This window comes from Mesorhizobium sp. M1163, assembly GCF_040318415.1.
Taxonomy (GTDB): domain Bacteria; phylum Pseudomonadota; class Alphaproteobacteria; order Rhizobiales; family Rhizobiaceae; genus Mesorhizobium.
Map to the genome: position 1 here is coordinate 1 of NZ_JAMYMF010000007.1, position 112,377 is coordinate 112,377.

Consider the following 112,377-nt stretch of genomic DNA (forward strand, 5'->3'; position numbering starts at 1 on the left):
GCGCCGCCCAGCGTAATCAGCCAGTGCGTTCATCACGTCAGGATCAAGATAGGCAGAGAGACGTTTTTTCTTGGCGTTCTTCATGGGCTCAAAGCTCAATGCCATCACTGGGGTCAAGAGCGGCCTGACGTGCTGCGCGTCTCATGGCTTGATCGACACTGCGACGACGTACGGCGTCATCGTCGGGCTCGTCCCGGTCGAGATCGAACTCATCGTCGCGCCGTGGCGTTCGCTCCGGTGCGATGTCCTCGTGTTCGGGAAGCTCGGGCTGACGACGGATGCCGCCGTTGGCCGGATCGTCATCCTGCTGATCCCTGGCAGGCCTCAACTTCCGAGATCTGCCTGTCGCGCGAATAAATGATGGGCCTCGTCGAAAACGGCCCTTGGGAGGACCCGAAGGTCGCTTGCTTCGTAGGGGAGATGCTCGAGATACTGCGTCGTCAGCCGGGCAACCACTTGCGCTTGGGCCAGGTCGCGACGGCGCTTGATTGGCTCGCGGTCAGCTCGTTTTGAGACCCAGAATTTGTGAGCGGCAAAAATACGCGGATCGGGAACCACGAGCCGTAACGGTCCGCCTTTTTCATCGATGGCGATTGCTTCGAAAGCAGGGGCATTTTCCAACCATGCCAGGCCGGCGATCTCGGCGGCGACCAATTCGTCGTCGGCCTTCCCGACAGTTTCCCGGCTCGGCTTCCACGCCGGGTTTGCGAGCGGTTTGATCAGATCCACGAGGTATCCGTCGCGGTTCACCGCGCGGAACGTAGCGGATGAACGCTCGAAAGACCGATCGACCTTGCGCAAAAGGTTGATGAGCGCTCCATCTTCGACGTTGGCGCCAGACATGATCCTGAGGGACTGACGCGAGTCCATGAGGAGATCGATATCTTGCGTCGATGTGATTCCGGGATCCACGAACACTCCCGCCGCCGCCTCATAGCCGTAGATCGCATTCGTGCCGGCAATACGAATGCCTTCCCCGAGAAGACCGGCGTTATCGATTGCCCTGATAATTCTTGCGGCGATCAGGGGAACACGCCCAAGCCGGAGCGCGCGATTGACAGCAGATTGGCGCTCCATCTGCTCCTGTCGCGCAGAGAGCGTTTCTTGGGCGGACGCGCGAGCGGCTTCCCAATCCGCCTTGACAGCTTCGCTCGCCGGCGAGCGCCGACCCTCTGCCTTTTGGTGTCGTACGCCAGCGGCGTCGTAGTAGCTTCGCATCAAATGGTCGTTGCCGTTCACGGTGTGCCAGACGAGGGATCCCCGAAAGCTCTTCGCCTTCCTTTGGGCCTCTTTGAGCGCAATGAAACGTTGGTCGGAATTGACTTTTTCCCGACGCTGATCGTTATTTAATTCAACAAAATCAGTCAATTCAACAGTTACCATGCGTTTAACTCGGATCTGTTGCAAGACACAATAGGCGGCGGAGCGGCCGATTGCAACAGCTCTCACGCGATTCCATTTCGACTGTTGAAGTAACTGTATTCATTAAAAAAATACGACGGAGCAGCTTTTCTACGACAGCGCAGTCGAAGCAAAAGCGCCGCTCGAAGGCGGCCTTCGCTGGTTCTCTTCGATCCGCAGACCGGGCCGATGCAAACGGTCAGAGAAGGCTAACAATGTGGCGGAACAAATCATGATCATTTCTCATTGTGGTGATCATCAAGGGAGATTGAGCATGGTCGACCGGCACAACCCAAAAATCGAGGCTTCGGCAAATGTGGAAAAGGACCCGGAAGATTGGGTCAGCGGAGATGACCCAATGACTCCCGCACAAGCCTCCTATTTGAAAACTCTTGCCGAACAGGCCGACGACCCTGACGCCTATGCTGATGGCCTCAGCAAGGCGGAAGCTTCTAAACGCATTGATGCACTCCGGGAGAAGTTGGGCCTGTAGCGTCCGCTCGTGGCTTTTCGTCTCCAGCGAAGGACAGCCGATCGGGTCGGATTGGGGCAGTGTTGCTGTAGGTGGCAATTAATTTTCTGAATTCAGCGCGTTGCTGCTCGACTCGCGATTGAGAAGACAAACGGCGGATGGGAGCGGCTTATAGGGTGCAGCAGCCCGGCATCCGCCCCTAAGCTCACAAGACCTCGCGCCCGCCGGTCCAATCCTGCTGTCTAAAAAGATGAGGACGTCCCGACGAGGGCGATGGTCAGCAGAGACACAAAAAGGACAAGAGCGATCGCAGCGCCCCAGAAGAGAACTTTTTCGGTGCCGCGTTGCTCTTCCTCGCGAGATATGTCTTTCGCCATTGCATACATCCTTTGCGATGGTCAACGACTTAGCAACGTGCCGCGCCAAGGCTGAGTTCCTGCAACTATCTTGTCCCTTCGGCACTGAGAGAAAGCGCTCGGAATCAAGCCTCGTGTTGTCCAACCGTCGGTTGGTGGACGTATTGCAGCTGATGCATCTAAAATCCCTGTGATCCGCGCGCACCGGGCATGCCCGACCCGAGCCCCCGCCGGGTGCAACAGCGCTTGATCGGCCCGCCGCATCAAACTGTGCGGCGGGCTTTTTCACTCACGCGATGGAACACCGGCGCGTAGGGAAAGTTCTGCCCACGCAGCAAACTCTTTCCCTCATATTTTTGCTGCAGATCGGATAGCTCCGATCGGCCCACGTCCTTCTTTTCCTCCGGCGACGCGGGCTCGCCGTCCTCGCTATCGGTTGAGTAGCCACAGAACAAACGAAAGCACGATGCTGATCAGAATCCCAGTGCCGATCGGAGCGTAAAACGTGAAGTTCTCACGTTGGATCACGATGTCACCGGGCAATCTGCCCGGACCGACCCGCGACAACCAGGGCCACAATAGGCCTATGGCAACTATAATCAGACCAACGACAATCAGAGTTCTGGACATGGCGGCATCCCGCCGGGAATATAGTGGCTGACCATGAACGTTGCGATAGTGGTCATTCGTCGCCTCAAGCCGATCCGCTCAATTTGCAACTCCGCGGATTGCCGTGACAAAGCTCCCTTTCCCCCCGGCTTAGAAGTGCTTAGCTGTCGTCCTTATAAGACTTGGCGGCTTCATCGATCTTACGCCAATCGTTTCCGTGCCGCCGCACAAGCTCTCGCGCCTGGGCTGGCGATACACTTTGCGTTTCGACGATGTGGTTCACTTCCGTCTCCTCGCCTTTCAGGGGACGCGAACGAGGGCTCGTTGGCCGTCTGGCCGCTGGGTTTTTTGCATCTCGTCTGGGCATGAATGGACCTCTCCTGGAGCAGAATAAACGGTCTGGCGCGGCGAAGGTTTCGCCACGCTAGCTTGTTGAGCAGTTTCACCGATCGCCTCCTTGGCTTCCCCTTGCGGCTCTGACCATGCGTTCTGGTGTTCTTGGACCCAAATGAGCACCGCGTTGTTTGCGAGCAGTGCTGTGCTTCGCAATCTGATGGAAAAATCCGACGCCCCTGCTGCACCGCAGACAGTTCCTGGTGCCGAAGCGCGCTTTCCGTACGATCGAGCGGGTGGCCGCACTGCACATGATCGAACCTCGAGCGGAGCGGCCACAGGCGATCACGCTCGGCGCCGACAAGGCCTACGACGCGGAAGACTTCGTCAATGAGCTGCGCTCGATGAAGGTGACGCCGCATATGTAGCGCAGAACACGAGCGGCCGCAGTTCCGCGATCGACGGGCGCACGACGCGACATGGCGGCTATGCCGTCAGCCAGCGCATCAGAAAGCGCATCGAAGAGGCGTTCAGTTGGATCAAGGTCGTGGCCGGCCAGCACAAGACCAAGTTCCGCGGCCGCGACCGTGTCGGATGGGCCTTCACCTTCGCAGCCGCTGCCTACAATCTGGTGCGACTGCCAAAGCTCATGGCGGAGACCGGCTGATGGCCAAGGTTCCCGGCTTAGCCAAGGCCTTCACCGGCCGCTGGCGCATCATCGAGATGGATGTTTGGGACAACGACTTCCTCGATCTCGTCGAGGAAGCCCATCTGACATTCAAAGGCTCGGCGGATGGCGAGATCGCCTTCGGCGCACTCAAGGGCTTCCTCGATGTCCGCTATGGCACCCGCGATGGTTCAGCCTGCGCGGAATTCTCGTGGGAGAGCATGATGAGAACGACCCAGCCTGTGGCCGCGGCTGGGTTGTCTTTGGCAGTGCAGGTCGCCTCGTCGGCCACTTCTACATCCACAACGCCGACGATTCCGGCTTCGTTTGCGAAAGAGCCTGACTTCTTCAACGGCCTGCTAGACACAGGTGTCGGACCGCAGACATGTATGAGCTCATCCCAAGTTAGTTCCTCAGTTGCCACAGAGTCCGATGACGTGACAACATTCGGCAGTTCCGGCTTGTGTTGTTATGGTGCCATCCGGGCCAAGCGTCCCCGCTTCGTTGCACCCCTCCTGTCCAGACCAACACAGTTGGCAGTCGCGGTTCACCGGCATTATGGACTCCTGCCCTGCATTGTCTTGTTCGATCTGTTGCCGAATCTTTTGCTTGTTCCTCTCCTGTTCGGCCAAGGCTTTCGCGAGCTGAGCATCCTCACCTTCTTTTGCGTTCTTTTCCTCTTGAAGCTCTTTGATGCGGGCGACGTAGGCGTCGCCTATGCAACTAGCTTTGCTCGAACCGCTGCAGTCGTCGTTTCGTCTCTGGATCCATGCGCGCTGCGAGTCGACCAACGACTGGCGCTCATTTCCTGACAGAGAACGCCTAAGATCGCTATAGACCTCGTTGAGGTCTCTATCTTTGCCTGATAGCGATGCATCCGCACATATAGCCTGCTCAACCTGTTCAAGATTCGCGCTGCAGTTGAAGCTCGGACCCCCCGCCACTCGAGCTCGACTTCTTCAAAGGCGTATCGGGCTTGTGAGCAAAGCGGCATTTGATCACGAAATCGTTATAAGCTGAAATAGTGTTATTGATAGTGTCGGTCTCATTTTCACAAGTTTCGGCATCGTGAGTTGACATGGTTTTCAAAAAATTCTCCCCGCAGTGATCCTCATAATTTATCCTCTTGAACTTTGAAAGATCCGACAGGCAGGCCCGACTTGCCACGACCCCTATCAAGATCCTCTTTTGTTTGGGCATGCGATGTGCCGCAACAACACAAAAGAACTAAGGCAGTCGCCAAGACTTGGTGAGCTTTCATGCCAACGCTCCGTATGGCCTAACAATGTTCGTACAAATGGCACGTGCAAACCTGAGGATACCCCCCAAGTCGAAGCTGGCGACCGCCAGATAGTGACAGTGTAGACCTTTTATTCGCTAGAGCTAATTTATTAAAATGGTCATGTTCCGTCCCCGCGTCGCAGACCGGCCGGGCCTAGTCTCGGTTCCATCGCGTAGGCGGGCCGGAACTGGGTTGTATCGGGCCGAGAAAAGGCGCCACAGCGGGGTTTGACAGCTAGCCAGCAGTGTTCATACGGCCGCAGGCGCGCTGCGCCTGCTACAGCATTGGGATACAGCTTTAGCAAGGCTTCGTGCCATCGTCGAAGTCAAAGATGACCACAGCGACGCAAGCAAGAAAGTTTTAATTTTGGCGTACCGGGTTGCTGACGAGCTCGAAAATGCTCGGGATCTCGTAGCGGATGTGACTGTCGCCTATACGAGGCTTGTTCATTCGTACTTCTACCCTGACCAGCCAATTGAGCTGAAGCGGAAAGCTGTGCTCGATGCCATCGACGCGCTTGAGAAGGCAGCCGAGAAATCGACCTCGCACTGATGCATGCGTAGCCGTGGCCCGTCGCTTGCCAGGATCGACCGGGAACGGCCGTATCAAATCGCACTGCCTGATGATCTATGCACAGGACACAGCTCGCGTTGATCCGCAAGTTTTGCGAAGAACGCGGGCCGAGCCCGTTGTTAAAACAGGTGCAGGCGATATGGCTAGACTATAAATATGAGAACTGGCGGCTCTACTGCTTCGCCGACGAGGCGTCCGCACAAGCGTTCCTTGACCGCTTCCCAGGCGAGATGTTCGATCCAAAGCGCGATCGAGAAGACTGAAAGGCGCGTGGTGTCTGGCGCCGGACAGGCGAGTACAAGAGAATTCCTGACCTCGGGCGCTGAGGGTCCCTGAGATCCTGCGAAATTGAGGCAATGGCATGTGTGGACGTTACACTCGGTATTGGACCTGGTCGGAAATCCATCGGCTCTACCGGCCTGACAACGCCGGCCGAAATCGGCCGCAATGACGCGCCGCGCCACAACATTGCGCCCACGGAAGAAGTGCCGTTCGTCACGGCCGGCGAGAACGGCAATCACAAGCTCGTGAGGGTCGTTGGTGGCTCGTGCCCTTCAGGGGCGAAAGAAGATTCCCAAGTTCCAGATGTTCAATGCCAAATCAGAAGACGCTGATACCAAGCCTTCATTTCGCGACGCCATCAAGTCGAAGCGCTTCTCCGCTTATCCCCCATTACTTCTGTTTCCTGAATCAGGACTCGCGAGTTTCACATAGTGAGGACAGCGGCATTGACATCAGCATCTGCGGCCGGAATCCCTTACCCAGGCGTTCAACGCTTCGCCGGATGCGATCCGACACGCACACCTAACAGCCACCCGTCGCCGCGGCGGTCTTCGGACGTCGTCGTCAAGGCTATCGAAGTCCGGCCCGGCATGACGTTTTCTTACGAGCACCAGGCCCGGACTCTTGAAAAAGGGGGGACCAGTGACCGGACACGCTTGACGTCTACCTGCACGCCACGATCCGCCAAAATGAGCGTCGCGGCTCGTTAGGCCACTGTTTCAGCGGCCGAGAATCCATGTCGTCTTGGCACGACAAAGCGCAATTATCTTTTTGGCAGCGTTTCGGTAACCCGAGAGGCTATACGCAACGTAGGTGTTGGTGCCGTCGGCCGCTGCTTTGCCAACTATGTTTATCGTGGCACCGGATGACATTAACTTTAAGGTATCGGTGTCGAGGCAGCTTTGCACTCCCTTCCCGCAGCCCCTTGTTGTGTTTGGTTTCAGTTCGTTTTCGTCGGGCATAAAGGACATCGCCGGATGCTTCGATGATCCGTTGCGGGTGGTTACGGTCGCAGAAATCGAATCGGACTGGTAGATGTCCCGGCCGCCAGGTTCACGGGACCTTTGCATCGAAAACCAGACGCCGTTGTTTTTGGTCTCAACACCAATATAGAAATAGGGCCGTTCCTCCAACCAGCCCAATGCGGGCTCGATTTCGCCGCCCATGGTCACCATGTAGCACTTGTTTCCGTCCTGGTAGATTTGCCAATCCTGTTCCGTTCCGACGTGCCCGCCCATCCACGAGAGATCGGGGTCAGACATGCCGTTGATGCCTTTCATCGCGAGATGGTAGTACGCCTGCATGCTTGTCCCTTGGGGCTGGATACGGATGTAGTACTTGTTGTTTCCGATCGGTATTACATAGTTCAGCGTCTCAGCGGTGTCTCCGGGACCGCTCGACTTGGCCAGCACGGCTCCATTGGAGTCCTCGAGGAAAAGGTCGAGGTCAGCATCCGCTGGAAAGCCACCTATTTCAGCTGTCAGGAGCATTCTGGCCATACTGGCTGGATAGAAGGAAAAGTATTGAGCCGCGCCATTGTTGGTAAGGTTGTAGTAGTCTCCATCTTTATCGGGTGGACTGACGCTTGTCGCCTGCGCTCGGGCAATCGCGGGATCGCTCCTTGCTGTGGTTAAGTATTCGAGAGTATCGAAATAGATGTTGAGCCTTGAAGGATTAGCCTCGTCCTTCAGAGTTGCCACAATGTAGTATTTTCCTGCCTGCAGGCTTTGCTCGAAAAATTCGGGAGAAGTCCCAGTGCGGTGCTGGTCACCTTCCATCGGGGTCCCATCAGAATTGGCGAGATCGAGGTCCACGTCGGCGTCAAGTTTCGTCATCTCCACGCGCAACTTGTGCGGAGCATCCAACTTGATCGCCATCATCAGCTTGGGGGAACTGGGGCTGACATATCCGCTGTAGTTCTCTTTGGGTGAGGCGACCCGTCTAGCCCGATTGAAGCTCGTCGCGAACTCCGGATCGTGAAGCGCCTTGGCCCGAAGGTCGAGCGTATAAAGGGTTGAGGTGTTCGGGTCGGCCGTGATCAGGACAAAGCCTCGTTCGAGAAAGGAAACGGGAGCGGCAAGCTGTACGGACTGGCCCGGTGCGAAGGTGGTCTTGGCGACGCTCATGTGGCGCTTATCGAGATATGTAAGGGTCACCGGGGCCGTCTGGTCGCGGATCGTGGCGACCAGACCGCCGGCATCACCCATCATGGTAACCGGATAGACATCCGTGCCGTCGCTTTTTCCAACGAACCCCTGGTAGGTCAATCCGGCAGCGTCGATGCGCGCAGCATTGCCAAGACCGGCAGTTTCGGGACGCGGTACGCCCGTGTCCGGAATGAGGGTGCGGCTAATCTTGAATTGGTAGCTGGCGGCATCGGGTCCGGAACTGACACGTTCGAACCGCAGATTGTATTTTTGCGGCATCAGGTTGTCGGTCGAGATCGGCGCGCTGGTCGATCGGTCTATCCTGCGTTCGAGATATGATTTGCCCGCTTCGTCGGTTAACGAGACCTGCACGATGCCATCGAGCGTCAGGTCCAGCTGCATCGTAGCGTAGTCGTTCAGATCGAACGCATAGTAGTCAACGGCGTCACTGTTCTTGAGAGACACCGTGTCCCTGCCCTCCAGACCTTTGCTAGTCAGCGCTCCCAAGTCACGGGCGTCACTAACTGTGTTTCCGCCAACGTCGCCAGCCTCCGAAACGGGCGCCCAGCCTTGGGCGAGCGTTCCAAGGTCATCGCCGGTACGGCGGATCGCTCCGACAATTGGCAATCCCAGCGCAAGACGGATACCTGTATGCGGGAAATACTGGAAATTCATGGCTCCAGTCGTATCGTCCCGACGGAATAGCGTCACCTCGACCCGCATGGAGACGCGAATCTCGGAACTGGGAACCCTGAAGTTGCCGCCCCGCGCCACATAGGCCCCGACTGCGCCGAATCCGTTCTCGGCTGTGAACGGGTTTCCCATCAATTCTTCTGCATTGCCCAGCATGTCGTGGAGTCCGAACCATCCCTCGCGGGAGCCGATCGGTTCGAGATGCGAGGGATCCTTGTCGACGTGAGCGTAGGTGCTGAGAGTCTTGCCCGGTGGAATAAAGGGCATGTCGGCCTGCAAGGCATCACGGGTCAGCTTGCCTTCAGCGAAATCCCGTCCACCTCGCGCTACGAACTCCCATTCGTGCTCGCTTGGAAGGCGGATAAAGCCAGGAAAGTCCGGATTTCGTCCGAGGCCGACTAGTATACGCTGGCAGGCAGCCGCATGGATGCATTCAAGGTTCATGCGGTCGATCACTGCGATGAGGTCGCCATAGGTCAGGTAAGTCAGTGGCTGGGCAAGATAGTCGACGATGGCCTGAGTCATGATGTGGTAGCAGGGATCACCGACCCGAAGGTAAGCGCCCAGCATTGTCGGAATTTCTGGGTCGTGGGAACGTTCAGAAAGTTCCTGGATTCCCTTGGCGACATCGCCATGAGCCATCACCATGGCGTATTGACCCTTGGAGAACTCATACTTCCCGATCAGCAACTCCGCGTGCTGTTGACTATCAGTCACGGCAGAACCGACGCGCACCTGAAGCGGCGTTTCGAACGCAAATGCCTTCGCCTTGACCGAACCCATGACATAAGTGGATTTCTCGTCCAGGAACAGACCGCTCCCTGAAAGCGGGACGGGCACGAACGTCAGGAACATGCCGCCTGGCATGGGCATCAGGAAATCGGTGGGCTCGGGCTTCGGATTGTACCATTTCGCAAGATTTTCGCGGCTCAGCAGCACTCGTTCGCATGCATGCTGGGCAAAGCAATCTTCGCATAGGAACAGTAGCGCGACCGCCGCGGATACAATCGCGAGGGGGATGCGGAATATGGCGGACGCACGCATCAGGCCGCCCGAAGGGCCTGCGCCGGATCGATGCGGGTGGCTTCCCGGGAAGCGGAGAGGGAAGCTATGCACGACCCGAGGATCACGAACACGCCGATGGCCAAGAAGTGCCACAAGTATAAATTCGAAAGCTGGCCGTCGAAGCCGAGCTGCGCAGCGATGACACCATTGAGGAGTGCCGCGACGGTAAAATATAGCGCGCACGACAGCAGGAACCCCGCACAGGCGATGATCACAGCCTGGACCAGAGGGATACGGAAAACCTGCGCTTTCTGCATCCCGACGAGCCGCAGGGTTGCAAAGTCAACACGCTTGCGCTGCACGTTGGCGAAGAAGCTCGCCGACAGGATCGAGAAGCCTCCCGCCAAGGCCACGGCAGCGACGACAATCACTAATGTAGTCAGGCTGCGGTCGAGTTGCTGCAGCTTCAGTATCTCGTCGGATCTCGCGCGGACGGCAATGCCACTTTCGGAGAATTTCTGAACCAGCTGCGGCACTGCGTCGATGCCGCTGGCTACCACGCGGAAGCCGCGGTATCCGGCGGACTGCTCGACGATATTGGAGCCGATCGAATCAAAGGCGATGGGAACGCCGGTCCCTCGATAGATCATAGCCAGCAAGCTGGGGCTTACAATCACATCACCGCCCGGGGCGGTGCCTAGTATCCGCACGCCGATGGCAAGTGATTTGGTCGTCCAGTTCTCAGGCAATGAAATCGTCAGTAAAGGCGCCTTGTCTCCATTGCTACCTTTCCATGCTCCGGCAAGCGTCTCGGGCAGGAACACCCCGTTATTGAAAGGGAAGCTTGCGCCTGGCTTGACCTTCCAGTCAGCAGCGGTCGGCACCAGGTCTCCGAACAGGCGCTGGTCTAGTCCGGCGACGGATACATTTCGTCCCAGGAGCGTGGCCTGAAGCGGAGGGTTAATCCCGATCACTTGGGTTTCGTCGTTGTGAAGCACGGCGGCCGCTTCGAGCAGATCGTCTCCGTTAAAACGGCCGCCACTCTTTTCGACGAGATAGGCATGCACCCAACCGGGTTGCGCCTTGGCTTTGCCTGAGGGTAGGCCTACTTCGGCGGCGTATTGCTCGGGTGCCGCATCGGAGACCTTGTCCGCGCCAAGCCGAATGCGCAGGTCGCTGACCCTGGTCTCTCCCAAATTAGACTTCGTGAGGACGATCAATTTCTCGAAGCTTTGCTTCGGAGTAGAGACGACCCCGGGCCAGCCGCGCTCGGCAACGGAGATTCCAGCGCGATAACTCTCGACCGCCCGGTCGATCTCCGGATCTGCCAGAAGTGATGGCAACGGCAGTTCCGCGTCAGGAACGATGCCGACCACAGTCAGCGGCAGCTCCACGCGCTTGCGTTCGTCATTTTCGATACGGTCTATCGTCAGGGTTATCGGAGACCCGATGTCCACACCTGCGCCTTTAGCGACGTCGGATGAAATCACGACCTCGTCGCCATGCGGAGGCTTTCCGCTCAGATGAACGAGCAACGGATCGGAACTGTCAGAAGGGAAAAGCCTGGCGCTCGATTTCCCGACCTTGCCATTTACCTGATAGCGGATGTCAACTTCCCTTGGCACCAGCATCACGGAGGGCATGGCGTAGATTACGTCGGGCCATTTGCGAAGCTCGACGAAGAATGGTTCGTCGCGCAAGTCGGCGTTGACCGGTCGGACTTCGCGGAAACTCGAATCCTGAATGAATTGGCTTCGCAAACGATCGATGAACCCCACCTTGACCGAGGTCAGCAACATGATCGGGGTAAGGACTGCGGCAACCGAAAGAATCATGCAGAAGGTGATCAGCTTCTCGCTGACCAGATCCTTTGTGGCGATGAATGTGACGCTCGCCCAGTACGGGTTGAACAGGGGCTCTTTCAAGAAGGGTCTCCTGCACTGATCACTGTACGAGTGACTTGAGCACTCTCGTAGCGTGGCTTCAGCGTGATCACCTCGTGGGCAAAAGCTTTAACGAGGTCGAGGTCATGCGAGACCATGATCACTGTCGCTTTGGTGGACGCCGCGAGACGCTTCATCTCGCCAATGATCTTGTCGGCGAGATTCTCGTCGACGGAGGCAGTCGGCTCGTCGGCGAGGATGATATCCGGACTAAGACACAGCGAGCGCAAGATGCTCACACGCTGTCTCTGGCCGCCAGAAAGACTGGAGGGCTTCTTATCCAGCTGCCCTTTCATGTCATAAAGCTCGACCAGACGCTCGATGAACGCTTGGTCTGCGGGGCGGTTGTCGAGCATGAAAGGAAGCTGAAGATTCTCTCGAACCGTCAGGAAGGAAAACAGCCCTCCGGACTGCAGGATATAGCCGAAATGGGCCAAGCGCACTGCGCTGATCTCCCGGTCCTCTCCGTTCAGCAGCATGCGTGACAGGTCGATCGTCTTTTCACCGACCCGCAGTTCGTAGCGGTTCACCTCCGATGGCCTTGCGACCATCGCCAGCAGGTCAAGAAGGGTACTCTTTCCGCTGCCGCTGCGGCCGACCAGCCCGTAAAAGCGCCCCCGCCGAAGATTGAGCTCGGGTATCTCGAGAATGAATTGGGAACCCCCGCTTTCGAGGCGCTTCGTCATGCCCTGGATACTTAGAACGCACTCCGTGTCCATGCAGCCTCCGGGCAGTTAAGGAAGGTTTTTCAGGTCGAGCATGTAGACGGCCTCTTCGGCTGTCCCCTGAGGATCCAGCTGGATCCAGTCGTTCGGCCTGTTCAGGATGTCGTCATAGAAGGCAATGAGCTTTCCTAGATTGGCCTCGAACTTCGAGCGGTCGTCGGCGGACTCGTTCTTGAATTCTTCGACCGAGATCGTGAGAACTTCGCTTTTGTAAGGCAGGTTCTTGATCCACAAAGGTACGAGAGGACTGTTCATCACCTTTTCAGTGTCGGCGATTTTAAGATCGTAGGAGGTGGCCGTGGAGCCAGCCTGCACTCCCTGCAGAAACGTGGCTGAGGTCGATTGGCTCGCCTGGAACTTGCTCAAAACGGCATTGAGCGCCGATTGCAATTCCTGCACCTCGCCACGCTGCAACATGACCTTGATGTCAAACGACTTCTTGTTATAGGCGGACAAGTCACGGTCAACGACCCAGGAAATGATGTTTGCAGGAGGCTGGGCGCTCTTGCCGATGTAATCGACAAAAGCAGCGCGGACGGCGCCCAATATCGCCTGCCCGGCGGTGTCGCCGTTCGCGGTGTTAGCTTGGACGATGCTGTCGAACCTGCCGGTCGCAATGGATTCCACGACCTTGGAAAGGGCACCTTTCAGCGCCTCTTCCAGACTGGTCGTGCTCTCGCCGGCGGCCCCGCCGGCGTCGCCGACCTCGGTCGACTGTCCGCTGGCCTGAACCACGGAGAAAGCCAGCCCGCTGTCCTGATCTCCAACGGCCAGACCTTCGAACTGTGGCCTAGCCAATGCCAGATCCGATGCGGCTTTGGGATCAGCTACATAGATGGAGGCTATGTAGACATTGCTCTGCTTTGCCAGGTCCTTGAGTGCGACCTCGCTCAGGCCCGTAGTGTTCTTTGGATCGCCAACGGGATGGCTGCTGGCATCCCCGATGAGGATCATGATGTGGGCGGCTTCAGGACTCCAGTTGGACTTGATGCCGTCCCGCACCCCGGCAAAGACTTCCTCTTCCCAATCGCCGCTGCCGCTGTCCGACGCCTTGACCGCTCCACTGTCCAACAGGCTCTGCAGCTTGTCGGCCGAAACCAGATCAGGTGTGAAGTTCTTGGTCACGTATTCGAGCGCCGGTGTTGACTCGACGTTGTCTCGGTAACCTACGAGTCCGAACTTGAGCGCGTCGGGCGTGGACGTCTTCTGTGACATGATCTGCGCAGTCTTGCCGATTGCAGCAGTCACGGCATCGATGTTGGGCTGCATCGAGTTGGTGGTATCGATAACGAAGACAACGTCCGCCGCAAAGCTTTTTACCCCACCACCCGCCTGTTCCTGCAAGCACTTGTCACCGCCGGCCTGCTGCAGGTTGCATGCCGCTGCCTGCTGCGCCCGCCCCTGATTCGTGAGCGCCGCCAGCTGGATGCTCATCATATCCGGCGAGTAGGCGTCGAAACTCTCGTACTGCAGGATCGGCAGCAGGTAGAATGTCTTGTCAATATCCACCCAGGCGTTCCCCTCACGTGAAATAATGCCGGGAGGCACATTGTTTCCCGTGACCGCATCATAAAGCGCCGAAGGCGTGACCGCATTGCTCTTGATATCGTCAAGGGTCTTCTTGAGGGCTTCTGCGCTTTCGAACATAAGCACAGGCCTGCGCTCGGATGGACCTGGATTGGTGTAGGCCACTGCCAATGCCTGTTTCCATGGCACGACATCATCCGCCTTGATCCATCCCTCCGCGCTCTTGTCGCCATGCCCGGCGTGAAACCAACCCGCAGCCGTGAAGTTGTTCGCGTCGTAGCTGACGCCGTCTTGGCTGAAAGCGTTGAGCACCGAGAATGGCGGCAGGTCGCCGCCGACGCTGGCGCTGCCCTCGTCCTTCTCCACGTACATGTGGGCGCCTGGCTTAACCAGCAATCGAAGCGCGAGGTTGGTGGCCTTCACTTTGCATGTGCTGGCTCCTGACGGGTCACAGGCAATGGAGTCGTCGTCAGCACGGCCCGGATGCGCGCCTGAAACGGCAAGCAGCAGGGCAACTCCGGCCAGCCATTTTCTCTGTGCGGAAACACTCATATCAATTCTCCGTCGCTTCCATCGGTTCCTGAGGGCATTTGTCCATGACCACGCGAGCCAAGGCTGCCACGAGCCCGTTGCGCAGGCTGACCACATCGTCCTTGCTGAAATGCGAAAGGTCGTTCGGCTTGGCCTGTATGCCAAAGTCGCCGAACTCGACCTGCCGATAGCAGAACTCCTGCGCCGGGATGCACCAGTATTCAGTCGGGTTGACGCTGGATTCGGCAACCTGCCGGTTCAGCGGGTCTAGGCTTGCCCCGAAGTTCACGTTGGAGGCCAACATCTTCAGCCTTATCACAGGGACCCCGTCTGCATCGGAAGCCGTGTTCTGTTCTGGGGCCGCGATCTTTCCGGCAGACCCGGCGATGAAGTTGCCGTGTTTGTTGCACTTGACCTTGTCGACGGCAAAGACTTCGTCGCCCGGCTTGGAGGCCGTGAAATCCATGTCGACGGCCCAGGGGTAAAAATTGCGGGTCCATGTCACTTTCGGCGCGGGGGGTGCTCCGACAGGATCGGGCGGATTGGCCTCAATAAGCGAGCCCGTCCCGTCTTGCTGCCCTGGGCCGGCGCTGGCAAATTGCTCCGACTGCACCGAGACGACAGTCCTGCGGGAAAACGTCATTACCTCCGCCAGGAACTGGAGGTTGCCGTCGTGCTCTTTCTGGGCCAGCGGCGCGTAGGCTGTGTAGCCCCTGCCTTCGGCGAAGGTGCATTCGGCGATACTCGCAATGCGGCCCATCGAGGCTATTTCGTTGACAGCTTGGTCGAGCCGCTCGCCGATTAGGTCCTCAGGCAGGTGATAGATGATGAAGAAGTCGGTGAACCTGAGGCGCGGCATCTTCTGGGCGGGTGATAGCAGGCCCGGTTGCGTGACATTTTCGATCCGCACCAACTTTGCTCTCAGATACAAATGGGCAAGCCGCCCGGAAACCTCCTTGCGCGAGAGCAACGGAGTTAGACCGAGAGTTTCGGGGTCGATGCCGCAAGATTGGGCCTGGGAGGAAAAAGGCGTTGTCGGCAAGGAATCAGGTTCGACAGCCGCATCAGCAAGGACATGCCCTGGCGAACCTGCGGCGAAAATCAGAGCGAGAAAGAAACACCTGGCCCCCCTGGACGCCATCTTCCCGACTTTCAGCAAATCAGGAAGGACGCAGCTGTCGGAATTCCCGTTAGAACAATGGTGATCGTGTTGTCTCTTCATATGTCCCACCCGACTGACTGAGCGTGCGGCCGGGTGGAAAGAACGGACCGAGGCACTTCGTCCGAGATGGGCGTACTGTCTTCTTGCCTGACATTGGAGCCGTCGAAGTCGATGCTGACGCCGCCGCAGATTCCCGCCACCCAGCTGACGTCGCCGACCTTTACGGGAGTGAGGAAGCTCTGCCCCGGCAGGCTGTCAGGAACATAGACGAATTTGACTTCATGGCGTCGCAGGAGGCTATCTGAAGGAAAGTCAACCGTTTGAAGCGCGTGTCTGTCGGCAATGATCCGCGCGATTGCGAAGTGCCGAAACACGTTATACATCTGCCGCCAGATTTGCTCGGCTTTGAACGTGTCTTCCATGCGGCTGTTCCAGTCGCAGACGTAAGCCTGCTGATCTGGGTTGATGCCGCCGTTCACCATCTTGCCATTGGCCATATTTTGCGTCTGCTGCGAAAGGATCACTTGGGCGGTGTCGAGGAAAACCGTTTCACCCCGAGGCGTGGTCTGGAACGTGAACGAACCGGCTCGAAACCAGTAACGGTCGAAATCGTAGCGCGGGCGCTTGTAGGCAGCGCCCGTTTTTGCCTGGACTATGTCGCGCTCGATGCCTCGCATATTGATTCCCTTGAAGAAATCGCGGATCGGGATCGTCGCAAGGCCCTCGTTGACCAGTTTCATTCGAAAGTCGGCGGCGAGCAGGATGTCTGATACCCGGGTGTGGCGCGGCATTCCGTCTACGCGCAGATGCATTGGCGTCGCGCAGACCCGTTGATATTGAAGTTTCTGCCTGGGATCTTGCAGGTTGTTGATCTTGCTGAGGATCGGCCAGATGGAGTTATCCGCATCTATCGAAATGCCCGGCTGGTAGATGACGTTTTGCCCGTTTTCTATCACCGTGTACTCGCCGTGGGCGGCCCTGATCGCCACGATGAAGTCGTCCAGCATCAGCGGGGCGGCATCAGCCTCCTTCAGGCCCCAGAGCACGATGTCATTGTTCGCCGGGTCGGCGACAAAGCCGTCGAGACGTGTGAGCCCACCCATGGGATGGAAGTCCGCGCAAAGGTCGGTGGGGCTCTGACGGTGACCGATGGCGCAGCCGTCAATCGTGGCCATGGCCTCTTTCAGAGAGAAAGCGAACTGGGGGCTAGGTGTAAATCTGCTGGGAACGACTTTGCACTCTGCAACATCCGAGGCAATGGCCTTTCCGACTAATAGGCGTATCGCTGCCGCGGCTGCACCAGCTTGCATTAAATGTCGTCGGTTGAGCCCGTGTCGCATCGTTGGCTACCTGGATTTGCGGATCAATATGCCCAGTGACTCGTCCAGGGCGGGCTGAACGATCGTGGGGGCAGGGTCAACACTTACGCCGCCGCGATCGGCAGGATCGTAAATGCGCGAACGGGCTGGATACGGGGTGTAGTTGGCCGAATTGCCCAGGCTGCTTGGGAAATCGTCGTCCCCACATACCTGACATTGGACATTCGTGGCGACGAGTTTTCGGCTTTTGTCGATTATCACTATCGACTCCGTATCCCTCCCGCCCTTCACCGTTATCGTCCTTGGCTCCTGACCTACGTAGTAGTAGATTATCGAGCACTGGCTTGTTCCCGTTTCAGCGACAATTGTAGATGAATTCATGTCAATAACGATTTTTTGAGAGCAAGGTCCAAGTTTAATGTCACAGTGGCAAGCTGCTGATGCCTGTTCCAGGGTCAGACATAAACACGCCACAAGATATAGGTAGATACGCATGGCAATAATTCTTTCTAATAACAGCCTTGGAATTCTCTCCATGTTATTGACCTCGAAGGCTGGATACTGGTCGCTATGACCAATCGTGGCCAGAAGCACCACTGAGACAATAAGCAGTTGCCAATGGGCCGCGCATGACCCATTTGGGTTGTGCCATCACGGGGTGCACCGATTCCGCGACGAAATTGGATGACATCCACGGCATCGGGAAATCGAAACTGCGCGAAGGACCGGACCAAGCGGGTTCAAGCAGGCCCCGGGGACTTCCAATCAGATGACCTCTGCATGAAAACAATGTAACTACAGCGTTTAGATTGAGAGGCCGTCTGAGGTGGCTGGCGTGGGCGCGGCGTTTGACTCGGTCTGCTTGAGGCCGTTATCCGGAATGGTTAATGAATAGCGATTTGATCGACCGCATCTACGAGGCGGCAGTCGTGCCAAGCCTTTGGACGGGGCGCGGTGTCCTGGACCTGCTCGCCAAGGCCGGTGATTGCACTGACGCCGTCTTGTTCGCGGTGAACAAGAAGGGGATTAACGGCTGGGCAGCGAACGAATCGCCGACATGCTGCTGATCATCGCCTCAGCGGAAGAAGACAGCGCGATAGGCCCAAAGATCTTGAGGGACTGTTCGATTTGAGGGCCGCCGAGGCGGCTGTCGCTCGCGAGCTTGCAAAGGGCAAGACGCTCCGCGACATCGCCAGGATCAGGAGCGTGGCAACGGATACCGTCCGCGGCCAACTTAGGTTGATATTCGAGAAGAGCGGCGTCCATAGGCAAGTGGATCTCGTCCGCCTGCTTTCGGGATCAAGAACTGGCTCGTCCCTAAAGGTCCGCCTGGAAAACTTGCCGATGTTTGGGAAGCAAACAGAGTCCTGATCTGGTCTCAGTAGGCGAAGCGAGCCAGAAAGCAACCGACGCATTCTCTGGTGAAGCGGTTCGCACGTTGCCCGCAGAAATTTATCAATAGAATGTCGCGGTGATCTGCCTCTCGGCGGCCGCTATCGGGTCTGCGGCGTAGATTCGAACTCAGAAGTTCTCGCTGAAACACGATCCGGTTTGGTTGCACCGCATGCCCTGGACACTGGTGTAGCAGTTGCAGTCGCAGAGACTGAGGATCGGGTAACCCTTCGGACAGCAGTAGGCAGTGGAATTTTGCGGCGTGCAGGAGGACCAGCCGCAATTCAGCTTTCCGGGGCACTCACCGGAGGCCAGCGCCATCGACGGCAGAACGGTGGCGGCTGCCGCGCCGAGGAAGGCCTTGACCAGTGTCTGCAACGCGTGCCGCCGCCCGGCGGCGACCAATTGATTGGAATTGGCACCCTCTTGAGGACCGGCCGTGAACGGTGCGGCAAGTCCGTCGCCGTAGACGCTGCGGAAAGCGTAGATGCCGAGATGCAGTAGCCAAAGGAGAATCGCCGCTGACGAGAGCGCCGCCAGCAGGTGGCTCGCCACGCTCAGAATGCGGAATGCATTCCCGTAGGCGGCATCGGCCGCGAGACTGGCCGTCCACAGAGACAGGCTGGCGGCGGCAAACAGAAACGACTCCCGCATGCATTTTGGACACCGGCCGATCCGGTACAGAAAGCCGAACCTCGGGGCGATGCTGACTGAATCACGCTTCTTCATGTTCCCTCATCTCCTTGTTGGCTAGGGCTTGCGAAGACTTGCCGCCTCCGCTCCGTCCTCGACTCCGTGCCGTAATCATCCGCTTCCACCAATCGTGCATGCATCAAGGTTAGTGAAGCGGATGGCAATTCTCGTCGACCGCTATGGTAGCGCCCGGACAGTTGCCACCGCCACCGCCGCCGCGGGTGGCTCGCCTTTGAGGTGCTGGCGTGTATCCGCCATTCCCCGCCCCACCCCCGGCGGCAAGACCGGCGGCCAAGCCGCCCAAAATCGCATTTGCGGCGGCGGCGTCGTTCGCTTGAGCGTTGCGGGTCGCGTTGGTGGCGCCACCGTTATCCGAAATCTGCCTCACCCAATCACTCATGCCTTGGTCTGTGGCATAGAGGTAACATTTACTGTATTTCTTGCGACAATCGGCCGTTGCCTTGGAAATGGCCGATGCAGTACTGGGCTGGGACCAGGTCCAGTAACACCACGTTGAGCTACCTGATACTCCGGAAACGATTGCCTTGTGCCCGGGCTTTCTCAGGAAGCTACTATTGTGGTTAGGCGTACACGCGTTGTAGGCGAGCTGATCCTCCCCGAGTGACACGCACCCGGTCTCAGTCAGAATTGCTAAGGCCAGCCCGCACGCTGCGAGGATCGCCAATGTCTGTCGGATGAATTGTCGCAAATCGCCCACCCCGCTTGTTGAATGGAGACAATAAGCAGTTGCTATGTGTCGCGCATGACCCATTTGGGTTGGCCCTAGAGGGATTGGTATAGAGCAGCGTTTGATTTTGAGGCAATTGGCGCCGCATTACAGAGGCGCAGGTTGAACCTTGCCCTGCTGATAGAGGCGGGGACATACCGACTGGAAGCCTGTTCTTCCTTGCTTGCGGCACGCCTGCGCTTCGAAAGTCCGACGGGCGTGGAAGCTTTCAGCATGAATGGTTGCCCACCCTCGCCCTGAGTTGCGGACGCCTTCGTCTCCAATCAAGGCTTCGAATCTGTTGCCCGAGGTCGTGGGGCCGGGAGTGTCGACTTCCTTCGCGCGTCGGCCGACCCCCAACAGGCTTCAGACAGCTCTCAGCCTGGCAGCCGAATGCGAGTTGTTATGAAAATGGTCCGGGGGCTTATCTCTGCGGGCCATTTACCCAATTGGGTCATGCCCCATTCCGCGCTGGCAAGTACATTCAGGTTGGTCGCTAGGAGCATGGCATTTAGAAGCGATCAGATTGAGCAACCTTCACGAGTGCGCAATGAATCTCGCCGCGCCCGTAATTTCGCGTCGGCATAAGGAGGGTGAAATGTCGTGGAACCTTATCTACGCACTCGCACTGTGGCTGTCCCCGATCTCTGTTTCCGCCGACTCGCTGACGACTCAGTCGGTCAACATGACCTCAATTATCCGCCTCGCCCAAGATGACTCGTGGAAAGAGCAATTCTGCCCCAGGGGCATCGCGGAAGTAGAAGCCTGTGTCTTCCAACAAAAAGGTTGCGATCTGGGTACCATCGAAGGATGTTGGGAAGTCTGCGGCCTAGAGCATTACGTCCAGGGTGGCGATCAGTGCTAGTGGCAAGCGGGTCAGTTTGAATTTTCGCCGTCGCTTGAAAGGACTATCGGCCGCTTGAGAGCCGTGTGAGGAGTGCGACCAGCTCGGACTGTCGATGCGTATCCGTCTTCGCAAAGACGGATTTCAACTGGTTACGCGCAGTCTCATAGGAAACGCCAAGTTCGTCGGCCGCCGTTTCGACACCGTGTCCCGAGCAAATCTTTCTCGCCAGTCTCGCTTCGGACGTTGTCAGGCCGAAGCAGGACTGCAGCACGGCTTCAGCCGGGGGAGGTCTCGCGTCAGGATCAATGAGAACGACGATTGCCTGGCATGGCGCGAGCGCGTTGTAGGAGACTTTCGGAAGTCGTAACGGATGGGCAAGGAGCGGCCGCCCTTCGAGTCTGGGCAACGGTACAGGGGGCATCGTTGCGGCCGTGTCCGGGGAACACAGGAGCGCTTTCAGCGATCGGTCGAGAGCTTCTGTCGCAGTTCGGTCAAAGGAGACCAGACGTCGGCGCGTGATCTGTAGACCTCGTCCCAGAAGCCTTTCCGCCGAAGCATTGGACAGGAGCACATTGCCGCTCCTGTCCAACATGATGGCAGGCGTTTCAGTCGCGCTGAAGGCATCCAATGCCGCGTCGACCCTCCCGAAACCGATTGCTCGCGCAACGGCGGCTGCAGAGCCCAGCTGTTTCGAAAGTTGCGCCAGCTGTCTCATTTCGTCTGGCGTGAACGGCCCTTGTTGGATCGACCTTTGCAGCGATAGCGCCCAGAAATCGTCGCCGGCAGCGATTTTGACTGCCGCGTAACGTTGCAGGCCAAAGGGGGCGAGGAATTCCTGGTAGTATGGATGCTTGGCGATATCGTCGGGCGTCACGAAATCGAACTCCGAGCTGACCCCTTGCCGCTCAAGGACGTTGAGCGAGCGATACCGCTCGTCGCGGTTAATCCAGCCATCGCGGACGTAGGTCTCCAAAACAGGAGCCATAGCGCGACTGCATGGTACGAGTGGCAGATGCCCCCTGATGTCGAACAGCAGAGCTCCGGCGCTTCCCGTTGCCTTTTCTGCCACTTCCATCGCGGCGTCCCAACGCGAGGGGTCGACGGCTGCCTCGGCAAAGGCATTACCGATCGCGTCAAAATCAAAAGCTGCGCCCACCGCTAGCCCCTTAATAGGTAACTGAAGCTCAGCATGGCTTCGAGAACTTTCTGATACGTCAGCCAATCATATTGAATTTGTTATCGGAGAACATCCTTTCTCGGGAGTGCCGTTGGGTGGCGTCAGCTTTAGTTTTGCTCTCAATATCGAAACGACTGGTGGCGCGAATCTGCAGAGATGCACGTTGCTCGCGTTACTGTGAGCGCTGATCACTTGGTGAGGTTTCCCGCCGGCCTTGATCCGGAGATTGCAGCTGGATGGTACGTGGCCGTCGGGTTGGATGTCGTCCTGCTTTCGAATGATAGCGATCCAGACGAAGCCATAGCATGGCCGTGCCAGAGAAGCGCTGCCCTTGTGCGTGAGCTGGCCCTAGCGGCCCCCGCTTTCGTCTCTCTCGCTGCCGGCCCCGGCCAGGTCGATCTCAATCATGCTGCGGCGCGGCGGCGCTGCTGCTAGTGCGTGAAGAAGAAGCGCAGCGCCGACACGATGCTGTTCATCGTCGGCACGGGAACACCGTCGTCCTGCTGCTCAATCTGGAACCGGCGCAGGTCGTCGGTGGTTCGCTGTGTCTGGTGAGCGCCCGAGGAACGTCGCCAGGCGTCCGATGTCGCGGAGGTAGTTGCGTTGCGTCTCCCGGGAGAAACGCCGCATGTTCATGTCGTCGATCAGCCGCTGACGAAGTGGACTGATAGGTGCATCGAGAACAGGATAGGGCATGGTCAGGCTCCTTGTTGAAGAAGCCCGTGATGCTCTGCCGCTGCCGAACCGCCCTCAATGCGAGCGCGACGTCCGGTTCGTGATCTCTACCTCACCCCACGCGCCAATCCCGCGCAGCGGGTCGTCTAATCGCTCGGCCGTCAAGGGGGTGAGTGCAAGGCAGTCGTCCTTTCTGTCCATGCTCGTTCGTTCGTATGCCGGGTACAGGGTCGTCTACGCGGTCGATGCAAAGATCGCCGCAGGATGAGTTTCGCAGGTGAGATCTTCCTATGTTCGTTGCGCAATCTGCTTAACGAAGCAGTTGCTTCCCGCTTCGCGGAATGATCTCAGCCACGTCCCGGCAGGGACGGCTCGGTGCGTCCTGTAAGAACGCTATTGGTTGAATGGCCTGAAGAAATCGTCGCAGTCGAGCGTCTGCAGGATCAGGCGGCGGCGGGCGTTCCTCCGCGCGGATCGAACAGCTCGCCCGTCCGGAGCATCGTATGCATGATCACTGCCAGCTTGCGCGCCAGGGCCACGGCCGCTCGCTTGAAGCCGAGCCGTTCTTTGAGCTCCAACGCCCAGGTTCGCAGGGTGCTGGTATACGAGGGCATCGCGGTTCAGACCGCTGGCGGATTAGAACTCATGTTGGCTTTGCGATCGGCTCATCGCTGCCGACAATCGGTGACCCATATAAAGGGGCATGTCCACGCGCCGAAAAATCAATGCAACAGCGAAGCTGATTGGAGAGTGGCGCTTAACCCCAGCTGCAACGTTTGGATCGTCCGTCAGAGCGAGGGGTATTTTTCTCGAAATACGCGCCCGCCTTCCAATGGAGTTCAGGAAATTGCTCAATATCGAGTCCCGCGTGCTTACCCTGCGCCTGTCTGAGGGCGCCGAGAATGATGTGCAGGTGGTATTCGGGATCGTATCCGAAGCACTGCAGAATATCGAAGACCTGCCCGTAATTCCCCGTGAAATCGAGGACATTCTGACGATCTCGACGGCCGAACGGCACCGCTGGCTGAAAGATGGTCGCTTGCAGAGCGCCGGGACGAAAACGGTGAAACTTCGCGGGCGGGCAAGGAACATCACCTTTCACGTGTTCGACCCGCAGCACGTGGAGGATGTGCTTGACCGCGACCTGGTTACGGTCTGGCGCGAACAGGACGCAGCGACAGCTGCAGAGAATAGGCGGCGAGCCGCGGGGAAGGCCGCTATGAAACGTGCTCAAAGAAGCGGGCGCGGAACTGCAGCTTCAGCTGGCCATGGCCCCGATGAAAACTCGCACTCCAGTTTGCGCGGCTGGGAAGATTTTGAGAATGACGGACTCCTGCGCTGATAGGCCGGGCGCACAGCCAGGTTAGGACATTTGCCTGCGCCGTGCGAGATGCGCAAGGAGGGCCGTCAAACGCATCGCGTTCAGGACCCGCTTCGCAGGGACGCCGCCCTTGCGCGCCATCTCGACACCCCAATGCATGTGGTCGAGTCGAGGTCGAGTCGCCACGGATGTGCGTTGAGTTCGACGGCTACGCCGTGTTTCGCACACGCTTTGAGGACTTTGTCGATGTCGAGATCATAACCGGGCCGGCGCAACAGCTGGCGACCGGTCATGTGCCCGATGATTGTCGTCCGAGGATTTCCGATGGCCTCGATGATACGCTCCGTCTGTTCCTTCTTGGGCAAGTTGAAGCGGCTGTGCACGCTCGCGACGACGAAATCGAACTGCTCCAAGATATGGTTCGGATATCCGGGTGAAGTGTCCCACACTTTAGGATAGCCGGCTGGTGCTGATGCTCTGCAGGGTCAGCGCGCAAGCGGCTCATATGTTCTAGGTGAATGCGATTGGCGACCGCAGTGCCTACCAGTAGGTGGGTAATCTCGTCAGCGAAGTGAGCGTCCCGCATCAGCCGAAGCGGGTCATCTGGCTTCGGTGCGAGTTCGAAAAGTTGCTCGTCGCCACTGAACACCAGAAACAGGCGGTAGACGTCTCGAATGCCAATCGACGAATTCAGCTCGAAATTATTCCGTCCGTAGGTGGCCAAATAGCGTCTCCTTGTCTTTATGGCTTGCCATAATAGCTTTGGCTGCCACTCCCAGACTAAACTGGGTGTCCGCTTTTAACCGATAGTGTTGAAAAAGTCCGGCTGGAAGTCGTTCTGAAGCACTGATTCAGTCTCCTTGGGAAAAGGAGATTGAGTCGATGATGGGCGAGCGGACCGTGATGCAGGAAGCGCTGTTCTACTAGTTCAGCATCGAACGTCACGTGCCATCAGACCATCTGCTTCGCTCGATTGACCGGTTCGTCGACCTGTCCGAACTGCGCTCGCATCTGCGGCCGTTCTATAGCGAGATCGGCCGGCCCTCGATCGATCCGGAACTGATGATCCGGATGCTGATCGTCGGCTACTGCTTCGGCATCCGCTCCGAGCGCCGGCTCTGCGAGGAAGTACATCTGAATCTCGCCTATCGCTGGTTTTGCCGGCTTGGCCTGGAGGGTGATGTCCCGGACCATTCCACTTTCTCCAAGAACCGGCACGGCCGCTTTCGCGACAGCGATCTGCTGCGCGAGTTGTTCGAGACTACGGTTCGCCGCTGCATCGAAGAAGGTCTCGTCGGCAACGAGGGCTTCGCCGTCGATGCCAGCCTCATCAGAGCGGACGCCAACAAGCAGCGCTCAGCCGATGGATCGGAGCAGGTCGACTGGGAGACGATGGCGGCAACACGCCGCTCGGTACAGGAGTATCTCGACACGTTGGATGATGCCGCGTGGGGTGCAGCCAGCGAGGTGAAGCCGAAGTTCGTGTCGAGGTCCGACCCAGCGGCGCAGTGGACCGGAGCGATGAAGGGGCATGCCTTCTTTGCCTATGCCACCAACTATCTGATCGACCTGAACCACGCCGTCATCGTGGACGTCGAGGCGAGCCGCGCAATCCGGCAGGCGGAGGTCGGTGCACGTACCATGATCGAGCGCGTCCAGGATCGCTTCAATCTCTATCCGGAGCGGCTGGCCGCCGACAGCGCGTACGGTTCGGCCGAGATGCTGGGTTGGCTCGTGCACGAGCGCGGGATCGAGCCGCACATCCCGGTCTTCGACAAGTCGGAGCGTCGCGATGGGACCTTTGAGCGGGCAGAGTTCAGCTATGATCGCAGGCGCGATCTCTACACTTGTCCAGGCGGCAAGGAACTCAGGCAGTATCGTCGGCGCTTCACCTCACCCCGCGACGGTGTCGACGACGAGGGCTTCATGCGCTACCGCGCCAGCAAGCTCGACTGCGACGCCTGCGCTCTCAAACCTCGATGCTGTCCGAACGCTCCAGCCCGCAAGATCCTGCGCTCCATCCACGAGGGTGCGCGCGACATGGCCCGTGATATCGCCGCCACCGACACCTATGTGACCTCGCGCCGCGAGCGAAAGAAGGTCGAGATGCTGTTTGTGCATCTCAAACGCATCCTGAAACTCGACCGCCTGCGACTACGGGGACCGAATGGCGCCCGAGACGAGTTCCACCTGGCAGCCGCCGCCCAGAACCTCCGGAAACTGGCCAAGCTGATCCCGGTGCCGATGCCGAAACCGGCGTGAGAGGCCCTGGCCTTCGAACATCCTCAAATGGCGACAAACGAACACGCTGTCATCAGTCGACTTCTTCAACAAAATCAGCCCGTTCAAGATGATCGGTGAATGTCTCGAATTGGGCGCAAGGCGGCTGTTTCATGCGCGAACGCCTGAGAAGCGAGTGCCATTAACCATCGATTAACTATCCGGTCGCCTTTAGTTCAATTTTGCAGCATACTGATTTTGGTAGCTAGTCTGCCAAAGGAGACTGGAACAAGAGGGTAATTCCCCTGTTCGCGCACCTTCCACTTTCACGACAGTCGAAACTGAAAAAGGAAGCGACGGAACACCGTCGTCTCATGGGGAGGCGCCAGCATCACATTTGATGAGGAGCGCCAGAATGAACATCGAAGACGCAGTCACGGCAGTGACGTCAGACGCGAGCGCGCTCATGTCTTGCCTCGGCCAGCCAGTTGTCGCCTACCACGTCACGGAAATCATGAGAGAGGCGGACCTGGCACACGCCCGGGAGATGCAGCTCGCGCTGGTGCGGCGAAGCATTGAGGCTCTTGTCGATGACGGCCTGGAAGGCGCTACCGCTGAACATTTTGCATCCCTGTTCTACGGCCGCATCGGCTTGACCTGGAGACTCCTGCACGCATCCGACGGCGCAGCGCATTGATCAAGACCAGCGCGGTCTTGGTCAAGGTCGGCTTCGAGGCGCACTGCTGACGGGCATCATTGGTGAAGGTTTTCCAACACGGGGCCGAGTGCCGGCCCCGCACGCACGCTCGCGCCACTGCTCCACCGACAGGGAAACCTTTGCGCGAGTTGACTGTTGTTGTAGCTACAAGACAGAGGAGAAGGTCGAATGGCATCCGTCCGATACATCGTTGCGGACGTCAATGAGGCGGTCGCGTTCTATCGAGACAATCTCGATTTCAAGATCGACATGCATAATCCGGGTAAGTTCGCCGCGCTGCTGCGCGACGAGTTGACGCTGTATCTCAGTGCCCCAGGTGCGGGGAGCGGTGGTCAGGCGGGCGGCGATCCGAAGCCAGGCGGGTGGAACCGATTTATGATCGTTACGAACGAGATCGATGTCCTCATTGAGCGGTTGCGCCGGGCTGATGCAAGATTCCGCGGCGAAATCAGCGACGGCGGTGCCGGTCGCGCCATCTTGCTCGAAGATCCATCGGGCAACGTCATCGAGCTATTCGAGTTCAAGAAGGACCGAGCCTGACGTAGAGCTTGGCGGCGGGCGGTTAGTTTTGGTATGTCTGCTCATGGTCATGCCGCGTCCCGGTAACGGACAGTCCGATCATGGGTCGGCCTATTTGGAAAGGGGACGTACGCGGTCGGAGCGTCATCGTTCGGCAGGTCTCGATCAGCGGCGTGCGCGCATCGGGGCCGGCCACGGGACGCCAGCTCAACCCCGACCACTAAACACCTGCCAAACGATCAGAGCGTCTCGGGCGCGGCGGGGGGCCGTATAGCGGAATGGCGGCTTTCGGCGTCCGAAGAACGATAGCGGACGTTCAGCGGGTGGGTCGACGTGGCTATTCACGGCCGCGCAAACAGTCTCCGTTACAGCGAGGTGCTGGCGGGATGTTTGGCGTAGTGAGGATTGCGCTCGCAACCTACGCAAATTGGGCGTAACGTCGGTATATCGTCGGTTGCTAATTCATGAGCCGGCGACTGAGAGCGCAAGACTCCCGCATCGGACTAGGCGCGCTAGGTTCCGCAACCACTCGTCGCGCTCACCAGACCAACTGCCTCTGCCGAACCTCTTTTGCTCGGTTCCGGCCAGTATTGCCTTTTGCCAATCGGAAGAGGAGCGTTCTGATGCAGATCATCCAAACCCGCCGCCGATTCCTGGCCGGCGCTGCAATGGCAGGTGCTGCCGGTATCGCCGGGCTTCCAGAGTCACTACACGCGGAACCGCCGCTGGAAACGACCACGGTTCGTCTGCCGCGGCGGGTTGGTGGTTCCTACTGCTGGGCAGGCGCTTACATCGCCGGGGAATTGATGCGTGCAGATGGCTTCACAGACGTTCGCTACGTAGAAGGCGATATGAGCGTCGACCAATCGGAGTGGATCGCACGCGGTGAGACGGATTTCTCGGTCAACTTTCCGCCGAATCAAATCGCGTCGATCGACGCTGGCGTGCCGATCAAGGTGCTAACCGGGTTGCACTCGGGATGCCTCGAACTGATCGCCAACGAGAGCATCCGCAGCGTCACGGATCTGCGGGGCAGGAGGGTGGGCGTTGATGGTTTCAACAACTCGCGACACGTGTGGCTGTCCCTCATGTCCGCCTATGTCGGACTCGATCCCGTGAACGATATCCAGTGGGTCCTGACTGACAGTGCCACCCCGACGGAGCTCTTCGTCCAAGGAAAGATCGATGCATTCCTGGGGACGCCGCCCCAACCGCAGGAGCTGCGCGCCAAGAAGATCGGCCACACGATCCTCAACAATGCCGTTGACCGCCCATGGTCACAATATTTCTGCTGCATGATCTCCGCGACGACTGACTACGTGACTAGGTACCCGGTGGCGACCAAGCGGGTGTTGCGATCCATCCTCAAGGCCGCCGACCTCTGCGTGTCGGATCCGGACAGGGTGGCACAGCAGATGGTCGATCGCGATTTCGTCCCGTCGTATGACTACGCGCTCCAAACTCTGAAGGACATTCGGTACGACCGCTGGCGGGAATTCGATCCAGAAGACTCCCTGCGGTTCTACACACTGCGCATGCAGGAGACGGGCATGATCAAGTCGAGCCCGCAACAAATTATCGCCAACGGAACGGACTGGCGCTTCCTCGACGAGTTGAAGCGTGAGCTGAAAACCTGATCCCATCTGTCTCGAGGGGAGACGTAGATATGCAAATCATCCAGAGCCGCAGGCGCTTCCTGGCCGGCCTGACGGCTGCCGGCACCGCAAGCCTCGTCGGCGCTCCAACTCGAGTTCCTGCCGAGCCTGCGCCGGAGACCACACGCATTCGCTTGGCCAAGATGCCTAGCATCTGCGTGGCGCCACAGTATGTTGCTGAGGACCTGCTGCGCGCTGAGGGCTTCACCGAGGTTGCCTATGTCGCCACAGGCCCCGGTGCGGCCACGGCCTCCGCGGTGGCGAATGGCGAGATCGACTTTAGCCTCAACTTCGTGACAAATTCGATCGTCGCCTTGGACTCCGGTGCGCGGCTCACTCTGCTCGGCGGCGTCCATCCCGGTTGCTTCGAGCTGTTTGCCAAGCGCGGGATCGACAGCGTCGTCGATCTGAAAGGCCGGAACGTCGGCGTCCAGGGGCTCGGTTCGGGGCCGCATCTGTTCCTCGCCAGCATCGCGGCCTATGTCGGGCTCGATCCGGCGCGCGACATCAACTGGGTGGTGGACCCGGCGGTCAAGCCCAAGGAGCTGTTCGCGCGGGGCGACATCGATGCGTTCCTGGGCTTTCCGCCGGACCCGCAGGAATTGCGGCGCAGCAAGGTCGGGCACGTGATCGTCAACAGCACGGTGGACCGACCTTGGTCGCAATATTTTTGCTGCATGCTGTCCGGCAACAGCGATTTTGTGGCCGCGCATCCGGTTGCTACCAAGCGGGTGCTGCGCGCCATCCTCAAGGCCGCGGATCTATGCACCGCCGCGCCGGCCCTGGTTGCCGAGCGCTTGGTCGCGGGCGGATTCGCCAGCCACTACGATGATGCGTTCGCAGCGATCAGCGAGTTGCCCTACCGGAAATGGCGGGACTACGATTCAACTGACACCGTCCGCTTCTATGCGCTGCGGCTGAAGGAAATCGGTTTGATCGGCTCCACACCCGACAGGATTATCGCGGAAGGTACGGACTGGCGTTTCCTTAAGGAGCTCAAGCGCGAGATGAAGACGTGAGCCGCTGGTCGACGCGTGCGTTGCTGCTCCTCGCCCTCGTCGCTGAGCCTGCGCACACCTCTGCGCACGAAGCGTCAGCGCCCGCCGGGGACAGCGAGCGCCTCCCGATGATGGGCGCTGCGCCGGATTTCACGCTGATATCGCAAGACGGCGGACCTGTGTCACTGCACGACTTTCGCGGCAAGGTGGTCGCCATCTCGTTCATCTATACGTACTGTACCGACGTCTGCCCAATGCTGACCGCCCACTTGGCCAGCGTGCAGGAGCAACTGGGCTCTACGTTCGGGTCGAAGATCGACTTCATTTCGATCACGGTCGACCCAGAGCGGGATACGCCCGACGTGTTGAAGGAATATGCGCAGAATTTTGGCGCCGATCTGAAAGGCTGGTCCTTTCTTACCGGTGATCCGGCCGTCGTCCATGAGGTGGGACGGAAATACGGCGTCATCGCGAAGAAAACGGCGGATGGTGACGTCGACCACATATTGCTGACGTCGCTCGTGGACCCGGACGGCATCTTGCGAGTACAGTATCTTGGTGTCCGGTTCGACCTGGAGGAGTTCCGGGATGACCTTCTCAGCCTCTTGGACGAATCCAAGTAACATAACGAACCGGCTAGTCGGCTGGGTTGCCCGGCTGCCGGCGCGCGTCCAGACCAAGCTCTTGATCTCGTTCCTGTCGATCGTCGGCCTGTTGATCGTGCTGGGGGCCGTCGGGTTGCAGGTGCTGAGTGGGGTCAATGATCAAACAAACGAGCTGATCAAGCTGCAGCGCAGGATCGCGGCCTATCGCCAGGTGCAGCACGATACGACCACCCAGCTCTACGGCATCTCCACTGCCCTGTTGCTTCAGGACGACCGGATGCTGGATGGGGCGCTGCGCCAGCTCAACCAGTTTGGCTACGACCTCGACCGCATGGAGTTCGTCGCTGAAACTGAGGCGGAGGTGCTTGGCCAGGTCCGACAGGAATACGAACGGCTTGCGGCCGGCGTGACGCATGTCGCGGAGCTCTTCCGCGCCGGTCGCACGGAGGAGGCGCGCAAGGTTCAGCTCGATGAGATCATGCCGTCGGCCGACCGCCTCGAGCGACTGACGAACCAGCTGGTCAACATGGCCGAAGCCGACATGGTCGCGGCCATCGAAGCGAGCGAGGGGGCGTACGGCACCTCTCGACTGATCGTGGTCGCTTTTGCTGTGGGCAGCATCCTGTTCGCGCTTGCGCTTGGCTACATCATCTCCTGGTCGTTGATCGAACCGGTCAAGAAGATCGAGACGCGTCTCAGCCAGATAGCGGCCGGCGACTTCGCCCAACAGGTTGCCGTCGCCAATCGCGACGAACTTGGAGTACTCGCCGCTAATGTCAACCAGACCTCCGACCAGCTCGGGCGCCTGTATCAGGAGATTGAGACGCGCACCCAGCAGCTCGACGAAGCCCTTCAGCAGCAGACAGCCACAGCAGACGTTCTGAAGGTCATCAGCCGCTCTACCTTCGATCTGCAGGTCGTGCTCGACACGTTGGTGGAATCGGCTGTCAGGCTCTGCCGTGCCGACAAGGGTGGTATCGTGCAGTTGCTGGATGGCGTATTCCGCTATGTGTCGACGCATGGCTACCCGCCCAGTTTCCGTGCTTATGTCGACGCCAATCCACTTCCAGCGCTTGCCGCAGGCCGAGGCTCCGCCGTAGGGCGCGTAATCGAAGAACGGCGGATCGTGCAAATCGAAGACGTGACCGCTGATCCGGACTACCGCGTTGCCTTGATCGCCGAGGCAGGCGGATTCCGCACCGTCCTTGCTGCCCCGCTGTTACGGGAAGGTGATCTCGTTGGCGTATTCGTCATGACGAGGGTTGAGCCGCAATCTTTCAATCCCAAGGAGATCGCGCTCGTCGAGACATTCGCCGACCAGGCGGTGATCGCCATCGAGAATGCGCGGCTCTTCGAGGAGGTGCAGTCACGGACGCGCGAGCTTGCCGCGTCTGTTGGTGAGCTCGAGGCGCTTGGTGAGGTGAGCAAGGCGGTCAATTCGACGCTGGATCTCGACACCGTGCTGAAAACGATCGTCGCCAAAGCGGTCCAGTTGTCGGAGACGGACGCTGGCACCATCTACGTGTTCAACAGCACTCGGCAACAATTCCGTCCGCGCGCAAACTTCGGTATGAGCGATGAGCTTATAGCCGCAGTCTCGCACCAGACGATCGGGCTGGCCGATATGGGGATCGGCGATGCACCCGGGCGCTGCATGCCGGTGCAGTTTCCCGACCTCAGCGAGGAGACCTCATCCTTGCTTGTAAGAAAGACGGTCGTCCAAGCCGGATATCGCAGTATCCTGATCGTTCCGCTGCTGAGGCCCAACAAGATCGTCGGTGCCCTGGTCGTCAGGCGCCATAAGCCAGGTGTCTTCCATGAGCAAGTTGTCCACCTGCTGGAGACCTTCGCTGCCCAATCGGTGCTCGCGATCCAGAATGCCAAGCTGTTCCGCGAGATCGAGGAGAAAGGCCGGGAGCTGGAGGCCGCCAGTCGCCACAAGTCCCAGTTCCTCGCGAATATGAGCCACGAGCTCAGGACACCGCTCAATTCGGTCTTGGGCTTCACAGAACTGTTGGTCGACGGCATCTACGGCGAACTCCCGGACAAGGCGAAGACGACCGTCGCGCGCGTGCAGGCAAACGGCCGTCACCTCCTCGGGCTCATCAACGACGTACTTGACCTGTCCAAGATCGAAGCCGGCCAGCTCACGCTGGCGATCGAGGACTACTCGGTCGCGCAGGTTGTTCGATTGACCGTTACGGCTGTCGAGCCGCTGGCACGAGCGAAGGGTCTTGAGCTTTCAACGACTGTTGCCGAGAACCTTCCAATCGGCCGCGGGGACGAACGCCGTTTGACGCAGGTCCTGCTCAATCTTGCAGGCAATGCCGTCAAGTTCACCGAAACGGGTGCGGTCGAAATTCTTGCCGATGCGATCGACGGGCACTTCGAGATCACCGTCCGGGATACGGGTCCCGGCATCGCGTCCAAGGACCAGGCTCTCATCTTCGAAGAATTCCAGCAGGTCGACAACAGCAGCACCAGGCAGAAGGGTGGCACAGGTCTCGGCCTGGCGATCACAAAGCGCATCGTCGAAATGCATGGTGGGACAATAGACGTCGAGTCCGTGCTCGGGTCAGGATCGACGTTCCGGCTGAAGATACCAATCCGGGTGAATGAGGACGCGAGGGCGGCATGAGCAAACGAATCCTGATGGTGGAAGACACCGAGGACAACCGCCAGATCATCCGCGATCTCATCGCCACCACCGAATACGAACTGATCGAGGCGGCGGACGGCGCCGCCGGCATCGCTGCAGCGGGAGCGCACAGGCCAGACCTGATCCTTATGGACATTCAGCTCCCGGTGATCGACGGGTATGAAGCGGCCCGTCGCATCAAGGCTGACCAAACGGTGCGGCACATCCCGATCATCGCCGTCACCTCCTACGCGCTGTCGGGTGATGAGGCGAAAGCCCTTGCTGCAGGCTGCGATGGCTACATTGCCAAGCCCTTCAGTCCGCGCGAGCTGCTCGCAATGGTTCGGCAGTTCCTTTCCTGAAGGAGACAAGGTCTTGCATGATCCGCCCCGCATTCTCGCGGTCGACGATACTCCGGAAAACCTCGAGATCCTGCGCATGCGCCTCGAGGCGAATGGCTACGAAGTGGCGACCGCCGCCGATGGTGAAGAGGGGTTTGCAAAAGCTCGCGAACTCACGCCGGATCTGATCCTGCTCGACATCATGATGCCGAAGCTGGACGGTATCAGCGTGGTTCGCCTGCTCAAGCAGGACATCTCTCTGCAGTTGATTCCGGTCATCCTCGTCACCGCGAAGGCCGATACGCGTGATGTTGTCGAGGGGCTGGACGCCGGGGGTGACGACTACCTGACAAAGCCCTTCGAGCACAGGGCGCTGTTGGCGCGGGTGCGCTCGATGCTGCGCCAGAAGGCGCTTCACGATACCGTCGCAAGTCAGGCCCAACTCCTCCAGGAACAAGCCGCACAGCTTTCCAATTGGAACCGCTCGCTCGAGCAGACCCTGGCGGATCAGGTGATCGAGATGGAGCGAATGGGCCGACTCCGGCGTTTCCTGCCCGAGCAAGTCGCCGACCTGATCCTTGCGGCGGGAAATGGCGACGCGCTTCTGCAAAGTCACCGTCGCGAGGTGACCGTTGTCTTTTGCGATCTACGCGGCTTTACAGCCTTCGCCGAAACTGCCGAACCCGAGGAGGTGATGGCGGTTCTTGGCGAATACCACGCCTGTCTTGGTGAACAAATCGTCCGCCACGAGGGAACTCTTGAGCGGTTCGTGGGCGACGGTATCGTCGTGGTTTTCAACGATCCACTGCCCTGCGCCGACCATACCGAGAGAGCCGTCTGCATGGCTACGGCGATGCGTGATGCGATTGACGAGCATTCGGAGCAATGGCGCAAGCGCGACCACTTGCTCGGCTTCGGAATCGGCATCGCCCGAGGCCATGCAACCATCGGGCGGATCGGTTTCGATCAGCGCGCCGACTATGCAGTGATAGGCACGGTGTCGAACCATGCCGCCCGATTGTGCGAGGAAGCCGGGCCGCGCCAGATTCTCGTCAGCCAGCGGGTCGTTGGTGCCGTCGAATCACTGGTTGAGTCCGTCGCCGTTGGCGAACTGACGCTGAAGGGTTTTCGCCGCCCGATGCCCGCCTATGAAATTGTGCGGTGGATCGGTCGGCCAAGCTAAGGATCACTGTGCCGAATGAGATAGATCGCCTCCTGCGCATCGACTGAATGGGGCAATACAAGGATACCGGCAGCTAGACCGATCAGCGATCGGATGGCCTTGAGTTCCATGGCCGTTGCTCCTTGTTTCCGCCTCGCTCGAGGGAAACACGTTAGCTCGTCGGGCACGTTACAGATAGCCGGTTGGCTTCTTTGCCAAAAGGCGCGACAGGAGTTTCCCGAAGTCCAGCCCAATCTATGACAACGTCTGGACAAGATGGCCGTAACGGATGTGCAGCGTCCGTTCGTGGCAGATATTGTTGGAACAGTCCGACGCACCGCAAGTCGGCACCGACAATAGAATCCTGTTCCATGGCAGTGCTTTGTCTGGAACCAGGATTCACCTTTAGGGTCTTCGCAGAACGCCATTCTATGCAAATGCCATCGGCAGCCGCGACGCGGACTTTTTAACAATATCGGCGCAAGTCAGACTTCTGCGAACGAGAGCGTTGGACCCAATCCAGTCGCCCCATGGGGTGGACGTTCAGCCCGGCGGGACCAAGGTCTGAAGCTGACCCATCTCGTTCGTCGGCTACGACACACCTAAACGTCTCAGAACCGGTCAAAAGCCGCTGCAAACTTACGCGCCAAACGAACGCTATCTCTTCAACTCCTTCTTCAGTTCGTTGAAGAAGCGCCAGTCGGTGCCCTGGGCCGGAGCTTCTGGGGGGTGCTCTTGAGCATCCCGAGCTCATGGAGGCGCAGGGCGTAGAAGCGCAGGGTGTCCTCAGCGCTATACTCACGCCACTGACCGTAGGGGAGCTTCTTCATGACCTGGAGGGCATGGTCATAGCGCTTAGTATAGCCCTGGTCCACCATGAACTGCGCGGACTGCTCGGGCTCGCTGGCGCAGATATCTGCCGCTTTCAAGATGGCGCGGAGGGCGCGTTTGGTGGCCACCGGATTCGTGCGGACGAACTCCCGGTTCCCAGCCAGCATGCACAGAAGTATTGCGACCAGGGCCGGTCCACGGTGCTGTCAATCACCAAATGGCCGATCTGCTGCTCCCGCATCTCCTGCGGTTCGGGGGGAAAGCCTAGGTAGGCATCGATCTTCCCCTCACTTAGGAGCCGGATGGACTCGGATCCCGGATGCGTGACGAAATTTATGTCCTTATGGAGGTCCAGGCCCACATACGCCATCATACTGGCGAGAAACACGTATCGGCTGGAATCCAGTGATGGCACGGCCACGGTCTTCCCCTTGAGGTCGCGGATCGACTGGACGCGATCGGTCCCGAACAGCTCAAAGCAGCCGACGTGAAGTCCTGCCAGGATGACGATGGGATCGCCCGCCTCCAGGCGGAGAAGGAGGGGGGCGGCGAAATGGCCATTGAGGTCGGCTTCACCTGAGGCGAGGGCCGTCTCGATGTCTGCGGTTCCCTCTTTTTGGAGGTAGTGCACCTCGGTGAACCCTTCGCTGCGCAGCAGTTCTTCGGCTACATACTAGGGGGCCTGACAGATGCTGGGAATCCGGACGAGCCGGATCCGCGTCGTCTCAGGCGGTGGCTCCGCAGCGGCTCGCCTGGGGTGCCAGCCCAGGAGCCCCGCGGTCCCCGCCAGCGTTATCCCACGCAGGAACCTCCGTCGGCTGAACCGTCCAGGGTATAGGGTATGCATGAGAACCTCCCTTCCAAATGCTGGCAGGAAACGTCACCCCCAAAACATGCCGCGTACCATAGCATAGTCCAGCCATACATTCCCGGCTTCTTCAACGGCCTGCTAGCGCCCTGAGCACGTCCGAAAAGCGGACCGAGACGCGACCTCCGCAGCGTCACCTGCAAAAGCCCGGAAAGGGGCCGCAGAACGAACATGACGTAATCGCGGGAGCGGTGGCCACCAAAGCTGTGGCGGCGATGTTCGGAGCTCTAGCCGGCTGGCTGTCCCCCGATAGGATGAAGAACGGGCTCACGATGGACACCGGGCCCAGGCATCGAACGGAGGACAGCCATGGAGCAGTATATCGGTCTCGACGTATCCATGAAAGAGACGGCAATTTCGATCCGGCAGGACGGCAAAAAGATGTGGCGGGGCAAGTGCGCGTCCGACCCGCAACTGCTCGCGGCGCTGATCCGCAAGCGCCGCACCCGATGTGCGGCGGGTGGTATTCGAGACGGGGCCGCTGTCGGTGTGGTTCTACCATGCGCTGATGGCAGAGGGGCTGCCGGTGATCTGCATCGACGCGCGGCATGCCAAGGCAGCGCTCGACATGGCCGCGAACAAGACCGATGCGAACGATGCCGATGGCCTGGCACATCTGGCCGAGGTCGGCTTCTACCGAGAGGTTCGGGTCAAAGGTTTCGACAGCATGCTGATCCGCACGCTGATCACCGCGCGGCGCCAGCTTCTCAAGATGCGTTTGCAGATATCCAACCAAATCCGCGGATTGATGAAGACGTTCGGCCTTGTCGTGCCCAAGGGCGCCGGCAGCGTGTTCGAGCGCAACGTTCACGATCTTCTGCAGGGCGAAGCAAAGCTGGCGCGCATCGTCGTGCCAATGCTTAGGGCATGGAGTGATATTCGATACCAGATAGCAGAGCTGAGCAAGCAACTGGCCGCGATGGCTCGTGAAGACCAGCACTGCCGTCTGCTCATGTCGGTGCCCGGTGTCGGCACCGTCACAGCCACCGCCTTTGCCGCGGCCGTGGAGGATCCGGCGAACTTCAGGAACTCGCGCGCCGTGGGCGCATGGGTAGGCCTGACCCCGAGACGCTACCAGTCCGGCGAAGTCGATAATGACGGCCATATCTCGCGCCGTGGCGACAATCAGTTGCGCGGACTGCTATACGAAGCGGCCGCGGTCATCCTGGAACCGGTCGATGGATACCAGCACCCTGCGAACCTGGGCGTTGGAGCTCAAAGAACGGCTCGGCTTCAAACGAGCGGCCGTGGCCCTGGCGCGCAAGCTGGCAGTGATCATGCATGCGATGCTCCGGACGGGCGAGCTGTTCGATCCGCACGGAGGAACGCCCGCCGCCGCCTGATCCTGCAGAGGCTCGACCACGACGATTTCTTCAGGCCATTCAACCAATAGCGTTCTTACAGGACGCACCGAGCCGTCCCTGCCGGGACGTGGCTGAGATCATTCCGCGAAGCGGGAAGCAACTGCTTCGTTAAGCAGATTGCGCAACGAACATAGGAAGATCTCACCTGCGAAACTCATCCTGCGGCGATCTTTGCATCGACCGCGTAGACGACCCTGTACCCGGCATACGAACGAACGAGCATGGACAGAAAGGACGACTGCCTTGCACTCACCCCCTTGACGGCCGAGCGATTAGACGACCCGCTGCGCGGGATTGACGCGTGGGGTGAGGTAGAGATCACGAACCGGACGTCGCGCTCGCATTGAGGGCGGTTCGGCAGCGGCAGAGCATCACGGGCTTCTTCAACAAGGAGCCTGACCATGCCCTATCCTGTTCTCGATGCACCTATCAGTCCACTTCGTCAGCGGCTGATCGACGACATGAACATGCGGCGTTTCTCCCGGGAGACGCAACGCAACTACCTCCGCGACATCGGACGCCTGGCGACGTTCCTCGGGCGCTCAGCAGACACAGCGAACCACCGACGACCTGCGCCGGTTCCAGATTGAGCAGCAGGACGACGGTGTTCCCGTGCCGACGATGAACAGCATCGTGTCGGCGCTGCGCTCTTCTTCACGCATACGGTCGATCGTCCCGATCTGGCGCGCAAGCTCGTTCGGCTGGCGCATCCGCGCAAGCTGCCGGTGGTGTTGAGCCGCGACGAGGTCGCCCGGCTGCTCAACGCCACCACCTGCCTCAAGCACCAGGCCGCGCTGTCGATGCAAGGTGTCGCCACGAAAATCAGCGAGACTGCAATCTGCCAAATCCGATCCACTGCGAGCATGGTCAATCCTCGTTCGGTACGATCGAGTTCTCATGGAGTTCCTCGGCAACGGATGACAAGGCCGAGCCCCGCGCGCATTGTCGCGATCAAGGAGACCCGAAGGCGGAGGCATGACGCAGCGACATTTCCACTTCCCTGCCAACCGCGGACTGCTGAAACCGGCGCAACTGCCGCCGAGCCGTCCCTTCGCCTGTAAGTCGGCCGCGTTCCTTCTGTTGCGCAGTTCTGAGTTCCCAAGCCAACGTAGAATAACGGAACGAGCCACCAGTGGAACGTAAGTTACGTGGGCGGCGATGGATTCCGAAGACGTTCGTGAACATAGAGATTTCGCTACTTCGATCCGGACGCTAATGACAGGGCTAGCGCGGAAAGGCTCAAAGGGGTCAGCTACGACATTGGACCTTGAAAGTTGAACGGCCGCATCGTCCTTCCCTGCATCACAAGCGGACCTATTGCTCCGGCCCATCCCGTTACACCGCTTTTCCGATCCAGTGCAGCACTCCGAGTGCCACGCGAAAGGTGCGTTCCGTCCCGGCAGTAGATCAGCGGAGGGCGCCCATCGAGCCTTCCACCCACCGGTTGCCTCACGACACGCGCGGCGGATGGCCGAAGAGCTTCCTGGCTTCAACGTCCAGCTTCAACCGCCACTCCGTGGCGGCGCGTTTCGCGCGACGCGACTGCGCGAACTCCCTCAGGGCCTCTTCAGCCAGCTCAAGGTCGAGAGGTTTCTCTCGGCGAGGTCGAGCGGAAGGAGCCCACCTTGATCGGCAAGGGCGTGCGGAGGAAATAGTCAAGGTCTGGCCAGGTCTCGGACCGAACCGTGAAGCAGCCTGTTCCTCCGATCAGATGCTCGCGCACGCCGAGGGCGCTCAGCGCGGCAAGATCCTTGATGCGGAGTTTCTCTTCGCTGGCGCTCCGGCGGCTTCGATCATACGCCTCGATCTTGAGCCTTGCGATGGAGGCCAATCGTTTGGCCGCGGCGTCGGCGTCCTGTCGTTCGCGGAGACGCATTTTCTTTAATGCGCGTTGAATCCGCGCATTGAACAGCCAGATCCGCGGCGCGCCCGAGAGGACGGCCTGTCGCACTTCTTCGGGTAGCCCGTTGAGGGACTGAGGACATGTCGATCTCGAGCAATTATTTCGGTACATAGCGCTGCACGCTGAACATTCAGTTCAGATTCAGCCTTCCGATATGGCTATGAGCTACGTATCAACCTCGAATGCTCTGTTGTTCCTGCATGCCATAGGCCCCGACTTAGCAGCGCGCATTTGCCCCCGTTCCTCGCCGGAGGAGAGCCCCCTGAATGGCCTTCCGCCACTTCGGTCCCCTCTCAGTCCACTTCAGGAGTTCCTCGGCGGCACCCTCCACATTGTTGCAGCCGTAGGTGGCCTCAGGCCGGTCGGTTTTGACGTACACCGGAGGGGAGAACCTATGGAGTGCCATGACACCTCCTCCTACGGGGAGAGATACATCTTGGCTTCCTTAGCGGCAGCCTCAAAGGCCTTTCGTACCACCTGAGGGTCAATCGGATCGCCCTCTAGGTGTGACAGGCAGAGGTTCACCGCCTTGTGCCAGCGAGGTCCTCTCCGGGTCCACCTCTTGAGCTGCTCAAGGGCTACCCTCGCATTGTCGCAGCCATGCCTGTCGCCGGTTTCAGTCTTCACGAATACCGGAGGGACGAACCAATGGGTTGCCATGAGGGATAAGTAGGGCGGCACGAACCCGCCGACCATCCGAATCATGATAGGTCATGCTCGGTCCGTTCTCGGCAGGGAGCGCGCAACAAACCGAAGGTGTTCATAGAGAACGGCCTCGTCGAACTCGCCGTCCGAGAAGAGTGCCATTGCGCTCACGCTCAGGCGCTCCGCCTGCTCGCTTCCTACTGGAATGCCTTGCTCGGTGCATACACGATCAAAGACCTGCGCTTCAACAGAATCAAGTCGCCAGGATAGGCAGTACCACTAGTTGAGCTGCTGCTGGTCATAGGCTGTCACCATTGCTGCGGACGCGCGGTGGGCTCCCCTGCCAGAGCCGAATGCCCTAGCCCCTAACCTTCAAATCGCGCGGCCCAGAGCAGATGAAACTACAGCCGCCTGTGCTGCCGGCAGTTCGAACAGCATGGGCAGGTGGCGACACTCGGCTTCGTCCACGATCAGCGCCTCAATAGTCGCGATGGAAAGATGGCTTCTGAGGCGCAGCCGGACAACCGCCGCCAGTTTGTGAACGGGCACTGGCACCGCCCCAGCGTGATGGTCTAGCAGACTATTGATCTCAGCAACTACCTTTGGATCGACGGCGTGGGGCAATGGCAGCATGAGAGCGCTCCTTTCGGAAGTAACTCTAAGCCGATCGGGCCGATGTGTCTGGCCGCGTACGTTTTTAACCAAATGTCGCGGACATCATTGGAGGTCAGTCCACGGTCGTTATCGGTCTGCGTGATTTAGAGCGGCAAGAGCCTGCTGACCAACCCAGTTGCAGCCCCCGCTGATAAGGAACAACGCAGGCCCTCGCGGGGTTAGAACTTGCAGCGGTCGAGTCTTCGTGGATGCAGCCGCTGCGGGGGGTCCGTCGCCTGTCCCTCACCGGCGGCGGGCTCCTTTCGCGAAGGCGGTGTTGGTCAGAGACACATAGAACCTTATACCGCAAAACAATTTAGCTATTTGTCGTTGGGGGAATTAACGTCCCCTCCTCCATCGCGGCAGCCAGGAATGCTTTGCGGGCCTCCTCGGGTTCCATCTCGTCGAATATCACGGCCATGCAAACGCGCACCGCGAGGTCCCAGCAAGGGCCACGCTTGGTCCACTTCATCAGCTCCTCGCCGGCTGTCTCGGCGTTGTTGACGTTGCGAATGATCCCGGGACGCTCGGTCTTGACGGGGACCGGAGGATTGAACCAGTGGAGAGCCATACGTCACTCTTTGTCGGCCCGATCAAGTTCCTCCAGCAAATACCTTTGCTCAGCCGGCAGCTCCCGTTCTACAGGCAGATTTAGCAGGTTGCGAAGGTAATTGCGGATTACCTCTGAGGTGATCCACCGCCGCACAACTTCGGCAATAACCTTCTGTTTGGCTTTATCGATTTCAGCCATGTTCGGGCCTGCATGCTTAAAAGGACCGAACTGCACCGCGAGCGGATTTGTTCCTGCTAATTACGAAGATCAAGCAGGACGGCGCGCCCCCTCTCGCGGGGCCACAATGAGCAAAATTCCTGGAATGCTGGGGGGGAACGTTAGGCGGATTAGTGAGGCGCGTGGCTGAGAGCTACTCCCGGCCGTCGAAACACACGAACAGGCCAGTGGCGGAAGCTACCTCAAGGATAGCCTCAGTTAGCTCTTCGTCAGATGCCCGCAGATTAGGCGCAGTCACGCGGACTCGTTCTATTGCAAGCCTTGATCGAGACAATGTCTCCGCGAGCCGCCCCGTTCAGGAGTGCAGCAATAGCCTGACGTATTGGACTGACAATTTCAACGACACTCATCCGACCATCCCCGAGGGGCACGCCGAAGAGACGACAGTCCCTGACCGACATCAACAGGATGTAAGAACCGTACAATGCTCGGGCCGTAACCGTCAGGAATGTTTGGTAGAAATTTCTGAGCGGGGGATCGGATAACCCGCTCGCGCGAAGACCCCCGTGCCCCCTCTTGATCCACGCAATGCGGCGCGTTTGGGCTGCCCCATGTCACAGCTGTGCCACAGGCTAGGCCTATGGATCGATGATCCTGTTTGCCATGTGAAGGGGATTGGAGGGGCGCTTAGAGGGGCATGGAAGGGCATTCCGGGCTGGAATGTTTATTCGCTTATCTCACAATCGGTGCTTTTGTCCCCGTCGCACAATCAGGACACGCTAAGCCGATCCTGCAGGGTCACGTCGAGTTGATCGATCTTTAACTCCGCGCGTATAGGTTGCGCAGGCGGTTCCCGCTATGGGGCATCGGATGGATTTCGATTGGGTCGCGGCGTTCGTCGCAGGATTGTCCGGCATGATGGCGATGGTTGGTTTCTATCGTTGGAACGTTGGCGACCGTGCCGGCACGTGGTCTTGCCTGCTCTGGGCGCTCTTCGGCGCGCTCGCGTTGATCCTTCGGCGGCAGCATTAAGACACGCTGCCATATCGTCCGCTATCACCAGCAATGGACTTCAGTGCGTCCTCTGCTGCCGGTTCCAGCGGCACGCCGGCGACATTTCTGAGCATCAATGCAGCGCACGCAAGATGATCTGCTGATCCGCACGCGAAATGTACGCAATGCGATCGGCCGCGCTTTCAAGCTGTTCGGCAATAGATTGACGCGTCCTCGCATTAGTTCGCTTGCCTGAGGCAGGGTCTTAGGCCGGCACCTTCTTGGTGGGCATTTTTGCGCCCGCCTTGCGACCAAGTCCGATTGACTTCGCCAACTCTGACCGTTGTGCAGCGTAGCTTGGTGCCACCATAGGATAGTCCCGCGCCAACCCCCATTTTGCTCGATACTCGTCAGGCGTCATGCCAAGTAGGCCCAAGTGCCGTTTCATCGACTTGAACTTGCGCCCGTTTTCCAACGAAATGATGTGGTCTGGAAACACAGACTTTTTGGGATTGACCGCCGGGGTCTGTGTTGGCTGCTCAACTACAGCTGGCTTGACTAAGCGAACGAGAGCGGAATTCACCGAAGAAATAAGATCGGCCAGGCCTGCTACGGGCACTGAGTTATTTTGGACAAACGCCGCGACAATATCCGCGGTCAATTCCATCAATTCCGCGTTCTGGCGATTCTTCTCTTCGGTCATTCATCAACCCCTATTGCAAGTCCGCTTTCGTATGGGGGAAAGTCGGATCGCGCAAGAAGCAGGGCCACAGAACGGAAACTTGGGACTATCGGCCGGCCGCTGCGGTTTAAGGCAGAGTCTTGAAAACTTCCGCACCTGGAACCGTACACGCCTACATTGCTAGACGGCACCCCTCCGTTCCGGCAAAGCTGCGAATCGCGGGGCCACTGGCAATCCGCAGGTCGGCGGGTTCAGGCAATGCTCATTGAAAGATGGGCCGCCGACTTTCCTTTTTGGCTGTAAAGCTCGGCGAGTTGTCGCTCTCTATTGCCGTCACAAATTGATCGGCGGAAAGTGGCGACGCGGATGGCTGTCATACGCGCCATTCGGACGGGACCGTGTCGTCAGTGCCTTCCTTTTGTGTCGGAGCAGAACACTTGTCTTTGGGTAATCACCTGTCATCATCCCTCACCAAGGATGAAGCAGAAAAGGGTGTTCGCTACTGTGCACAAAATGGGCTGAAGAGCGTGGGCTTCCTAATCAGCCGGAGAATCCAATCTTTTCCGATTTCTTTTCTTGGCTTGAGCAGAAGTCGCCAGGCCACTTAAAATTCCGAAGCAGTACTTCGGTGCGGGACGACGTCGAGCGATGGTTCATTGACGAATTCAGGCAAGGTTGGCGCTATTAGCAGGTGATTTGCCGTGCTCCGGGCCACCTTCCGCGATCACGCCATCTCGAACGCCAAGGGCCCGGAACTATCAGAACGGCCAAAAGCCGGCCAAAAAAGCCAGCATTTCGCTGCCCCACTGCATGAACCTTTGGTACCAGCCAGACACCGTTTCATAAGCAACCTGCAGTGCGCCCAGGAAGAAAACGAAACAGATGACGATAGCAAATACCTTGCCAAACCCCTCGTCACCCTTCGGGTCGCTGCTCTGGTAAACGTAATCCCGTCGATTAACCATGGTCCTCTAACGTCCGGCGGTCATCGACCAAATCGAGGTAGGATGCGGAAATCCGCATTCATGGAAGGCCGACGGACCTTTTCCACGAGCTGAACCCGCAAAACCAATGCGCCGCCGTTGAGTTCCACACTGCACTCTTATGTAACAGACCCAAGGTCGATTGACGGTCCTCTCCCAGGTCCACCCGGTTCCGAACCGGCACAACGCGCCAGGAGCTGACGTTAGCCCGGGCAATTGGATTGTGGGCGTTTTGGTGCAGCGCGGACGCAGCTCGTCCGCACCTGCCCACAAAAGGCGACGCATTCTTAGGCGGTCCGATTGACATTTTCAGTATGTGCGTTTGACTGCCTCGATGGATCATCTGCAGGGCGGCAAGAAGATCGCTTCATGGCTGCAAGGCTTGGGCCTTGAGCAGTATGCCGACGCATGCATTGACAACGACATTGATCCGGCAATTCTGCGTAAGCTCTCCGACGATGACCTTCGGGAGCTTGGCGTAAATCTGTTGGTCACCGGAAAAAGATCCTGACCCCCATCGCTGAGCTCTCGCATCAGGCGGACCAACCACTCCCGGCGAGCGAAGAGGCTAAGCGGAAAGCTCACCACGGTGCAGCGCCAAAGCGCGAAGCGAATGAGGCCGAAAGGCGGCACCTCACGGTCATGTTCGTCGACCTCGCGGGATCGACCGCCCTGGCGTCGACGCTCGATCCCGAGGACTTACGCTCCGTCATAATCGCGTATCAATCGCTGGTCGCCGCAGAGGTCGCCCGCTATGACGGCTATGTCGCCAAATACATGGGCGACGGCATCCTTTGCTACTTCGGCTGGCCACACGCCACGAGGAGGATGCCGAGCGGGCAGTCCGCTCTGGACGCTCCATAGTGACAGCTGTCGCTAACTTGCGTACTCCCGCGCAAGTGCCGCTCGCCGCCAGAGCGGGCATTGCCACGGGACTGTGTGTCGTCGGAGACGTTATCGGAACGGGGTCCGCACGATAAGAAGCCGTTGTTGGCGAAACTCCCAATCTCGCCGCCCGGCTACAAGCCCTGGCCCAGCCAGGGTGTGTTGTGATCTCCGACAGCACCAGAAAGTTGCTCGGCGAAGTATTCGCGGTCGAGAGCCTGGGTCCGCTAGAACTGAAGGGAATTTCAGTCCCTGTCTCACCGTTTGTGGTGATTGGGGAACGGGCCGTCGAGATACGCTATGACGCGCGCCTCTCGAGCGCGCCTCAACTCATGATCGGAAGAGACCTCGAACTCGGCCTCGCTCTTGAACGTTGGGGCCAAGCGAAGAGAGGTGAAGGACAGCTCGTCCTGCTTAGCGGCGAGGCAGGCATCGGCAAATCTCGCATCACCCGTGCCTTGATAGACACAGTCTCTCAAGAGAACCCTGCGCGGGTCAGCTATCAGTGCTCCCCGTACTACTCCCGCTCGCCGCTCTATCCTGCTGTTCAGCACCTTCGCCTGGCTATCGGTATTGAAGAAGCCGACGACGATGGCGAGAAGCTCAGAAAGCTCCAGCGCACCAAAGGCCCAGCGAATCCGTTGCTGCCCATATTTGCCTCCCTGATCGATCTTAAATGCTACGAGAGCGATGCTCTGGCGGGTCTAAATCCGCAGCAACTGCGAGCGCGCACGCTTGACGGATTAGTGGATGACATCCTTGGCGCTGCAGCAAGGCGGCCTTTGCTGTTCGTGATCGAGGACATCCACTGGATTGATGCGACAACGCTCGAATTGTTGGATCAATGCGTCGACCGGATTCAGAACGCTCGGGTCATGATGATGGTGACCACAAGACCCAGCTTCGAACACGGTTTTGGCGGACATCCCATAGTGACCAAATTGGCGCTTGATCGCCTTGGCCGTGAACAGACCACGGCTTTTATCGAGAAGCTCGGTGGCGATATTCGATTACCACCCACCATTGTAAACAAGATTATCGCCACGACTGATGGTGTGCCGTTGTTCATCGAAGAGCTGACAAAGAGTGTTCTCGAAACCCACCAATTCGATCGCGTCGCCGTCTTCGAGGAAGACCATGCCAGGTCGGCAGATCTCGACATTCCGCTAACGCTGCACGATTCGCTGATGGCTCGCCTCGACCGATTGCAGCCGGTCAAGGAAGTTGCGCAAATGGCGGCATGCATCGGCCGCGAATTCCGCCAGGACCTCCTTGGATCGGTCACGCGGCTCAGTGCTGTCGAGTTGGAAGAGGCACTCGATAAGCTTGTGGATGCCGAGCTCGTCTTCCGCCGCGGAAGGGGGTCGGACGCACGATATACGTTCAAGCACGCGCTCGTTCGCGATGCTGCCTATCACAGCATGTTAAAGTCGGTGCGCCAGGACATACGCAGCAGGCTGGCGGACAAACTCGGCTTGGAGTTGACGGTCGAACCGGAGCTGGTTGCTCATCACATCATAGCGGCAAGGCGGTATCGCGAGGCAGCTGAATGCTTCCTCCAAGCTGGTCGCGCCGCCGCCGCGCGATCTGCCAATGCGGAGGCAGTCGCGCATTCACGAGCGCCCTGGACGCTTTAGAAGAAGTCACTCACTCGGGCGATGCAAATGAGCTTGAACTCGGAATCCGGATTGAAGTGGGCGTCCCGCTGAACGCGTCGGCTGGATATGCGTCGGAGAAAGTTGAAGCGAACTTTCTTCGCGCCGAAGAGCTTTGTATATCCACGGGCCTCAGTTCCAACCTCTTTTTTGTCCGGCGTTCCCTTTGGAACTTCTACCTTGACCGGCCTGACCTTCACCGGAGCCGAAACCTGGCCAAGCAACTCCTTGCCGAAACCTCGGGCGGAGAAAACGTTGAGGAAACGACGTTGGCACATCGGGCGCTCGCCACGTCCTATTTCTATCTCGGCGCCCTTGGGGATGCTGCACGGGAAGCCGAGGCTGGAATCAATGCCTGGGCGACCTCCGATAGGGATTTCGATGTCGTAAGATATGGAGAGGACGGCCCCTCGATTTGTCGCAGCTATCTAGGCATCGCGCAGGTCCTGGGAGGGCGGGTCGATACCGGGCTCGCCAATTGCGCGTCAAGCGTTGAATCCGCGGAGCGGCTCGATCATCCGCTCAATCTGGCATTTATCCTCATGAACCTCGCTCTTGCCCGACGTCTCCGCAATGAGCCGGCCGAGTGCCGTGCGATCGCTGAACGGATGCTCATTTTAGCTGACGACCGCAGACTGGCATCCTGGTCCGGCGGTGCTCGCACTCTGCTCGGCTGGGCCATCGGCAGCGACCTGCCCGACGAAGGGCTCAGAATGCTGCGAGATGCATTAACCGATGGCGCTCGACTGGCTCGGAGCTGCACTTGCCACACTTCTATTCGTCGATGGCGGACATTTGCCTCCAGCATCGATGGATCGATGAGGGTCTCATGGCGATCGAGAATGCTGTCGAGGCGATGGACAAGACCGACGAGAGATGGGCGCAGGCTGAAGTCGAACGTATTCAGGGTTGCTTGGTCGCCAAGGTGGATGTGACCCGAGGGATGGAAGTCCTAACCAAAGCCTGTGATACTGCGATAAGCCAGGGCGCGCGTTGGTTGGCGGTTCGTGCTGCAACCGAGTTGGTCAAGCTCTCAAAAGGTTCGGGCCAGGAGCTCCGAGCTGAATGGCGGAGTCAGCTTCGGATTAGCGAGATCGCTGACGGCTTAGAAACCTCGGTCATCCGCGAAGCTGCTGCCATTCTCTAGGTCACCGCACATCGATAGGTTACCTAGCAGGTCCTGGGCCGACGAGCGGGCCGAGCTAAGCTGCCATCTAAGGTCAAAACCGAATTGGAGCGCCTGGGCGATTGTCCGGAGATCTGTACGCATCCGGTGAAGACCGCAGACGTGCGCATCCGGCCATCCGGCGGCCAGGAGGACCTGAGCACCGCGGTGCTGGTCAAGCTTTCGATGGGGAGATGCGATGATATTCTTCGAGGAGGAGTTTGACCTCCTCGATGCCTTCATCGGTGAAGGCCAAGATCCCGTCGTCATCGTTGGGCCGTAGACCCAGATGACGCCGTCCTCGGGCTCGAGACCGAGGGTCAGGTCCTGGATGAGCGCTTCGCTGACGCCGAGGTCCCTGGCGACACGATCGACGGTGTAGACGTGATGCACCTTATTGCGCTGCATGATCAGGCCGCAGCTGGTTGGGTCCGCAATTTTGCGGATCTCCAATTCCACGGCAGCAAATCATCGATCCGATGGGCCGGATAGGCGGGCAGAATGAACAGCGGCATCAGCGCCGCGGCGCCGGCGCCGACCTGGTCGGCGAGCGTTTCATGCTGTGCTGCTAACTTCGCTCGTAAGGACGACCTTAAGAGCGCAGCCTCGCTACCGTGCGATCCTCTCGCAAGGCGGCCTTCGCCGGAAATGCCGCCGCCAGTATCCGGCACTGATCGCTTAGGCCATCGCTCAAGGAAGCGCTAGTTCGGGCAACACTCTGCCGTGCCATGCTCGCGCAAGGCGGCCCTCGCCGGCCCTCGCCGGAGGCGTACCGACTGTTCGACGACGTCGAAGAGCTGCGCTGGCAGGGCTCGACCAAAGCGTTCGAGACGTGCGTGTTCCAACTAACTGACACCCGGCTCCTCTCACGTGCGCTTAAGGCTCGCCGTGACTGACTAGCGAGGCGAGGTCTGGAAGCGGCCTTTGGAAGGCCAGCGCCGATTCCCCAATCGCACAGGGGCACCGTACGCGCGGCAACAGTCTTGAAGAACACACAGCCAAATGTTCCGGCGGGGGGCAGGCGCTCACGCAGCATCTGAGTTGTCGGTGGCGTTCAATGGCATACTAGCATCACACCGACGACCTAGATGCAAGAATGGTCGCGTCCGGGTCGTGCCCCGCTGAGTGGTATAGCTCGGCGGTGACGAAGCCGCTCGTGGGCGCGCCCTCAATAGGAGGAGCGGCATCTGAACCCTGCTTTGTCTTTCCGGTAATGGGGAGGATAACCTCACATTGCTCGATAGGCCTGTTTGAAAGATGACGCCTCTAACACCGTCTTCGGCGCCAAGCGAAGTTGCGGCAGATGCACAGTAAGGCACTACATTCGCTCGTCCAAACGTGACTGCTTGTTGGCGGCATCGGCCGATCCGCCCAGCGTGTCCGCGACCGTGGCACCTCGCGCACCCATCGGTTGCTGCGCACCTGTGGTGGTGTCCTTGAGTGTCTGATGCTCCATCTCAGCATTCAGCTCCGCACCTACAATCAGGATAATCACGGAGATCCAGGTCCACATCATCAAGCCGATGACCGCCCCCAGGGCTCCGTAGGTCGCGTTGTAGTTAGCGAAGTTCTCAAGATAAAACGAGAAACCCACCGAGACTGCGATCCAAACCACAGCCGAGAGGAATGCCCCCCATGTGGCCCATCGCCACTTTGCCTTTTCGCGGCTGGGGCCGTAGCGGTAGATCAGCGTAATTCCGATTCCGACCATGATCAGCAAAACCGGCCACCGCAAGATCCGCACAAGGGTTCCCGTCCAGCCGCCTAGGTTCAGCAGCGCAAGCATTGCGGGTACGATCCCGACCGAGATGATAAAGCCGATGCCAATGAGGATGGCGCCAAGGGTGAACCCCAAGGCCAGGAGATTCAGATGGATAAAACCGCGCTTTTCAGTCTCCTCGTAAGCGATGTTCATTGCTTCAAACAGCGTCTTGATGCCGCTGTTGGCGCTCCACAGTGCGACGGCAAGACCCAAGATAAAGCCAAAGCTGAGCGTGCCAGTGTTCTGAGCAGCCAATGAGTTAAGTTGCGATCTGATAAGGTCCAAACCGCCCGAAGGCAGTATGCCGCCAAGGAATGAAATGTGCTCGGCGACCGTCTGAGGATCGGCGACGAAGCCGTAAATGGACACGAAGGCGGCAAGCGCTGGAAACAGGGCAAGAAGCAGGTAGAACGTGGCTCCGGCCGCGATCAGCATGACACGGTCCTCCGTTACCTCAGCGAACACCCGCCACAGCACATCCCTCCAGCCGCGGCCGGAAATCTGCGATGGCCGCTCGGCATTGCGTCCGCGGCCCTCCTGTCCAGCGCGCCGCTCCAGTTGCACTTGGTTTTCGTCGCAATCCTCGGCTTTGTTCTTTGACATAACAGCAGTCCGTCGCATCTTCTTCGACCGCAAACGTATAATCGCGCCAAAGGATGCAGGGGCAGATCTACGTTCATAAATAAACGTTCGTCAGTTGCAGAATACCGGCCAGCTAACAACGACATTGCCCCGCCTTTGACTCACGACCGCTTCCGAGGGCCGGAGTGGGGCCGTCCGGTCTCGCCTCGTGGGCTATCTGACGACATCGTTCCACGATGGGCCAGTGAGCGCGATGCCCGGAAGTGCCTGGACCTGATGCTGTCCGAAGGGTACCGGGCGCTCTGGCCAGAGGTGGTGCTCACCAGGACCGCCGAGACCAGCTTCGCGAACAGCAAGACCGGTACACGGGAAGGTGTCGCGTTCGGGTCGCTGACCTCGCAACCCTGCGATCGCCTTTCATTAACGATCTGCACTCGAGCGAGCCAGCGGAAAGCGCTGCCGATCGGCTGGCGACAACACGTAAATTCAGGGAAGGTGCCCAGAACCGGCTCAACGATCAGGAGAAATCCGCGATCGTGGTTACCATGGAGCGCCTGCACCAGGAGGATGTCTCCGGCTTTATCGAGCAGATTGGGATGGATTACATCCATTCATGCTGCCGATGGAGTGCGAGCACAGCCGAGATGCTCAAGCCGCTGCTGAAGCGGCGGACTGAAGTCAGCGGTCAACCGACCGTCGCTCGACCTGTTGGCCGCCGCAGAGCGGTGGCGAAAGGAACAAGAAGAGACTGGTCCAGTTAGAGCCATGGATGCGTCGATACAAATGAAACAGGAGATGAAAATGGCGACGAAGAAAGGCTCTCAGGGCAGCTCCAAGGGTTTGGAAGACCTTTTCTATGATGGTCTGAAAGACATCTACTACGCCGAACGCAAGATTTTGACGGCGCTCCGGAAAATGGCAAAAGGCGCGGAGTCCGAAGAGCTGAAGGCTGCGTTCGAAAAACATCGTGGCGAGACGGAAGGTCAAATCGAGCGCCTGCAGCAAGTTTTCGACGCGTTTGGGAAGAGAGCCCAAGGGAAGACGTGCCCGGCGATCGACGGCATCCTCGAAGAAGGACAGGAGATTTTGGACGAATTCGAGGAGGCTCCGGCATTGGACGCGGGTCTCGTAGCTGCAGCCCAGTCCGTCGAACATTATGAAATTGCGCGCTACGGGACTCTTGTCACATGGGCCGGGTTACTTGGTCTGAAAGAGGCCGTCCCGCTACTCGAACAGACGCTCAAGGAAGAAAAAGCAACCGATGAGGCGCTCACCCGACTAGGCGAAACAGGCGTCAACGAACGGGCGATGCAAGAGGCCGCATAAGTTCGGATCGAATCGACGCGACCGCGGCCCCCGGGCAGAGGGATAGGAGCTTGGTTGAATTCACCAATCCAGGCGCGCATCTACACCGCAGCCGCCGAGCCGTCGACGTGGTGGTGGCCGACCGATTTCGACTAGGCGACCGGAACTGACAATGGGCGACTGCCGAATGCGATTACTCGCGCACGCCTTGGGCGACGGGATGTTAGTATGAACGAGACTCCCGCCCGGCGGCCCACGGCAGACCCTTCGTGGTTCGACAGCTTTTTCATGGCCGGTTTCGAGTGTTCCTCCCATCGGCGCGCCGACGGGGCTCGTCTTGATCTGATCCGCGCGACCTCACATGATATTCATGCACACAGCGACTATCGTCGGTGTGCGGAGCTTGGGCTTCGCACGATCCGCGACGGCTTGCGCTGGCACCTGATTGAAACAGCGCCCGGAGTCTTTGACTGGTCGAGTTGGATGTCGGCGATTGAGGCAGCCCAAGCGGCAGGGGTGCAGATCATCTGGGATATCTTCCACTATGGCTCGCCTGACCACGTCGACCAAGGTGGCCCTGGCTTTATCGAGGCCTATGCTCGTTTTGCCGCGGATGCTGTTCGGGTTCATCGGACCGTCACCGGCGTGACTCCGCTGGTATGCCCGATCAACGAGATTTCGTTTTTTGCATGGGCGGTGGAAGTCGGTTATTTCCCGCGCGTCGGGCCGAACAAGCGTGGATGGTTCAAACGACATCTTGTCAGGGCAGCGGTCGCCGGCGTGAGGGCGATGCGGGAGGCCGAACCCGGCTGCAGGTTCATCTGGGCTGAACCGCTGATCCATATTGCTCCTCGTGACGGTAGTCGCCCCGAACGGGGGCGCGCCGAAAATGCTCGTCAGGGGCAGTTCGAGGCGTATGACATGCTGATGGGGCGCGTGGAGCCGGAGTTGGGCGGCAGCGAGGACGTTGTGGACGTCATCGGCCTCAACTTCTATCCGCACAACCAATGGTACTTGAATGGCCCAACGATACCGATGGGGCATCACGAATACCGTGCACTTTCGGAAATGCTGGTCGAGGTCGCCGAGCGATACAAGAAGCCGATGTTCATCGCCGAGACGGGCGCCGAAGGTTCAGGCCGGCCAGCCTGGCTTCACTACGTTTGCGACGAGGTGCGCGATGCGACGAGCCTAGGTGCACCTGCTCAGGGTATATGCCTGTACCCGGTGACGGCCTACCCAGGTTGGGACAATTCGCGCCACGCCGAAGTCGGCTTGTTCTCCACCGTTCATGCGGACGGCTCGCGCACTGTTCGCAAGCCACTTGCGGACGAGTTGGAGCGCCAGCGCCGATTATTCGAGGTCTTTGAAAAGGAACCACCAAGCGCGGCATAGTCCCGCCGATCGGAACAGTGCGCCGCGCTTCAGCTGCATTAACAACACGACATAACTAAAACTGTCGCCGAAAGATCCTGGCTTGCTTGGCCGCGGTGATGAGAGCCCGGGCGCGTGACCTTGGCGGCTTTCGCCGAGCATGACGGCTAGGCACGACTCGATTGCTGCGAGCCGCGACTTGCATGCCGAGTTCGGCCAATCGGCCGCGTCCGTGGCCGACACAACAACCCAACGTAGGGTCGCTCGAATGCCGCTCAACTGTGTGATGTTCACTCGGCCGCCTCGCGCTGCACCGTCGGGGGCACAATCACGGTTGCCGGCAGGCTCCTCTGAATGCGCGCGAACGTTGCCAATGCCTGGCCGACGACCTGATCCATATTGTAATAACGATATGTCGCCAGACGTCCGACGAACCAGACCTCCGGGCACGCCGCGGCCAAGGCTTCGTATCGTTTGTACAAAGCCTCATTTTCGGCCCGCGGCACCGGGTAATAAGGATCTCCGACGTCCGTGGGGTATTCGTAGGTGATGCTGGTCTTCGGACTCCGCTGACCGGTCAGATGCTTGTACTCGGTGATCCGTGTGTATTTTTCCGTCTGCGGATAGTTGACGACGGCGACCGGTTGGAACTGCTCGCAATCAAGCGTCGTGTGCTCAAAGCGCAGCGAACGGTAGGGCAAGCGACCAAGCTTCCAGTCAAAATACTCGTCGATCGGACCAGTATAGATCATCCGCTGGAAGGGGATCTTGTCGCGAATTTCGCGATAGTCCGTCTGCAGCATGATCTTGATCTTGGGCTTTTCCAGCATGCGCTGGAACATGCGCGTATACCCGCCTGCCGGCATGTTCTGGAAGCTGTCGCCAAAATAGCGATCGTCCCGATCGGTCCGGGTTGGGACTCGCGCTGTCACCGACTTGCTCAACTGGGAAGGGTCGACGCCCCACTGCTTCCTCGTGTAGCCGCGGAAGAATTTCTCGTAGAGCTCTCTGCCGACAGTGCTGACCACGACGTCCTCGGCGGTGCGGACTTCTTTGACCGTTTCGCGTCGGGAAGCGAAGAAGTCCTGCAGCTGCTCGGACGTTAACTCAAGGCCGTAAAGGCGGTTTATTGTGTCGAGATTGATCGGTATTGGCAGCAGCTTTCCATCGACCAGCGACAGCACGCGATGTTCGTAAGGTCGCCATTCGGTGAATTGCGACAGATAGTCGACGATCGATTGGGCGTTGGTGTGAAAGATGTGAGGCCCGTAACGGTGAATAAGGATTCCCGCCTCGTCGTAGCAGTCATAGGCATTGCCGCCGACGTGATTTCGTCGGTCTATGAGCAGCACGCTTTCCTGCCGTTGCGATGCGATACGCTCGGCCAGCACACTGCCGGCGAAACCGGCCCCTACGATCAACCAGTCGAACACGCTCACGCCCTCCTCAGGAATGGGACGACGCTCTTCATCGCACGGACGCGCTCGATGTGGGCAGCCATCGCGCTCCAGGTCTTCTCCCAGGACATGTCGGCGAGATAGGCGTCGGCCCTCTTCACCAGGAAATCGCGGGGGCCGGCAAGGATGCACCGAAGCTTGGCCTCGACATCCTCCGCATCGACAATCTCGACAAGGCCTTCGGCGCCGTAGGTACGTACAACGTCGACGATCGCCGTGGAAATTACCGGCAGTCCTGCCGCGAGGAACTCGGGAGTCTTGGTCGGGCTGATGTAGCGGGTCGCTTCGTTGAGCGCGAACGGCATCCAGCCGGCACTCCAATGCCGGAGATAGTTCGGCAGGTCTGTATAGGACTTGGCCCCCAGCCAATGCAGGTTGCCTGCCCAAGGAAGACTCGCCGGATCGATCTTGACGACAGGGCCGAGCATGACAAAATGCACGTCTGGCATTGCCGCAGCCGCCTGCGCGATAAGTTCAAGGTCGAGCCGTTCGTCGATGACCCCGAAGTACCCCACCCTCGGGTGAGGTATGTCGGCCTGATCGAACGGGTCCTCACCTGGCGCCCTAGCCTGATGGAAATGGGTAACGTCGATGCTGCTCGGGAAGGGAAAGATCGCCCGATGCAAGCTGCGCTTGGCCTCGTAGAGGCTCTGCCCGCCCGTGAAGACGACATCGGCACGTTGCAACAGCGCGTTTTCCAACTGCGTCAGCTCTGCGGGAGCGTCTTTGAACGCGGAGAGTTCATCCATGCAGTCGTAGACGCAGACGTCACAGGCGAGATGATCGCTGAAGCGTAGCGCCATGGGCGTGTAATACCAGGTCGTCAATCGGTCATGCGGCGTGGAGGCGAGGATCTGATCGACAAACCTGCGCTGGATCGCGTCCGCCCTGCTCGCGGAAGTACCAACTGGGATCAGCGGCGTCACTATTCTGATCTTGAGGGTAATATTGTGCACCCGCATCGAAGGGTGGCGCCTCTCATCGAAGATCGGCTCTTCGAAGTAAATTAGCTGTTGCTGTTTTGACGCCAGGGTTAGAACGTGTTGTGGTCTCTGATATACGAAGTTCCATCGGAGGTGTGAAAAGCACACTAAAATAGACGATTGTACAGGGATTTTTGGTGTTTTGGGCCGGCCAGCCGCCATTACCATGTAAATTATCCTTCGATATAGTTAGACAATGCCTCGACTAACAAAAGTTAATCGAGGCAGCTTTGACATGAAGTTCGCAGCCGTCCATATAACTTCCATCCCAGTAAGTTGTTCCACGGCTGCAAACTGTTCAGGCGAGACCAGCCGTCCGCTCCACTTGCGACGGCTCAACACAGAAGGGGCGAGCCGGCCGCCCCATTTCTCGCGTCAGGTCGGGCTCCCCAAATGTGGCCCTTTGCCACAGAGCGGTTGAAATCGTTCAATCGTTCAACAACCGTTCATGGGCGGAGTTATAAATGAGGGCTGCGAATCGATTCGGCTGAGTCACGCAGACGGTCCAAATGAAAGGGGTCCGCGAAACAATCGCGGGAATGCTTGCGAATGAAGATCGACTTTGAAACCAACGTCTTTCCACTGTTTGACCCGCAGGTTGTGGATGACCTGAAGGACCCTTGTCCCGTTTTCGACGGCACGCTCTGGCACGTCTTCGGCTCAAGCGGCACGGTCACGACCGAAAGCTGGAAGATCCTCCACGCCACGGCGCCGGATCTCTACGGGCCCTGGACAGAGCACGCGCCGACCGTCTTGCCTATAACCGGATCGGGGGTTGCAGCGCCCGGCGTCATTCATGAGTGCGGCGTCTTCCATATGTTCATCCAGACCGAATTCATGAAGTCCGGCGGACGTTGCGAGCACGCGGTGTCCAATGACGGCTTTCATTGGGTCGTGCTCAATCCGGCGATATTGTCGCTGCCCGACACCGATGAGGACGGCATCTACGATCCCCACCCCGCAATCATCGGAGGCAAGCGCTATATCGTCTATTCAGGCATGCCAAAATTCACCAGGGTGCCTCAGCCTGATGTCTATCTGGCGCGCAGCCAATCCGATTCCTGGTTCGGGCCGTGGAAACGTCTCGGCAAGATACTCGATCATCTCGACGTGCCGCATCACAATGCGCGCGAACACCCGGATTACGAATGGGGGATCGAAGGCGCGCAGCTCGTCGAGCTGCCGGACGGTCGTGTGCTTCTCAACGCCACCTGCTTCCTCCCCGAAGGTCCGCGCGGCAGCCGGCAGCGCGTCTTCTTCGCCATCGCCGATGACGTCAAGGGTCCCTACGTTTCCGTTGGCCCCGTTCTCGACCCTGGTGAGCCCGGCGAGAATGGCCATTCGACGGTGATGATCGACGGCCGGCAACTGACCTTGTTCTACCAGAGCAGGCGTGAGGCGACGAACCATCGCTGGCGGTTCGGGTTGGCAAAGTGTGACCTGGATCGGCAAATACTTTCGAGAGTTGCCTAGATGGAAAGCTCCGGCATTTTGCCGGACCGAGGATGAAACGCTCTGGCGGTTGGTGGGAGGGATCGCTTTGTACCGGTGATAGAGGGTAGTAGGTGATACGCAGCCAGTCGGCGAAGCTTGCGACGGGGCATCTATACACGTCAGGCAAGCCGGTCGCCTCATAGACGACGTTGCCAGCTGCAAGCCTGGCAATGACCTGTGATTGAGCGCAGCAACACGGCCAGTCGATTCAAGCGGTTTTGATCCTGAGCAGGATGTCCTGATCGTAATTTCCAAAGCCCTTGCCGAAAATGTTGATCCCGCCGGGGCGCTCGGCGTCCTCCTTGACACCGATACGGACGCGGATTGAATGATGGCTCTTCAGATCGAGTGCGGCGAGGCCGGTTTCGGAAATCCTGAGACCGTCGACATAGGTGCCGTCATTGGCAATTCGCCAGTTCTTCAGCTTGCCGTATTGCGAGCCCTTGAGCTTCCACCAGGAGGGCGTGAAGACGCCGCGCTTGTCGCCGAAATCCCCCGGCGACGTCCAGGTGCCGACATCGACACCATTGATCGTCAGCGTGATGTCCGAGGGCCAATCGGCGCTGGTGCCCGGCACTTCCGAGGACAGCTCTATCGCCACTTCGAGTCCGGTGATCTCGGCATTGGCGAGCTTGGCATTGTTGGGGAACTGGTATTCGACAAAACCGCGGGTGAACCACAGCAAACCGGCTTTCATGCGGTCCGGATCAAGGAAAGTATTCGGCACATCGAGCAAGCCAATGATGCCGTCCTGCGAACAAAGGCCGCAGGGCGCGGTAACCTCAAAGCCGGTGTAAAGCCCAATCGGCATCGACACTTCGATCGCATCGTTCTTGACCTTACGATAATCACCCTTGAACACGACGAGCACTTTTTCGGCGGTCGGATAGCAGATTTTCTGGTTGCCTTTCTTCGCTTTCTGGTTCTCGGTATGGATCAGGCCCGCATCCTCCAGCACCTGGATGTTGGTCGAGACGGTCGACTGCGGCAGCGACAGCACGGCGGCGATTTCGTTGACATTCATAGGCCCCTTCTCATGAAGCAGTTTCAGCATCGAGATACGCGCCAACGAGGCAAGCCCCCTGAGCACGGCAATGCCTTCCTCAGGTTCAATCACCAAAAAATTGCGACCCATGAAATTGCCAGTCTATGCTCGTGACAAAGGTTATGGCTTCGCTCATTGCAATGGCACTGAACGAAACGCTGAGCCGGTAATTTGGTTACATCAGGCGCTCGACCGATATGCACCGCAAGCCGCACCAACAAGGATGGTGCGACATGTCTAGATTTGTTTTCTGATCGTCAGCTCCTTGTAGTGCGGGGTGCTTGTCAGCCCGCGGCCTCGATTTGCAGATGACTAGATCCTTGCGGCCATAAGAGACACAGAAGCGAGACACGGAATTGGGGCCGTTCCCCTGGCCAAATTCCCAATCCGCCAGACCTCGACGTCGATGTTAGCTGGACCGCGTGGATGGATGCACAGGATGCGGTTCGCTGAATGACTACTCGCCGGGAGGTATATCATCGGATTCGCCACCCGATAGGGTCGGGACAGGGTTCTATCTTTCGCTTTGCGCATGATCTTTTCTGAAAACCGGATTCCACTTTACCGGGATCATGTGCCAGTGCCGGCCTCCCTCATGCTGGCCGCTGCAGCGACCCTGTCCACCATGGCGAGAACGGCTAGCGGCGCGGTGTGGTGGACCAGGTGGCCGGCCTGCGGGACGATATCGACAAAGGAACCAGGAATCTCCAATTGTAGTCCAAGAGCCTCGGCTTTCGCATCGAACAACCGGTCGCTGGCCCCGGCGATAATGCCGACAGGCAGCGACAGATCATCGTAGCGGGTGAAGCGGCCGCCGGCCAGTGCGGCGGCCAGCATCAATCCCGATTCGGCCGCGATCGACCGCAGTTGTGAGGGCCGGCTGGCGATCTCCTTTGCCGACGAAGCAAACGCCGCAGAGATGATGCCGGGGTGAAATATTTTGCCCATGGCGAGTGGCCAGGTGAGCCGCACAAGCAGCGGCAGCAAGGTGTGGCGGAAAACACCACCGGCGATAGGCAAGGCCGGTAGCGCCGCCAGTGCAAGGCCCAGGCGCGGCGGCGGATGGTAATAACCTGAGACAAGCACGATTCCGGCAACTGATGCTGGGTGCCTGCGCGCGAGTTGGAGAGCCACCGACGCGCCCCAGGAATGGCCCAGAACGAGATATCTGCTGATCCCAAGCTGCGCGACGGCGGCATGAATGAGATCGGCTTGCGCGGCCGCCGTCCACCATTTGCCGCGCGGCCGCGTGCTCCTGCCGAAGCCGGGCCGGTCAAAGCCGAGCACCCGGTATTTCCCGGCCGCTTCGTCGAACATGGCGCTGGTCTTGAAATCCTCGGCCGACGAGCCGTTTCCGTGTAGCAGGATCAACGGCATCCCGCTGCCCCGCTCAAGGAGGTGCAGGCGCACCCCCGCCACCCTGATAAAGCGCCCCGATGCGTGCGGGAAAAGCGCGCGTCTCGCGCGAGCGCTGTTGTACAGCGCCAGGCTGGCCAACCCGGCGCCAAGCAGGACGGCTGCTGCTGTTGTCTTGTGCGTGCTGCGGACCACTAGCGGCCGCCGCGCGCAAAGTGGACAGGCGTGACCGCTTTCGAAATGCCTTGATGCTGTTGCCGAACTGCCGCGCATGTCGGCGCGTGGCTTACCGAGTCCATCTTTGCTCTCCCTGTTTGGCTGCCCCCAACCAGCCTGATCGCCGGTTGTTCCTGGAAGAAGGCTCTGCTGGTTTCCGCTCGCCGAGCTTTGCAATGGGAACGCAGGTTAGAGCGCTTGACGCCATGCTTTGAAGGGTCTCGATGATGACCGGCGCAGCACCGTAACGACCGTTAGGCATGTCAGACAGTGGATCGGGCTGCTGGGCCGGCTCAGACAACGCGTCTCATTAGGGGCTCAATTTCTCCTCGGCTCCCGATCGTGCTCGAACTGCTCGGCCCATTCCAGGTTCAACAGCCATGGCTCCCGTCGCCCGATCCACAGCTCATAATCTGGTACAAGATTGCTCGGAGCTTGATCCAGACTGCCGATCATCACCTCGGCCTCGTCGTCCCGAAGGCTCACGAGGCGCGAACCACAGGTTGGCAGAAGCTTCGCCCGGCAAAGGTATGGAGATTACCAGTGCCTTCGTAGCTCGATCTGGGCCAAACCGCGAAGCAGACGAAGGCGCTTCCGCTCGTTCGCCTGCAGTCATGGCAGTGGCATATACCAACCCTCGTCGGCTGCCCTTTGAGCCGATGCGAGCAGCTCCGCAAAGGCAGCCACCTGTGGGAACTTGCTCGTCCATCATATCGGCACCGCTCGCATAAGGAGATCGCAGCTCTCGTCTGGATTCGGAACAGAAGACTCTCTGTCTGATTCCGGACAACAGGCGGTGCCGACCACACAGTATTGAGCTTGGCGGCGAGCGCGGCGGGGTGTGTTGCGCTTGGCTGGCAAATCCAGCCCATGTTCGAGGAACCAGAGCAGGGCCTGCCGGGCGCTGCCGAGTTCGGCCACCTTGTCGAAGACGAGAATGATGGCGTCCCGGACACGGCGATCGGGATCCTTCTCAAGTCTGTCGCCGACCTTCACTAAGCCGGCCGGGGCCGTCACAATGAGCTCGCCGCGCCAGACCGAACGGACAGCCCGGCAGCACTACGGTGGAACCTTTCAGAGCCGCCGTGATCGGACTTACCGGCCTGCCCGACGGCGATCATCGTGCCCGTTGTAGGACCGCGCGGTGGAGCTTGTCGGCGAACTTGTTCGCTTCAGAATTCCGGCGACCCGCCAACGGGCGTAATTTGAGTAAGATTGCCCCGAGAAGAGCCTGTTCAGTCTGAATTGCATCGGGTGGCGGGGCTTGAATACGCGAGGATGCGCGTTCATGCAACCTCCGCCCTTTCTTCGCGTTTAGCCGCGTTCAATCCTGGCGAGCGAGAAAATGCCGGCGTTCATTCCGATTACAATTTACCTGAATTGCAAGCCGATGGTGGTTGCATCAATATCCGATGCTGCGAAAGCTCTTGAACAACCATGGCCATACGTGGCCAAGCCGCGGCGGCTCGAAGCCGTCCGAATGATCAAGGAATGCTTGGCCGGTCATTGCAACCAACAAGCTGCGATCGATGCCTTCAAGGCGGCCGCAATCGAACAGGGACTTTTTACGCAAAGGCCTCCGAGCGTAGGCCTCACGAAATTCGACGCGGTTGTTAGAGAGGTGGTGTGAGCTCATACCGCGCTCGCCATCTGGACCGCAGGCAGGCTTCGCTGGCCATCGCTATGCCGACGGCTTCCGCGTGCTTGGCCGCCGCTGGCGGGACCTTGAGCGACCGCCTCGTGCCCGAGTCAGCTTGCCCATGATGGCTTTTGAGTAGCGCTCACGCGCCAGAGACTCCCCCCGTGCTTGGTTTCTCAATCAGCCGCCGCCGCTTCCATTCGAGCCGCGCCAAATTGGCCTTGATTTCCTCAGGCTCGGCGCGCTCCAGCCTCACGACATTGTTCCTCGTTTCCTTCAATGCAACGATAATCTCATCGAGCTTGGCATGGATGGCAGCAGTGTCGCGATAACCCTGGATCAGAACAACGCCGGTAATCACAATCCCAGCTACTAAAGCGCATAGGTGATTACGCTTGTTAGGCCGAAAGGGACCATCGCAGTGCAGGCTATCATGGCCACGATGATCAGATAAAAGCCGGGCGGCCGGGACAAAAAGTCAGCAATTACAAAGAGAAATCGGTTCATGTGAATCCCCAAACAAATGATGTAATCCGATTGGGGCTCGATTTTGGGTGCTCGTCAATGCGGTCCGAAATGCGGACGGCTCTCGCCTATGAGCCAGCGGAATGAGGCTCCTGGACTGCGCATGAACGGTTGCTGTGCAGTCGTCCTTACTTTTTCCGCTCATACGGGAACGTGGCGTTCCCATCATCCTCTCCGGATAGGACGCGAGGGTTGGCGCTAGAGACGCCGTCGTTCGTTCCCCCTTTATGGTTCTTCTCGGACTGGCCCCTGGCGTCCGCCTCTGGCGTCGGCTTGCCGGCCAGCTCTTTTTCAAAACGAGTGTTTTTTTTCGACATGGCTCTTTTCTCCATTGAGAAACGCCAACTCGATACGAGGAGCAAAGTTCCGCGGCCGGAACCAACCTCGTGCAGGTTGCTTAGTCGCCTGCTTCCGCTTTTGTACTTCGTGCCAAGAGGCGGTGATTACCCAGCAATCGAGTCGCAGGCAGGTCACGCTGCGATCACGCGCAGTCAAAGCACTTGCGGAAAAATTCCCGGCCCATGCAGAGCGAATACTCCGCCGGAACGGGCCTATGACCCTGGCGTAACGCTGATGACATTCTCTGTCCGCAGATGTCTACCGCCCCGCCGGCTTTGCTGTTCCGAAAGAAATGCCCCTCTACCTGTAAGTCGCACCAGAGTCCTGTCGCCGATGTCATTCTAACGGCGCTCATTGCCATGGGCACAAGGCACCCCTTCAGGCTGGTTAGGCTTCGCTTACCAAAAAAGATGACGTCTGAGGGAACACGGAAGCGCAGGCAAGTTCGGGGCGCAGTGGAGGAGATTGCGCCATGAACAGTATTATTTATCTCATCGGCCTCGTCGTCGTCGTGCTTGCGATCCTCTCCTTCCTCGGATTCCACTAGGAGACACCATGCAGGACCAGGACGATCAGGGCCGTCAGACGGCAAGGTGATGAGACACCAGTTCGGTCGCGGACCATGACCACGCCACGATTTGACCTGATCAGGCCGCGGCCCTCCAGCAGCTGAAGGGCGGCCCTAGGTCAACTTTATGCTGTGGTGCGGCTTTAAGGCAATCTGTTCCAGCCGTCATTCAAGCATCGCTGCCACTCTCTCAAATGGGCCAAGGCCGGCCTGATCTCGACGACCGACTGGAGCTGCCGCCCGATTTTGACCGCTCCAACGCGGAGCTTCGCCGGGATATCCGTGCATGCCATCGTCCACCGCAGCTGAAAGGCCTGTGCGGCTCGCTGGTCGTTTCGCCGCCTCAACTGGGGCGCCCGATATAGGGTTTAAAGCTGCGCGCTATCGGCAAGGCGATCTTGCAGCCGATCCCGTCAACCTTGTAAAGATCGAAGTCTGAACCCACTCACCAACGACGACACCCGCAAGATAAAGAACGGGCTTGTCGACAATGAGGTTGGCACGCTTGTTGGCTCAGACAAATCTGCAGGCGGGTTCGATCTCCCGCATTGCACGAACACCCGCGATGGCAGCCTTCACGAGATGCCGCTTGAACCAACCCACGTTTGTTCGGCCCCACGCGCGGGAAATAGCCGACCTCAACAGCCCATGCGAAAAAGGAGATTTCGTTGATGGGACACAACAGAGGCGGTGTTCCGGCGATCGAACGGTATACCCTCACGGCTTCTGCCGCGAACGAGGCATAGGCATCGATGAAATGCAGCGATCCCTGATCAACATGGTCTGGAGATCCGTAATGGAAGATGTCCCAGATAACCTGGACACCTGCCGATCGGGTCGCCTCGACCATTGGCGCCCAACTTGACCAGTCATAGGTCCCGGGAGCCGTTTCGATCAGGTGCCACCGCAGTCCGTCGCGGATGGTGCGACGGCCGAGTTCGGCGCAGCCGGTCGCCCAGGGCATGCAAATTATGCGAGGTCGCACGAATAAGATCGAGGCGAACCCCGTCCTTGCGCCGGTGCGAGGAGCACTCAAAGCCTGCCATGAAAAACTGGCGAAGCGTGAAGCTTGCGGAGCCGGAGCCTCCACCTGGTGCTCGTCCCTGCGCCCCACTTCGCTCATTCGAAGTCTCCTTTCCGCAGTCGGCTTCGAACTCGGCCGCCTTGTTAGGACCGGGAACCGCGTTGGCGAAATACCGCATCCAATCGGGCGCGCGCCATCTTCGTTGCTCAGTCCAGCTCGTCCTTGCGTGACCGGGTAATGCCGATTGGTCGAGCCTTTGTTCCTGTGGTGGACTGTCCGGAGCTGGGTGGCGAATGAGGAACAAGGAGGGGCGTGCCAAGTTCGGGGCGATATACCATCGCCGCCGATCAACTCGAGCGGCTGCTCAGCAACAAGAGAGGCACGGGATTAACATGACCGTTCAGATTCGACTTTCCGAGATCGACCACGCCAGGCGCGAGGATCGTGGCGACGGCGCTTGGAGCATCGCACCGGACTTGGGCTATTTGCGGCTAGCAATCGTCAATGTCGTGTTCTTCGGCGCACCGGGCAGCGGAGATCGGAACTGGGTGCTGATCGATACCGGGTTGCCAACGTCCCGCAGCAGCATTCTTGCGGTCGCGGAAAAGCGGTTTGGCACGAACGCACGGCCGGCCGCGATCATCCTGACCCACGGTCATTTCGACCATGTGGGAACGGTTCTAGACCTCGCGAATAAGTGGGACGTGCCTGTCTTCGCGCATCCACTCGAGCGCCCCTATTTGGCCGGAACCGCATCTTATCCGCCACCGGATCCCTGGGTCGGGGGTGGACTGATGGCGCTGCTTTCGCCGCTTTTTCCACGGGGGCCAATTGATCTTGGCAACCGTTTGGAACTCTTACCTGCCGACAGATCGATCCCCGGAATGCCCGGATGGCGATGGCTACACACACCCGGGCACGCTCCTGGGCATATCTCGCTATGGCGCGAGGAGGACCGCTCGCTGATCGTAGGGGACGCTTTCATCACCACCGGTCAGGAGTCAGTCTATGAGGTCGCCGTTCAGGATCTCGAGATGCACGGTCCGCCGCGCTACTTCACGCCGGACTGGGATGCGGCGGAAAGATCCGTGAAGCACCTGGCTGCCCTGAACCCGCAGATGATCATCAGTGGACACGGTGCGGCTGCTGAGGGAGTGGGCATGCGTCAAGCTCTTGACAGCCTGGCTGAGCGGTTCAGGGTGTTCGCCGTCCCGCCGAAATTGAAATTCGTGCGCGAGCCGGCGGCAGTCCAAGGTGGCTGAGGCTAACCGAGCCGCCGTCGTTCTGAAATATGGTCAAGTTGGGCAGACTCTATCTCTCGGGCCGGTAGAGTTACCCGTAGGGTGGCGCCCCCATAGTCGCCGACAAACTCTGACAAGCGGAACAAACCCGGAAGGCGCCGGGTTAGTTCGGCGCAGGGCGACGGCGGCCAAGCGCCCCGAAGTTCTGCGTAGGAGAAGACGTCAGATGGAAAACGAGTACCCCGAAGGACGCGTCCTCTCCGCCGGCGAGCCGACCGGCAAGAAGTTGTTCGAGCCCACACGCGTCGGCATCCGCCAAGACTTGGCTTCGATTCGCTCATGGGCCAAAACCGTGGAGGAGACCAAATGGCAAATCTGGGAAGATTGGCGATCGCGATGCTTGGCGTTCTGGCATACCAAAATCGCGACAAGCTCTGTGAATTGATTCCGGGAGCAGGGTATCTTAACCCAAACGACCCGCAACGCAGAATTCTGGCTCAGATAACGAATGGCGTGTCGAGGGCTGACCTTGGTGAGATCCTCGAACGGTTCAGGGAGGTGGGGGCAGGATCGAAGGTCGACTCGTGGGTTGGCAGCGGGCCAAACCAACCGATCGAGCCAAGGGACGTCGAAGCGGCAATGGACGAAGGTACACTCAGGTCCATTTCGATGCAGACGGGTCTTTCGCGCGAGGAGCTAATCAGAAGGATTGCGCGGGATCTACCCGAGACAGTCAACGAGATGACGCCGAATGGTGAATGGCCGCCTGAGCCGGCACAAGGCTTGGATAAGTCGACCCTGCTCGACAATGTATCCTAGGGGACACAGCTACGAATGCAGCCGGCCAAGGCGAGATCCAGGGTGGCAACTCTACACCGGGGGACGCTCCTACGCGATCGCCTTCATCCGCTCGCGAAGCTCGCGGTCATCCGGCCTGCTGGTCTCGTCGCCAACCGTCATGCGGCAACAGCCGATGGCTTTACACGCCCGCCGTTCGCTTGACCGAGGGTCCCATCAAAGGTGTAATGCTCGAAATCGGCACGGAGGACCCAGGTCTGATCGCAGAGCCGGACGGGTATATCAACGTGATGTGGCCGAAGGCCGAGGCGCTTCAAATGCCCGAGGGGCAGGAGCGGATGCGACAGATCATCGGCTGCATCGCAATCGTCGGTTTCGTTGTCCTCTTCGGGGGCTTGGCGATTCTTGACCGGAACGACGTCTCACGCGCACGGGCCAAAAAGCTCTGAGAGGTTGCCAAAGGCATTCGGCGTCATCGACGGCGAAGCGCCAGCATCGCCGCTGCCAGTCTTGCCACCGGTGAGCCAAACTGAACTGACTTTGCCTTTCATGCACGTTACTTTGCCGGACAAGGTGCGCCCGCCGCCAGCCAGTTCTCGATCGCCTGGTATGTTTCGTCCGCCGAGCTTGGCGCCGGCTCGCGAGCCGCTCCGGGGGGGCCAGCCGCAGGCAACCAATTGTGGTCGCGCACATGCAGCGTCACATACCGCAGGCTGCGCCCGCCAGGCGCAACCGCTACCTCCAGCGTGGTCTTCGAGGGCCGGATGCGCGAGATGGTGAAAGTGATCTCGGCGGCGACGGAACTCACCGGCGACGTCGACAAGGCGATCTACTGGTATCGCAATGACCCGATCGCCGACATGGCCATCGCACCGAGCTCGTCGCGGCCGGCCAGGTCGAGGCGGTTCTGGCCTTTATCCGGGATCTCGAGAATGGCGCGCGCGGGTGAGGATCACCCGCATCGGTCCAGACGAAATCTTCCATCGCTATCTGACTCCCAAATGGGCTTTCCTGCCCACCAGCGGTGCAGGCGCGGCGATGGACGGCGGTCGTTTCAACCGGTCGGGCATCGAGGCACTCTATCTGTCGCGTGCGACCCAGACGGCGCTTGATGAATACAAGCAGGGTGCCAGCATCACCCCGCCAGCCACCCTTGCCGCTTACAAGATTATGCTCGCCGAGGTGGCCGACCTTTCGCAGGGGTTCGACCCGGACATCTGGGATGGCCCGTGATTGTGCCTGGCGCCAGGTCGCTCGCACTCGACAAGAAGATTCCCGCCGTCGTGGAAGCTCCCCGATCTGGTCCATCACCGCCGGGCTTCGGGGCATCCTGTTTCCGTCGCTGCGTCACGCCGGCGGCACCAATCTGGTGATCTTTCCGGCCAATCTTGTCGACGGCGACCATGTCGCGGTTCAAGATCCCGATCAACGGTTGCCGCACGACCAGTCGTCCTGGTCGTAAACTTCCGACCGGAGCGTCGCAACGCGCCAATCCATTTAGGCCGTCTCGTCTCCAACGAAATCGACCCTTTCTTCTTCCTCTTCGCCGTCCGCTTCCCTGCTTGCCAGCCCAACCGGAATATCGCCGGCCAGCAGCTTCTCCTTCGACAACAACCCAGCATCCTCGAGCGCCTCGAAATCCGGTAGCTGGCGCAGCGTGTCGAGCCCGAACTGCGACAGAAAAGTCTTCGTCGTCACATAAGTATAGGGCGCGCCAGGTTGCGGCGAGCGCGGACCCGAAGCGATAAGATCCTGCGCGCGCAGCATGCCGATCAGGTCACGCGACACCTCCTTGCCGAAAAAGCTGGAGAGCTCGCCACGGGTGATCGGCTGGAAGTAGGCAATGCACATCAAGACAAGCGCCTCCGCCTGCGGCAATTCTTTTGCGCCCTCGCCCGCTGCCGTGCCGAAGGCTGCGTGAATGGCATCGCCAAAAACCTTTCTGGTCCGGTGCTGCCAGCCGCCGGCGACCGAGACCAGCTCATAGGGGCGGCCGGCGAGCTCGGCGCGGATGTCGTCGATGATCAGCTCAAGATTGCAGTTCTTGCCGACGACCCGCGCCAGCACCTCGCGCGGCACTGGTTCGCTGGCCGCAAAGACAACCGCTTCGACGCGGCCCATCCACTCGCGCCAGCGCAGTTCCGGCGGCAGATGTTCGAGCTCGGTATCGAGCAAGGCCGGCTGTTGGTTCGGCTTGCGGCGGGTGGACGCTTCGCTCATCCCTACAGCCCAAACAGACGAAAGGTGGTGCGGCCGGAAAGCTCGCGCACGGCCTCGAGCTGTTGCAGCCGGTCGAACAGGCGCCGCGCCGCAAACCGCGACAGGCTTTTGGTCGTCAGCGATCCGGAGAGGGCGTCGTCGTCGAGCAGTCTTTGGATCACATCGCCCGCCCCCTTTGCCCTGAGCTTCGGTGCGACGGCGATGAGCCGCTCCGCGCGCCGCGACAGCTCGGCGGCCAACCGGCAGGCGTCAGCCGCCGCTTGCGCCAGCGCCAGGCACACTGCCCGCTCAAACCCTTTTTCGCCTGGCCGGATCCGCTTGCCGCCGCCAGACTTGGACCGAAACGCCGGGCCAAAAGCGTGTGCCATCAGCAGCGGCAGCGGGCGCGGCCAGCGCAGGTTTTGCGCCAGCACGAGGTCGGCGAGCCACCAGGCAAAAAGCTCGGAGTCGGACTGCATGGCGACGACGTGGGCGGCGATTGCCGCCGCGGCGAACGGCGCCGGCCGCCCCGAGCGCGCCAGGTCGTCGATGTGTTCACAAACCGCGGCCAGCGCCTCAACGTCCCAATGGAGACCCATCTGGTCGACGATTTTTTCGAGCTGATCGGCGCTGGCAGCGGGCGGCTGCCCGGCCAACTGCCGCCAGGCGCCAAAGGTGGCGCCGGCGGGGCCCGGATCGGCTCCGGCCTGGCGCAGATGCCATGCGTCGCGCAAGGCGGTCTCGTCCTCCGAGCGCCCGGCCAGCCGCATGCTGGCGGCAGCGCATTTCAGCGCCAGCCGCTGGCGCCAGGCGCCGGCCCAGCCGGCTTGCGTGCGCGCGAGCGTCTCAAGCGCGCTCAAGGCGGCGCCGGCACAGAAGGCGGCGCCGGCGTCGGTGACGACAGCGCCGTTGGCCAGCGCCCAGGCCGGGACGACCGGCTCGAGAACGGGAATGGCGGCGGCGGGGTCGAGGCGAATCATGATTCTGGAGGGTAAAGCAGCCGTGCGCTTTTTGCGACAAACTTTGCACCAAAACGCACAGGCTGTCGTGCGCACATAACGAACGATAACGTTGCATTATCATTCGTTGTTTACGAGGCTGGGGGACCATGGTAGAATACGCCTGAAAGGTAGACTTTTGGAGTCTTTCGTGTCCCTGAACATCAAAAATCCAGCCACCGTTGCTCTCGCCGATGAACTCGCACGCCGCCAGGGTATCAGTAAGACAGCAGCCATTCATCAGGCCCTGAGCGAGCGCTTGCATCGCCTGGGCTTTGGAGAGACCGCTCAGGAGCGTTTGCTAGCAGAATTGCGCGCCATCCGAGAAAGAGTGGCACGATTGCCTGAACTGGATGGTCGCAGCGACGAGGAGATCATCGGGTATGACGAGCATGGAATCCCTAACTGATGGTGATCGATACCTCAGCCGTTGTAGCGATCCTTCGGAGCGAGCCTGAGGCACCAAGGCTGGAACGAGCGCTGGTCTCCGACCTAATCCGTCTGATCCCGGCAACCTGCGTGCTCGAGGCACGCATGGTGCTGGTCAGCAGGCGCGGCGAACACGCGTTGGCCGAGATCGATCTTTGGCTGCGCAAAATCGAGGCCGACATCATTCCTGTCGACTCCGAATTGGTTGACCTAGCGACCCAGGGTTGGCTGACCTACGGCAAGGGCCACCACCCGGCGGCGCTGAATTTTGCCGATTGCCTCTCCTATGCTTTGGCAAAGCGTGCGGACGAACCGCTGCTTTTCGTCGGCAAGGACTTCTCTCAAACGGATATCGAAGCGGCATGAGCTTGACTGACGACGCTCCAAGATCATCGGCTGCTTCCGGCGATGACGACATGCCCGACATCATCGACGTCGTCATGGAGATGGACGATGCCGACCACGGCTCGTCCCCTCCCCTTCCAGCCATCGCCAATCCCAGCCTGCCTGCGCATCTTGAGGCGCTCGCCGGCCGCGCGCGCGACTATATCGAGGCGGCGAGTTCGGCCAACACGCGCCGCGCCTACGCAGCCGACTGGAAGCATTTTTCGAGCTGGTGCCGGCGCCAAGGCATCGAGATGTTCCCGCCCGATCCTCAGGTCGTCGGGCTCTATATCGCCGCCTGCGCGTCAGGTACGGCTACTGGCGACAAAAAGCCTAACACCGTTTCAACCATCCAGCGCCGGCTTTCGTCGCTCTCCTGGAATTTTGCCCAGCGCGGCCAGCCGCTGGACCGCAAGGACCGGCATATCGCCACGGTGATGGCTGGCGTTCGCAACACCCACGCCTCCCCTCCCCGGCAGAAGGAAGCGATCCTGCCCGAGGATCTGATCGCCATGCTCGAGACCCTCGACCGCGGCACGCTGCGTGGTCTGCGCGACCGCGCCATGCTGCTTCTGGGTTTCGCCGGCGGCCTTCGCCGATCCGAAATCGTCGGCCTCGACGTCGGCAGGGATCAGACCGAGGACGGACGCGGCTGGGTCGAGATTTTTGCTGATAAGGGTCTGCTTGTCACATTGCGCGGCAAAACCGGCTGGCGCGAGGTCGAAATCGGCCGCGGCTCCTCCGACGCCACCTGCCCTGTGGTCGCTCTGCAGACCTGGCTAAGACTAGCGCGCATTGCGCACGGACCTCTGTTCCGGCGCGTTGCTGGTCAAGGCAGAGCGGTCGGTGTCGATCGCTTGAACGACCAGGAGGTCGCACGCCTGGTCAAGCGCGCGGCCCTGGCCGCCGGCGTGCGCGGCGATCTGTCGGAGGGCGAACGGGCCAAGAAATTCGCCGGCCACTCACTGCGCGCCGGCCTCGCCTCGTCGGCCGAGGTCGACGAACGCTATGTGCAAAAACAGCTCGGCCATGCCTCCGGGGAGATGACCCGCCGCTACCAGCGCCGCAGAGATCGCTTCCGCATCAACTTGACCAAGGCTTCCGGCCTCTAAGGAGGCAAAAGCCCCCTCCTCTGCCGTTCTTGCCTCTCGGGATCAGCGCACGCCTTCCACCTTGACCAGGCATTTTCGCTAAACGAATTGGTCACTTCTGTCGTTCGGGACCGCCCCTGCCCATCCGGCCTGTTTCATCGCAAGGACAGCTGGTCTTTCGGCAGCCGACCGCTCGGATCGAACACGTTCACCTTGTGCGGAAGATCCGGGCCCCAGTCCCATAGCACCAGATTGCGGTCCTCCGTCTCCGCGCCCGGAGCAAAACTCGGCACCAGAATTCCAGCGATGCCCTGAGGCCGCAGCCGGTCATAGATGGACCAGGATTTAGGTCGCTCTCCGTTGCCGAGAGCCGTGGCCCAGGCGCTCCCCATGTCCGTAAGCGTGACAGAAGTTTCTCCCCTCCCCTGCTCGGTCGTCAGATCAGTGATGTCCTCGCAGTCCACCTCATAGGAGCACAGCACGCAGGGGTCGATGCGATGCGCGAAGCCCTGGTTGGCTTCCTTGACAGCCGTCATGACGGTCAGCGCCAGATAGAGCGCGGGCACACCTTTGGGATTGAACCGAGCACCCCTGATCGCCGCTCCGTCACCGGAACTCGGCTTGAACGCCCAACGTGGATCATGCGCCCTGTAGCAGGTTCCGACAAACCTCAAGCAAAGCCACCAAGGGCCATGTGATCGAGGTAGTCGCGAATAGCAGCTGCCTTGCCGTCCTTCACGAGGGCTTCGGCGGTGCGTCCACCGAATGCCGGCAGCGGCTGGGCTCGGTACCAGGCCATGGCCTGTTCCTTGCCTCCCGCCCAATCCGTCACGCGGCTGATGATCTCGAGCATCTCGCGCAGACGGCTCTGCGTCTTGGCCGTGCGGCTGCGCTCCAGCCGATAGAGGGTTTCACGGGCAAGCCCGGCTGTCTGAGCCAACTGACCCTTGGACATTCCAAAGCTGTCGGCCACCTGGTCAACGGCAATTTTCCCGGCCCGGTCCATATAGGACAAAACCAGAGGTTCATTCTGCGCGGATATCTTGAGAGCCTGCCCCATGGACTTCCTTGTCATATTAGTAGCCGCGTTCACTGTGCAAAACATATGGCACTTATCGACTGGTTTCAAGCCCGCAGGCGCATGACGTTGCTTGGTGGCTCTGATTGCGTAGACCAGCTTGCGAGCTGCTTGGCACGTCGATCTCAGAACACCACCTTGCCATTCGTCTCCTCGACCGCGCCCGGACCACCAGCAACGGCAGCATTACGCACAAGAATTTCCAGCCCCTAGCCGGTCATTCTTGCCGTCGTGCCATTGGCCTTAAGCGCTGCCATCAGCATGGGTCCGACCGAGAACTGTCCTGCCCTCGCCTTTTCGGTCAGCACGCGCAGATAGCCCCCGGCCGAGTTGATATGCTGCGCCCTTTGCAGGATACAGGCAATCACGATCGCGGCGACCTCCTGGCCCATCACATGGCAAGCCTCCTCATACGCCGAGGGCGACACGCCAAGGTAGCCACGCACCTGGGCGGCGGTGATCATCAAATCGCGCCAGCTTGCGATTCCGTGGGCGGCATAGTCGGCAAGTTCGGGGCAGGCCTTCAGCACAAGTCCTATCGGAAAGCCTTTCGGCTTCTCGGCGTAGGCCGTTCTTGGTTCGACCGTCGCCCTGCTTTGTTCTAAAGCTGGTTCAAATACAAAAGTGGAGTCTGTGTTTGAATCAGATTGCTGCCGCTCATTTTGGGACTCATTGCCGCTAGGATTCGTGGAATTCATGAAGCTTTCCAGCATCATATCCACTTCGTCGTGAAGCAAGGAGAGCTCCGCAACAATCGCTTCCAGCTCCGACAGCCCTGCCCGCCGAGGAATAGCATCCACGATTGCTCTGAACCGCCTCCAAATGGTTCCCCAGTCGCCAGGAGCGCCTTCGTCGATCGCGGCTTCGACCAGCTTGTGAATGTCGCGCCGATGGAGGGTGATCCGCTCCCGCGTTAATTTGAGCGCCCGGCTGTCGGCGCGGACCTGCTCGGCAGCCTCCTGAAACTCCGCGGCCCGTGCAAGCAGTGGCGCCAGCGAGAACCCGAACGCCTCCTCGACTGCGCCGCCCTTTGCCTTGCGAGCGAACCGTTTGCCGTTTGGACTGTCTCGGCGGATGATCAGTCCGCTATTCACCAGTTCGGCCAGGTTCCTGCGCAGCGTGGAATCGGCCATGCCGTGCGCCCGCAGTGACAGCTGCGCGTTCGAAGGATAGACCATCAGCCCGTTCTCTTCGCTGATCTGATCGTCCGGATAGAACGATAGCAGTCCGCTGAGGACGGCTAGGGCGCGATCTCCCACGCCTATGATCGTCTTGCCCTCGCACAGCCAGCGATACACCTGCCATTTCTCGACGGCGGCCCCTTCAGGAATCTTTCGTGATGCCGTGTTCGCTTGCACCAAGGCAAGCGTCATCGGCCGCCGCCCAAAGGGCGTCGTCGCATAACCACTCTCCATTTCCCTCGCCTTTCAATCAGGCAAAAGAAAACTGCTCGTCGAAACGACGCCAACGACTCTTGACAGTGATTCGGGGAAATGCGATTCTCAGCTTGCTACAGACCTGAGAAGGGCTTCCGCGACGGTGACGTTCGGGGGCCTTTTTCTTTTGCGGTTTCAGTCTCCTGTTTTCTTTGCCGTTTCCGATGCCCTGAAAGCCTCGAAAAGCTCGTCGAGCTTGTCGGCGATGAATGCGCCGAAGGGCGATGCATCCTTTGACTTCAAGGCAAGCGTAAACACCTTTCCCGTGTCGGTGATCTTGGCTCGGACCGACTTGTCCTGGGGCACCCAGGCCTTTTCCTGAGGCTTCGATGCGGCTCGCGGCTGCTTCACCGGCGCATTCAAAAAGTCGAACAGACGAGCAAAACGAGCGTCACTGCCCGGTTCGGCGAAATCGGCACTTGTCACGTACTCTGCCGCCCGTGCGGCGGTCCGGGGATGCTCCATGAGCTTGGCAAGCTGCCACCAGCGGTCCCGGCCTATGCTCTTGGCGGCGCCGACGGCCACAATGACCTGCTCGGGAATGTTGTTGGTCACGGAGCGCATTTTCGAGAAGGTCGTATCGTCGAGCGCAAGGGCCGACTTCACCGTCTCCGGCGAATGGCCCCGCTTGAGAATGCGATCGGCAAAAAGCGTCCTTTCGATGAAGGACAGGTTGGCCCTGGCAGCATTCTCCTGGCCCTGCGCGATGACATGGTCCTCATCGCCGATCTTCTTGACGACTGCACGAACGGGCCTGCCCAGCTGGCGTGCGACCTTGACGCGCCTGTGGCCGAAGACGGTCTGAAACCGGCCGGAACTATCCGGGTGGGGTCTGACCAGAATCGGAGAATCCTGCCCTCGCTCGCGAATCGCCGCCAGCAGCTCATGAAATGCTTCATCGTCATCGTCCATGCGATCCGAGACGAATGAGGTGTCGACCAACCCCGGATCGAGATCGACGACCGAACTCTTAGAGAGCTCCTCGAATGACTGCATGATCGACCGGGATGCCCCGCGAACCGCATAGCCCGAGACATCCCCGCTGTCGGCGACTGACGTCGTCGCGGGGCCCATCACACTGCCGAATACATCCTTGCGCGCCATTCAATCACTCCGATTCGCAGCTAGTCGGCTGATTTCACGAGCAAAATTTCCACTTTTTACTGCCGTAAAATGCGCCGTCATGACCGCCCCCATGCGCGATGGATCAGCGCGACAATCTCGGAATTCACCGCATCCAGCGATTCGAGCGCCCGTTCGTAGGTCGAACGGGTAAAAGACGACTTTTCCACCTCGTAGAGCGTCTGTTTCGTCAGTCCTGCATCCGAGATTGCCGTCGACTTGAGCATGGGATTCTCGAGGATCTGGCCGGCAAGCATCGATTGCATGAACCCGACCATCTGTGCCTGGGGAATGTCGGTGGGTTCGTAGCGCGTGATCAGATAGCGGAACCAATCCAGCTCGATCGCAGCACCGGCGGCCTTGATGGTCTTCAATATGCCGCCGAGCATCAGCAGGAACTGGCTCATCGACATCAGGTCGAGCATCTGGGGGTGGACGGTGATGAGAACCGACGTCGCCGCCGACATGGCGGTCAAGGTGAGGTAGCCAAGTTGCGGCGGGCAATCGACCACGACCACATCATAGCGCTCGTCGACCTCGGCCAAGGCCTTTGCAATCCTGGTGAAGAACTGGCGGCCAACGCTGGACGATTTGTCCTGCATGGCAAGCGGCGTGTCGTACTCATACTCCTGAAGCTCGAGGTTGGCCGGGATGATATCCAGGCCCGGAAAATTGGTAGGCACGATGACGTCGGATATCGGCTTGCGCTCGTCGTCGTACCGGATCGCCTCATACAAAGAGAGATTGCGATCGAGTTCCGGCTGGAAGCCATGAAGAGCCGAAAGTGACGCCTGCGGGTCGAGATCGATGGCAAGCACGCGATGCCCGGTCAGCGCAAGGTGCTGGGCGAGGTGGGCCGCAGTCGTCGTCTTGCCGCTGCCGCCCTTGAAATTGACGACAGCAACCACCTGGAGCTTGTCTCCAGGCTTGCGGTGCGGGACGTATTTTTTTACCTCGGTCCTGCCATGCCGATCCAGAAAATGGCGCAGTTCAAGCATCTGTTCGGCGGTATAGGAACGGCGTCCGGAAGGTATCTGCTCGGGCAGGGGGCCCTTGCCCTCCAGATGGAGGCGCTTGAGATTGTTCTGCGAGACCCCGAGGTAGTGGGCCACTTCCGCCAGCGAAAAAGGACGAAGCGTCTTTGTTGCGTTTGGCGGAAACTTCTCCATGCGGAGCTGGTTAAGCCGCCGCGATATCTCTGCGCCCTGCTCGAGGATCTTGTCATCGAACTCGAAGCGTGGCAGCCGCATGGAGATATTCATTTCTGTCGAAACCTGAATTGGCGCTTTTTGTGAGCAATTCACTCAACAAGCGCCATTAAGCTCCGATTCGGCCGGTCCCGGCAAGAAGTTTTGGGTTAACAAAAGGTTAACGGCACTGACCGGCTTTTCTTGCTGCCAGCTGCTCTTGCCATCACGAAGGCAGCTGCTCGGTTTTTTGAGTACGGTATTGTCTTGCTATCCAAGCTAACGGCACGTTTTCTCTGTCATAAGGATCATATTTTACGGCAGTAAATCAGGCACGCTCAGAGGCGGGATGCAAGTGCCGGCGGGCAGGGCAGGGCAGGGCACCGGATCCGATGGCACGTGGCCGGTTGGGTTCGTTGCCGGTTAGGGTAAGCTGCTCAACGCCAGACTGACTCTTTCAGTTCGAGGAGCGGACCGGCTGGGGGCGAGGCCGCCGGAATAGCCGACTACAATGAAGACCGTGAGGGGAGACCGTTGACGGAGTGGGTGAAGCCCTCCTCAAGGCCGAGGTTAAGCCTGATCAAGACCGGGAAGCATATTTCCGGAACGAGACAGCCTCGAGTTCATGCGGAGAACGCTCCCCGGTCCATAACGGCGAAGCTCGCTCTCAACCGTGACGCACTAGACTTCGAGCACCTGCGTCAGCATGGCGGCAGCGGCGTCGGATCATCGTCGCGGTTGTCCGGAGTTCTTGTGTCCTGTTGGTGTCCAGTCGACTTCGAAGACCAGGTCAGCCACCGCTGGCATATTGGGTTATCGTGATGAATCGCTGGCGCACAATCTCGACCCGTCCTTGGGGCCCTCTGATATTGCCTTCCAGAAAGTCGTCGAAATCTGGGGCTGCAAGCATGTCTTTGAACTGGTCGCCGATATAGGTACGGACCTCCTGTTCGGCGCCTCCCAGCTCAGCGACCAACTCTTCTCGGCCATCGACGATCAAAAGTATGTCCTCGGCATCTCGGCTAAAAAGCCGATCGTTCCCACCTCTGCCGAGATATGCCTCCAGCTTCGTCGCGACGAAGAGTGCCGGTGTTAAGAGGCGGATGATGAGCTTATCGTCCAACGGACAATCGACCGCCGTCTCAATACTCGCTTCGCGGCTGTACTCGCTTGCCATCACCCGTTTCATGGTCTTGAGGATTGCAGAGACCATGCTGCCGTCGTTCTCGAATTCTTCGCCGCAATATTCCACCGCGACGCCTGCATCACGACAGATAAACTCGTAATGAGCGGACTGGTCCGTATCCGGAAAGCGCCCCAGCGGCTGACGTCAAGAACGAGGATTGCCGAGAAAGTCTTTTGGCCAGTCATGACATCGGCCAGTAACTGCTTCAGTCCGTCGCGACCTCTTATGCTCAGGCCGCTTTTCCCAGCGTCTTCGTAGGTTTGGACGATAGTGTATCCGCGCCGCTCCGCGTACTCTCTAATGGCCATCGCCTTGTTCTCCAGGGAATAGAGTTGATGTTCAGTGGACATGCGAATGTACTGCGCCGCACGGATAGGGGGCGCTGTCTGCAACTCGAAAGCCATGGTGTCTCCTTGGGCTTGAACAACCCCAGAGACACGAAATGTCTTTCAGAACTCTGTCGCATTCGGTGAATTCCCCACTCGGCGGCCCGCAGATCTCAGTGTCTTTGAACATTGGCGACGCATCTTGTCTGGCAATGCACGAGTTTGTTGCCTGCTCGCACAAAGTGCTCGAAACCGGTAAGGTCCTGGGTTAGAAGAACTGGCAGGATGCCCCTTATGAAAAACCCGACGATGGACGATACCGACGATGGGCGCCCGAATGGCGGACGCAGCGCTCTGTTCACGCCGCCCGGCGATGCGTCCGGCGCGGAGCGGGTTTCGCGCCGGCGCAAGGCGCTGCTGTCGTCCTCGATGGTCGGCTCGACCAATCGCGGCCGTGTGCTGCAGGCCCTGTTCGATCTTGGGCCGACGAGCAGGGCTGAACTGGCCCGCCTGGCCGGGGTCAACCGCACCACCATTTCCGGAATCGTGCAGCCGCTGATCGACGATCAGGTGCTGGTCGAGAGCGAGCCGGTTCCTCCCAGTCCGGGCGGCGGCAAGCCGGCCCGGCCGCTGTGGTTTTCGCCCAATGCCCGTCCGATCTGCGGTGTGCTGCTCATGCCGGATTCCGTGCATGCCTGCGTGGCGACGCTCGACGGCAAGATCGAATCGGAACGCAAGATGGCCCTGCCGGACGGCAGGGGTCCGGTCCGGCCAATCATCGAGACCATCGCCGAATGCGTCGGCGACACTCTCTCCAGGGCGCGGCGCACGCCTCTCGGGATCGGTGTTGGCGTCGGCGGCATGGTTGACACCGATCGCGGGTCGATCGTCGCTGTCAATCTCGCGCCGGCGCTCGACCGCTACCCGCTTGCCGACGAGCTCGGGCGACGCTTCGGCCTGCCGGTCAAGCTCGACCATCATCCGCGCGCCTTGCTGGTCGGTGACCGCTGGTTCGGCGCCGGGCGCGGCGTGAGGCAATTCGCGGTTGTCTACACGGGCGAGGTTCTGGGCGGCGCACTCTATTTCGACGGGCACCTCTATCGTGGCACGGCAGGCGCAGGCGGCGAACTGGGACACACTTTCGTGCAGCTCGACGGCGAGCCCTGCCGCTGTGGCAGGCGCGGCTGCTGGGACACCATCGCCACCTTGAGCTGGCTCCGGCGCGAGGCCGCCCGCGCGGCTCTGCCCGAACCCGACCTGATCGACTCGGCCCGCCTCGTCGACATGGCGGCGCGGCGGCTGCCGGGGGCGGCTGAACTGCTCGACCGCTATGCCCGCAACGTCGCCGTCGGCATCGCCAATCTCCAGCAGACGGTGGCGCCCAACATTTTCATCATGCATGGCGATGTCGTGCTGGGCGGCGATCGCCTGCTGGGCGCAATCGCGGAGCATGTGCGCAGCATGGTTCCGACACGACCGGGCGGCGCCATCGAATTCATTGCCGGCGATGCAGGCGACCGGGCCGCCCTCGTTGGCGCAGCCGGTCTGGTGATTTCCGAGCTGCTGCAGCTTCCGATCTAGTACCGCCGTTTCCACGGCCCGCGTTGGAGCTTTCCACGCTGACGCACACGCCTGCTTCCATACCGCTGGCCGATGACAGCCTCGAAGAGGTCGTTCGAGGGCAGGAACATGTCGAATCGTCAATCATTACCAACTGGAGGCAGGGAGGTTCCCGACAGCGCAAGACGGCTACGCGGCCTGTTGGCTGCGGCCGGCGCCACGACCGCCATGGCTTTCGGATTTGGCAGCCTGGCGCTCACATCCGTCTTCATCAGACCGCTTGAGGCGGAGTTTGGCTGGTCGCGAGCCGATATAAGCCTTGCCTACACGCTATCGAGCGTCGGCATGGCCCTGGGCGGGCTGTTCTGGGGCCGGCTTGCGGACCGTTTGAATATCAGAACACTGCTATTCATCGGCTCGGCCGGCATGGTGATCGCGCTCGCCGCGCTTTCCTTCGCCACTTCGCTCTGGCAGATCTATGCGGCCAACTTCGCTTTGGGCGGGCTAGGTTTTGCCTGTCTGTACGCGCCGGTACTTGGCGTAACCGGACTCTGGTTCGACCGCCGGCGCGGCCTGACGATAGGGATCGTCACAGCAGGCGGAGCCCTTGGTCAGGGCATACTGCCCTACGCCGCAAATGCATTGATCGACGGTGTCGGCTGGCGCCTCGCATACGCGATCATAGCTGTGGCGACGACGGCTGCGCTGGCGATCTTCATGCCGGCGGTTCAGGCGCCGCCCGTAGATCGGATCCTTGCCGCACCGGTGCGTTTTTCAGCGACGCCAGGCTTCCAAGGTGGCCATCTTTCCCCGGTGACGCTGCTATCTGCCGCAGCCTTCCTTTGCTGCGCCTGCATGGGCGTCCCGCTGATGCACCTCACGAGTTTCGTCACGGCCGTGTGCGGGTCTTCGGATGTCGGATCGCTTAGCGTGTTGATCGCCATGCTGTTCGGCGCCATCGGGCGGATCGCATTCGGGCTCCTCGCCGACCGGGCAGGCAACCTTTCTGCCTACGCCCTGGCGTCGTTTATTCAGACTGCATGCGTTGCGATTTTTCCCGCGCTGGGCCAGCAAGTGAGCCTGCTGGTGCTGTCGGCGGTTTTCGGCTTCGGCTTTGCCGGGAACATGACATGCCTGATCCTCTGCGTGCACCAGTTTGCGCCAGCCGAACGCTTTGGTCAGTCACTCGGCATCGTCATGCTGATCGCCTGGGTGGGCATGGGCGTGGCCGGCTATTTCGGCGGGTTCGTCTATGACCGCTTCGGCAGCTATGGGCCCGCTTTCCTGGTGGCATCTGTCGCAGGCGCGGCCAATCTCGTGGTTCTGGGCGTATTGGCGGCATCATCCGGCGCGAGAGCGCAGTTCCCATGCGGCCGCCTTGCGGATCCTGCGATAAGCCGCTGATTCAAACGTCGAAACTCCGCTTAATTCCACGTTGGTTCGAACGCTACAAACCACGGCCGTCCTGCCAACCTCAGAGATCGAAGAGGGCGGAGCACCGTCATCACCAGGCAAGGACAGCTGAGATGAGCAGTATCTACGACAGCATTCTCGACACGATCGGCGACACGCCGGTCGTTCGCCTTTCCCGCATCAACAATGGTGCCGCTTCGCTCTATGCCAAGATCGAGGCGTTCAATCCTGGCGGCTCGGTCAAGGATCGTCTTGCCGCCGCGATCATCGAAGAAGCGGAGAGTTCCGGTACACTTCGGCCTGGCCAGACGGTGATCGAGGCGACGAGCGGCAACACGGGCATCGGACTTGCCATGGTTTGCGCGCGGAAAGGCTATCCTCTCGTCATCGTCATGCCGGAGAACGCCAGCCTCGAACGCCGCAAGCTGATACGTTTCTTCGGTGCCAAGGTCGTGTTGACCCCTGCCGTCGAGCGCGGCAGCGGCATGCTCGCCAAGGCGGTCGAGCTGGCCGGAGCGCACGGCTGGTTCCTCTGCCGGCAATTCGAGACGCCCGTCAACGCCGATGTCCATGCCCGCACGACAGCGCTCGAAATCATCGCGGCATTCCAGGACCGTCCACTCGACTACTGGGTCACCGGCACCGGGACCGGCGGAACACTTGCCGGTGTGGCGCGAGTGCTCAAGCGCGAGCGGCCGGAAACGCGGATCATAGTCTGCGAGCCCGACAATTCGGCGCTGCTGTCGAGTGGCATTCCTCAAACTTTCGACGAACAGGGGCTGCCGACTCGGGCGCATACTCGGTTCCGGCCACACCCGATGCAGGGGTGGAGCCCTGATTTCATTCCGCAGATCGTCGGCAAGGCGATGGCTGATGATCTTGTGGACGAGATCATACCCGTTTCAGGCGCCAGCGCTCTGGAAACCGCGCGCCGGCTTGCGACGGAAGAAGGAATACTGGCGGGCATCTCCGGCGGAGCAACTTTGAGCGGGGCACTGGAAATTGCTCGACGCGTCGGCCCGGGCCGGAACGTGCTCTGTATGTTGCCTGATACGGGTGAGCGGTATCTCAGCACGATCCTGTTCGATCACATCAGCGAGGACATGTCGCCCGCCGAAGAGGCGATCTCTCGCTCCACACCCGGCTACCGCTTCGACCGGCCGCCGTCCTTCGCCCTTTCATCGGCACCCGTAAACGAAATCCAAATCGATCAGTCGGCGCCTGCGATGGTCGACAAGGCGATCCATGATCCGGAGCGTCCGGTGGTCATGTTCGCGCTGACATGGTGCGAATTCTGCTGGACGGTAAGAAAGCTCTTCGACCGTGCCGGAATCGCCTACAGGTCCATCGAAATCGATACTCCGGAATTCCAGAAGAACGGCCTGGACGGGGAAATCCGCAAGGCCCTGAGGGCCCGGATCGGTTCGCCTACAATTCCGCAGGTCTTTGTCGGCGGCGAGCATATCGGTGGCTGCATGGATACGCTTGCGGCCTGGCGGGACGGCACGCTCGCCGCCCGGCTGGAGTTTGTCGGCGCAAACTACACGCCCGGCGCATGCGCAAATCCCGAGAGCCTGCTGCCTCGATGGGTGCGCGCGGCAGCGTGAGATCCCGCCTCCGGGTCTTTTCAGAGTGCCGTCGCCACCATCAAGCGAGCGGAACGGGCGTGATCCCGTTCCGGCTCGGCTTTCATCTGTACTTGTCCGTGTCGGCCTTGTCGGCCTTCCCACCAAGAGAAGAGCAAATCAGCGCAGGCGGAAACCTCGCGCTCCGGAAACGAACGCTTTCGGCAGCGGCACGGACTTGATACAATCCATCGCTAATTTAGCAGGCGCACTAGGATCAACAAAGTGTCGCTCGAAATTCGCGTTCTCGGAGATCTGACCGTCCTTCGCCTTGGCGAGGTCGTTTCCTTGCCGCCTTCGAAAAAGACGCGGGCGCTGCTGGCCTATCTTGCGCTCGTAGAGCGCCCGCAGCGGCGCGAGCGCCTTTGCGAAATGTTCTGGGAGATACCGGACGATCCTCGCGGCGCCCTGCGCTGGAGTCTCTCGAAGATCCGACAGGTCGTCGACCTCGGGGACGGCGAGATCCTGCAAGCCGACCGCAACGCAGTTCGCCTGAACACCAGCGAAATCGTGCTGGACATCGCGCCGCTCCGCGGCCTTGGCACTCGCGACATAGAGGCTCTCGAACGGGAAAAGCTGGAAGCCCTCGCCGGAGCGTTTCGCGGACGTTTCCTGGATGACCTCTCACTGCCGCGCTGTCCGGAATTCGAAGCCTGGCGCATTGCGACCGCCGACGAACTGCACGTGACGCATCTGCGCATCCTTCGGGTGCTAGTCGACCGGCTGGCGGATGAGCCGGCGCGGGCGCTTCCGTACGCCCATGTCCTGCACGGGCTGGAGCCCGGAGACGAGGCTCTTCGAGCAGACATCCGTCGGCTGAGCGAGGCAGCACGGCAATCCGCCATGGTCCAGAGCCGCGCCTCGAGAACGGACACGGAGGTCGCTCCCGCCGGTGAGAGCGTCACTCCGACCCAGGTTTGGCCGGGGGCGGAGATACAGCTCCCCCCTGCGCCGGAGCGGGTCCTTGCGCAGGAGATCCGGCGGTGCACAACGCCCGACGGCGCGCGCCTCGCCTATTCCTTGAGTGGTCAAGGCCCCCCTTTGGTAAGGGCCGCCCACTGGATGTCCCATCTCGAGCTCGAATGGGACAGTCCGGTATGGAAGCATTGGATCGAGGGCCTGTCCGCGCACTACCAACTGATACGCTACGACCAGCGCGGGAACGGCCTATCGGATCGGTATCCCGCCGACCTATCCTTCGAGGCCATGGTCGCCGACCTGGAGAGCATCATCGATGCGGCCGGTCTGCGCCGCGTTTCCCTGCTTGGCATTTCCCAGGGATGCGCCGTTTCGATAGCCTATGCCGTCCGGCATCCTGAGCGCGTGGCCGGGATGGTGCTGTATGGCGGATTTACCAAAGGCTGGCGTAAACGGGGCAATCAGCGCGAAATAGCCCGCCGCGAAGCGATGGGAGCGCTGATACAGGAAGGCTGGGGCCAAGACGACCCGGTGTTCCGGCAGATGTTCACCTCTCTCTTCATTCCGCAAGCAACGCCGGAACAGAGGAATTGGTACAACGAGCTGCAACGCAATACCGTCTCGCCCGAGATTGCCCATCGCATCTTCGAGGAAGGCGCCGTCATCGACGTGGACGAGCTGTTACCGCGGGTCCGCGTTCCGACCCTGGTGATGCATGCCACGAGGGACGCAGTCATTCCGTTCGATCATGGCCAGGCGATGGCTGGGAAAATCCCCGGCGCGCGTTTCGTCGCGCTCGACAGCGTCAACCACGTGCTGCTTGGCCATGAACCGGCATTCGCGACCTTCGTGGAAGAAACGCGTCGTTTCCTCGCCGACCCCGAACAGACGCAGCAACTGGCAGGCCCTCCGGCGTCCTTGGGAATCAACCGCTCTCGGCAGTACATAACAGTGCTGGCCGCGGAAGTGATCAGTCCCGTGCATCTCCTCGAAACGGCGGATCCGGAAGTAGCAATTCGCGAATTCCAGCCCGTCGAGGATCGGGTGATAGAAGTCGTGGAAAGCCACGGCGGCGTCGTCACGTCGGCTGCTGACGGGACAATCACCGCAGCATTCGGCCTCGCTCGCGCCACCGAGGATCACGCTTATCTTGCGTGCCGCGCCGCGCTTGCGGCCAAGCTGGCAGTGGAAGAGCTTTCCCAGGGCGGGATCCAGTTGAGGGCCGCAATAGACACCGGCGAGGTGATCGTACGGCAGCAATGGACGACCGAAGCCAGCAAGGTTGAACTGGCCGGAGCCGCGCCGCGTGCAGCCAACCGGCTGATGCGTGCCTTGCACCGTGCGACGATCGCCGCGACAGGCCGAGCGCGCGCAGCCGCGGGGGGCTATGTGCAGATGCACCGCTTGGCGCATTCGGAGCATCCGCACCTTGGCCGCGACGAACGCATTTACGAGCTGTTGGGCGAAAATTACGCGCTGTCGCGCTGGCACCTGAGGGCCAACCGTGGCCTCACCGGACTGGTGGCGCGCGAGCTCGAGCTCAAAATCCTTCTTTCAACCTGGCGCAGGGTCAGGGAGGGCCACGGCCAGGTCGTCGGGATCGTCGCCGACCCCGGCATGGGCAAGTCGAGGCTTGCCCATGAATTTCTCTCCCTCGACGAGGTGGCTGGTTTTACTGTGCTTGAATGCGGCGGTCTGGAGTTTGATACGTCAGTTACTCTGGGCGCTGTAAAGAAACTGCTGCTCTCGGCTTGTGGCATTCGCGGCGAAGACGGCCTGGCGGAGGCCCAGCGCCTGTTTGCCTTCAAACAGGCGGAGCTGAACCTGGATCCACGTCACACGGCGCCGCTCTCCTTCCTCGCGGACCTGCCGATCAACGATTCTTCCTGGCAGCATCTCGATGCGCGAGAGCGGACCTCACGGGTATCCGAGGCGATGAGCGCCTTTCTCGTTGCCTTGAGCCGGGCCGCGCCCGTAGCCGTGCTTATCGAGGATCTGCACTGGATGGATGCCGAGAGCGAGGCCGTAATGAACAGGCTGGTCGAAGTCATGGGCGCCAACCGTATCATGCTGCTCGCCACCTACAGGCCGCAGTACCGGCACGAATGGAACCGCCGCGGCTATTTCCAGCAGATAAGGCTCGAGCGGTTCGCGCGGGACGAAATGGAGCAGTTCCTCACCGAATTGCTGGGATTCGATCCCAGTTTGGGGGAACTGCGGAAATCACTTGCCGAGCGGGCCGAGGGCACGCCGCTATTCCTGGAAGAAATGGTGCGCGGACTGGTGGCGGACGGCGTCCTTGCCGGCCAGTCGGGCCGCTACGAGCTCACGAGACCGGTGGAATCCATCACCATCCCGTCGACGGTTCAATCGCTCATCGCCGCACGCATCCAGCAGCTGGGTGACTCGGAAAGGCAGGCACTCCAACTCGCTTCGGTTATCGGCAAGAATGTTCCGTATCCGCTGCTGCGGGCGCTCTCGCCGCTCTCGGAGGCGGAGCTGGAGGTATGCCTGGCCAAACTGCAGACTTTGGAATTCCTGTTCGAGGTCCAGAGCTATCCTCACGTGGAATATACGTTCAAGCACGCGCTGACGCTGAAGGTGACCTACGAATCCCTCCTGGCAGAGGACCGAAAAAGGCTGCATCGGGCTGCATTGGTTGCGATGGAAAGACTCTATGCCGGATCGCTGAACCACCACATCGAGCAACTGGCCGAACACGCGCTTCGTGCCGAGGCATGGGAACCTGCCGCGGATTATCTGCTGCAAGCGGCGGGTCGGGCCGAGGAACGCTCGGCCTATTCCGCCGCGGTCCAGTTCCTCGAAAGCGCCCGCAAAGCGGTCGCCGCGTTGCCCCGAAATCCGAAAACCCTCGCCCAGGCGATCAACCTGCGGGTGCGGATGCGGCCCGCCTACGGCGCCCTCGGTGCCTATCGGAAGGTGCTGCCGCAGCTGTTGGAAGCGCGCGAACTGGCCATGGAACTGGGCGATCCGCAACTCATTTCCGACGTGTTGCTCCACTTGAGCTATCTCAACAGCTCCCACGGCCGCTATGAGGAGGCGCTGGAACCGGCCGATACACTCAAGCGCGGCGCGACGGCAAACGGCGTGCAGCGCTGCATAAGCGAGTCGGATCTGGCCGCCTCACAGGCGCTTCTGATCCGCAGCGAGGCGCGGCAGGTGCTGGAGCGGCTTGTTCCGCATGAGGAGAGATTCACCAAAGCTTGGCCTCTTGAGCGTTTCGGACAGCTCGGTGCTCGTGCGGTTTGGTACCTGGGGCACCGCGCGCAGGCGGAAGCGCGCCTTGGCCGGTTCGACGATGCGGAGCGCTCGCTTGGCGAGTTGCAGAAGGTCGCCGCCGAAGTGGCGCGCCCGATCGACAGCTGCGCGGCCGCCTATTTCACCGGTGTGGTGGGCGTCCTGCGCGGGCCCGAGCCGACGCTTGTCGAGGCGCTGCAATTGTGGTCCTCCGAAGCCGCGACCAGTGGATCTATCCTACTCCGGCCATGGCTGTTGACGGTGCTCGGGCATGCGGAATTCCTGCTAGGCCGCAACCACGACGCGGGCGCCACCTTGGAGATGGCGGTGACCGAGTCTGAGCGGCTCGATCTTGCCCAGTTCGAATGTCACGCGCGCGCTGTACTCGCATGCGTGCGTGCGCGCCTCTGTGAGCCGGAAGCCGCGGCCAATCTCGGCCATGCGCTCGAGCTTGCACGGGGACGCCGCGATCCGTGGAGCGAGATCGTCGCACTGCGCGGCCTTGCCGAGCTGAAAACTTCCAGATCGGCCATTAGTTGGCTCGAACAGGCCTGCAGCCTTGCCAGGCGGGTTGAACTACGGCCGGAGCTTGCCCGCTCCTTGCTAGCTCTCGGGCTTGCGAAGCGGCGCGGCAAGATCGCTGGCGCGGATGCCACTCTCGCGGAAGCGGCCAAGCTCTACACAGAAATGCAGATGCGGGAGGATTTCTTCGAAACGGAGGATCCGGCCGGAAATATCGTGCGCGATCGCATAGCCGCCACGGTGTGACTCCTCCGCATCCACGCAGTTGCCTCGAAGGTTTACGCTGCCTGTAGGGCAGGCAAGTTGCGGTCACGCAGCTCGCGCATGGGTCAGCAGCGCCGGGAACAATCGCCCAATCGCGGCCGGAATGCGGAAACCAGCTCACGGATGATGAGCCGAGTCGGAACTGGTGCAACTTCGCCGCACAACACCAAGACCCGAAAGCCAAATCGGGCATATTCCCGAGCCGGCATGGACGTGTGGAAGTCGAGCCTGCTCCGCAGAAACTGTACGAGTGCAGTCTGAAGTTTGGCTCATCGCGTCGAAGGTGCCGGCTCCGCTCCAGTGGTCGATGAAACGAGCTGTCCGGAGAGATGGCTACCGCCGATCAAGCCGTCGTGTATCGCGCTGCGACCGCCGGCATTCGCCGAGCACCTCGTGGCCCTCAGAGTCCAGCTTACGCTGCCGGCGAAAGGCAACGGTTCATAAAGGGAGAGGCCGGCCAGCCGGTCTTGACGCATCGCCGCTGTATGCAGGGCCAATCCACCGCCATAGGAATGGCCAACAAGATGCACTCCGTCATGGTGGTCGATCATCTCCAGGACCCCGGCGGCTTCGTCGGCCAGATGGAAAGCGCCGGCGATAGTCCAGGTGCCGCCGCCCGGCGCCCCGATCAGATCGGGTGGGATGAACCGGTATCCGTCATCGAGCCGCTCCGCCAGGTTGCGCCATTGCCGTCCGCTGCCGCCGGGAGCAGTACAGGACGATGACAAGCGCGTGGCACACCTTAGCGAGACGCAGAACGTCGATACGTCATCGGATGACCTCCCCCTTCGCGCTCAAAAACGCCTGAACGCGTGCTGGTATCACGCCCAGCAAACCAAGTGATCGAGTTGATTTCGAAGCGGGTGATGCCGACGTCGCGCAGGACGTAGTCCGGCAGCTCATGAAGCTGTCGACGGTCCCGCTGGATGCGAATGAAACGCCAGACTGCGGCCAGCATTGTTCCGCCGGCCCAGCGCAAACCTCGCGTTGTGGTGAGCGAGAGGGATGGGTTCACCATTGCACTCATTTTGATTTTCTCCATGGTTGCGGGCGCTGACTACGGCGCCAGTGGAGCCCTTGTCGTGGTCGGGCGTGAGCGTCAGCGTTGAAGTCAACGTCGATTTTTGCCGCGCCAACGTTGTATTCGACGGTCAGGCCGCGGCTCGGCGGGAGGCGTCGAGAAACATTGCCATGTGAGCCGCCAAAGCCTCGGCATCGCGGCCGACGCCATCGAGGAAGCTGGAGCTTCGATGGCGCATGAAATTGAGGCCGAGCACGTAAAGTCCCGGATACGAGCAGATGCCGCCATCGTTCAGGATTTCGCCCCGGGTGTCGAACACATCCAACTTCAGCCATGAGTATTCGCGGCGATAGCCGGTGGCCCATATGATGGTCTCGATACCCTCGTCGGTGAGGTCGATTTCGGTCGGTTCGGCGCTCAGGATCAGGCTCGGAATGGAACCGGGATCGATCGAGTCACGACCCTCGGCGACGGCCGCGCGGTCTGTGTTGGCCAGTACGCGCCTCAGTGTGCGTTCCGCCGCCGCGGTCGTGTCGGCGAGATCGCCATTGAACCGAATGCGTGTATCGCAGGCGGCAATGGCTCGACCGACAAGACGAACGCCTTGCTCCTGAAGGCCGGCGAGATCGAGCGACCTGCGCTCGGGTGTCCCTATGAGCTGCAGCGAGGGCTGCCGCCGTGCCGCGGCGAGATCCGAGACTTCGGCGACGGGCTTGACAAGCGCTCCCAGCCGGTCGAGCCACCACAGGATGTCATGCCCGCGATATAGCCTAGGCAGGCGTGTATGGCTGCCGACCGACAGGGTTACCGGGCGCCCGGAGCGATGGATCTCCTCCGCAAGTTGTATTCCCGTCGCCGAGGCTCCGGCCACGAGAACGCCGCCCTGAACCAGTTGCCGAGGATTGCGATAGTCTCGCGGCACGATCTGCCTGATACGGGAGGAGATGTGCTTTGCGATTGATGGAATTCGGGGCCGGTCGCTGTTTCCGGTCGCGACCACGACCGCACGCACGCTCCATTGGCCACGATCGGTCAGCAGCCGGAAGCCTCCCTCGATCTTTTCGACCGAAAGCACCTCCACACCGTCCTCTACCGGCGCGGTGATCGAGCACGCGTAATCCTCAAGGAACCCGACGGTCTCGGCCATTGTCATGAAGCCATCGGGATCGGCCCCGCGATAGCCGCCGCCGGGCAGGCGCGTCATCCAGTTGGGCGTCAGCAGGCGCAGCGAATCCCACCGTTCGCTGCGCCAGCGCTCCGCGATCCGGCCGCGCTCCAGAATGACGTGGTAGATTCCGCGCTCGGACAGGCACCGGCTCATGGCGAGACCCGCCTGTCCGGCGCCGATTATGGCTACGTCTGTACGCTGCATGGATTCGCGCCTCGTAAGCAGGGGCAACAGATCGCCGGCGCCATCCTTTCCAGGACGAGGCCGGCGATATTGCTCTTGCGGACCGAAGTCAGCCTTTGACGGCAACCGAGACCGGCACGCCGTTGGTCAGCACGTCGAACACGGCGGAACGGGTGCGCGACTGAATCACGATTTCCTCGAGCTTCTCAGCGGGAGCATCGCCCTTGATCTTGAAGGAGATACGGATTCCTTGGTAGCCGTTGCGGACCTCATTCGAGATGCCGAGGATGCCGCGAAGGTCGATGTCGCCTTCGACGGTCGATTCCACCTCATGCAGCGTCACCCCGCGCACGGCCGCGATGTTCGCGATGCCGGCCGTGAGGCATGAAGCAAGCGCGTGCAGAAGATATTCGACCGGCGTCGGGCCGTTGTCAGTGCCGCATAGGACGGCTGGATGGTCGCTGTCAGCCCGGTAGGCCGTCTTGTGAGACTGCTCGGTGCCGGCGCCGAAGAAGTTGACCATCGTGCTGCTGCTGTGCGTGCCGGCAATCCAGCGGCTTTTGGCACGGAACTGGAACTTGGCAAGCTCGGGCTGCCCCGCGACGGCGTTGATGGTGGCCAGAAGGGTGGGCGTGTCGACGCCGTTCCTTGGCTCCCGCGGCGCCTTCTTAACGGCAGACTTTTCCATGATCATTGTATCGTCGTGCATGTCATTCACTCCTGGGTTCGGATGTTGCGCGACCGGGATCGTCCCGGACGGCTAACCCTCGGGCGGCAGCGTTTGACGTGCAGTGGGAACGACAGTGGGAAAACGAGAGGTTTTTTGCGTCAGCCAACGGTGAGCCGCGCTGGTCTGCAGTCAGCAAAACGACGGGCCTTCAAACGCTTGCTTCGCCGCCACGCTGCGATCCTCCCGTAAGCGCCGAGAAGGCGTCACAACCGAAACCACAGGAGATCAGACCATGTCTCGTTCGTTTGGAATGGATACCCGCCCGTCCTCGACCGACTGGGCAGTGATAGTTCGCGGGCCAAGCAAAGCCAAGGTGCTTGCCCATATCGCGAAGACTCACACATACGCGAGCACCCTGAATCGGCACGGCCGCGAAAAAACCACATGAGGCTTGTTGCGGCGGGAGTGCCGATCGGCCCCCTCGACAACACTTGTCGGAATAATGTTTTCGGTCGACGTCCAGCCAGGCAAAGAAGACCGCGCCCGAACACGTCCGGCGAATGTCGGGATTTTCGCTCGACGCATGCTTCGAGGAGCCAGCCCGCACTCGGGAATGACCGCATTACGATCAACTTGCGTCGTGCCCGGTCTTGCCCAAAATTCCCGCCCAACCTGAGATTGCCGCTCTGTCCGGTTTCAACTCGGTCACCCGAGTTGGAGGTGGTGGCTCCAACGCCGAGGTCGTCGACCGACACGCCTCCCACAGAAGTCGATGTGGTCGCGCTGGATGACCTCGCAGTCAGGTTGGCAACGGCCTACCAAGCTGCTTCGCCAACTATTCGCTAGTCGGGCCAGTTCTCATCCCGTTATCCGCCTGTTCGCTTCTCGGGTTCGCGGTGGGTTTCCGACGTACGCCCGCCGATGCGAGCTCAGTCGACGAGGTGAATACTCTTATCAGAGGAGCTGATGTGGGCTGCTGACTCAACGTAACATATGGCGGGCTTTGCTTAGCACGCCGACCAGTCCGGTAAGGGGGTCTGCCTCTGGCGATTACTTAGTTCAGGCAAGTATGTATCAGCCCGCACTTGCGGGCCGATATCAGCGTATCAGCCCGCACTTGCGGGCCGATATCAGCGTATCAGCGGCCGTGGAACTCGAAATCCCAGCCGAGGGCCGAAGAGAGCGGCGGAAAGCTGATGTGCGAGGGAGATCGGTACCCCCTTGAGGCCTATTTTTATGCCACCAGCGTGAACCCATCCTTCTCTCAGATTTATGGGTTCACGACCTTGGGTATTTCGACACCCAACTATCCAGCGAGCCCCGGATAGCTTGGGAACCAGGGCTGCATGCGTTCGAACTGAGCCGCCAACGCCAGAACGGTTTCGTCGGCGTGCCGCCGCCCGATGATCTGCAGGCCGACCGGCAGGCCCCGCGCCGTAAGGCCGGCCGGAACCGAAATCGCCGGGTGGCCGGTATAGTTGATCGGATAAGTCATGCACCAGCCGATCAGCGGATCGACCGCCTCGCCATTGATCGATGTCGGCCCGATCGTGTTGCCGTCCGTGGCATTCTTGACGGGCGGAACGGCCAGCGTCGGCGAGACGATCAGGTCATGGGTTTCGAATACATCCTCGAGGCCCTCATGGACGCCGGTGCGCAAAAGATCGTCGAGCGCATGGTCGATGGCGGACACCTTGTAGGCGCCCTCCAGCATGGCGAGGAACTGCGGGGTGAGCACCTTGGCGTGCTTGCCCATCAGGTCGATGCCCTCCTGTTTCAAGTACACGGCGATGGCAGCATAGTGGATCGAGATCGTGCGCACCCAAAGCGCCGCCAGTTCCTTGTGATCGGCCCTGAAATCGAGCTCGACCTCGTCAACCTCGATGCCACGTCCTCGCATGACATCGACGGCACGGGCAACGACGGTGGCGACCTCAGCGTCCACCGGGAAATTGCCTAGTCGCGGGCTGTAGGCGACGCGCAGTTTCGGCGTCCACCCGGCAACGGCGCCGACATAGTCGACGCCTTCATCCGCCAGGCAGAACGGGTCGCGGTTGTGTGGCCCGGCCATGATCTTGGTCATCAGCGCGGCGTCCGCAACGGTGCGGGTCAGCGGTCCGATATGGACCAGAGGATGTCCCCACAGGAAGGCGTCGGGGCGAGTCACCGAAGGAATGCGGCCGAAAGAGGGCTTGAAGCCGACGGTGCCGCTGAACGAGGCGGGGATGCGGACCGAACCACCGCCGTCCGTGCCTTGCGCCAGGGCCGCCATGCCGTCGGCGACCGCTGCCGCACTGCCGCCGGACGAGCCGCCGGAATTGTAGCCGATCGCGAAGGGCGTGCTGGTCGGCCCGAAGCGCAGATTGTCGGTGATGCCCTTATGGCCGAACTCCGGCGTGTTGGTCTTACCTAGCACGATGGCGCCTGCGTCGAGCAGGCGCTCGACCGCCACGGCACTTGTTTTGGGCACCCGGTCGTGCACCGCCCACGACCCCATTGAGGTCGGCACGCCGGCCATATCGTCGAGGTCCTTGATGCCGACGGGGACGCCATGCAGCGGTCCAAGCGGACCGCCTGCCATCACGGCCTTTTCGGCGGCCCGCGCAGCTTCCATCGCCTGGTCGCCGAGAACCAGCGTATAGGCGTTGACCACCGGGTTGCGCGCCTCGATGCGGCGCAGATAGGCCTCGGTCACTTCAACCGGCGACAGGTCGCGGCGCCGGATGCGCTGGGCCAGTTCCGTGGCTGGCAGGAAACAGATCTGGTCGTCTGCAGAAGTCATAAGCCGTTCCACCTTGTTGGGTGCTATTTGATGAACACTGGATTTGCCGCGCCGCCGGTGCCCTTGCTCACTTTGACCGGACTGGCGCAGTAGAAGCCTTCGTAGCGGCGGTCCGAGGCACAGTCGGCGGCCAGCAGGTCGAGCGATGCCATTTCGGTGAACGCCACGCCCAGATTGCGCATCAGCGCGGCGTGCAGAACCAGCATCAACCCGGTCTCGGGCTCGTAGGTTGTCTCGTTGGCCAGTGTGTCGGTAACTAGACAGGGGATCTGCATCTCGTCGAACCAGCGCACGAGGTCGAGGCTGAAGGTCAGTCCGGGTTCCCAATATCCATCGCCGACGCACTGGCTTCCCGCCGCCAGTGCGCCGACCCAGCCGGTGCGAACGAGAAGGATGCTGCGCGGCAGGATATCGACCGCCTGGGCCCGGGCGCATTCCATGAGGTCGCGATGCGTGAATGTTTCAGCGCGCTCAAGGGCCGGTTTGCCGCGGAACCGGGCAATGTCGAGCAGCACGCCGCGTCCGACGATCCCGCGCTCCGCGATCGGCATGATGCTGGCCTTGGTCATGCCGCCATTGGTACTGCTTGCCGCGAAGCCGTTCCAAAGCGTGTCGTCGAACCACATGTGGCCGAGCGCGTCGCAATGCGTGCCGGCCTGTGCGAAGCCGGTGATATAGTCGTCTGCGAATTCGAGGCCGCCGGCAAGCGGTTGCCAGTGACCGTTCGCGAAGCCGGCCTTGTCGGCGACCATGAAATGCTTCGCCGGCCAGCGGCCGGGAAAGACGGCATCGCCCTCAGAGGTCCCGACCGGCACGCCAAGGGTGAAGGTGCGGCCGTCCCGCACCGACGCCAGGCCGCGCTTGACCTCGTCGGCGGTCAGATAGTTGAGCGCTCCGATCTCGTCGTCGGCACCCCAATGCCCCCAGCGGCTCGGCGCATTGCCCAGCAGCCGGCGCAGCGTCATCGTTTCAGTCGCGCTCATGCTTCCGCCTGCGCGGTCGCCGGCTGCCTGGCGCCGGTGATATAAGCGACGACGTCCTCCATGTTGGTGCCGGAACTTGCGAGATCGGCGACCTTGCGGCCCCTGCGCATCACCACCACGCGGTTGCACACCTGCCAGAGATGATCGAGATTGTGGGTGACCATGACGATCGTCAGCCCCTGGGCGCCGAGTCGTTTGATGAGGTCGAGCACCTCACGGGATTCGCGTACGCCGAGCGCCGCGGTGGGCTCGTCGAGCAGCAGCAGCTTGTGGCCCCAAAAGGCACCGCGCGCGATCGCCACCAATTGGCGCTGGCCGCCGGACATGCGATCCACCGGTTTGCTGCGCACCCCGGGGATATCGATGTGCAGTTCCTCGAGGCCGCGCATCGCGATGTCGCCCATCGATTTGCGGCGGATCCAGCGCAGCAGCGCCGGGCCGCGGCCAAGCGCGATCTCGCGGCCGAGAAAGAAGTTTTCGGCGGCAGTGAACGTGCCGATCAGCGACAGGTCCTGATAGACCGTCTCAATGCCGAGGCGTTGCGCTTCGGACGGCGGCGACAACTTTTGCGGCCGCCCTTCGAGGATCACGTCGCCGGAAGTCGGATCATGCGCGCCGGCCAGGATTTTGATCAGCGTGGACTTGCCGGCACCATTGTCGCCAACGAGGCCGAGTATGTCGCCCTTGGCGATGTCCAGCGAAACGTCATCGAGTGCCTGGATGCCGCCGAAGCTGCGGCAGATCCGGCGCAGGCTGAGCAGCATCTTCTGCGCCATGGCCTATCCCCTCGCATAGCGGCGGCCAATACCGCCGAGCGCTACGGCGACGACGAGAAGGCAGCCGGTGAACAGGAACTGAGTGAAGATCGGCGCGCCGATCATGGCCAGCCCATTGTTGCCGACGGCGACCGTCAGCACGCCGATCAAGGTTCCGAGGATATGGAACTGACCCTCTCGCAGCGCCGCCGAGCCGAGGAAGGCGGCCGAGAACGACGTCAGCATGAAGCTGTCACCCGCCGTCACCTGGCCGGAGCCGAGATTGGAGGCCATCAGCACGCCACCGATGGCAGCACAGGTGCTGGCAATGGCGAAGGCAACGATGCGGCTGCGATCGACGGCGACGCCGGCGCGGCGCGCTGATTCCGGGCTGACGCCGATGGCCTTGATGTGTTGGCCCTGCACTGTTCGGTTGAGGATCACCCACAGCAGCACAAGCACGACGGCCATGATGATGACGAGGTGCGGCACTCCGGCAATCCGGCCGATCGCGATATTGGTGAATTCGCGCGATTGGGTGAGCTGCAGCGGAATTCCGCCCGAATAGGCGTAGTTCAGCCCGACGACGATGGTGCCCGTGCCAAGCGTGGCGATGAAGGCGTTCACCCCGATCTTCGAAACGACAATGCCGTTGACAATGCCGATGGCCGTTCCGAGGCCAATGACAAGGAAGATGGCGGGTAGGATCGGCAAGCCACTGCTGCTCAACAGCCCGACCACGAGCAGCCCGCAGAAACTCGCGACATAGCCGATACTGAGGTCGAAATCACCGGCGACGAGTGGCACGGTGAGGCCGGCCGCGACAATGGTGCCGATCGCCATGTCGTTTACGATATTGCGAAAATTGCCGATGGTTGCGAAGGTCCCCGGCTCCAGCACCGAGAAGACCCCCAGCATCGACGCCAGCACGATGATGGTACCGTAGGTCCCAAGCAGGCGCATGAGCAACGCGCGCCGATGTCGGGCATTGGGCGAGGCATAGCCGGTCTGCGTTGACGGCAGGACGCGGGGCGCCTCTGCCGGAGCGTGGGTTTCGGGCAGGGAATGATCAGCGGACATGGCGGCTCTCATGACAGCACTCCGGCCCGGCCAGGCAAGTCCGGCCCAGACCCACAATCAGGAGAGCTTACTGCGGATTGTCCTTGATGAACTTGTCGACGTTCTCTTTGGTGACGAGCGTATAGCCTGGCACAAAGGATTTGGGCTTCCACTGGTCGCCGGCTGCCAGGATATCGGGAATCTGATCGACTAGCATTTTGCCTGCCGAAGTCAGATCGACACCGAGCGTGGCGGTCATCGTCCCGTCTTTGACAGCCTGGACAGCAGGTGCCGTGGCGTTGAACGAATAGACCTTCACGTCGCTGCGGCCGTTCTGCTTCAGCGCCGCGATCGCGCCCATGGCGTTGTCGTCATAGCAGTTGAAGATGGCGAACGGCCCCTTGGCGTTGGCATTGGCTGCAAGCCAGGCGCTGGTCGCGGCCTGCGAGGATTCGGCAGCACCCGGGATACTGATCTCGTGCGAGGTCGCCTTGAGCCCCGGATTTGCCTTGACCGCCGCATCGAAGGCGTCGGCTCGTTCGCGGCACGGAATGCCGGGATGATAGGTGAGGTCGAGTACAGTTCCGGACTTGCCGATGTCCTTCAGCATCAAGTCGATCAGCGGTTGCGCAGCACCGGTACTTGCAGATAGCGCGATCCCGTCTGTCATGCCGCCGCCGGCCGAAAGCACGGGGATCTTTGCGTCCGCCGCCGCCTGGAGCCCGGCCGCCAGGCCCGTCGAATCGAAGACCGTGACGATGATGGCGTCCACCTTCTTGGTTGCCAGCTGCTTTATGCTGGTGATCGCTTGCGAAGGATCGCCATTGGCATTGAGCGTTTCCACCGACCAGCCCTTGGACTTGGCTTCCTGGCTCATCGTGTCGACCATCTGGTTTGTGTCGACGTCGGATGTCGAGAAGGTGACGATGCCGATCGTCAGCTTGTCATTCGCGGCGAGGGCGGCCGACGTGAAGGATGCTGCGACGAGCGCTGCGGTCGAGAGCTTCTGAAAGCGGTTCACTGTGCGTATCCCCTGTTGAGTGTTCCGGCTCACCTCCAGACCGCGCAGCAGCCCAGCTTGGACGCCATCTACAGGTCGTCACAGTCAGTTTGTTTGTTCGTGCGAGCCACGTACTAACTATAGGCACAAGCTCTTATGCCGCGCAACGGCTAATTTCAACCGGCTTTGGTGACTCGAGGTTCAATCGCTGTGGGGCTCTTGGGGCAAGCGCGCAGCTAGGCCGCCTTCTTGGTCTCCGCGACCTGAACGCCCAGTCGGAACGCCTGACCGTCTGCAAACGAACGCGCGTAGCTCTCAGATGTAAAAGGGACCGCGGTGGTGGTGCCGTTGACCGTCACGCGAACCGACCACTCTTTGTCCCTAATAATTTCAACGGCATGTTGCTCATGCGCAGCCATGCATTCCTCCCAGAATCTTCCGTTGAGAGGATAGCGTCGTAAAACTGGTTTGCATGCAAATAATCCGACACCGCGACGTCGAAATGTCGAAACACGCGCAGCTAGGCTTAAGTCGATGGCCTCACCTTGAGCTGTTCGAGATGTTCCTTGGCGAGGTTGAAAAGTGCGGTGGCAGTCTCTTCAGCCGTCCAGCCTTGCTCGATGCAAGAGGACACCAGAGCGGCGTACGCGCCTTCGAGGGCGACTGCGCAGTTCACGCTCCTGTCCGGGCTGTCCTGGGAGAGAAGGGGCGGTTCGACGTGTGCTGTTTGGACATGCAGAATAATTGGCGGAGTGCCAGAAAGTTCCTCCGCACTCGCGCTTCGCACCGCGGTGCCGCCCACAGCGTCTTGCTAAGTGACTTTGCGCCGTAATTCGCTCGCGTTCGAATTGAGAGCGATCTCGGATTGAACACGCGGATTGCCAGGCGGACAAAAAAGCCCCGGCGCTGGGTCGTTGCGCCGGGGCTTTGGGCACGTACAAGCTACACCAACATGTCCGTTTATGAACGTGCGCTAATAAAGTGAAAAAACGGTGAACCACGCATAGGCCGAAGGGCGCACGCTCAAAGCTAGGGTGAAGCGGCAATATCAGTGATGACAAGTTGCGCACCCTGATTGTTCCACCTAGCTTTCGACCGAACGAGGGGACGAGGGTGCCGACTGTGTTGATTTGTCAAGATGATGTACTCCGTCACCGGCCGATGAAGCGAGCCGGCTCGAACCGCAAATCTCGAAATGTCTAGTGATGGCCACTGGGACCCCGCACATTCGGAGATTCGAAGCTGATTTTCAGGTGGTGCTAAGCAAGGCCGGCAAGGTGGAGACGATCACTTATGCTAGTATGCTCATACATCGCTTTGCTCTGAGTGGCGGCCCAGCAGCTTGGGTTAGGGGGGGCGGCCGCTGGGCCTGACCAGCGAGCCTTAGGGAATGCTCGACTGGCTGGTTAATATATTAGATAAATCTAATGTAATTGAACCATGCGAACGAAGTACGCGGCGGTAAGAAAGTGGCTGGCACGATTCACTTACCGCGCGCTTTTGCCTTGGGTTCTGGCGAGCTTTCGGACGGGTTTGCGGCCAATTTTGCAGATCGCCGATCTGTTACCCACAGGGACTTTTTCCTCGCCACCAAATCGTCACGATCGCCCTCAACGGTCGCTCGGCTATGCATCGCAGCTGTGGCGTAGTCGGCTCTGTTGGTTCGATAGTCTTCTTTTTGGACAGTCATCGTTTGCTCCCAGTTTCATAGCCCCTCTTTTTGCCCTGGCGGGGAGATTAACTGCCGGTGCATTACGCGAGTCAATCGAATTAAACGACCACTCCGCAGTCGCGAGGGGAGGGAAGCAAGCCGACAATTTTAACGTTGGAACGGCTTACAAAGTGCCGGCAACACAGCCGCCCTTTCGTCGGTGTGCGTTGATCGCGTCCATGTTGCCCTTCAGCTCGCTGATCGTGGCTTAACGTGCCTTGATGTCTGTGTTGTCCATCATGCTGCCAACCGGCAAGCCAAGCCAAAACACGCCGTCCACGTCATGGCGGGCGGTTCTGTCTTGTACGGCCATTATCGGCACCAGGTCGGAACTCGTTCGGTAAAGTTCGGCTTCCAACTGGCTGCAGGACTTGCCCGCATACGCTGGACGAAACCAGCATGGGCTTGATGTCGGCTGGGCGAGTAGCGCAGCCCGACAAAACGTCGATGGCTACAAACGCACATAACTTTTCATGCTTCCCCCAAAATGCCCGCGGCGGGACGAAGTCTATGTGCCCTGAGGGCGGGAATCTATTCCTATTTTGCGGGATGCCGCACCGTCGCCGCCATGATCAGATTTCCGAGTACATGTTGCCAAGATGGAGCGGCAGGCATGCCTACTGACGAAGGAACTGCGGGTCGCGCAGTTGTCCCTAAGGCCGTTCTGTCCGCACTACGACGCCATCGACAATTTGCACGGGACCTAAAGCGGGCGCTCAACTTGCTGCATGACCGCCCGGCGGATTACGAAGAACCGCATTTCGCCCCCATGTCGCGAGGCTGAAGAACTAGTCTGTCAGTTTAGTGAAGTCGTGGCGCCGCGCGCGAACATGTGCCAGCAAATTCGTTTCGTTTACGACCCCTGATTGAAAGAGATTCAGCGTCGTCGAGGCCAGAATCTGACCATCTATCGAGGTGCTGTACCATTTGGCGTCGGCGGTTACCTGGTCGACAACCCGCTGGCAGATCGCCCGATCTTTAGGTCTAAGGAACTGACTTTTCAGTGCTCGTAGCATCTCGACGCCTTGAAACGGGGAGTCACCTGTCTCCCGCGCGATACCCACGCGTGGTCTCCGAGCATGGACCCTAAACGCATTCAGACAGAAAATTGCCATTCGTTTGAGTGGTACCGATGTCGCGTGATAAGCGGCGGTCCGCGAGCTAATCCACCATGTCGCGCAGCGGCTTCTTGCGCTTTGGCGTCCTGTACTTCTCGACCAGCCTGACCTTGTCGATGTCGATCGTCACCAGCGGTCCCAGATCGACGGTCACCCTGCCGCCTTCCTCGTCTATGAGCGTGATCTCTCCGGCGAGCTCGATCTGCTGCCCCTTCTTCACCTAGGTATGATCGATGATCGAATGCGGAAAGCTATAGCTCGGGATGGAAACGCTGACGTGGTCCTCAGTGACCCGTCTGCGAAGGTGGCCGTGATCGCCACCTCGTCACGAATGGAAATTCCGCGCGCCGTTCCATGAGTCAGGTGCGCTCGGCGCCTTACTCAAGATATTGCTAATGGATGAGCCCGCTTCCTCCGATCGATGGATGGAGCCGATCGTGGGCCAGTGCTACTTTGATGCATCGCGCGACTTACCCGACAAGAGCTGGCTCCAGGGGCCAAATATGAGCAAGACGACTCTCATTGCTATCGCAATCCTCGCGATCAGTGTCGGCTGTGCCGAATCCAAGGACCGTAAGGTCGAAACCGCGACCCTCGGCACGCACGCCAATTCGAAGAACCTGCCGGTTTGTGCCGCGTCAAGCTCACTCTTCGAAGTCCTCGGTGATAAATGTTTTCTCGTCACTGGTTCGATGATCTATGGCGACATCGCCGAACTCTCCCGGACAATCACTTTGAGTTGTTAGCCCGAAGCAACAACCTCCCAGCGCGGCCTCCATTCTCCGGTATGAAGTTGCGTCGCAGCGGCTGCCTTCGCCCAGATATCGACCCAGTCTTCGCGCGTCGCCAATACCGGCGCAATCCCCAGTCATCACGGGCCTCTCCAAAATTCTTATGCCGTCCGCACTTGCGGTCGAGCGTGTCGCGCAACACAGCAGCGCCTCTGCATCGTTTAGGCAACCCAACGCATACCTTCCGGTCCGGAAACTCGCTTACGCGTTTCATCGTCCATTCGGCAGTGGAAAATTAGGCCGATTTGGCAGTGCTCAGATTCGCGTAGCCGTCCTGCGATCCGATCGGAGACGATGGCGAGTGGTTGCGGCAACTGCGCCTCAAGCTGGCGACCGCCGTCTGCAGCGTGCTGCTGCGGAGCAACGCTGACGCTGCGCTCCTCCGGACCGTCGCAAGACCCTTGATTATCCGGCCTAGAGACAGACCAACGCCGGCGCAACCTCACCCTGAAACCAAAAGACATATCGGTGACGTCCAACAGCTATGCTCCCAAGGGTTCAAGCGCCTGCAAACATTTCACCATGCCAATTTCGCCATCGCCGCTTGCGACCAGGCTCGTGCATACCTCGATCACCATCACCAAGACCCTGCGAGACGCGGAAGAGGCAAGCCGCTTCATGAAGAGGCTAGAAGTCCCCAAACCCAAAAGCCGCCGATCGATTTGAGCCGCAGTAACGAAGTGTAACCGGGTTCGCACTACAAGAAGCTCAAACCGCGCAAGACCGCTGATCGATACGACCGCGATGTTCAACGGTCTTGCCCAATGGAAGCCGCCCCAATGGAAATCGTCACGAACAACCCTACGAACAGGCATCTGATGACTTCACGGCGTTTTGCGCCTCTCTTCTGGACGCAGTTCCTGTCCGCCTTCAACGACAATTTCCTCAAGAACACGCTGGTTTTCCTTATTCTGTTCACCCTGGCGGCGGACAAGGCGGCATCACTGGTCACCCTGGCGGGTGCCGTCTTCATGGCTCCTTTCCTGCTCCTGTCTGCCCTTGGTGGCGAGATCGCCGACCGGTTCGACAAGGCGCTCATCGCCCGTCGGCTGAAATTCACCGAAATCGCGGCAGCCGCTGTCGCAGTCGTTGGGATCGCGCTGTCGTCGATCCCGGTGCTGATGATGGCGTTGCTCATGTTCGGCATCATCTCGGCACTGTTCGGACCGATCAAGTACGGCATCCTGCCGGATCATCTCGAGCGCAAGGAATTGCCCGGCGCCAATGCCTGGATCGAATCGGCAACCTTCGCCGCCATCCTCGGCGGCACTATCGCCGGAGGCGTCGTCTCGGCCGATGGCATAGGCGTCTCGGTCTTCGGGCCGATGATGATGATCCTCGCCATCGGTTGCTGGTTTGTCAGCCGCTACATCCCGTCCACCGGTTCTGCGGCCCCCGACCTAGTCATCGACAAAAACATCTTTCGCTCAACGTGGCGACAGGTCAACGGCTTGCGTACCGACAAGCGGATCTGGCGCGCCGGACTGATGACCTCGTGGTTCTGGCTGATCGGGGCCATTGTCCTTTCGATCCTGCCTACGTTGGTCAAGGATTCGCTCGGTGGCGGAGAAATCGCTGTCACCGCCTATCTCGCGGTGTTCGCCGTCTCGATCGCCATAGGCTCTGCCATAGCCGCATGGATGTCGCAGGGCCGCATCGTGCTCTTACCAGCCCCGGTTGGCACGGCGTTGATGGCACTATTCGGCTTGGACCTGGCCTGGACCATCTGGAGTATGCAGCCTTCGGTCAGGGCCGAAACGCTCGCAATATTCTTCGCCGGGCCAAACACGGTCCATGTTGCGATCGACCTTGCCGGCATGGCTATTGCCAGCGCCTTTCTTGTCGTGCCGACCTTCGCCGCCGTACAAGCCTGGGCGCCCGAAGCCAGCCGCGCTCGCGTCGTCGCCGCCGTGAGCATCGTCAATGCAGGCTTCATGACGGTGGGCGGCATACTCGTCGCCGCGATTCAAGCAGCGGGCGTCTCCACTGGAGGTATCCTGTTCGGCCTCGCCGCACTCAACGTGGTCGCCGCCTGGCTGATGCTGAGATATCTGCCAACCAACGCCTTCCGCGACTTCGTTTCCATTCTGTTCCGAGCCTTCCATCGTCTGGAGGTGGAGGGGCTGGAAAACCTCAAGGCGGCCGGCCCGGCACCCATCCTGGCGCTCAACCATGTCAGTTTCCTCGACGGCCCGCTGGCTTTGACTCTGACCGATGAGGAGCCGGTGTTTGCCATCGACTACACCATCGCCCAGGCCTGGTGGATGAAGCCGTTTATGAACCTCGCCCGCGCCCTGCCGCTCAATCCGGCCAAGCCGATGTCGACCCGCACGCTTATCAAGGTCGTGCAAGGCGGCGATCCGCTGGTCATCTTCCCCGAAGGCCGGATCACCGTGACCGGCGGCCTGATGAAGGTCTATGACGGTGCCGCCATGGTGGCCGACAAGACCGGCTCGATGGTCGTGCCCGTGCGCATCGACGGCCTGGAGAAGAGCTATTTTTCGCGGCTGACCTCGCAGCATGTTCGTCGCCGGCTGTTCCCGAAGGTCAAGGTGACCATTCTGGAGCCCGTCAAACTTCAAGTAGCGCCGGATCTGAAGGGCCGGAAGCGCCGCGCAGCGGCGGGCGCTGCCCTCTACCAGGTCATGTCCGACCTCCTCTTCCGCACCCAGGACATCGAGAAGACCGTGCTGGAGAAGATCGTCCAGACGGCGAACGAACGCGGCATGAAGCAGCTGGCCGTGCAGGACCCCGTTAGCGGGTCGCTGAGTTACGGCAAGCTGCTGACGGCGGCTGCGGTGCTTGGCGAGAAATTCGAACACCTCTATGCCGGCCAGCAGACGCTCGGTATCATGCTGCCCAACGCTAACGGCGCCTGTGCGACACTGCTCGGCGTCATGTCGGCCGGCAAGGTTCCGGCGATGATGAACTTCACCGCCGGTGCGGCCAACATCCTCTCCGCTTGCAAAGCCGCCGAGGTGCGCACCGTGCTGACCTCGCGCGCCTTTGTCGAACAAGCGAAACTCGGCGCCGTGATCGAGGAACTCGGCCGATCGGTCGACATCGTCTGGCTCGATGATCTGCGGGCCACCATTGGCCTCAAGGACAAGCTGCTCGGCCTTTTGCGCAAGAGCGCACCCCGGGTCGCCCGCAAGCCCGGCCAACCGGCGGTGATCCTGTTCACCTCAGGTTCCGAAGGCACGCCCAAGGGCGTGGTGCTAACCCACCGCAACATCCTGGCCAATGCCGCGCAGGCCGCTTCGCGGATCGACTTCCATTCGGGCGACAAAGTCTTCAATGTGCTGCCGATCTTCCATTCCTTCGGCGTGACAGCGGGCACGGTGCTGCCGCTCATCTCGGGCGTGCCGGTCTATTTTTATCCCTCGCCGTTGCACTACCGGATCGTGCCGGAGTTGGTTTACGCCTCAAACGCAACGATCATCTTCGGCACCGATACGTTTCTTGCCGGCTATGCCCGCACCGCACACCCTTACGACTTCCGCTCAGTGCGCTATTGCTTTGCCGGCGCGGAACCGGTCAAGCCTTCGACGCGCGCGACCTATATGGAAAAGTTCGGCCTGCGCATCCTCGAAGGCTATGGCGTGACCGAAACCGCGCCCGTGATCTCCATCAACACGCCGATGTACAACCGCTCGGGCAGTGTCGGCAAAATCATGCCGGGTATGGAGTACCGCCTGGACCCGGTGCCTGGCGTCGAGGGTGGCGGACGGCTGTTCGTGCGCGGGCCCAATGTCATGGCAGGCTATCTGCGCACCGAGAAGCCGGGCGTGCTCGAGCCGCTCGAAGACGGCTGGCATGACACCGGTGACGTCGTCGCCGTCGACGATGTCGGCTTCATCACCATTCGAGGCCGCGCGAAGCGCTTTGCCAAGATCGGTGGCGAGATGGTTTCGCTGGCCGCCGTCGAGGCGCTGGCGGGCGAATTGTGGAAAGGCTCTCTCTCGGCGGTCGCCGCCGTGCCAGATGCGCGCAAGGGCGAAAAGCTGATCCTCATTACCGAGGCCGTCAACGCCACGCGTGCCGAATTCCTGGCCTTCGCCAAGGCCAACGGCGCCATGGACCTGATGGTGCCGGCCGAAGTGCGCGTCGTTGCGAAAGTGCCTGTCCTCGGTTCAGGCAAGCTCGATTTCTCCGCTGTGACCAAAATGGTGAGCGGCTATGACATGAAAACCCAAGCGGCTTGACAATAGCCGACTGAGGAAGTCGGCCTGTTTGCTCAATCAGGTGAAACTGGGCTAGACGCGGATGCATGCAGTTTCGAACGAGGCTTCGACTCGTTTTTGCGGCTAACTTTCTTGTGTATCTCGGTTGGGAACACGGGACCGCCGCGAAAGTTCGGTGCACGCAGCGAATCCTCCCCCTCCAGGTATTGCTGCAGATCGGTATCCCGATCGGCCCGCGCTCCCCGCAAGGGCGCGGGCCTCGGGGCGTTGCTGTGGTGCTGATGCCATCTACTTCGATCCGCAAAACGGAATATGATCCCGACAGCAAAACCCTCTCGGTGTGGTTTGTCGCCAGCGGCAAACGGTACGAATTCGAGGACGTGCCGCCGGACATTTACGCCGAATTCCGAGCCGCCTTCGCCAAGGGTCGCTACTTCAACGACCACATCCGCAATCACTTCCGTTACCGGCTTGTTGCTACCGACGACCGGTGAGGACCCTTGGAGGAGGGATCGCGCATCCCCCGTTTGAGGGATGCGTTCTGGCGTACCAAGACCTAGACCCGTGTCGTGAGTAACGGGTCGACTGCCGGCGCCGGAGGTCTAGAGTTCATACCTCCCATGATTGCCTACTCTGGTAGCCAAGCCGCCGCAGGGCGACGGGTGGACTCACGAGGTCAAGTTCGACGGCTACCGCTCCCAGATCATCATCGACGCCGGCCGGGTGCGCGTCTTCACCCGTCGCGGGCTCGACTGGACGTCGAAATACCGCGACCTCGCCGCAACAGCTAAAACGCTGGACGTTGAGAACGCCATCATCGACGGCGAAATCATCGTTCTCAACGACAAGGGCCTGTCCGACTTTGCCGAGCTGCGAAAAGCGATCACGCGACGCCAGCACGATCTCTATTTCGTCGCCTTCGATCTGCTGCACCTCAACGGTCACGATCTGCGCGAGATGGCGATGGAGCAGCGCCGCGAGATCCTGGAGGGCATCATCCCGCTAGACATCCGCATCCAGTTTAGCCAGGCGCTGCCGGGCGAGGCGAACGCCATCTATCACCTCGTCGATCAGGCCGGCCTGGAAGGCATGGTATCGAAGCGCCTCGGCAGCAGATATGTCAGCGGCCCGACCACAAACTGGCTGAAAACCAAATGCTACACGGTGGGCGAATTCGAATTGCTCGGTGTCGAGTGGGAGCAAGGCAAGCCCGCCTTCGCCCTGATGGCGGAGCCCGGCACGCGCAAATATGTCGGCAGCGCTTTCGTCAGCATCAACCGCGAAATGCGCGAGCGGCTATGGAAGCGGGCGCAGGAGCATGTCGGCTCGCCGCCGAAGGACATGCCCAAACGGCCGGCGACGCAATGGGTCAAGCCAGGGATTAAGGCGCGCATCAAGTACCTGAGAGGTGAGGAAGACCTGCGGCATGCCTCGCTGCAGGATTTCTGGGACGAGGGTTAGTGCGGGTCTCGGAACCAATGCCTTTTGCGCATCGCCAACGCTTCTTTGAACGCGCGCGCCGCTCCGTCGCATGCCGCCTTCGAAGGACCATTGCACTTGAGAATGATCTCAGCCGTCCTGACAGTTAAGCCGTGCCTTTCGGCGAACTCTGCGGCGCTATAAGGATCGTCTTCAAGCGCGGATCTCGCTTTCGCCATTATGTGGCTTTCCTGAACAACTCAAGAAGTATCGCCTCGTCGGTGCAGCCGTTGCCGAAGAGCGAAATGAGCGTCGCTGCCAGCCCATCTACTTCCGGGGATGATGGATCGAGCTTTCGCTCGCTGCAAAACTGATCGAAGACCCGCTGACAAATTGCGAGATCGTTGGGATAGAAACCATGGCCCGAAGGGCGCCCCAGCATCTGACTCACTCCCTCCCAAAGGAGCCGCGAGTTAGAAACAAATTCAACTACCGCTCGTAAGGGGAGTCAATGACACCGGAAGGAGTGTTAAAAACATACAATCTGAGCATCTCGTCAGTTGTCTTTTCGGGAAGCTTAGTATACCAGTAGTTACCGTCACCAAAGGGGCGGTGTCCCTATGGTTGACGAAAATGAGCATGATAAGGCTACGGCGGTCGGTGCGGTCGTGAAGCACCTAATGCAACAAACCGGCATTTCCGAACCACAAGCCAAAGACCTTGTAAACCTGATAGGAAACAATTGGTCATCGCTTCTACGTGAAGCCCGCTTTCTGCGTGGAACCCGCTAATCGCGCGTAAGCCGTTCGACTGTCTCGATGATCGCCTTTGCAAGTGCCTCGCCCTCATGCACCGGCAACGGGCCATAGAGCAGGTTGACCGCCTCCTCGCTAGGCAGAACGCCGGCGGGGCAGGTCAGCTCAATCGCCATGCGAACGAGCTGCAGGCCAGTTCTTTCCCCATATTTGTAGTTCTCATCCATCGCCAGGATACTGGCGCTGGGCTGGCGATCGTCAAGACGGCGCCATTTCGACTGGATGTTCGAGCTGCCCGAAACCCCAGGACCTAAGTCTGACCGCGTTGGGCTATGGTCCTGCGCACAATAGCGCCTGGAACTTGCACGGCGGGTTGAAGTTGATAACGTTGTCATGCGTATCCTAGTCCCTTCATGCGCTGATAGGTACCCTCCCACTGCTCGCACAGTGGCGAGCGGACCCTCGATCGCGCCCGCCTCCAGGAAGCCGCCAAGACCCTGCGACTCCGAACGAAATAAGAACAACAATGTCAAGAGCGCCTTGACCGGAGAGGAATTTGTTCCTTATTTCTGTTTCAATCTGAGGCGGGAAGGAATGGTCGCGAAGTGCCAAAAGCGCTGGTCGGCGAAGCTATGGCAAAAACAGCGGAGGACAATTTCCGGATCGAGGTTTGGGACCGCGAGGAGAAGGCGCTCGTTGAGACGATAAGTCGATCGCCGGATTCGAGCGTCAGCCAGGCCGCCTGGCAGGCAGCTATCAGGCGCCGGCCGGGGATGCTGCTGATCCACTACAACAGCCGGCATGTGATGGAGAAGATCGTTACACCGGGCGAGCCCACGGTACCGCCGCATACCATCGTTGCGGGTAGCGTGCACGCCGGCCTCGACGTATCGCTTGGCGATCTGCGCGAATGGCACACGCTGCGCGCCTGGTGCAAAAACTGCTCACATCATGCCGAGGTGAAGGCCGCTGGCCTGGTCCGGCGCTATGGCAAAGATGCGCTTTTCAGCACGGTCGAAAGGGCCCTGTTCTGTACGAGCTGTGACAGAGGCGGCCCGGTCAGGTTGGAGATCCACAAGCTGCCGAGGAACTGAAGCGCTCGCCTAGCGGGGAAGGTGGCCGGCGCCGCTTGGGGGGCGTTGGGGTAGTTTGCCTGAATAGGCGCCGGCCGGGCGGGTTGGGGTCCGCCGCGGTGGATAGTACCGAACTTGGTGATTCAGGTAATTCCGCGATCACGGAAGACGGCCTACGCGCACCCGTCGGTTTCGCTTTCCTCGTCAACCGTCTTCACTGTGTTAAGGCCCGCTATTCCAAACATTACTTGATCAGTGAGGAAGCGCTCGTCTGGCTGGGAGAACGGACGGCACTGCACAAGTGCGCTGAACAGATCTGCCGTGGAGCATCTGGCGCGCATGAAGGAAGCCGCAGGTGCCTAGCACGCGAGGGGGAAGTCGCGCGGTCGTCTATGATCTTAACTGCGCAACGACCACGCCGCGGGGCGCCCGGGTTGCGAGTTTGCCGGAGCTTGCGCAACGAGCAGTATACCAGTTGCTGCTTCTGACCTGCGAAGGGATCGCCGCATCGTTGGCTCGGAGGGAGAAAGCAAACGAACTTGGAACTGGGCTTCCTGAGTGTAACGATTAAGTATCGATAAGAGGTCATTATCGATAGTGAGAAGGTCGCCAGAGAAAATCCCCTGCAAGTCAACCTAACAGCGAGATAGCTTGACTATGGCGAATCAGTCATCATGAAACCAATGGCTTACGACATCAGCTATTTGTCCCTGAAAACCCTCATAGGGCCGGTTTCCCGCGCAACCGAGGTTTCGGCGCGCCTTGACGAGCGGCTGGCCCGCTCACCGGTCCGCGACGGTTTTGTCGAGCGCCAGCACTTCGCCGACGCGGCTGCCGCGCTCTGGCTCGCGGGCGAACTCGTCCACGTCGAAGACCTCGTCCTGCACGACGCCCATATGGACATTCGGACGCCGACCCACGAGCTCACCCGCGCGCATGCGGTGCTGCGAACCCGACGGCGAATTTTTGCGCAGAAGCCGGACTGGGCGCTCAGCCGCGACGGTTTATTGGCCCTGACCGGCCGCGGCGGCGCGATGTCGCCATCGGCACAAAAAAGCCGGGAAGGGCAGGGGGTTCCTGCCGCCAGCGCCACTGAAGCCGATGGTCGCGATGACGCTGAGGACGACCTGCTGGCCGAAGAATTTGCCGAGATCGATGCCGTCCTGGCACGCTCATCAAAAATCCTGAGCGGCGCCGACGTGCCGGCTCGAAAAGAGGAAACGTCTCGACGCTGGAATGAAGAAGTACGCCTGGCCGAATGGCAGGCCGTCATCGCGGAAACGCGAGACCTGCCGGTCGTCCTGCGCGGCGCGATCCTGCTCGAGGCCTGGTCCGACATCGAGGTGCTGCAGCACGGTGCTTGGCTCGGGCCGCTGCTCGTGGCCGCGCTGCTGCGGCAGGAAGGAATTGGCGCCAACCATCTCGCCAGCCTGCATCTCGGCGCCAAGAACATACCACGAGAGCGGCGGCGGGCGCGCAATCGCTCCGATCGGTTGCTGGCCTGCCTCGATGGAATCCACGACGCAGCACTGGCCGGCTTGAAGGAGCACGATCGGCTGACGATGGCGAAAGGCCAGATAGAGCGGCGACTGCGTGAACGACGCGCGAGCTCAAAATTGCCCGACCTGGTCGAGCTCGCGATGTCGCGGCCACTCGTCTCGGCTGCCATGATCCAGGATAGGCTAAAAGTGACAAAACAGGGAGCGCTCAACCTGGTCGGCGAGCTCGGGCTGCGCGAGATGACGGGGAGGGGAAGGTTTCGGGCATGGGGAATTGTTTAGTCCGCAGCCGTTCGCCGTAAGGTTCTTCTACCTTACGAAGTTATCGAACTTGACGAACTTGCGCTCTGTAACCATATTGGTGACAGCAGGAGGTTCTCATCATGGCCGCTCCAAAACGCAGCAATCATAGCGGGACCGCATCGCATGCGGGAGTCGCCGCCCTGAGTTTCACGACAAAGCTGCCGGCACAGGCAGACTTCAAGAGGGTATTGCTGGAACGCTATCAGGAAGCGATCGCACGCAGCCGCAAGATCGGCCACCGCGTATCGTTCCGGGTAGAGGTCGATCCGGCCGCCGGCGCCCAGACGATCACGCCGGTTGAAGAGCAACCGATCGCCTCAGACGATACCTTTCCCGTCGAGGACTCGGGCATGCCCGATGCCGAACTCGAGGCGGCGCTTGCCGGAGCGCGCGCGCGTGGCCGCAAGCGTGTCGCCGAGATTGTAGCCGGCGAGGACATGCTGAGCGCGGATGCCTTTGCCAAGCTGCTCGGCACGTCGCGGGTGACCGTCAACGCCAGGCGGCAAAATGGGCAAGTGCTCGGGATCGATGGCGCGAAGCGCGGCTTCCGCTTTCCTGTGTGGCAACTCGACAAAGACGGCCGGCCGTTCGGGGCATTGCCGACGCTCCATGCGACGTTTGGCAATAGCGCCTGGGCGGTGTACCGGTTTTTGGTGTCGCGCCATGGCGCCCTCGATGGGCGGACCGGCCTTCGGGCCCTTCAGCAAGGCGATGACGCTTCGGTGTTGGCAGTGGCGGAAGGCATGGCCAGGGGCGATTTCGACTGAATGCCCGGCGTTCCACCTCCACCCGATTTCGCGCGCGCAAAGCTCGAAATCGAGACCATACCGCGGGGTCGGACGTTCGGTCGGATCTACTGGAGCACCTATCCTGATCCATTGGGGTACGGGAAGTCGCCGAGCCGGTTCAGCGATCCTCGACGCCGTCTTGACGCCAACCGGTTTGGCGTTCTTTACCTCGGTGACTCCCTGAAGGTGTGCTTCCTCGAGACCGTACTCCGCGACCGCCGCGAAGGAATCCTTGACGATCTTCCAATAGAGGAGGTGGAGCTGACCCGACGGCACTATGCGGAGATCGCGACCACGACAAACCTACGCCTGGTCGATCTCAGAGGCGACAATGCCGTTCGGATGGGTGTGCCGACCGATGTCGTTCGGGCACAGCGGCAGAACCTGGCACGCCGGTGGTCACTGGCGTTTCACGAGCACCCATCTGAGCCCGACGGGATCATTTATCCCTCGCGCCTCAATGAGGCGACCAATCTTGCCATTTACGATCGCGCGGTACCGAAGCTTCAGGCGAAGCGTGTTATGACCCTTCTCGGTGCGCGAGGGCTGGCTCAGGTTCTGGAGGATTTCAGGGTGGGGTTGGTGTGAAGATGCAGCACGTATCCGTATCGCTTGGAGAAGATGGCCGTATCGCCAGACGCGTCCACTAAACCGGACCAACGGAACGACCGGTGTGGGGCCGAATGCCGAACGTCAGCATTCGGCACATGACTGAGCGAAGCTGACATAAGCTTCAACAATGATGATGGCAGCGGCGGTAGGATTAACCGTAGTGCTGTTCCGCCACGTGGCTCCCCTGGAGCACTTTTTGGAGGGCAACGCTATTCTTGGTGCGCTTGAAATGCTCGTTGTAGTCTCTTGGGGCAGCCTCACTCGGGAGTGGCGGCCCATAACCCTCATCTACAAGAAATTGACGAAAGCGGCGGCGCATCAGCACGTCTGCCCTGCGTTGATGACTTGTGAAAAGCAGTTCCGCGCCCGCGCTGGATGACGTCGTTGCGGCGAGCGCGGCCGGCGCAAACGCGGGTGCGCCGCGCTCGGCCGTCCGGGCGATTAGGATCGTCCTAACGCACCACACGATCCGCTTAGCAATAATAGCGGTTGTCAATTCGTCCGCGTGTCGCTCAATAAACCATCCAAGATCGGAAGCGAGGCTGATTTCGCGGCCGTAGCTCTCTCGGACCTTGAACGAGGCGCGCAGCTGTTCGAGGTGGTTGGCCGGGTCGAAAATTGGCTTGGCCTCCCGCGCGATGTGGCAGACAAACAGATCGCCATCGCCGGCGTCGGCCAGCAGCTTGAGCAAGGGATAGAAGAACATTGACAGGTGGCCGATCGAGCGATGCCGGGGCTCGCCCGGCGGAGAGACTAGAAGAAGGTCGGTGTCGGAGCCCCTCTCATTGTCACCGCGCGCGCGACTGCCAAACAGCAGGATCGCGCTGATCCCGGCGAGGTGTGGATCCCGTTCGCTCACGCGGATGCCCGCGCGACCGCAGCCGTGGAGAGCTTTCGGGCAGTCTCCCTCGCCGCCACAACCTCGGCGCGGTTGAGGAGGACCAGCGGCTGCTTGCCCGGAACGAGCACGTTCGGCTCGACGTCCAAGTTGTTTTCCGTCATGAGTAAGCCGACGCGCCAATCGCTGTCTCGTCGCCTCCGCAACGCGACTGAATGTCATCGACGGCACGCCAATATAGGCAGAAGCTGCCATCGGCGTTGATGTGGCGCTCCGGACAGAAGGCCGGCAGCAGCGTCGGCGTCACCTCCTTGGCCGAAGCTTATCTCTGGGATCACGGGACGTTCGCCGTGTCGGAATATCCCATCAGCTCGCTCGAGGATGCGATCGAACGCGCCGACTTCACCATCGCCGTGGCCAAGGCTGACGACATCCTCGTTCTGCGGGGCGAGAGCAGTAAGGTCGCCCGCGACAACGTGCACTTCGAATACGGCATCTCGGTCGGCCGCTTGGGTCGCGAGCGTTCATTTCTGTTGGTCGAGGCGGACGCCAATATACGTTTGCCCTCCGACCTCGCCGGGCTGACCACGCTGAGATACCAGGGGGGCGATCAGGACAAGATGGAAAGGTCCGTCGCGAAGGCGTGCGATCAGGCGCGGCAGCGGATCGAGTTCATCGGCGTGCGCCGCGACAGAAGGGCCGGGTAAGTCCCTACCACATGCGCGGGCTGTTAGGGCCCGGCGGCCCTAACCAGCACCCCTTTCCAGCCTTGCTGCCAACGCGCTATTCCCGCAAGCCCACCAGACGCCAGCCATCAACTAACGGCTGCGCATCACTCGGGCTCTTGAAGGGTGAGTTCGCCACCAAATCACCGACCTTCCAATTTGG

The 112,377-nt window shown here is 60.2% G+C and carries 108 protein-coding genes and 8 pseudogenes (1 of these 116 only partly in view); 51 read left to right on the top strand and 65 right to left on the bottom strand.

The features are described 5' to 3' along the window. Positions 1 to 141: 141 nt before the first annotated feature. Together NKH43_RS08650 and NKH43_RS08655 are read right to left on the bottom strand one after the other, a co-directional pair. A complete protein-coding gene (locus NKH43_RS08650; protein WP_502906460.1) occupies positions 142 to 303 on the bottom strand; it encodes a hypothetical protein in 162 nt (53 codons plus the stop codon). 21 nt (positions 304 to 324) lie between these two features. Further along, positions 325 to 1,383: a GSU2403 family nucleotidyltransferase fold protein gene (locus NKH43_RS08655; protein ID WP_352857503.1), complete on the bottom strand. Its 1,059-nt coding sequence runs from the start codon at positions 1,381 to 1,383 to the stop codon at positions 325 to 327. 250 nt (positions 1,384 to 1,633) lie between these two features. Between NKH43_RS08655 and NKH43_RS08660 the strand changes: the two genes are divergently transcribed. Next, on the top strand, positions 1,634 to 1,894 hold the full coding sequence (locus NKH43_RS08660) for a DUF3072 domain-containing protein (RefSeq protein ID WP_502906461.1): 261 nt from the start codon (positions 1,634 to 1,636) through the stop codon (positions 1,892 to 1,894). Between the two features lie 221 nt (positions 1,895 to 2,115). Here the strand turns inward: NKH43_RS08660 and NKH43_RS08665 are convergent, their stop codons facing one another. The 3 genes from NKH43_RS08665 to NKH43_RS08675 all read right to left on the bottom strand — a co-directional run bounded on the left by NKH43_RS08665 (position 2,116) and on the right by NKH43_RS08675 (position 3,121). After that, a complete protein-coding gene (locus tag NKH43_RS08665) occupies positions 2,116 to 2,250 on the bottom strand; it encodes a hypothetical protein (RefSeq protein WP_352857504.1) in 135 nt (44 codons plus the stop codon). A 408-nt stretch (positions 2,251 to 2,658) separates the two neighbouring features. Beyond that, on the bottom strand, positions 2,659 to 2,859 hold the full coding sequence (locus tag NKH43_RS08670; RefSeq protein ID WP_352641483.1) for a DUF2905 domain-containing protein: 201 nt from the start codon (positions 2,857 to 2,859) through the stop codon (positions 2,659 to 2,661). 139 nt (positions 2,860 to 2,998) lie between these two features. Beyond that, entirely contained in the window at positions 2,999 to 3,121 is a 123-nt protein-coding gene (locus NKH43_RS08675; RefSeq protein ID WP_292654615.1) for a hypothetical protein, read from the bottom strand. 340 nt (positions 3,122 to 3,461) lie between these two features. On the opposite strand from NKH43_RS08675, the pseudogene NKH43_RS08680 reads away from it, so the two are divergent. Together NKH43_RS08680 and NKH43_RS08685 are read left to right on the top strand one after the other, a co-directional pair. After that, positions 3,462 to 3,838 (top strand): annotated as a pseudogene (locus NKH43_RS08680) (transposase); the annotation flags it as partial. Then, a pseudogene (locus NKH43_RS08685) lies at positions 3,838 to 4,181 on the top strand (hypothetical protein). The pseudogenes NKH43_RS08680 and NKH43_RS08685, both read left to right, overlap by 1 nt. 70 nt (positions 4,182 to 4,251) lie before the next feature. Here the strand turns inward: NKH43_RS08685 and NKH43_RS08690 are convergent. Beyond that, a complete protein-coding gene (locus NKH43_RS08690) occupies positions 4,252 to 4,782 on the bottom strand; it encodes a lysozyme inhibitor LprI family protein (RefSeq protein WP_352857506.1) in 531 nt (176 codons plus the stop codon). Between the two features lie 988 nt (positions 4,783 to 5,770). On the opposite strand from NKH43_RS08690, the gene NKH43_RS08695 reads away from it, so the two are divergent. Further along, a complete protein-coding gene (locus NKH43_RS08695) occupies positions 5,771 to 5,956 on the top strand; it encodes a hypothetical protein (RefSeq protein ID WP_352857507.1) in 186 nt (61 codons plus the stop codon). Positions 5,957 to 6,694: 738 nt separating this feature from the next. Here the strand turns inward: NKH43_RS08695 and NKH43_RS35280 are convergent. The 6 genes from NKH43_RS35280 to NKH43_RS08730 are packed head-to-tail and all read right to left on the bottom strand — an operon-like array spanning position 6,695 to position 16,883. Continuing rightward, the gene (locus tag NKH43_RS35280; RefSeq protein WP_502906462.1) at positions 6,695 to 9,859 is read right to left on the bottom strand and encodes a formylglycine-generating enzyme family protein; all 3,165 of its coding nucleotides are present in this window, start codon (positions 9,857 to 9,859) and stop codon (positions 6,695 to 6,697) included. Continuing rightward, positions 9,859 to 11,745 (bottom strand): ABC transporter permease, encoded by a 1,887-nt coding sequence (locus NKH43_RS08710; protein ID WP_352857509.1) that lies wholly within the window; start codon positions 11,743 to 11,745, stop codon positions 9,859 to 9,861. Before NKH43_RS08710 ends, NKH43_RS35280 begins: the two co-directional genes overlap by 1 nt. Next, positions 11,742 to 12,482, bottom strand: a complete 741-nt coding sequence (locus NKH43_RS08715) for an ABC transporter ATP-binding protein (RefSeq protein ID WP_352857511.1) — start codon at positions 12,480 to 12,482, stop codon at positions 11,742 to 11,744. The genes NKH43_RS08710 and NKH43_RS08715 overlap by 4 nt, the downstream gene beginning before the upstream one ends. Positions 12,483 to 12,497: 15 nt before the next feature. After that, positions 12,498 to 14,567: a vWA domain-containing protein gene (locus NKH43_RS08720; protein ID WP_352857512.1), complete on the bottom strand. Its 2,070-nt coding sequence runs from the start codon at positions 14,565 to 14,567 to the stop codon at positions 12,498 to 12,500. A gap of 1 nt (position 14,568) precedes the next feature. Next, positions 14,569 to 15,768 carry a hypothetical protein gene (locus tag NKH43_RS08725; protein ID WP_352857514.1) on the bottom strand — a complete coding sequence of 400 codons (1,200 nt, stop codon included), beginning with the start codon at positions 15,766 to 15,768 and terminating at the stop codon, positions 14,569 to 14,571. Next, positions 15,765 to 16,883, bottom strand: coding sequence for a hypothetical protein (locus NKH43_RS08730; RefSeq protein WP_352857516.1), 1,119 nt, complete (start codon positions 16,881 to 16,883; stop codon positions 15,765 to 15,767). Before NKH43_RS08730 ends, NKH43_RS08725 begins: the two co-directional genes overlap by 4 nt. A 1,031-nt stretch (positions 16,884 to 17,914) precedes the next feature. Here NKH43_RS08730 and NKH43_RS08735 point away from each other — a divergent pair. Together NKH43_RS08735 and NKH43_RS08740 are read left to right on the top strand one after the other, a co-directional pair. After that, complete coding sequence (locus tag NKH43_RS08735) at positions 17,915 to 18,094, top strand: hypothetical protein (RefSeq protein ID WP_352857518.1); 180 nt, start codon at positions 17,915 to 17,917, stop codon at positions 18,092 to 18,094. A 61-nt stretch (positions 18,095 to 18,155) separates the two neighbouring features. Next, positions 18,156 to 18,398, top strand: a complete 243-nt coding sequence (locus tag NKH43_RS08740) for a helix-turn-helix transcriptional regulator (protein ID WP_352857520.1) — start codon at positions 18,156 to 18,158, stop codon at positions 18,396 to 18,398. Between the two features lie 150 nt (positions 18,399 to 18,548). Here NKH43_RS08740 and NKH43_RS08745 read toward each other — a convergent pair whose 3' ends face one another. After that, positions 18,549 to 19,148 (bottom strand): DUF3624 family protein, encoded by a 600-nt coding sequence (locus NKH43_RS08745; protein ID WP_352857522.1) that lies wholly within the window; start codon positions 19,146 to 19,148, stop codon positions 18,549 to 18,551. Between the two features lie 1,241 nt (positions 19,149 to 20,389). Between NKH43_RS08745 and NKH43_RS08750 the strand changes: the two genes are divergently transcribed. Further along, entirely contained in the window at positions 20,390 to 20,704 is a 315-nt protein-coding gene (locus NKH43_RS08750) for a hypothetical protein (RefSeq protein ID WP_352857524.1), read from the top strand. A 43-nt stretch (positions 20,705 to 20,747) separates the two neighbouring features. Here NKH43_RS08750 and NKH43_RS08755 read toward each other — a convergent pair whose 3' ends face one another. The 3 genes and pseudogenes from NKH43_RS08755 to NKH43_RS08765 all read right to left on the bottom strand — a co-directional run. Continuing rightward, positions 20,748 to 21,842 (bottom strand): helix-turn-helix transcriptional regulator, encoded by a 1,095-nt coding sequence (locus NKH43_RS08755; protein WP_352857526.1) that lies wholly within the window; start codon positions 21,840 to 21,842, stop codon positions 20,748 to 20,750. Between the two features lie 528 nt (positions 21,843 to 22,370). Beyond that, positions 22,371 to 22,559, bottom strand: a complete 189-nt coding sequence (locus NKH43_RS08760; protein WP_352857528.1) for a hypothetical protein — start codon at positions 22,557 to 22,559, stop codon at positions 22,371 to 22,373. A 422-nt stretch (positions 22,560 to 22,981) separates the two neighbouring features. Then, positions 22,982 to 23,137, bottom strand: a pseudogene (locus NKH43_RS08765) (IS110 family transposase); the annotation flags it as partial. A 104-nt stretch (positions 23,138 to 23,241) separates the two neighbouring features. On the opposite strand from NKH43_RS08765, the gene NKH43_RS08770 reads away from it, so the two are divergent. Next, positions 23,242 to 23,880: a hypothetical protein gene (locus NKH43_RS08770; protein ID WP_352857530.1), complete on the top strand. Its 639-nt coding sequence runs from the start codon at positions 23,242 to 23,244 to the stop codon at positions 23,878 to 23,880. An 80-nt stretch (positions 23,881 to 23,960) separates the two neighbouring features. On the opposite strand, the gene NKH43_RS08775 is transcribed toward NKH43_RS08770, so the two are convergent. Further along, the gene (locus NKH43_RS08775; RefSeq protein ID WP_352857532.1) at positions 23,961 to 24,272 is read right to left on the bottom strand and encodes a PHP domain-containing protein; all 312 of its coding nucleotides are present in this window, start codon (positions 24,270 to 24,272) and stop codon (positions 23,961 to 23,963) included. Positions 24,273 to 24,792: 520 nt separating this feature from the next. On the opposite strand from NKH43_RS08775, the gene NKH43_RS08780 reads away from it, so the two are divergent. From NKH43_RS08780 to NKH43_RS08820, 9 genes are all read left to right on the top strand, one after another. Next, the gene (locus NKH43_RS08780; RefSeq protein ID WP_352857811.1) at positions 24,793 to 26,121 is read left to right on the top strand and encodes an IS1182 family transposase; all 1,329 of its coding nucleotides are present in this window, start codon (positions 24,793 to 24,795) and stop codon (positions 26,119 to 26,121) included. Positions 26,122 to 26,494: 373 nt separating this feature from the next. Then, positions 26,495 to 26,776, top strand: a complete 282-nt coding sequence (locus NKH43_RS08785; protein WP_352857534.1) for a hypothetical protein — start codon at positions 26,495 to 26,497, stop codon at positions 26,774 to 26,776. Between the two features lie 189 nt (positions 26,777 to 26,965). Then, positions 26,966 to 27,337 (top strand): VOC family protein, encoded by a 372-nt coding sequence (locus tag NKH43_RS08790; RefSeq protein WP_352857535.1) that lies wholly within the window; start codon positions 26,966 to 26,968, stop codon positions 27,335 to 27,337. A 602-nt stretch (positions 27,338 to 27,939) separates the two neighbouring features. After that, positions 27,940 to 28,953 (top strand): ABC transporter substrate-binding protein, encoded by a 1,014-nt coding sequence (locus tag NKH43_RS08795; RefSeq protein ID WP_352857537.1) that lies wholly within the window; start codon positions 27,940 to 27,942, stop codon positions 28,951 to 28,953. A gap of 29 nt (positions 28,954 to 28,982) precedes the next feature. Next, positions 28,983 to 29,990 (top strand): ABC transporter substrate-binding protein, encoded by a 1,008-nt coding sequence (locus NKH43_RS08800; RefSeq protein WP_352857539.1) that lies wholly within the window; start codon positions 28,983 to 28,985, stop codon positions 29,988 to 29,990. Beyond that, positions 29,987 to 30,592, top strand: a complete 606-nt coding sequence (locus tag NKH43_RS08805) for an SCO family protein (protein ID WP_352857541.1) — start codon at positions 29,987 to 29,989, stop codon at positions 30,590 to 30,592. The genes NKH43_RS08800 and NKH43_RS08805 overlap by 4 nt, the downstream gene beginning before the upstream one ends. Beyond that, the gene (locus tag NKH43_RS08810) at positions 30,558 to 33,212 is read left to right on the top strand and encodes a GAF domain-containing protein (RefSeq protein ID WP_352857543.1); all 2,655 of its coding nucleotides are present in this window, start codon (positions 30,558 to 30,560) and stop codon (positions 33,210 to 33,212) included. Before NKH43_RS08805 ends, NKH43_RS08810 begins: the two co-directional genes overlap by 35 nt. Then, the gene (locus NKH43_RS08815) at positions 33,209 to 33,574 is read left to right on the top strand and encodes a response regulator (RefSeq protein ID WP_352857545.1); all 366 of its coding nucleotides are present in this window, start codon (positions 33,209 to 33,211) and stop codon (positions 33,572 to 33,574) included. Before NKH43_RS08810 ends, NKH43_RS08815 begins: the two co-directional genes overlap by 4 nt. A 13-nt stretch (positions 33,575 to 33,587) precedes the next feature. Further along, complete coding sequence (locus tag NKH43_RS08820; RefSeq protein ID WP_352857547.1) at positions 33,588 to 34,736, top strand: response regulator; 1,149 nt, start codon at positions 33,588 to 33,590, stop codon at positions 34,734 to 34,736. Between the two features lie 904 nt (positions 34,737 to 35,640). On the opposite strand, the gene NKH43_RS08825 is transcribed toward NKH43_RS08820, so the two are convergent. Further along, a complete protein-coding gene (locus tag NKH43_RS08825) occupies positions 35,641 to 36,177 on the bottom strand; it encodes an ABC transporter substrate-binding protein (RefSeq protein ID WP_352857549.1) in 537 nt (178 codons plus the stop codon). A 546-nt stretch (positions 36,178 to 36,723) separates the two neighbouring features. Between NKH43_RS08825 and NKH43_RS08830 the strand changes: the two are divergent. Further along, positions 36,724 to 37,757, top strand: a pseudogene (locus tag NKH43_RS08830) (IS110 family RNA-guided transposase). 563 nt (positions 37,758 to 38,320) lie between these two features. Here the strand turns inward: NKH43_RS08830 and NKH43_RS08835 are convergent. The 6 genes from NKH43_RS08835 to NKH43_RS08860 form a co-directional block, all read right to left on the bottom strand. Beyond that, positions 38,321 to 38,584, bottom strand: a complete 264-nt coding sequence (locus NKH43_RS08835) for a hypothetical protein (RefSeq protein ID WP_352857551.1) — start codon at positions 38,582 to 38,584, stop codon at positions 38,321 to 38,323. A 770-nt stretch (positions 38,585 to 39,354) separates the two neighbouring features. Further along, positions 39,355 to 39,729, bottom strand: coding sequence for a terminase small subunit (locus tag NKH43_RS08840; protein WP_352857553.1), 375 nt, complete (start codon positions 39,727 to 39,729; stop codon positions 39,355 to 39,357). Between the two features lie 369 nt (positions 39,730 to 40,098). Next, positions 40,099 to 40,386, bottom strand: a complete 288-nt coding sequence (locus NKH43_RS08845; RefSeq protein ID WP_352857555.1) for a DUF982 domain-containing protein — start codon at positions 40,384 to 40,386, stop codon at positions 40,099 to 40,101. A 312-nt stretch (positions 40,387 to 40,698) separates the two neighbouring features. Then, positions 40,699 to 40,959 (bottom strand): hypothetical protein, encoded by a 261-nt coding sequence (locus NKH43_RS08850; protein WP_352857557.1) that lies wholly within the window; start codon positions 40,957 to 40,959, stop codon positions 40,699 to 40,701. Between the two features lie 337 nt (positions 40,960 to 41,296). Then, positions 41,297 to 41,551 carry a DUF982 domain-containing protein gene (locus tag NKH43_RS08855; protein WP_352857559.1) on the bottom strand — a complete coding sequence of 85 codons (255 nt, stop codon included), beginning with the start codon at positions 41,549 to 41,551 and terminating at the stop codon, positions 41,297 to 41,299. A 3-nt stretch (positions 41,552 to 41,554) separates the two neighbouring features. Beyond that, positions 41,555 to 41,731 (bottom strand): hypothetical protein, encoded by a 177-nt coding sequence (locus NKH43_RS08860; RefSeq protein ID WP_352496213.1) that lies wholly within the window; start codon positions 41,729 to 41,731, stop codon positions 41,555 to 41,557. Between the two features lie 849 nt (positions 41,732 to 42,580). On the opposite strand from NKH43_RS08860, the gene NKH43_RS08865 reads away from it, so the two are divergent. Continuing rightward, entirely contained in the window at positions 42,581 to 42,742 is a 162-nt protein-coding gene (locus tag NKH43_RS08865; protein ID WP_352857561.1) for a hypothetical protein, read from the top strand. A gap of 226 nt (positions 42,743 to 42,968) precedes the next feature. Here NKH43_RS08865 and NKH43_RS08870 read toward each other — a convergent pair whose 3' ends face one another. Then, positions 42,969 to 43,406 carry a Ros/MucR family transcriptional regulator gene (locus tag NKH43_RS08870; protein WP_352857563.1) on the bottom strand — a complete coding sequence of 146 codons (438 nt, stop codon included), beginning with the start codon at positions 43,404 to 43,406 and terminating at the stop codon, positions 42,969 to 42,971. A gap of 737 nt (positions 43,407 to 44,143) precedes the next feature. Next, a complete protein-coding gene (locus tag NKH43_RS08875; protein WP_352857565.1) occupies positions 44,144 to 44,350 on the bottom strand; it encodes a hypothetical protein in 207 nt (68 codons plus the stop codon). Between the two features lie 352 nt (positions 44,351 to 44,702). On the opposite strand from NKH43_RS08875, the gene NKH43_RS08880 reads away from it, so the two are divergent. The 3 genes from NKH43_RS08880 to NKH43_RS08895 all read left to right on the top strand — a co-directional run bounded on the left by NKH43_RS08880 (position 44,703) and on the right by NKH43_RS08895 (position 46,890). Continuing rightward, positions 44,703 to 44,879, top strand: a complete 177-nt coding sequence (locus tag NKH43_RS08880) for an SAM domain-containing protein (protein ID WP_352857567.1) — start codon at positions 44,703 to 44,705, stop codon at positions 44,877 to 44,879. A 131-nt stretch (positions 44,880 to 45,010) separates the two neighbouring features. Further along, on the top strand, positions 45,011 to 45,232 hold the full coding sequence (locus tag NKH43_RS35285) for an adenylate/guanylate cyclase domain-containing protein (RefSeq protein ID WP_502906463.1): 222 nt from the start codon (positions 45,011 to 45,013) through the stop codon (positions 45,230 to 45,232). A gap of 185 nt (positions 45,233 to 45,417) precedes the next feature. After that, positions 45,418 to 46,890: an ATP-binding protein gene (locus tag NKH43_RS08895; RefSeq protein ID WP_502906464.1), complete on the top strand. Its 1,473-nt coding sequence runs from the start codon at positions 45,418 to 45,420 to the stop codon at positions 46,888 to 46,890. Here NKH43_RS08895 and NKH43_RS08900 read toward each other — a convergent pair. Next, positions 46,887 to 47,186, bottom strand: coding sequence for a hypothetical protein (locus NKH43_RS08900; protein WP_352857569.1), 300 nt, complete (start codon positions 47,184 to 47,186; stop codon positions 46,887 to 46,889). The two genes, NKH43_RS08895 and NKH43_RS08900, sit on opposite strands and share 4 nt — an antisense overlap. 551 nt (positions 47,187 to 47,737) lie before the next feature. On the opposite strand from NKH43_RS08900, the gene NKH43_RS08905 reads away from it, so the two are divergent. Then, complete coding sequence (locus tag NKH43_RS08905; protein WP_352857571.1) at positions 47,738 to 48,055, top strand: hypothetical protein; 318 nt, start codon at positions 47,738 to 47,740, stop codon at positions 48,053 to 48,055. Here NKH43_RS08905 and NKH43_RS08910 read toward each other — a convergent pair. After that, the gene (locus NKH43_RS08910; protein WP_352857832.1) at positions 48,014 to 48,532 is read right to left on the bottom strand and encodes a hypothetical protein; all 519 of its coding nucleotides are present in this window, start codon (positions 48,530 to 48,532) and stop codon (positions 48,014 to 48,016) included. The two genes, NKH43_RS08905 and NKH43_RS08910, sit on opposite strands and share 42 nt — an antisense overlap. Before the next feature lie 859 nt (positions 48,533 to 49,391). Next, positions 49,392 to 50,438 (bottom strand): YihY/virulence factor BrkB family protein, encoded by a 1,047-nt coding sequence (locus NKH43_RS08915; protein WP_352857573.1) that lies wholly within the window; start codon positions 50,436 to 50,438, stop codon positions 49,392 to 49,394. Between the two features lie 780 nt (positions 50,439 to 51,218). Here NKH43_RS08915 and NKH43_RS08920 point away from each other — a divergent pair. Both NKH43_RS08920 and NKH43_RS08925 read left to right on the top strand, forming a co-directional pair. After that, on the top strand, positions 51,219 to 51,743 hold the full coding sequence (locus NKH43_RS08920) for a YciE/YciF ferroxidase family protein (protein ID WP_352857575.1): 525 nt from the start codon (positions 51,219 to 51,221) through the stop codon (positions 51,741 to 51,743). Between the two features lie 207 nt (positions 51,744 to 51,950). After that, positions 51,951 to 53,117 carry a glycoside hydrolase family 1 protein gene (locus NKH43_RS08925; RefSeq protein ID WP_352857577.1) on the top strand — a complete coding sequence of 389 codons (1,167 nt, stop codon included), beginning with the start codon at positions 51,951 to 51,953 and terminating at the stop codon, positions 53,115 to 53,117. A gap of 269 nt (positions 53,118 to 53,386) precedes the next feature. Here the strand turns inward: NKH43_RS08925 and glf are convergent, their stop codons facing one another. Both glf and NKH43_RS08935 read right to left on the bottom strand, forming a co-directional pair. Then, complete coding sequence (gene glf / locus NKH43_RS08930) at positions 53,387 to 54,529, bottom strand: UDP-galactopyranose mutase (protein ID WP_352857817.1); 1,143 nt, start codon at positions 54,527 to 54,529, stop codon at positions 53,387 to 53,389. Positions 54,530 to 54,531: 2 nt separating this feature from the next. Beyond that, positions 54,532 to 55,479, bottom strand: a complete 948-nt coding sequence (locus tag NKH43_RS08935; RefSeq protein WP_352857579.1) for a glycosyltransferase family protein — start codon at positions 55,477 to 55,479, stop codon at positions 54,532 to 54,534. Between the two features lie 606 nt (positions 55,480 to 56,085). Here NKH43_RS08935 and NKH43_RS08940 point away from each other — a divergent pair. Continuing rightward, complete coding sequence (locus NKH43_RS08940; RefSeq protein ID WP_352857580.1) at positions 56,086 to 57,009, top strand: glycoside hydrolase family protein; 924 nt, start codon at positions 56,086 to 56,088, stop codon at positions 57,007 to 57,009. A gap of 229 nt (positions 57,010 to 57,238) precedes the next feature. On the opposite strand, the gene NKH43_RS08945 is transcribed toward NKH43_RS08940, so the two are convergent. From NKH43_RS08945 to NKH43_RS08955, 3 genes and pseudogenes are all read right to left on the bottom strand, one after another. Further along, on the bottom strand, positions 57,239 to 58,165 hold the full coding sequence (locus tag NKH43_RS08945; RefSeq protein WP_352857582.1) for an ArsR/SmtB family transcription factor: 927 nt from the start codon (positions 58,163 to 58,165) through the stop codon (positions 57,239 to 57,241). A 480-nt stretch (positions 58,166 to 58,645) separates the two neighbouring features. Beyond that, entirely contained in the window at positions 58,646 to 59,572 is a 927-nt protein-coding gene (locus tag NKH43_RS08950; protein ID WP_352857584.1) for an alpha/beta fold hydrolase, read from the bottom strand. A gap of 393 nt (positions 59,573 to 59,965) precedes the next feature. Beyond that, a pseudogene (locus tag NKH43_RS08955) lies at positions 59,966 to 60,359 on the bottom strand (GFA family protein). A gap of 158 nt (positions 60,360 to 60,517) precedes the next feature. Between NKH43_RS08955 and NKH43_RS08960 the strand changes: the two are divergent. Beyond that, positions 60,518 to 60,646 carry a hypothetical protein gene (locus NKH43_RS08960; protein WP_352857586.1) on the top strand — a complete coding sequence of 43 codons (129 nt, stop codon included), beginning with the start codon at positions 60,518 to 60,520 and terminating at the stop codon, positions 60,644 to 60,646. A gap of 346 nt (positions 60,647 to 60,992) precedes the next feature. Continuing rightward, a complete protein-coding gene (locus NKH43_RS08965; protein WP_352857588.1) occupies positions 60,993 to 61,277 on the top strand; it encodes a DUF982 domain-containing protein in 285 nt (94 codons plus the stop codon). A gap of 151 nt (positions 61,278 to 61,428) precedes the next feature. Here NKH43_RS08965 and NKH43_RS08970 read toward each other — a convergent pair. The 3 genes and pseudogenes from NKH43_RS08970 to NKH43_RS08980 all read right to left on the bottom strand — a co-directional run bounded on the left by NKH43_RS08970 (position 61,429) and on the right by NKH43_RS08980 (position 63,841). After that, positions 61,429 to 61,793 (bottom strand): annotated as a pseudogene (locus tag NKH43_RS08970) (low affinity iron permease family protein). Between the two features lie 146 nt (positions 61,794 to 61,939). After that, positions 61,940 to 62,128, bottom strand: coding sequence for a hypothetical protein (locus NKH43_RS08975; RefSeq protein WP_352857590.1), 189 nt, complete (start codon positions 62,126 to 62,128; stop codon positions 61,940 to 61,942). 1,035 nt (positions 62,129 to 63,163) lie between these two features. After that, the gene (locus tag NKH43_RS08980) at positions 63,164 to 63,841 is read right to left on the bottom strand and encodes a hypothetical protein (protein ID WP_352857592.1); all 678 of its coding nucleotides are present in this window, start codon (positions 63,839 to 63,841) and stop codon (positions 63,164 to 63,166) included. A gap of 293 nt (positions 63,842 to 64,134) precedes the next feature. Between NKH43_RS08980 and NKH43_RS08985 the strand changes: the two genes are divergently transcribed. The 3 genes from NKH43_RS08985 to NKH43_RS08995 all read left to right on the top strand — a co-directional run bounded on the left by NKH43_RS08985 (position 64,135) and on the right by NKH43_RS08995 (position 66,230). Further along, on the top strand, positions 64,135 to 65,004 hold the full coding sequence (locus tag NKH43_RS08985; RefSeq protein WP_352857594.1) for an MBL fold metallo-hydrolase: 870 nt from the start codon (positions 64,135 to 64,137) through the stop codon (positions 65,002 to 65,004). 345 nt (positions 65,005 to 65,349) lie between these two features. Next, the gene (locus NKH43_RS08990; protein ID WP_502906465.1) at positions 65,350 to 65,802 is read left to right on the top strand and encodes a YidB family protein; all 453 of its coding nucleotides are present in this window, start codon (positions 65,350 to 65,352) and stop codon (positions 65,800 to 65,802) included. Positions 65,803 to 66,008: 206 nt separating this feature from the next. After that, positions 66,009 to 66,230: a hypothetical protein gene (locus NKH43_RS08995; protein ID WP_352857598.1), complete on the top strand. Its 222-nt coding sequence runs from the start codon at positions 66,009 to 66,011 to the stop codon at positions 66,228 to 66,230. 107 nt (positions 66,231 to 66,337) lie between these two features. Here NKH43_RS08995 and NKH43_RS09000 read toward each other — a convergent pair whose 3' ends face one another. Continuing rightward, the gene (locus NKH43_RS09000; protein WP_352857834.1) at positions 66,338 to 66,589 is read right to left on the bottom strand and encodes a hypothetical protein; all 252 of its coding nucleotides are present in this window, start codon (positions 66,587 to 66,589) and stop codon (positions 66,338 to 66,340) included. On the opposite strand from NKH43_RS09000, the pseudogene NKH43_RS09005 reads away from it, so the two are divergent. The 3 genes and pseudogenes from NKH43_RS09005 to NKH43_RS09015 form a co-directional block, all read left to right on the top strand. Next, positions 66,522 to 66,730, top strand: a pseudogene (locus NKH43_RS09005) (hypothetical protein); the annotation flags it as partial. The gene NKH43_RS09000 and the pseudogene NKH43_RS09005 overlap by 68 nt on opposite strands. Next, a complete protein-coding gene (locus NKH43_RS09010; RefSeq protein ID WP_352857600.1) occupies positions 66,727 to 67,014 on the top strand; it encodes an RES domain-containing protein in 288 nt (95 codons plus the stop codon). The pseudogene NKH43_RS09005 and the gene NKH43_RS09010, both read left to right, overlap by 4 nt. Continuing rightward, positions 67,004 to 67,243 (top strand): RES domain-containing protein, encoded by a 240-nt coding sequence (locus NKH43_RS09015; RefSeq protein ID WP_352857602.1) that lies wholly within the window; start codon positions 67,004 to 67,006, stop codon positions 67,241 to 67,243. The genes NKH43_RS09010 and NKH43_RS09015 overlap by 11 nt, the downstream gene beginning before the upstream one ends. 35 nt (positions 67,244 to 67,278) lie before the next feature. Here NKH43_RS09015 and scpB read toward each other — a convergent pair whose 3' ends face one another. Next, positions 67,279 to 68,001, bottom strand: a complete 723-nt coding sequence (gene scpB / locus NKH43_RS09020; protein ID WP_352857604.1) for an SMC-Scp complex subunit ScpB — start codon at positions 67,999 to 68,001, stop codon at positions 67,279 to 67,281. Between the two features lie 2 nt (positions 68,002 to 68,003). After that, positions 68,004 to 68,960, bottom strand: coding sequence for a DUF1403 family protein (locus NKH43_RS09025; RefSeq protein WP_352857606.1), 957 nt, complete (start codon positions 68,958 to 68,960; stop codon positions 68,004 to 68,006). A 169-nt stretch (positions 68,961 to 69,129) separates the two neighbouring features. On the opposite strand from NKH43_RS09025, the gene NKH43_RS09030 reads away from it, so the two are divergent. From NKH43_RS09030 to NKH43_RS09040, 3 genes are read left to right on the top strand one after another with little or no spacing between them, the layout of a single operon-like run. Continuing rightward, positions 69,130 to 69,387, top strand: coding sequence for a type II toxin-antitoxin system VapB family antitoxin (locus NKH43_RS09030; protein ID WP_352492342.1), 258 nt, complete (start codon positions 69,130 to 69,132; stop codon positions 69,385 to 69,387). Continuing rightward, on the top strand, positions 69,387 to 69,773 hold the full coding sequence (locus NKH43_RS09035) for a type II toxin-antitoxin system VapC family toxin (protein ID WP_352857608.1): 387 nt from the start codon (positions 69,387 to 69,389) through the stop codon (positions 69,771 to 69,773). The genes NKH43_RS09030 and NKH43_RS09035 overlap by 1 nt, the downstream gene beginning before the upstream one ends. Then, positions 69,770 to 70,903: a site-specific integrase gene (locus NKH43_RS09040; protein ID WP_352857610.1), complete on the top strand. Its 1,134-nt coding sequence runs from the start codon at positions 69,770 to 69,772 to the stop codon at positions 70,901 to 70,903. Before NKH43_RS09035 ends, NKH43_RS09040 begins: the two co-directional genes overlap by 4 nt. 134 nt (positions 70,904 to 71,037) lie before the next feature. Here the strand turns inward: NKH43_RS09040 and NKH43_RS09045 are convergent, their stop codons facing one another. The 7 genes from NKH43_RS09045 to NKH43_RS09075 form a co-directional block, all read right to left on the bottom strand. Further along, complete coding sequence (locus NKH43_RS09045) at positions 71,038 to 71,556, bottom strand: RES family NAD+ phosphorylase (RefSeq protein ID WP_352857612.1); 519 nt, start codon at positions 71,554 to 71,556, stop codon at positions 71,038 to 71,040. Continuing rightward, complete coding sequence (locus tag NKH43_RS09050; RefSeq protein WP_352857614.1) at positions 71,553 to 71,942, bottom strand: antitoxin Xre/MbcA/ParS toxin-binding domain-containing protein; 390 nt, start codon at positions 71,940 to 71,942, stop codon at positions 71,553 to 71,555. Before NKH43_RS09050 ends, NKH43_RS09045 begins: the two co-directional genes overlap by 4 nt. Positions 71,943 to 72,169: 227 nt before the next feature. After that, the gene (repC, locus tag NKH43_RS09055) at positions 72,170 to 73,375 is read right to left on the bottom strand and encodes a plasmid replication protein RepC (RefSeq protein ID WP_352857616.1); all 1,206 of its coding nucleotides are present in this window, start codon (positions 73,373 to 73,375) and stop codon (positions 72,170 to 72,172) included. 156 nt (positions 73,376 to 73,531) lie between these two features. Beyond that, positions 73,532 to 74,500, bottom strand: a complete 969-nt coding sequence (gene repB, locus NKH43_RS09060) for a plasmid partitioning protein RepB (protein WP_352857618.1) — start codon at positions 74,498 to 74,500, stop codon at positions 73,532 to 73,534. A 77-nt stretch (positions 74,501 to 74,577) separates the two neighbouring features. Next, positions 74,578 to 75,780: a plasmid partitioning protein RepA gene (gene repA, locus NKH43_RS09065; RefSeq protein ID WP_023723090.1), complete on the bottom strand. Its 1,203-nt coding sequence runs from the start codon at positions 75,778 to 75,780 to the stop codon at positions 74,578 to 74,580. A gap of 715 nt (positions 75,781 to 76,495) precedes the next feature. Beyond that, positions 76,496 to 76,918 carry a hypothetical protein gene (locus NKH43_RS09070; protein WP_352857620.1) on the bottom strand — a complete coding sequence of 141 codons (423 nt, stop codon included), beginning with the start codon at positions 76,916 to 76,918 and terminating at the stop codon, positions 76,496 to 76,498. Beyond that, positions 76,891 to 77,295 carry a recombinase family protein gene (locus NKH43_RS09075; protein WP_352857622.1) on the bottom strand — a complete coding sequence of 135 codons (405 nt, stop codon included), beginning with the start codon at positions 77,293 to 77,295 and terminating at the stop codon, positions 76,891 to 76,893. Before NKH43_RS09075 ends, NKH43_RS09070 begins: the two co-directional genes overlap by 28 nt. Before the next feature lie 216 nt (positions 77,296 to 77,511). Here NKH43_RS09075 and NKH43_RS09080 point away from each other — a divergent pair, with 216 nt between their 5' ends. The 4 genes from NKH43_RS09080 (at position 77,512) to NKH43_RS09095 (ending at position 86,759) form a co-directional block, all read left to right on the top strand. Beyond that, positions 77,512 to 78,798 carry an ROK family transcriptional regulator gene (locus NKH43_RS09080; protein ID WP_352857624.1) on the top strand — a complete coding sequence of 429 codons (1,287 nt, stop codon included), beginning with the start codon at positions 77,512 to 77,514 and terminating at the stop codon, positions 78,796 to 78,798. A gap of 180 nt (positions 78,799 to 78,978) precedes the next feature. Continuing rightward, the gene (locus NKH43_RS09085) at positions 78,979 to 80,181 is read left to right on the top strand and encodes an MFS transporter (RefSeq protein ID WP_352857626.1); all 1,203 of its coding nucleotides are present in this window, start codon (positions 78,979 to 78,981) and stop codon (positions 80,179 to 80,181) included. 122 nt (positions 80,182 to 80,303) lie between these two features. Continuing rightward, entirely contained in the window at positions 80,304 to 81,797 is a 1,494-nt protein-coding gene (gene cysK / locus NKH43_RS09090; RefSeq protein WP_352857628.1) for a cysteine synthase A, read from the top strand. Positions 81,798 to 82,040: 243 nt separating this feature from the next. Beyond that, complete coding sequence (locus tag NKH43_RS09095; protein WP_352857630.1) at positions 82,041 to 86,759, top strand: alpha/beta fold hydrolase; 4,719 nt, start codon at positions 82,041 to 82,043, stop codon at positions 86,757 to 86,759. A gap of 287 nt (positions 86,760 to 87,046) precedes the next feature. Here NKH43_RS09095 and NKH43_RS09100 read toward each other — a convergent pair whose 3' ends face one another. The 12 genes from NKH43_RS09100 to NKH43_RS09155 form a co-directional block, all read right to left on the bottom strand. After that, a complete protein-coding gene (locus NKH43_RS09100; RefSeq protein ID WP_352857632.1) occupies positions 87,047 to 87,505 on the bottom strand; it encodes an alpha/beta fold hydrolase in 459 nt (152 codons plus the stop codon). A 14-nt stretch (positions 87,506 to 87,519) separates the two neighbouring features. Beyond that, positions 87,520 to 87,804 carry a YjiS-like domain-containing protein gene (locus NKH43_RS09105; protein WP_352857634.1) on the bottom strand — a complete coding sequence of 95 codons (285 nt, stop codon included), beginning with the start codon at positions 87,802 to 87,804 and terminating at the stop codon, positions 87,520 to 87,522. Positions 87,805 to 87,928: 124 nt separating this feature from the next. Continuing rightward, on the bottom strand, positions 87,929 to 89,170 hold the full coding sequence (locus tag NKH43_RS09110; protein ID WP_352857636.1) for an NAD(P)-binding domain-containing protein: 1,242 nt from the start codon (positions 89,168 to 89,170) through the stop codon (positions 87,929 to 87,931). A gap of 88 nt (positions 89,171 to 89,258) precedes the next feature. Continuing rightward, positions 89,259 to 89,843, bottom strand: a complete 585-nt coding sequence (locus NKH43_RS09115; RefSeq protein WP_352857638.1) for an OsmC family protein — start codon at positions 89,841 to 89,843, stop codon at positions 89,259 to 89,261. Between the two features lie 1,282 nt (positions 89,844 to 91,125). Further along, positions 91,126 to 92,601: an amidase gene (locus tag NKH43_RS09120; RefSeq protein ID WP_352857640.1), complete on the bottom strand. Its 1,476-nt coding sequence runs from the start codon at positions 92,599 to 92,601 to the stop codon at positions 91,126 to 91,128. A gap of 23 nt (positions 92,602 to 92,624) precedes the next feature. Next, positions 92,625 to 93,584, bottom strand: a complete 960-nt coding sequence (locus NKH43_RS09125; protein ID WP_352857642.1) for a cyclase family protein — start codon at positions 93,582 to 93,584, stop codon at positions 92,625 to 92,627. Then, on the bottom strand, positions 93,581 to 94,360 hold the full coding sequence (locus tag NKH43_RS09130) for an ATP-binding cassette domain-containing protein (protein WP_352857644.1): 780 nt from the start codon (positions 94,358 to 94,360) through the stop codon (positions 93,581 to 93,583). The genes NKH43_RS09125 and NKH43_RS09130 overlap by 4 nt, the downstream gene beginning before the upstream one ends. Positions 94,361 to 94,363: 3 nt before the next feature. Next, positions 94,364 to 95,419: an ABC transporter permease gene (locus NKH43_RS09135; protein WP_352857646.1), complete on the bottom strand. Its 1,056-nt coding sequence runs from the start codon at positions 95,417 to 95,419 to the stop codon at positions 94,364 to 94,366. A gap of 67 nt (positions 95,420 to 95,486) precedes the next feature. Beyond that, positions 95,487 to 96,419 (bottom strand): sugar ABC transporter substrate-binding protein, encoded by a 933-nt coding sequence (locus NKH43_RS09140; protein WP_023722433.1) that lies wholly within the window; start codon positions 96,417 to 96,419, stop codon positions 95,487 to 95,489. A gap of 215 nt (positions 96,420 to 96,634) precedes the next feature. Beyond that, entirely contained in the window at positions 96,635 to 96,817 is a 183-nt protein-coding gene (locus NKH43_RS09145) for a hypothetical protein (RefSeq protein ID WP_023722434.1), read from the bottom strand. Positions 96,818 to 98,897: 2,080 nt separating this feature from the next. Further along, entirely contained in the window at positions 98,898 to 99,173 is a 276-nt protein-coding gene (locus NKH43_RS09150) for a hypothetical protein (RefSeq protein WP_352857648.1), read from the bottom strand. Between the two features lie 97 nt (positions 99,174 to 99,270). Next, complete coding sequence (locus tag NKH43_RS09155) at positions 99,271 to 99,447, bottom strand: hypothetical protein (protein WP_352684617.1); 177 nt, start codon at positions 99,445 to 99,447, stop codon at positions 99,271 to 99,273. Between the two features lie 175 nt (positions 99,448 to 99,622). Here NKH43_RS09155 and NKH43_RS09160 point away from each other — a divergent pair, with 175 nt between their 5' ends. From NKH43_RS09160 to NKH43_RS09175, 4 genes are all read left to right on the top strand, one after another. Continuing rightward, the gene (locus tag NKH43_RS09160) at positions 99,623 to 99,973 is read left to right on the top strand and encodes a hypothetical protein (RefSeq protein WP_352857650.1); all 351 of its coding nucleotides are present in this window, start codon (positions 99,623 to 99,625) and stop codon (positions 99,971 to 99,973) included. Between the two features lie 824 nt (positions 99,974 to 100,797). Beyond that, complete coding sequence (locus NKH43_RS09165) at positions 100,798 to 104,223, top strand: acyl-[ACP]--phospholipid O-acyltransferase (protein ID WP_352857652.1); 3,426 nt, start codon at positions 100,798 to 100,800, stop codon at positions 104,221 to 104,223. Between the two features lie 260 nt (positions 104,224 to 104,483). Next, positions 104,484 to 104,696 (top strand): KTSC domain-containing protein, encoded by a 213-nt coding sequence (locus NKH43_RS09170; protein ID WP_352857654.1) that lies wholly within the window; start codon positions 104,484 to 104,486, stop codon positions 104,694 to 104,696. Between the two features lie 130 nt (positions 104,697 to 104,826). Further along, positions 104,827 to 105,663: an ATP-dependent DNA ligase gene (locus NKH43_RS09175; protein ID WP_352857656.1), complete on the top strand. Its 837-nt coding sequence runs from the start codon at positions 104,827 to 104,829 to the stop codon at positions 105,661 to 105,663. 196 nt (positions 105,664 to 105,859) lie between these two features. On the opposite strand, the gene NKH43_RS09180 is transcribed toward NKH43_RS09175, so the two are convergent. Together NKH43_RS09180 and NKH43_RS09185 are read right to left on the bottom strand one after the other, a co-directional pair. Next, positions 105,860 to 106,063 (bottom strand): hypothetical protein, encoded by a 204-nt coding sequence (locus tag NKH43_RS09180; protein ID WP_352857658.1) that lies wholly within the window; start codon positions 106,061 to 106,063, stop codon positions 105,860 to 105,862. A 345-nt stretch (positions 106,064 to 106,408) separates the two neighbouring features. After that, positions 106,409 to 106,552: a hypothetical protein gene (locus tag NKH43_RS09185; RefSeq protein ID WP_352643794.1), complete on the bottom strand. Its 144-nt coding sequence runs from the start codon at positions 106,550 to 106,552 to the stop codon at positions 106,409 to 106,411. 456 nt (positions 106,553 to 107,008) lie between these two features. Here NKH43_RS09185 and NKH43_RS09190 point away from each other — a divergent pair, with 456 nt between their 5' ends. The 5 genes and pseudogenes from NKH43_RS09190 (at position 107,009) to NKH43_RS09210 (ending at position 110,627) form a co-directional block, all read left to right on the top strand. After that, positions 107,009 to 107,470, top strand: coding sequence for a hypothetical protein (locus NKH43_RS09190; RefSeq protein ID WP_352857660.1), 462 nt, complete (start codon positions 107,009 to 107,011; stop codon positions 107,468 to 107,470). Positions 107,471 to 107,670: 200 nt separating this feature from the next. After that, positions 107,671 to 107,812, top strand: a pseudogene (locus tag NKH43_RS09195) (nucleotidyltransferase); the annotation flags it as partial. A 320-nt stretch (positions 107,813 to 108,132) separates the two neighbouring features. Next, the gene (locus NKH43_RS09200; protein WP_352857662.1) at positions 108,133 to 109,230 is read left to right on the top strand and encodes an RHE_PE00001 family protein; all 1,098 of its coding nucleotides are present in this window, start codon (positions 108,133 to 108,135) and stop codon (positions 109,228 to 109,230) included. A 101-nt stretch (positions 109,231 to 109,331) separates the two neighbouring features. Continuing rightward, a complete protein-coding gene (locus NKH43_RS09205) occupies positions 109,332 to 110,018 on the top strand; it encodes an XRE family transcriptional regulator (RefSeq protein ID WP_352857664.1) in 687 nt (228 codons plus the stop codon). After that, the gene (locus NKH43_RS09210) at positions 110,019 to 110,627 is read left to right on the top strand and encodes an RES family NAD+ phosphorylase (RefSeq protein ID WP_352857666.1); all 609 of its coding nucleotides are present in this window, start codon (positions 110,019 to 110,021) and stop codon (positions 110,625 to 110,627) included. A 175-nt stretch (positions 110,628 to 110,802) separates the two neighbouring features. On the opposite strand, the gene NKH43_RS09215 is transcribed toward NKH43_RS09210, so the two are convergent. The 3 genes from NKH43_RS09215 to NKH43_RS09225 are packed head-to-tail and all read right to left on the bottom strand — an operon-like array spanning position 110,803 to position 111,796. Then, positions 110,803 to 111,510: a nucleotidyltransferase domain-containing protein gene (locus NKH43_RS09215; protein ID WP_352857668.1), complete on the bottom strand. Its 708-nt coding sequence runs from the start codon at positions 111,508 to 111,510 to the stop codon at positions 110,803 to 110,805. Then, the gene (locus NKH43_RS09220) at positions 111,507 to 111,653 is read right to left on the bottom strand and encodes a hypothetical protein (RefSeq protein ID WP_352857670.1); all 147 of its coding nucleotides are present in this window, start codon (positions 111,651 to 111,653) and stop codon (positions 111,507 to 111,509) included. The genes NKH43_RS09215 and NKH43_RS09220 overlap by 4 nt, the downstream gene beginning before the upstream one ends. Beyond that, positions 111,650 to 111,796, bottom strand: a complete 147-nt coding sequence (locus NKH43_RS09225) for an E2 domain-containing protein (protein ID WP_352857672.1) — start codon at positions 111,794 to 111,796, stop codon at positions 111,650 to 111,652. The genes NKH43_RS09220 and NKH43_RS09225 overlap by 4 nt, the downstream gene beginning before the upstream one ends. Here NKH43_RS09225 and NKH43_RS09230 point away from each other — a divergent pair. Beyond that, complete coding sequence (locus NKH43_RS09230; RefSeq protein ID WP_352857674.1) at positions 111,753 to 112,196, top strand: TIR domain-containing protein; 444 nt, start codon at positions 111,753 to 111,755, stop codon at positions 112,194 to 112,196. The two genes, NKH43_RS09225 and NKH43_RS09230, sit on opposite strands and share 44 nt — an antisense overlap. Positions 112,197 to 112,272: 76 nt before the next feature. Here the strand turns inward: NKH43_RS09230 and NKH43_RS09235 are convergent, their stop codons facing one another. Then, on the bottom strand, positions 112,273 to 112,377 hold the 3' portion of the coding sequence (locus tag NKH43_RS09235) for a hypothetical protein (protein ID WP_352857676.1). The gene runs 162 nt beyond the window's last position; 105 of the gene's 267 nt are visible here — the last part of the coding sequence; its start codon lies off the right edge, out of view — the gene reads right to left on this strand; the stop codon is at positions 112,273 to 112,275.

What these genes read in the sequence shown, in the direction of transcription:
- NKH43_RS09025 (WP_352857606.1), bottom strand. Translation starts at nt 68,960, where the DNA reads ATGATTCGCCTCGACCCCGCCGCCGCCATTCCCGTTCTCGAGCCGGTC.
- NKH43_RS09185 (WP_352643794.1), bottom strand. Translation starts at nt 106,552, where the DNA reads ATGGCGATTGAGCTGACCTGCCCCGCCGGCGTTCTGCCTAGCGAGGAG.
- NKH43_RS08995 (WP_352857598.1), top strand. Translation starts at nt 66,009, where the DNA reads ATGCTCGAAATCGGCACGGAGGACCCAGGTCTGATCGCAGAGCCGGAC.
- NKH43_RS08720 (WP_352857512.1), bottom strand. Translation starts at nt 14,567, where the DNA reads ATGAGTGTTTCCGCACAGAGAAAATGGCTGGCCGGAGTTGCCCTGCTG.
- NKH43_RS08965 (WP_352857588.1), top strand. Translation starts at nt 60,993, where the DNA reads ATGCCGGCGTTCATTCCGATTACAATTTACCTGAATTGCAAGCCGATG.
- NKH43_RS08985 (WP_352857594.1), top strand. Translation starts at nt 64,135, where the DNA reads ATGACCGTTCAGATTCGACTTTCCGAGATCGACCACGCCAGGCGCGAG.
- NKH43_RS08905 (WP_352857571.1), top strand. Translation starts at nt 47,738, where the DNA reads ATGGCGATCGAGAATGCTGTCGAGGCGATGGACAAGACCGACGAGAGA.
- NKH43_RS08670 (WP_352641483.1), bottom strand. Translation starts at nt 2,859, where the DNA reads ATGTCCAGAACTCTGATTGTCGTTGGTCTGATTATAGTTGCCATAGGC.
- NKH43_RS09115 (WP_352857638.1), bottom strand. Translation starts at nt 89,843, where the DNA reads ATGATCATGGAAAAGTCTGCCGTTAAGAAGGCGCCGCGGGAGCCAAGG.
- NKH43_RS08665 (WP_352857504.1), bottom strand. Translation starts at nt 2,250, where the DNA reads ATGGCGAAAGACATATCTCGCGAGGAAGAGCAACGCGGCACCGAAAAA.
- NKH43_RS09040 (WP_352857610.1), top strand. Translation starts at nt 69,770, where the DNA reads ATGAGCTTGACTGACGACGCTCCAAGATCATCGGCTGCTTCCGGCGAT.
- NKH43_RS08815 (WP_352857545.1), top strand. Translation starts at nt 33,209, where the DNA reads ATGAGCAAACGAATCCTGATGGTGGAAGACACCGAGGACAACCGCCAG.
- NKH43_RS09130 (WP_352857644.1), bottom strand. Translation starts at nt 94,360, where the DNA reads ATGGCGCAGAAGATGCTGCTCAGCCTGCGCCGGATCTGCCGCAGCTTC.
- repA (WP_023723090.1), bottom strand. Translation starts at nt 75,780, where the DNA reads ATGAATATCTCCATGCGGCTGCCACGCTTCGAGTTCGATGACAAGATC.
- NKH43_RS08795 (WP_352857537.1), top strand. Translation starts at nt 27,940, where the DNA reads ATGCAGATCATCCAAACCCGCCGCCGATTCCTGGCCGGCGCTGCAATG.
- NKH43_RS09210 (WP_352857666.1), top strand. Translation starts at nt 110,019, where the DNA reads ATGCCCGGCGTTCCACCTCCACCCGATTTCGCGCGCGCAAAGCTCGAA.
- NKH43_RS08750 (WP_352857524.1), top strand. Translation starts at nt 20,390, where the DNA reads ATGAATCTCGCCGCGCCCGTAATTTCGCGTCGGCATAAGGAGGGTGAA.
- NKH43_RS08785 (WP_352857534.1), top strand. Translation starts at nt 26,495, where the DNA reads ATGAACATCGAAGACGCAGTCACGGCAGTGACGTCAGACGCGAGCGCG.
- repB (WP_352857618.1), bottom strand. Translation starts at nt 74,500, where the DNA reads ATGGCGCGCAAGGATGTATTCGGCAGTGTGATGGGCCCCGCGACGACG.
- NKH43_RS08730 (WP_352857516.1), bottom strand. Translation starts at nt 16,883, where the DNA reads ATGGCCACGATTGACGGCTGCGCCATCGGTCACCGTCAGAGCCCCACC.
- NKH43_RS09105 (WP_352857634.1), bottom strand. Translation starts at nt 87,804, where the DNA reads ATGAGTGCAATGGTGAACCCATCCCTCTCGCTCACCACAACGCGAGGT.
- NKH43_RS08850 (WP_352857557.1), bottom strand. Translation starts at nt 40,959, where the DNA reads ATGCTGCCATTGCCCCACGCCGTCGATCCAAAGGTAGTTGCTGAGATC.
- NKH43_RS09165 (WP_352857652.1), top strand. Translation starts at nt 100,798, where the DNA reads ATGGAAATCGTCACGAACAACCCTACGAACAGGCATCTGATGACTTCA.
- NKH43_RS08920 (WP_352857575.1), top strand. Translation starts at nt 51,219, where the DNA reads ATGGCGACGAAGAAAGGCTCTCAGGGCAGCTCCAAGGGTTTGGAAGAC.
- NKH43_RS08845 (WP_352857555.1), bottom strand. Translation starts at nt 40,386, where the DNA reads ATGATTCGGATGGTCGGCGGGTTCGTGCCGCCCTACTTATCCCTCATG.
- NKH43_RS08810 (WP_352857543.1), top strand. Translation starts at nt 30,558, where the DNA reads ATGACCTTCTCAGCCTCTTGGACGAATCCAAGTAACATAACGAACCGG.
- NKH43_RS08975 (WP_352857590.1), bottom strand. Translation starts at nt 62,128, where the DNA reads ATGTCGAAAAAAAACACTCGTTTTGAAAAAGAGCTGGCCGGCAAGCCG.
- NKH43_RS08760 (WP_352857528.1), bottom strand. Translation starts at nt 22,559, where the DNA reads ATGCCCTATCCTGTTCTCGATGCACCTATCAGTCCACTTCGTCAGCGG.
- NKH43_RS08855 (WP_352857559.1), bottom strand. Translation starts at nt 41,551, where the DNA reads ATGGCTCTCCACTGGTTCAATCCTCCGGTCCCCGTCAAGACCGAGCGT.
- NKH43_RS09135 (WP_352857646.1), bottom strand. Translation starts at nt 95,419, where the DNA reads ATGTCCGCTGATCATTCCCTGCCCGAAACCCACGCTCCGGCAGAGGCG.
- NKH43_RS09190 (WP_352857660.1), top strand. Translation starts at nt 107,009, where the DNA reads ATGGCAAAAACAGCGGAGGACAATTTCCGGATCGAGGTTTGGGACCGC.
- NKH43_RS08800 (WP_352857539.1), top strand. Translation starts at nt 28,983, where the DNA reads ATGCAAATCATCCAGAGCCGCAGGCGCTTCCTGGCCGGCCTGACGGCT.
- NKH43_RS08945 (WP_352857582.1), bottom strand. Translation starts at nt 58,165, where the DNA reads ATGGGTCGCAATTTTTTGGTGATTGAACCTGAGGAAGGCATTGCCGTG.
- repC (WP_352857616.1), bottom strand. Translation starts at nt 73,375, where the DNA reads ATGGAGAGTGGTTATGCGACGACGCCCTTTGGGCGGCGGCCGATGACG.
- NKH43_RS08960 (WP_352857586.1), top strand. Translation starts at nt 60,518, where the DNA reads ATGTTCGAGGAACCAGAGCAGGGCCTGCCGGGCGCTGCCGAGTTCGGC.
- NKH43_RS08770 (WP_352857530.1), top strand. Translation starts at nt 23,242, where the DNA reads ATGTCCACGCGCCGAAAAATCAATGCAACAGCGAAGCTGATTGGAGAG.
- NKH43_RS09145 (WP_023722434.1), bottom strand. Translation starts at nt 96,817, where the DNA reads ATGGCTGCGCATGAGCAACATGCCGTTGAAATTATTAGGGACAAAGAG.
- NKH43_RS08860 (WP_352496213.1), bottom strand. Translation starts at nt 41,731, where the DNA reads ATGGCTGAAATCGATAAAGCCAAACAGAAGGTTATTGCCGAAGTTGTG.
- NKH43_RS09080 (WP_352857624.1), top strand. Translation starts at nt 77,512, where the DNA reads ATGAAAAACCCGACGATGGACGATACCGACGATGGGCGCCCGAATGGC.
- NKH43_RS08650 (WP_502906460.1), bottom strand. Translation starts at nt 303, where the DNA reads ATGACGATCCGGCCAACGGCGGCATCCGTCGTCAGCCCGAGCTTCCCG.
- NKH43_RS35285 (WP_502906463.1), top strand. Translation starts at nt 45,011, where the DNA reads ATGTTCGTCGACCTCGCGGGATCGACCGCCCTGGCGTCGACGCTCGAT.
- NKH43_RS09160 (WP_352857650.1), top strand. Translation starts at nt 99,623, where the DNA reads ATGGATGAGCCCGCTTCCTCCGATCGATGGATGGAGCCGATCGTGGGC.
- NKH43_RS08990 (WP_502906465.1), top strand. Translation starts at nt 65,350, where the DNA reads ATGGCAAATCTGGGAAGATTGGCGATCGCGATGCTTGGCGTTCTGGCA.
- NKH43_RS09050 (WP_352857614.1), bottom strand. Translation starts at nt 71,942, where the DNA reads ATGGGGCAGGCTCTCAAGATATCCGCGCAGAATGAACCTCTGGTTTTG.
- NKH43_RS09230 (WP_352857674.1), top strand. Translation starts at nt 111,753, where the DNA reads ATGTGGCGCTCCGGACAGAAGGCCGGCAGCAGCGTCGGCGTCACCTCC.
- NKH43_RS09205 (WP_352857664.1), top strand. Translation starts at nt 109,332, where the DNA reads ATGGCCGCTCCAAAACGCAGCAATCATAGCGGGACCGCATCGCATGCG.
- NKH43_RS08915 (WP_352857573.1), bottom strand. Translation starts at nt 50,438, where the DNA reads ATGTCAAAGAACAAAGCCGAGGATTGCGACGAAAACCAAGTGCAACTG.
- NKH43_RS08745 (WP_352857522.1), bottom strand. Translation starts at nt 19,148, where the DNA reads ATGAAGAAGCGTGATTCAGTCAGCATCGCCCCGAGGTTCGGCTTTCTG.
- NKH43_RS08880 (WP_352857567.1), top strand. Translation starts at nt 44,703, where the DNA reads ATGGATCATCTGCAGGGCGGCAAGAAGATCGCTTCATGGCTGCAAGGC.
- NKH43_RS08660 (WP_502906461.1), top strand. Translation starts at nt 1,634, where the DNA reads ATGATCATTTCTCATTGTGGTGATCATCAAGGGAGATTGAGCATGGTC.
- NKH43_RS08980 (WP_352857592.1), bottom strand. Translation starts at nt 63,841, where the DNA reads ATGAGCGAAGTGGGGCGCAGGGACGAGCACCAGGTGGAGGCTCCGGCT.
- NKH43_RS08735 (WP_352857518.1), top strand. Translation starts at nt 17,915, where the DNA reads ATGAATAGCGATTTGATCGACCGCATCTACGAGGCGGCAGTCGTGCCA.
- NKH43_RS08875 (WP_352857565.1), bottom strand. Translation starts at nt 44,350, where the DNA reads ATGGTTAATCGACGGGATTACGTTTACCAGAGCAGCGACCCGAAGGGT.
- NKH43_RS09180 (WP_352857658.1), bottom strand. Translation starts at nt 106,063, where the DNA reads ATGCTGGGGCGCCCTTCGGGCCATGGTTTCTATCCCAACGATCTCGCA.
- cysK (WP_352857628.1), top strand. Translation starts at nt 80,304, where the DNA reads ATGAGCAGTATCTACGACAGCATTCTCGACACGATCGGCGACACGCCG.
- NKH43_RS08940 (WP_352857580.1), top strand. Translation starts at nt 56,086, where the DNA reads ATGAAGATCGACTTTGAAACCAACGTCTTTCCACTGTTTGACCCGCAG.
- NKH43_RS09070 (WP_352857620.1), bottom strand. Translation starts at nt 76,918, where the DNA reads ATGGTCTCTGCAATCCTCAAGACCATGAAACGGGTGATGGCAAGCGAG.
- NKH43_RS09125 (WP_352857642.1), bottom strand. Translation starts at nt 93,584, where the DNA reads ATGAGCGCGACTGAAACGATGACGCTGCGCCGGCTGCTGGGCAATGCG.
- NKH43_RS08900 (WP_352857569.1), bottom strand. Translation starts at nt 47,186, where the DNA reads ATGTGCCAACGTCGTTTCCTCAACGTTTTCTCCGCCCGAGGTTTCGGC.
- NKH43_RS08925 (WP_352857577.1), top strand. Translation starts at nt 51,951, where the DNA reads ATGAACGAGACTCCCGCCCGGCGGCCCACGGCAGACCCTTCGTGGTTC.
- NKH43_RS09220 (WP_352857670.1), bottom strand. Translation starts at nt 111,653, where the DNA reads ATGACGGAAAACAACTTGGACGTCGAGCCGAACGTGCTCGTTCCGGGC.
- NKH43_RS08725 (WP_352857514.1), bottom strand. Translation starts at nt 15,768, where the DNA reads ATGAAGAGACAACACGATCACCATTGTTCTAACGGGAATTCCGACAGC.
- NKH43_RS09200 (WP_352857662.1), top strand. Translation starts at nt 108,133, where the DNA reads ATGGCTTACGACATCAGCTATTTGTCCCTGAAAACCCTCATAGGGCCG.
- scpB (WP_352857604.1), bottom strand. Translation starts at nt 68,001, where the DNA reads ATGAGCGAAGCGTCCACCCGCCGCAAGCCGAACCAACAGCCGGCCTTG.
- NKH43_RS08655 (WP_352857503.1), bottom strand. Translation starts at nt 1,383, where the DNA reads ATGGTAACTGTTGAATTGACTGATTTTGTTGAATTAAATAACGATCAG.
- NKH43_RS35280 (WP_502906462.1), bottom strand. Translation starts at nt 9,859, where the DNA reads ATGCGTGCGTCCGCCATATTCCGCATCCCCCTCGCGATTGTATCCGCG.
- NKH43_RS09075 (WP_352857622.1), bottom strand. Translation starts at nt 77,295, where the DNA reads ATGGCTTTCGAGTTGCAGACAGCGCCCCCTATCCGTGCGGCGCAGTAC.
- NKH43_RS08865 (WP_352857561.1), top strand. Translation starts at nt 42,581, where the DNA reads ATGGATTTCGATTGGGTCGCGGCGTTCGTCGCAGGATTGTCCGGCATG.
- NKH43_RS09170 (WP_352857654.1), top strand. Translation starts at nt 104,484, where the DNA reads ATGCCATCTACTTCGATCCGCAAAACGGAATATGATCCCGACAGCAAA.
- NKH43_RS08715 (WP_352857511.1), bottom strand. Translation starts at nt 12,482, where the DNA reads ATGGACACGGAGTGCGTTCTAAGTATCCAGGGCATGACGAAGCGCCTC.
- NKH43_RS09015 (WP_352857602.1), top strand. Translation starts at nt 67,004, where the DNA reads ATGGCCCGTGATTGTGCCTGGCGCCAGGTCGCTCGCACTCGACAAGAA.
- NKH43_RS09035 (WP_352857608.1), top strand. Translation starts at nt 69,387, where the DNA reads ATGGTGATCGATACCTCAGCCGTTGTAGCGATCCTTCGGAGCGAGCCT.
- NKH43_RS09120 (WP_352857640.1), bottom strand. Translation starts at nt 92,601, where the DNA reads ATGACTTCTGCAGACGACCAGATCTGTTTCCTGCCAGCCACGGAACTG.
- NKH43_RS08870 (WP_352857563.1), bottom strand. Translation starts at nt 43,406, where the DNA reads ATGACCGAAGAGAAGAATCGCCAGAACGCGGAATTGATGGAATTGACC.
- NKH43_RS09110 (WP_352857636.1), bottom strand. Translation starts at nt 89,170, where the DNA reads ATGCAGCGTACAGACGTAGCCATAATCGGCGCCGGACAGGCGGGTCTC.
- NKH43_RS08790 (WP_352857535.1), top strand. Translation starts at nt 26,966, where the DNA reads ATGGCATCCGTCCGATACATCGTTGCGGACGTCAATGAGGCGGTCGCG.